At 36.0% G+C, this 115,343-nt stretch carries 106 protein-coding genes and 19 pseudogenes (2 of these 125 cut by a window edge); 63 read left to right on the top strand and 62 right to left on the bottom strand.

All coding sequences use genetic code 11. The annotated features are described in order from the left end of the window. The 3 genes in view from NBW39_RS05530 to NBW39_RS05520 are tightly spaced (at most 17 nt apart) and all read right to left on the bottom strand, a layout consistent with a single transcriptional unit that may run on beyond the window. Positions 1 to 675, bottom strand: the 5' portion of a protein-coding gene (locus NBW39_RS05530) for a Tc toxin subunit A (protein WP_250294793.1). Its footprint begins 54 nt before the window's first position; 675 of the gene's 729 nt are visible here — the first part of the coding sequence; the start codon lies at positions 673 to 675; the stop codon falls past the left edge of the window. Positions 676 to 692: 17 nt separating this feature from the next. Continuing rightward, positions 693 to 1,007, bottom strand: a complete 315-nt coding sequence (locus NBW39_RS05525) for a hypothetical protein (RefSeq protein WP_250294791.1) — start codon at positions 1,005 to 1,007, stop codon at positions 693 to 695. Between the two features lie 7 nt (positions 1,008 to 1,014). Next, entirely contained in the window at positions 1,015 to 1,689 is a 675-nt protein-coding gene (locus NBW39_RS05520) for a hypothetical protein (protein WP_250294789.1), read from the bottom strand. A gap of 309 nt (positions 1,690 to 1,998) precedes the next feature. Here NBW39_RS05520 and NBW39_RS05515 point away from each other — a divergent pair, with 309 nt between their 5' ends. Together NBW39_RS05515 and NBW39_RS05510 are read left to right on the top strand one after the other, a co-directional pair. Further along, complete coding sequence (locus NBW39_RS05515) at positions 1,999 to 3,210, top strand: hypothetical protein (protein ID WP_250294788.1); 1,212 nt, start codon at positions 1,999 to 2,001, stop codon at positions 3,208 to 3,210. After that, positions 3,155 to 4,264: a hypothetical protein gene (locus NBW39_RS05510; protein ID WP_250294786.1), complete on the top strand. Its 1,110-nt coding sequence runs from the start codon at positions 3,155 to 3,157 to the stop codon at positions 4,262 to 4,264. The genes NBW39_RS05515 and NBW39_RS05510 overlap by 56 nt, the downstream gene beginning before the upstream one ends. Positions 4,265 to 4,404: 140 nt before the next feature. On the opposite strand, the gene NBW39_RS05505 is transcribed toward NBW39_RS05510, so the two are convergent. The 5 genes from NBW39_RS05505 to NBW39_RS05485 all read right to left on the bottom strand — a co-directional run bounded on the left by NBW39_RS05505 (position 4,405) and on the right by NBW39_RS05485 (position 8,758). Then, complete coding sequence (locus tag NBW39_RS05505; protein WP_250294785.1) at positions 4,405 to 5,898, bottom strand: AAA family ATPase; 1,494 nt, start codon at positions 5,896 to 5,898, stop codon at positions 4,405 to 4,407. A gap of 77 nt (positions 5,899 to 5,975) precedes the next feature. Next, positions 5,976 to 6,491 carry a hypothetical protein gene (locus NBW39_RS05500; RefSeq protein ID WP_236514467.1) on the bottom strand — a complete coding sequence of 172 codons (516 nt, stop codon included), beginning with the start codon at positions 6,489 to 6,491 and terminating at the stop codon, positions 5,976 to 5,978. Between the two features lie 32 nt (positions 6,492 to 6,523). Further along, positions 6,524 to 7,327, bottom strand: coding sequence for an AAA family ATPase (locus NBW39_RS05495; protein ID WP_250294784.1), 804 nt, complete (start codon positions 7,325 to 7,327; stop codon positions 6,524 to 6,526). A gap of 22 nt (positions 7,328 to 7,349) precedes the next feature. Further along, positions 7,350 to 8,165, bottom strand: a complete 816-nt coding sequence (locus tag NBW39_RS05490; RefSeq protein WP_250294783.1) for an ATP-binding protein — start codon at positions 8,163 to 8,165, stop codon at positions 7,350 to 7,352. Between the two features lie 56 nt (positions 8,166 to 8,221). Beyond that, positions 8,222 to 8,758, bottom strand: a complete 537-nt coding sequence (locus NBW39_RS05485; protein ID WP_250294782.1) for an RNA polymerase sigma factor — start codon at positions 8,756 to 8,758, stop codon at positions 8,222 to 8,224. Here NBW39_RS05485 and NBW39_RS05480 point away from each other — a divergent pair. The 21 genes and pseudogenes from NBW39_RS05480 (at position 8,746) to NBW39_RS05380 (ending at position 27,711) form a co-directional block, all read left to right on the top strand. Continuing rightward, positions 8,746 to 8,928 carry a hypothetical protein gene (locus NBW39_RS05480; RefSeq protein WP_250294781.1) on the top strand — a complete coding sequence of 61 codons (183 nt, stop codon included), beginning with the start codon at positions 8,746 to 8,748 and terminating at the stop codon, positions 8,926 to 8,928. The two genes, NBW39_RS05485 and NBW39_RS05480, sit on opposite strands and share 13 nt — an antisense overlap. Before the next feature lie 32 nt (positions 8,929 to 8,960). Then, positions 8,961 to 11,057: an AAA family ATPase gene (locus NBW39_RS05475; protein ID WP_250294780.1), complete on the top strand. Its 2,097-nt coding sequence runs from the start codon at positions 8,961 to 8,963 to the stop codon at positions 11,055 to 11,057. Positions 11,058 to 12,178: 1,121 nt separating this feature from the next. Next, positions 12,179 to 12,655 (top strand): crossover junction endodeoxyribonuclease RuvC, encoded by a 477-nt coding sequence (locus NBW39_RS05470; RefSeq protein ID WP_250294779.1) that lies wholly within the window; start codon positions 12,179 to 12,181, stop codon positions 12,653 to 12,655. A gap of 113 nt (positions 12,656 to 12,768) precedes the next feature. Next, complete coding sequence (locus NBW39_RS05465; RefSeq protein ID WP_250294778.1) at positions 12,769 to 14,007, top strand: DNA modification methylase; 1,239 nt, start codon at positions 12,769 to 12,771, stop codon at positions 14,005 to 14,007. Positions 14,008 to 14,014: 7 nt separating this feature from the next. Next, positions 14,015 to 14,500, top strand: a complete 486-nt coding sequence (locus NBW39_RS05460; RefSeq protein WP_250295768.1) for a hypothetical protein — start codon at positions 14,015 to 14,017, stop codon at positions 14,498 to 14,500. Positions 14,501 to 14,672: 172 nt separating this feature from the next. Beyond that, a pseudogene (locus tag NBW39_RS05455) lies at positions 14,673 to 15,827 on the top strand (phage terminase large subunit family protein); the annotation flags it as partial. A 59-nt stretch (positions 15,828 to 15,886) separates the two neighbouring features. Then, positions 15,887 to 16,679 (top strand): IS5 family transposase gene (locus tag NBW39_RS05450; protein ID WP_250294670.1). Its coding sequence is split into 2 segments (ribosomal slippage): positions 15,887 to 16,150 and positions 16,152 to 16,679, totalling 792 coding nucleotides; the frame shifts between segments, so codons are not numbered across the junction. 31 nt (positions 16,680 to 16,710) lie between these two features. Further along, the gene (locus tag NBW39_RS05445; RefSeq protein ID WP_250294777.1) at positions 16,711 to 17,229 is read left to right on the top strand and encodes a hypothetical protein; all 519 of its coding nucleotides are present in this window, start codon (positions 16,711 to 16,713) and stop codon (positions 17,227 to 17,229) included. Between the two features lie 22 nt (positions 17,230 to 17,251). Continuing rightward, positions 17,252 to 17,608: pseudogene (locus tag NBW39_RS05440) on the top strand (hypothetical protein); the annotation flags it as partial. A gap of 94 nt (positions 17,609 to 17,702) precedes the next feature. Beyond that, positions 17,703 to 18,575 (top strand): IS982 family transposase, encoded by an 873-nt coding sequence (locus NBW39_RS05435; protein WP_250294632.1) that lies wholly within the window; start codon positions 17,703 to 17,705, stop codon positions 18,573 to 18,575. Between the two features lie 16 nt (positions 18,576 to 18,591). Further along, positions 18,592 to 18,798: pseudogene (locus NBW39_RS05430) on the top strand (hypothetical protein); the annotation flags it as partial. 483 nt (positions 18,799 to 19,281) lie between these two features. Next, complete coding sequence (gene ltrA, locus NBW39_RS05425) at positions 19,282 to 20,616, top strand: group II intron reverse transcriptase/maturase (RefSeq protein WP_250294776.1); 1,335 nt, start codon at positions 19,282 to 19,284, stop codon at positions 20,614 to 20,616. 108 nt (positions 20,617 to 20,724) lie between these two features. Continuing rightward, positions 20,725 to 21,906, top strand: a complete 1,182-nt coding sequence (locus NBW39_RS05420; protein WP_250294775.1) for a phage tail sheath subtilisin-like domain-containing protein — start codon at positions 20,725 to 20,727, stop codon at positions 21,904 to 21,906. Positions 21,907 to 21,925: 19 nt separating this feature from the next. Beyond that, positions 21,926 to 22,432, top strand: a complete 507-nt coding sequence (locus NBW39_RS05415) for a phage major tail tube protein (RefSeq protein WP_250294774.1) — start codon at positions 21,926 to 21,928, stop codon at positions 22,430 to 22,432. A gap of 46 nt (positions 22,433 to 22,478) precedes the next feature. Then, complete coding sequence (locus NBW39_RS05410; protein WP_250294773.1) at positions 22,479 to 22,736, top strand: phage tail assembly protein; 258 nt, start codon at positions 22,479 to 22,481, stop codon at positions 22,734 to 22,736. 109 nt (positions 22,737 to 22,845) lie between these two features. Next, on the top strand, positions 22,846 to 24,720 hold the full coding sequence (locus tag NBW39_RS05405) for a phage tail tape measure protein (RefSeq protein WP_250294772.1): 1,875 nt from the start codon (positions 22,846 to 22,848) through the stop codon (positions 24,718 to 24,720). Positions 24,721 to 24,785: 65 nt separating this feature from the next. Beyond that, positions 24,786 to 25,658 carry an IS982 family transposase gene (locus tag NBW39_RS05400; protein WP_250294771.1) on the top strand — a complete coding sequence of 291 codons (873 nt, stop codon included), beginning with the start codon at positions 24,786 to 24,788 and terminating at the stop codon, positions 25,656 to 25,658. Positions 25,659 to 25,790: 132 nt separating this feature from the next. Then, positions 25,791 to 26,210 (top strand): hypothetical protein, encoded by a 420-nt coding sequence (locus NBW39_RS05395; RefSeq protein ID WP_250294770.1) that lies wholly within the window; start codon positions 25,791 to 25,793, stop codon positions 26,208 to 26,210. Then, the gene (locus NBW39_RS05390) at positions 26,211 to 26,549 is read left to right on the top strand and encodes a phage tail protein (RefSeq protein WP_250294769.1); all 339 of its coding nucleotides are present in this window, start codon (positions 26,211 to 26,213) and stop codon (positions 26,547 to 26,549) included. Beyond that, positions 26,546 to 26,752: a tail protein X gene (locus NBW39_RS05385; RefSeq protein WP_370273608.1), complete on the top strand. Its 207-nt coding sequence runs from the start codon at positions 26,546 to 26,548 to the stop codon at positions 26,750 to 26,752. The genes NBW39_RS05390 and NBW39_RS05385 overlap by 4 nt, the downstream gene beginning before the upstream one ends. After that, positions 26,752 to 27,711: a phage late control D family protein gene (locus tag NBW39_RS05380; RefSeq protein WP_250294767.1), complete on the top strand. Its 960-nt coding sequence runs from the start codon at positions 26,752 to 26,754 to the stop codon at positions 27,709 to 27,711. Before NBW39_RS05385 ends, NBW39_RS05380 begins: the two co-directional genes overlap by 1 nt. A gap of 103 nt (positions 27,712 to 27,814) precedes the next feature. Here the strand turns inward: NBW39_RS05380 and NBW39_RS05375 are convergent, their stop codons facing one another. From NBW39_RS05375 to NBW39_RS05365, 3 genes are all read right to left on the bottom strand, one after another. Then, positions 27,815 to 29,053, bottom strand: a complete 1,239-nt coding sequence (locus tag NBW39_RS05375; protein ID WP_250295731.1) for an IS256 family transposase — start codon at positions 29,051 to 29,053, stop codon at positions 27,815 to 27,817. Between the two features lie 20 nt (positions 29,054 to 29,073). Then, positions 29,074 to 30,432, bottom strand: coding sequence for a hypothetical protein (locus NBW39_RS05370; protein ID WP_250294766.1), 1,359 nt, complete (start codon positions 30,430 to 30,432; stop codon positions 29,074 to 29,076). Positions 30,433 to 30,530: 98 nt separating this feature from the next. Beyond that, positions 30,531 to 31,064, bottom strand: a complete 534-nt coding sequence (locus tag NBW39_RS05365; RefSeq protein WP_250294765.1) for an HK97 family phage prohead protease — start codon at positions 31,062 to 31,064, stop codon at positions 30,531 to 30,533. Positions 31,065 to 31,824: 760 nt separating this feature from the next. On the opposite strand from NBW39_RS05365, the gene NBW39_RS05360 reads away from it, so the two are divergent. From NBW39_RS05360 to secF, 3 genes are all read left to right on the top strand, one after another. Next, complete coding sequence (locus NBW39_RS05360; RefSeq protein ID WP_250295767.1) at positions 31,825 to 32,913, top strand: type I glyceraldehyde-3-phosphate dehydrogenase; 1,089 nt, start codon at positions 31,825 to 31,827, stop codon at positions 32,911 to 32,913. Next, positions 32,910 to 33,677 (top strand): twin-arginine translocase subunit TatC, encoded by a 768-nt coding sequence (gene tatC / locus NBW39_RS05355; protein WP_250294764.1) that lies wholly within the window; start codon positions 32,910 to 32,912, stop codon positions 33,675 to 33,677. Before NBW39_RS05360 ends, tatC begins: the two co-directional genes overlap by 4 nt. A gap of 223 nt (positions 33,678 to 33,900) precedes the next feature. Then, on the top strand, positions 33,901 to 34,779 hold the full coding sequence (gene secF, locus NBW39_RS05350) for a protein translocase subunit SecF (RefSeq protein WP_250294763.1): 879 nt from the start codon (positions 33,901 to 33,903) through the stop codon (positions 34,777 to 34,779). On the opposite strand, the gene NBW39_RS05345 is transcribed toward secF, so the two are convergent. Next, positions 34,776 to 35,291, bottom strand: a complete 516-nt coding sequence (locus NBW39_RS05345) for a TIGR02281 family clan AA aspartic protease (RefSeq protein ID WP_250294762.1) — start codon at positions 35,289 to 35,291, stop codon at positions 34,776 to 34,778. The genes secF and NBW39_RS05345 overlap by 4 nt on opposite strands. 434 nt (positions 35,292 to 35,725) lie before the next feature. Between NBW39_RS05345 and yidC the strand changes: the two genes are divergently transcribed. The 3 genes from yidC to nusB are packed head-to-tail and all read left to right on the top strand — an operon-like array spanning position 35,726 to position 38,323. Further along, the gene (gene yidC / locus NBW39_RS05340) at positions 35,726 to 37,435 is read left to right on the top strand and encodes a membrane protein insertase YidC (RefSeq protein WP_250294761.1); all 1,710 of its coding nucleotides are present in this window, start codon (positions 35,726 to 35,728) and stop codon (positions 37,433 to 37,435) included. Continuing rightward, a complete protein-coding gene (locus NBW39_RS05335) occupies positions 37,413 to 37,841 on the top strand; it encodes a 6,7-dimethyl-8-ribityllumazine synthase (RefSeq protein WP_250294760.1) in 429 nt (142 codons plus the stop codon). The genes yidC and NBW39_RS05335 overlap by 23 nt, the downstream gene beginning before the upstream one ends. Next, entirely contained in the window at positions 37,841 to 38,323 is a 483-nt protein-coding gene (gene nusB, locus NBW39_RS05330) for a transcription antitermination factor NusB (RefSeq protein WP_250294759.1), read from the top strand. Before NBW39_RS05335 ends, nusB begins: the two co-directional genes overlap by 1 nt. A 118-nt stretch (positions 38,324 to 38,441) precedes the next feature. On the opposite strand, the gene NBW39_RS05325 is transcribed toward nusB, so the two are convergent. Both NBW39_RS05325 and dut read right to left on the bottom strand, forming a co-directional pair. After that, positions 38,442 to 39,074: a hypothetical protein gene (locus tag NBW39_RS05325; protein WP_250294758.1), complete on the bottom strand. Its 633-nt coding sequence runs from the start codon at positions 39,072 to 39,074 to the stop codon at positions 38,442 to 38,444. 78 nt (positions 39,075 to 39,152) lie between these two features. Next, the gene (dut, locus tag NBW39_RS05320) at positions 39,153 to 39,608 is read right to left on the bottom strand and encodes a dUTP diphosphatase (RefSeq protein ID WP_250294757.1); all 456 of its coding nucleotides are present in this window, start codon (positions 39,606 to 39,608) and stop codon (positions 39,153 to 39,155) included. 164 nt (positions 39,609 to 39,772) lie between these two features. Between dut and NBW39_RS05315 the strand changes: the two genes are divergently transcribed. Beyond that, on the top strand, positions 39,773 to 41,056 hold the full coding sequence (locus NBW39_RS05315; protein ID WP_250294756.1) for an ankyrin repeat domain-containing protein: 1,284 nt from the start codon (positions 39,773 to 39,775) through the stop codon (positions 41,054 to 41,056). A gap of 317 nt (positions 41,057 to 41,373) precedes the next feature. Here the strand turns inward: NBW39_RS05315 and NBW39_RS05310 are convergent. Continuing rightward, a pseudogene (locus NBW39_RS05310) lies at positions 41,374 to 42,178 on the bottom strand (IS110 family RNA-guided transposase); the annotation flags it as partial. 268 nt (positions 42,179 to 42,446) lie between these two features. Between NBW39_RS05310 and NBW39_RS05305 the strand changes: the two are divergent. Further along, positions 42,447 to 42,863 (top strand): annotated as a pseudogene (locus NBW39_RS05305) (transposase); the annotation flags it as partial. Between the two features lie 207 nt (positions 42,864 to 43,070). On the opposite strand, the gene NBW39_RS05300 reads toward NBW39_RS05305, so the two are convergent. Continuing rightward, entirely contained in the window at positions 43,071 to 43,763 is a 693-nt protein-coding gene (locus NBW39_RS05300; RefSeq protein ID WP_256466323.1) for an AAA family ATPase, read from the bottom strand. A gap of 110 nt (positions 43,764 to 43,873) precedes the next feature. Between NBW39_RS05300 and NBW39_RS05295 the strand changes: the two genes are divergently transcribed. After that, positions 43,874 to 44,746, top strand: a complete 873-nt coding sequence (locus NBW39_RS05295) for an IS982 family transposase (protein WP_250294632.1) — start codon at positions 43,874 to 43,876, stop codon at positions 44,744 to 44,746. A 27-nt stretch (positions 44,747 to 44,773) separates the two neighbouring features. On the opposite strand, the pseudogene NBW39_RS05290 reads toward NBW39_RS05295, so the two are convergent. After that, a pseudogene (locus NBW39_RS05290) lies at positions 44,774 to 44,974 on the bottom strand (toprim domain-containing protein); the annotation flags it as partial. A gap of 94 nt (positions 44,975 to 45,068) precedes the next feature. On the opposite strand from NBW39_RS05290, the gene NBW39_RS05285 reads away from it, so the two are divergent. Next, positions 45,069 to 45,941, top strand: coding sequence for an IS982 family transposase (locus tag NBW39_RS05285; protein WP_250294632.1), 873 nt, complete (start codon positions 45,069 to 45,071; stop codon positions 45,939 to 45,941). 14 nt (positions 45,942 to 45,955) lie between these two features. Here the strand turns inward: NBW39_RS05285 and NBW39_RS05280 are convergent. From NBW39_RS05280 to NBW39_RS05260, 5 genes and pseudogenes are all read right to left on the bottom strand, one after another. Next, positions 45,956 to 46,252, bottom strand: a pseudogene (locus NBW39_RS05280) (AAA family ATPase); the annotation flags it as partial. Positions 46,253 to 46,311: 59 nt separating this feature from the next. Further along, a pseudogene (tnpA, locus tag NBW39_RS05275) lies at positions 46,312 to 46,741 on the bottom strand (IS200/IS605 family transposase). A 28-nt stretch (positions 46,742 to 46,769) separates the two neighbouring features. Next, the gene (locus NBW39_RS05270) at positions 46,770 to 47,642 is read right to left on the bottom strand and encodes an IS982 family transposase (RefSeq protein ID WP_250294632.1); all 873 of its coding nucleotides are present in this window, start codon (positions 47,640 to 47,642) and stop codon (positions 46,770 to 46,772) included. 251 nt (positions 47,643 to 47,893) lie between these two features. Beyond that, positions 47,894 to 48,823, bottom strand: a complete 930-nt coding sequence (gene wmk / locus NBW39_RS05265) for a WO male-killing family protein Wmk (protein ID WP_250294753.1) — start codon at positions 48,821 to 48,823, stop codon at positions 47,894 to 47,896. Positions 48,824 to 48,891: 68 nt separating this feature from the next. Then, positions 48,892 to 49,100: pseudogene (locus NBW39_RS05260) on the bottom strand (DNA mismatch repair endonuclease MutL); the annotation flags it as partial. Between the two features lie 781 nt (positions 49,101 to 49,881). On the opposite strand from NBW39_RS05260, the gene NBW39_RS08730 reads away from it, so the two are divergent. The 4 genes from NBW39_RS08730 to NBW39_RS05245 all read left to right on the top strand — a co-directional run bounded on the left by NBW39_RS08730 (position 49,882) and on the right by NBW39_RS05245 (position 54,748). Then, positions 49,882 to 50,004, top strand: a complete 123-nt coding sequence (locus NBW39_RS08730; protein WP_256466289.1) for a hypothetical protein — start codon at positions 49,882 to 49,884, stop codon at positions 50,002 to 50,004. Positions 50,005 to 50,047: 43 nt separating this feature from the next. Beyond that, the gene (gene ltrA / locus NBW39_RS05255; RefSeq protein WP_250294718.1) at positions 50,048 to 51,295 is read left to right on the top strand and encodes a group II intron reverse transcriptase/maturase; all 1,248 of its coding nucleotides are present in this window, start codon (positions 50,048 to 50,050) and stop codon (positions 51,293 to 51,295) included. Between the two features lie 557 nt (positions 51,296 to 51,852). After that, positions 51,853 to 53,646 (top strand): reverse transcriptase/maturase family protein, encoded by a 1,794-nt coding sequence (locus NBW39_RS05250; protein ID WP_250294750.1) that lies wholly within the window; start codon positions 51,853 to 51,855, stop codon positions 53,644 to 53,646. A 166-nt stretch (positions 53,647 to 53,812) separates the two neighbouring features. Further along, a complete protein-coding gene (locus tag NBW39_RS05245) occupies positions 53,813 to 54,748 on the top strand; it encodes an Rpn family recombination-promoting nuclease/putative transposase (RefSeq protein WP_250294752.1) in 936 nt (311 codons plus the stop codon). A gap of 103 nt (positions 54,749 to 54,851) precedes the next feature. Here the strand turns inward: NBW39_RS05245 and NBW39_RS05240 are convergent. Further along, positions 54,852 to 55,711 (bottom strand): IS630 family transposase gene (locus tag NBW39_RS05240; RefSeq protein ID WP_250294642.1). Its coding sequence is split into 2 segments (ribosomal slippage): positions 54,852 to 55,387 and positions 55,387 to 55,711, totalling 861 coding nucleotides; the frame shifts between segments, so codons are not numbered across the junction. Between the two features lie 58 nt (positions 55,712 to 55,769). Continuing rightward, positions 55,770 to 57,215, bottom strand: coding sequence for a recombinase family protein (locus NBW39_RS05235; protein ID WP_250294751.1), 1,446 nt, complete (start codon positions 57,213 to 57,215; stop codon positions 55,770 to 55,772). 299 nt (positions 57,216 to 57,514) lie between these two features. On the opposite strand from NBW39_RS05235, the gene NBW39_RS05230 reads away from it, so the two are divergent. From NBW39_RS05230 to NBW39_RS05215, 4 genes are all read left to right on the top strand, one after another. After that, entirely contained in the window at positions 57,515 to 58,315 is an 801-nt protein-coding gene (locus NBW39_RS05230; protein WP_370273774.1) for a group II intron maturase-specific domain-containing protein, read from the top strand. Between the two features lie 629 nt (positions 58,316 to 58,944). Then, a complete protein-coding gene (locus tag NBW39_RS05225; RefSeq protein ID WP_250294750.1) occupies positions 58,945 to 60,738 on the top strand; it encodes a reverse transcriptase/maturase family protein in 1,794 nt (597 codons plus the stop codon). Between the two features lie 166 nt (positions 60,739 to 60,904). Beyond that, complete coding sequence (locus tag NBW39_RS05220; RefSeq protein ID WP_250295765.1) at positions 60,905 to 61,864, top strand: Rpn family recombination-promoting nuclease/putative transposase; 960 nt, start codon at positions 60,905 to 60,907, stop codon at positions 61,862 to 61,864. 76 nt (positions 61,865 to 61,940) lie between these two features. Beyond that, a complete protein-coding gene (locus tag NBW39_RS05215; RefSeq protein ID WP_250294749.1) occupies positions 61,941 to 63,941 on the top strand; it encodes a hypothetical protein in 2,001 nt (666 codons plus the stop codon). Positions 63,942 to 64,149: 208 nt separating this feature from the next. Here NBW39_RS05215 and bioA read toward each other — a convergent pair. Continuing rightward, positions 64,150 to 65,376, bottom strand: a pseudogene (gene bioA, locus NBW39_RS05210) (adenosylmethionine--8-amino-7-oxononanoate transaminase); the annotation flags it as partial. Between the two features lie 106 nt (positions 65,377 to 65,482). On the opposite strand from bioA, the gene NBW39_RS05205 reads away from it, so the two are divergent. Continuing rightward, positions 65,483 to 66,355, top strand: a complete 873-nt coding sequence (locus NBW39_RS05205; protein ID WP_250294632.1) for an IS982 family transposase — start codon at positions 65,483 to 65,485, stop codon at positions 66,353 to 66,355. Positions 66,356 to 66,412: 57 nt separating this feature from the next. On the opposite strand, the gene bioD is transcribed toward NBW39_RS05205, so the two are convergent. The 4 genes from bioD to NBW39_RS05185 all read right to left on the bottom strand — a co-directional run bounded on the left by bioD (position 66,413) and on the right by NBW39_RS05185 (position 69,516). Next, positions 66,413 to 67,015: a dethiobiotin synthase gene (gene bioD, locus NBW39_RS05200; protein ID WP_250294748.1), complete on the bottom strand. Its 603-nt coding sequence runs from the start codon at positions 67,013 to 67,015 to the stop codon at positions 66,413 to 66,415. Continuing rightward, a complete protein-coding gene (locus NBW39_RS05195; protein WP_250294747.1) occupies positions 67,000 to 67,758 on the bottom strand; it encodes a methyltransferase domain-containing protein in 759 nt (252 codons plus the stop codon). The genes bioD and NBW39_RS05195 overlap by 16 nt, the downstream gene beginning before the upstream one ends. Continuing rightward, positions 67,721 to 68,275, bottom strand: coding sequence for a hypothetical protein (locus tag NBW39_RS05190; protein ID WP_250294746.1), 555 nt, complete (start codon positions 68,273 to 68,275; stop codon positions 67,721 to 67,723). Before NBW39_RS05190 ends, NBW39_RS05195 begins: the two co-directional genes overlap by 38 nt. A 95-nt stretch (positions 68,276 to 68,370) precedes the next feature. Next, positions 68,371 to 69,516 carry an aminotransferase class I/II-fold pyridoxal phosphate-dependent enzyme gene (locus NBW39_RS05185; protein WP_250294745.1) on the bottom strand — a complete coding sequence of 382 codons (1,146 nt, stop codon included), beginning with the start codon at positions 69,514 to 69,516 and terminating at the stop codon, positions 68,371 to 68,373. A gap of 27 nt (positions 69,517 to 69,543) precedes the next feature. On the opposite strand from NBW39_RS05185, the gene bioB reads away from it, so the two are divergent. From bioB to NBW39_RS05170, 3 genes are all read left to right on the top strand, one after another. Then, on the top strand, positions 69,544 to 70,494 hold the full coding sequence (gene bioB, locus NBW39_RS05180) for a biotin synthase BioB (RefSeq protein WP_370273772.1): 951 nt from the start codon (positions 69,544 to 69,546) through the stop codon (positions 70,492 to 70,494). Between the two features lie 557 nt (positions 70,495 to 71,051). Beyond that, the gene (locus NBW39_RS05175; RefSeq protein ID WP_250294743.1) at positions 71,052 to 72,071 is read left to right on the top strand and encodes a leucine-rich repeat domain-containing protein; all 1,020 of its coding nucleotides are present in this window, start codon (positions 71,052 to 71,054) and stop codon (positions 72,069 to 72,071) included. 202 nt (positions 72,072 to 72,273) lie between these two features. Then, a complete protein-coding gene (locus NBW39_RS05170) occupies positions 72,274 to 74,700 on the top strand; it encodes an ankyrin repeat domain-containing protein (protein ID WP_250294742.1) in 2,427 nt (808 codons plus the stop codon). 98 nt (positions 74,701 to 74,798) lie between these two features. On the opposite strand, the gene NBW39_RS05165 is transcribed toward NBW39_RS05170, so the two are convergent. From NBW39_RS05165 to NBW39_RS05095, 15 genes are all read right to left on the bottom strand, one after another. Continuing rightward, positions 74,799 to 75,977, bottom strand: a complete 1,179-nt coding sequence (locus tag NBW39_RS05165) for a WD_0033/WD_0034 family tandem repeat-containing protein (RefSeq protein WP_250294741.1) — start codon at positions 75,975 to 75,977, stop codon at positions 74,799 to 74,801. 38 nt (positions 75,978 to 76,015) lie between these two features. Then, positions 76,016 to 77,506 carry a recombinase family protein gene (locus NBW39_RS05160; protein WP_250294740.1) on the bottom strand — a complete coding sequence of 497 codons (1,491 nt, stop codon included), beginning with the start codon at positions 77,504 to 77,506 and terminating at the stop codon, positions 76,016 to 76,018. Positions 77,507 to 77,516: 10 nt separating this feature from the next. Beyond that, complete coding sequence (locus NBW39_RS05155) at positions 77,517 to 77,948, bottom strand: DUF2924 domain-containing protein (RefSeq protein ID WP_250294739.1); 432 nt, start codon at positions 77,946 to 77,948, stop codon at positions 77,517 to 77,519. 22 nt (positions 77,949 to 77,970) lie between these two features. Further along, positions 77,971 to 78,528, bottom strand: a complete 558-nt coding sequence (locus NBW39_RS05150; RefSeq protein WP_250294738.1) for an ankyrin repeat domain-containing protein — start codon at positions 78,526 to 78,528, stop codon at positions 77,971 to 77,973. Between the two features lie 185 nt (positions 78,529 to 78,713). Further along, positions 78,714 to 79,286, bottom strand: coding sequence for an ankyrin repeat domain-containing protein (locus NBW39_RS05145; RefSeq protein ID WP_250294737.1), 573 nt, complete (start codon positions 79,284 to 79,286; stop codon positions 78,714 to 78,716). A gap of 69 nt (positions 79,287 to 79,355) precedes the next feature. Beyond that, the gene (locus NBW39_RS05140) at positions 79,356 to 80,096 is read right to left on the bottom strand and encodes an ankyrin repeat domain-containing protein (protein ID WP_250294736.1); all 741 of its coding nucleotides are present in this window, start codon (positions 80,094 to 80,096) and stop codon (positions 79,356 to 79,358) included. A gap of 183 nt (positions 80,097 to 80,279) precedes the next feature. After that, on the bottom strand, positions 80,280 to 81,440 hold the full coding sequence (locus tag NBW39_RS05135) for a phage tail protein (protein ID WP_250294735.1): 1,161 nt from the start codon (positions 81,438 to 81,440) through the stop codon (positions 80,280 to 80,282). Further along, positions 81,440 to 82,216, bottom strand: coding sequence for a baseplate assembly protein (locus NBW39_RS05130; protein ID WP_250294734.1), 777 nt, complete (start codon positions 82,214 to 82,216; stop codon positions 81,440 to 81,442). Before NBW39_RS05130 ends, NBW39_RS05135 begins: the two co-directional genes overlap by 1 nt. A 2-nt stretch (positions 82,217 to 82,218) precedes the next feature. Continuing rightward, positions 82,219 to 82,554: a GPW/gp25 family protein gene (locus NBW39_RS05125; protein ID WP_250294733.1), complete on the bottom strand. Its 336-nt coding sequence runs from the start codon at positions 82,552 to 82,554 to the stop codon at positions 82,219 to 82,221. Between the two features lie 4 nt (positions 82,555 to 82,558). Beyond that, positions 82,559 to 82,813 (bottom strand): PAAR domain-containing protein, encoded by a 255-nt coding sequence (locus NBW39_RS05120; RefSeq protein ID WP_250294732.1) that lies wholly within the window; start codon positions 82,811 to 82,813, stop codon positions 82,559 to 82,561. A gap of 3 nt (positions 82,814 to 82,816) precedes the next feature. Next, entirely contained in the window at positions 82,817 to 83,281 is a 465-nt protein-coding gene (locus tag NBW39_RS05115) for a phage baseplate assembly protein V (RefSeq protein WP_250294731.1), read from the bottom strand. After that, complete coding sequence (locus NBW39_RS05110; protein ID WP_250294730.1) at positions 83,268 to 83,741, bottom strand: hypothetical protein; 474 nt, start codon at positions 83,739 to 83,741, stop codon at positions 83,268 to 83,270. The genes NBW39_RS05115 and NBW39_RS05110 overlap by 14 nt, the downstream gene beginning before the upstream one ends. Next, positions 83,738 to 84,253, bottom strand: a complete 516-nt coding sequence (locus NBW39_RS05105) for a phage tail protein (RefSeq protein WP_250294729.1) — start codon at positions 84,251 to 84,253, stop codon at positions 83,738 to 83,740. Before NBW39_RS05105 ends, NBW39_RS05110 begins: the two co-directional genes overlap by 4 nt. After that, positions 84,254 to 84,559 (bottom strand): head-tail joining protein, encoded by a 306-nt coding sequence (locus tag NBW39_RS05100; protein WP_250294728.1) that lies wholly within the window; start codon positions 84,557 to 84,559, stop codon positions 84,254 to 84,256. It abuts the gene before it with no gap. Between the two features lie 42 nt (positions 84,560 to 84,601). After that, positions 84,602 to 85,474 (bottom strand): IS982 family transposase, encoded by an 873-nt coding sequence (locus NBW39_RS05095; RefSeq protein ID WP_250294632.1) that lies wholly within the window; start codon positions 85,472 to 85,474, stop codon positions 84,602 to 84,604. 330 nt (positions 85,475 to 85,804) lie between these two features. Between NBW39_RS05095 and NBW39_RS09250 the strand changes: the two are divergent. Then, a pseudogene (locus tag NBW39_RS09250) lies at positions 85,805 to 86,683 on the top strand (transposase). An 85-nt stretch (positions 86,684 to 86,768) separates the two neighbouring features. Here the strand turns inward: NBW39_RS09250 and NBW39_RS05080 are convergent. The 3 pseudogenes from NBW39_RS05080 to NBW39_RS05070 form a co-directional block, all read right to left on the bottom strand. After that, positions 86,769 to 86,945: pseudogene (locus NBW39_RS05080) on the bottom strand (IS66 family transposase); the annotation flags it as partial. A 25-nt stretch (positions 86,946 to 86,970) separates the two neighbouring features. Continuing rightward, positions 86,971 to 87,120: pseudogene (locus NBW39_RS05075) on the bottom strand (IS110 family transposase); the annotation flags it as partial. 35 nt (positions 87,121 to 87,155) lie between these two features. Continuing rightward, positions 87,156 to 87,420, bottom strand: a pseudogene (locus NBW39_RS05070) (integrase core domain-containing protein); the annotation flags it as partial. A gap of 478 nt (positions 87,421 to 87,898) precedes the next feature. Between NBW39_RS05070 and NBW39_RS05065 the strand changes: the two are divergent. After that, entirely contained in the window at positions 87,899 to 88,771 is an 873-nt protein-coding gene (locus tag NBW39_RS05065) for an IS982 family transposase (protein WP_250294632.1), read from the top strand. Positions 88,772 to 88,954: 183 nt separating this feature from the next. Here the strand turns inward: NBW39_RS05065 and NBW39_RS05060 are convergent, their stop codons facing one another. The 10 genes and pseudogenes from NBW39_RS05060 to NBW39_RS05015 all read right to left on the bottom strand — a co-directional run. After that, positions 88,955 to 89,959 (bottom strand): major capsid protein, encoded by a 1,005-nt coding sequence (locus NBW39_RS05060; RefSeq protein ID WP_250294726.1) that lies wholly within the window; start codon positions 89,957 to 89,959, stop codon positions 88,955 to 88,957. A 57-nt stretch (positions 89,960 to 90,016) separates the two neighbouring features. After that, positions 90,017 to 90,388, bottom strand: coding sequence for a head decoration protein (locus tag NBW39_RS05055; RefSeq protein ID WP_250294725.1), 372 nt, complete (start codon positions 90,386 to 90,388; stop codon positions 90,017 to 90,019). Positions 90,389 to 90,460: 72 nt separating this feature from the next. Continuing rightward, entirely contained in the window at positions 90,461 to 91,507 is a 1,047-nt protein-coding gene (locus NBW39_RS05050) for a S49 family peptidase (protein ID WP_250294724.1), read from the bottom strand. Next, on the bottom strand, positions 91,508 to 92,941 hold the full coding sequence (locus NBW39_RS05045; RefSeq protein WP_250295763.1) for a phage portal protein: 1,434 nt from the start codon (positions 92,939 to 92,941) through the stop codon (positions 91,508 to 91,510). After that, positions 92,941 to 93,630: a glycoside hydrolase family 25 protein gene (locus NBW39_RS05040; protein ID WP_250294723.1), complete on the bottom strand. Its 690-nt coding sequence runs from the start codon at positions 93,628 to 93,630 to the stop codon at positions 92,941 to 92,943. The genes NBW39_RS05045 and NBW39_RS05040 overlap by 1 nt, the downstream gene beginning before the upstream one ends. Beyond that, on the bottom strand, positions 93,627 to 93,875 hold the full coding sequence (locus NBW39_RS05035) for a gpW family head-tail joining protein (protein WP_250294722.1): 249 nt from the start codon (positions 93,873 to 93,875) through the stop codon (positions 93,627 to 93,629). The genes NBW39_RS05040 and NBW39_RS05035 overlap by 4 nt, the downstream gene beginning before the upstream one ends. 167 nt (positions 93,876 to 94,042) lie before the next feature. Beyond that, positions 94,043 to 94,990 (bottom strand): IS110 family RNA-guided transposase, encoded by a 948-nt coding sequence (locus tag NBW39_RS05030; RefSeq protein ID WP_250294721.1) that lies wholly within the window; start codon positions 94,988 to 94,990, stop codon positions 94,043 to 94,045. Between the two features lie 206 nt (positions 94,991 to 95,196). Continuing rightward, positions 95,197 to 95,559, bottom strand: coding sequence for a DNA repair protein RadC (locus NBW39_RS05025; RefSeq protein WP_250294720.1), 363 nt, complete (start codon positions 95,557 to 95,559; stop codon positions 95,197 to 95,199). Positions 95,560 to 95,711: 152 nt separating this feature from the next. Further along, the gene (gene wmk / locus NBW39_RS05020) at positions 95,712 to 96,602 is read right to left on the bottom strand and encodes a WO male-killing family protein Wmk (protein WP_250294719.1); all 891 of its coding nucleotides are present in this window, start codon (positions 96,600 to 96,602) and stop codon (positions 95,712 to 95,714) included. A 92-nt stretch (positions 96,603 to 96,694) separates the two neighbouring features. Beyond that, positions 96,695 to 96,888, bottom strand: a pseudogene (locus NBW39_RS05015) (DNA mismatch repair endonuclease MutL); the annotation flags it as partial. A 779-nt stretch (positions 96,889 to 97,667) separates the two neighbouring features. Between NBW39_RS05015 and NBW39_RS08725 the strand changes: the two are divergent. The 5 genes from NBW39_RS08725 (at position 97,668) to NBW39_RS04995 (ending at position 102,523) form a co-directional block, all read left to right on the top strand. After that, positions 97,668 to 97,790, top strand: coding sequence for a hypothetical protein (locus NBW39_RS08725; protein WP_256466289.1), 123 nt, complete (start codon positions 97,668 to 97,670; stop codon positions 97,788 to 97,790). Positions 97,791 to 97,833: 43 nt separating this feature from the next. Further along, positions 97,834 to 99,081: a group II intron reverse transcriptase/maturase gene (gene ltrA, locus NBW39_RS05010; RefSeq protein WP_250294718.1), complete on the top strand. Its 1,248-nt coding sequence runs from the start codon at positions 97,834 to 97,836 to the stop codon at positions 99,079 to 99,081. A 557-nt stretch (positions 99,082 to 99,638) separates the two neighbouring features. Then, the gene (locus tag NBW39_RS05005) at positions 99,639 to 100,571 is read left to right on the top strand and encodes a reverse transcriptase/maturase family protein (RefSeq protein WP_250294717.1); all 933 of its coding nucleotides are present in this window, start codon (positions 99,639 to 99,641) and stop codon (positions 100,569 to 100,571) included. Next, complete coding sequence (locus NBW39_RS05000) at positions 100,552 to 101,433, top strand: group II intron reverse transcriptase/maturase (protein ID WP_250294716.1); 882 nt, start codon at positions 100,552 to 100,554, stop codon at positions 101,431 to 101,433. Before NBW39_RS05005 ends, NBW39_RS05000 begins: the two co-directional genes overlap by 20 nt. Positions 101,434 to 101,599: 166 nt before the next feature. Then, entirely contained in the window at positions 101,600 to 102,523 is a 924-nt protein-coding gene (locus tag NBW39_RS04995) for an Rpn family recombination-promoting nuclease/putative transposase (protein WP_250295762.1), read from the top strand. Positions 102,524 to 102,627: 104 nt separating this feature from the next. Here the strand turns inward: NBW39_RS04995 and NBW39_RS04990 are convergent, their stop codons facing one another. Continuing rightward, positions 102,628 to 103,623 (bottom strand): hypothetical protein, encoded by a 996-nt coding sequence (locus NBW39_RS04990; protein WP_250294715.1) that lies wholly within the window; start codon positions 103,621 to 103,623, stop codon positions 102,628 to 102,630. Between the two features lie 112 nt (positions 103,624 to 103,735). Here NBW39_RS04990 and NBW39_RS04985 point away from each other — a divergent pair. Then, positions 103,736 to 103,952: pseudogene (locus NBW39_RS04985) on the top strand (IS3 family transposase); the annotation flags it as partial. A 226-nt stretch (positions 103,953 to 104,178) separates the two neighbouring features. On the opposite strand, the pseudogene NBW39_RS04980 reads toward NBW39_RS04985, so the two are convergent. Then, positions 104,179 to 104,395: pseudogene (locus NBW39_RS04980) on the bottom strand (IS3 family transposase); the annotation flags it as partial. Positions 104,396 to 104,507: 112 nt separating this feature from the next. On the opposite strand from NBW39_RS04980, the gene NBW39_RS04975 reads away from it, so the two are divergent. Next, complete coding sequence (locus NBW39_RS04975; RefSeq protein WP_250294714.1) at positions 104,508 to 105,542, top strand: hypothetical protein; 1,035 nt, start codon at positions 104,508 to 104,510, stop codon at positions 105,540 to 105,542. Here NBW39_RS04975 and NBW39_RS04970 read toward each other — a convergent pair. Both NBW39_RS04970 and NBW39_RS04965 read right to left on the bottom strand, forming a co-directional pair. Continuing rightward, a pseudogene (locus tag NBW39_RS04970) lies at positions 105,539 to 105,648 on the bottom strand (IS982 family transposase); the annotation flags it as partial. The gene NBW39_RS04975 and the pseudogene NBW39_RS04970 overlap by 4 nt on opposite strands. A gap of 412 nt (positions 105,649 to 106,060) precedes the next feature. Continuing rightward, positions 106,061 to 107,356, bottom strand: a complete 1,296-nt coding sequence (locus tag NBW39_RS04965; RefSeq protein WP_250294713.1) for a hypothetical protein — start codon at positions 107,354 to 107,356, stop codon at positions 106,061 to 106,063. A gap of 647 nt (positions 107,357 to 108,003) precedes the next feature. Between NBW39_RS04965 and NBW39_RS04960 the strand changes: the two genes are divergently transcribed. The 3 genes from NBW39_RS04960 (at position 108,004) to NBW39_RS04955 (ending at position 110,773) form a co-directional block, all read left to right on the top strand. Further along, positions 108,004 to 109,197 (top strand): leucine-rich repeat domain-containing protein, encoded by a 1,194-nt coding sequence (locus NBW39_RS04960; protein ID WP_250294712.1) that lies wholly within the window; start codon positions 108,004 to 108,006, stop codon positions 109,195 to 109,197. 62 nt (positions 109,198 to 109,259) lie between these two features. Then, positions 109,260 to 109,385, top strand: a complete 126-nt coding sequence (locus NBW39_RS08720; RefSeq protein WP_256466288.1) for a hypothetical protein — start codon at positions 109,260 to 109,262, stop codon at positions 109,383 to 109,385. After that, entirely contained in the window at positions 109,382 to 110,773 is a 1,392-nt protein-coding gene (locus NBW39_RS04955) for a hypothetical protein (protein WP_250294711.1), read from the top strand. The genes NBW39_RS08720 and NBW39_RS04955 overlap by 4 nt, the downstream gene beginning before the upstream one ends. Before the next feature lie 108 nt (positions 110,774 to 110,881). On the opposite strand, the gene NBW39_RS04950 is transcribed toward NBW39_RS04955, so the two are convergent. Further along, on the bottom strand, positions 110,882 to 111,202 hold the full coding sequence (locus tag NBW39_RS04950) for a hypothetical protein (protein ID WP_250294710.1): 321 nt from the start codon (positions 111,200 to 111,202) through the stop codon (positions 110,882 to 110,884). A gap of 4 nt (positions 111,203 to 111,206) precedes the next feature. Between NBW39_RS04950 and NBW39_RS04945 the strand changes: the two genes are divergently transcribed. The 6 genes and pseudogenes from NBW39_RS04945 to NBW39_RS04920 form a co-directional block, all read left to right on the top strand. Beyond that, positions 111,207 to 111,368, top strand: a complete 162-nt coding sequence (locus tag NBW39_RS04945) for a hypothetical protein (protein ID WP_250294709.1) — start codon at positions 111,207 to 111,209, stop codon at positions 111,366 to 111,368. A 65-nt stretch (positions 111,369 to 111,433) separates the two neighbouring features. Next, entirely contained in the window at positions 111,434 to 112,306 is an 873-nt protein-coding gene (locus tag NBW39_RS04940; RefSeq protein WP_250294632.1) for an IS982 family transposase, read from the top strand. A gap of 13 nt (positions 112,307 to 112,319) precedes the next feature. Continuing rightward, a pseudogene (locus tag NBW39_RS04935) lies at positions 112,320 to 112,976 on the top strand (phage portal protein); the annotation flags it as partial. Then, positions 112,973 to 114,046, top strand: a complete 1,074-nt coding sequence (locus NBW39_RS04930; RefSeq protein WP_250294708.1) for a S49 family peptidase — start codon at positions 112,973 to 112,975, stop codon at positions 114,044 to 114,046. The pseudogene NBW39_RS04935 and the gene NBW39_RS04930, both read left to right, overlap by 4 nt. Before the next feature lie 104 nt (positions 114,047 to 114,150). Then, positions 114,151 to 114,519, top strand: coding sequence for a head decoration protein (locus tag NBW39_RS04925; protein ID WP_250294707.1), 369 nt, complete (start codon positions 114,151 to 114,153; stop codon positions 114,517 to 114,519). A 44-nt stretch (positions 114,520 to 114,563) separates the two neighbouring features. Further along, positions 114,564 to 115,343, top strand: the 5' portion of a protein-coding gene (locus NBW39_RS04920) for a major capsid protein (RefSeq protein WP_250294706.1). 225 nt of this gene lie beyond the right edge of the window; only the first 780 of its 1,005 coding nucleotides appear in the window; it begins with the start codon at positions 114,564 to 114,566; its stop codon lies beyond the right edge, outside the window.

The following is a 115,343-nucleotide window of genomic DNA, read 5'->3' as shown; positions in this document are numbered from 1 at the left end:
TAGAAAGCTTAGTGCTTGATTATCAAGATTGTTTATCGTCTGTTCTGTAATAGTAAGTGTTATTGAACCTTTAATTTTATTATAGCTATCAAGCAATGGTTGAAGCTTATCGTGCTCTATACCTGTTTGTGCAATGAATGTATCAACATTTTTCAGTTGATCTATTTCCCCGTCTTTTATTCCATATACCTCTTTTAAATAAGCTTCTGCCTCATTATCAGACGTAATTACTTTATATTCTTCCGGAGAAAGACCTAAAGACTCTGCATCAGTGTCAGCATTTTCAATGAGCATTTTGTATATCTCTACTAAGCTTGTTTTATGCTTTTTAAGGTAAGCACGTATACTCATTAGCGGAAAATTTGCTGGAAGATTAAAAGGATATTTGGCAGTTGCAAGCTTGCGTAGAACATCATCTCCAAGATCATGTTTTAGCTTTTTCTCCATTATCTCATTGACAATTTCAAGATATAACTTTTCTTTGTTAGTATTGTCGCAATCGAGTTTAATATCGTAGAGATCAGGACGACGTTCCTTAAGTGATTTAGTTGGTTGTGTAATATATTTATCAACTATTTCCAATAACTTAACCAGATAAGCTGCTGGACTTAGTACTGATTGGCAACTTTCGCACTGATTGTAATTATCGGTATTAAAGATTTTTGGTATATGCATGTTTTCCCCTATAAATTTTAATGTATATTGCAGCAGTGTTGAGCTCGATAATGAGGCTCAGAAATTTCCTTAGCATTTGCTACATAAACTGAGATAAACTTCTTCCTAGCTACAGCTTTTTTGTAGATATCCCGTGCCGTGCTTTCTAAAAATGTATCTTTTACTGCTTCAACAAACCTATCTTCAGATAAGTCAGTAATCTTGAATGCTGAGTCATATAGAAGATTTCCGTTATCTTTAAAACTGAGTAGCTGCTCAACAGTGGAATCATCAAGTCCTATCTTCTGTAAACGAGTAAGCGCATCTTTTGTCATTTCTTTTTCTCCCTTCATAAATTTTTTAAAATGTAACTACAAATGAAAAAGTTTCACGAGTTGCTGCGGTTCTGATAAGTGGTACCGTGTGTTCTAAAACTAATAAAATTCCCGGATTTTCTATATCTTGTGGTTCAAAATATCTCTGTCCTGGAGGCAATTCTTCTTTTACCTTAGTACCAACCATAACCCCTAGTTCCCGTATAACTTGATTTGCTGCATCCGTGAAATCGAAAGTAAATGTGAGGAAAAGGTTATTGGTTGGTACATTAGAGGGCCTAAACCTTCCAGAAGGAGTAACAAGCTCTCCATTTTCATCACCTGTGCAGAAGAGAACCTCATCGACAACGCGTCTGCCAAGTTCATTTAGCAGTTTTTCAGACGTAATGGACTCTGGTGGTGTATCTTCAGTATACTCTATAGTAACTGTTCCACCTGTAGGAATAGAGCTATTTTCCGTACGTTTTATTACACCAGCAACTGTATAGTCTATACTTGACTGATAAGTTGTTTGCTCTTTAAAAACTTTTACATCTTTAATGGGGTAGTGTTCAAGCTTAATTTCACCCTCAACAAAAACTTTTTCGACCTGATGGCTACTTTCCCAGCTTTCATCACCCGTTCCCCAGGCAAGATGTATTGGTTGCTCTTTTATGCTTGCTGCTATTGCTGCTCTTCCCGTTTGGGTGAGGATTGACATTATTTTTCTCTCTGTAGTTTGCCTTCGTTATTGGGAATGGCTCAAACCTGGAACTATAGGCAAAAAGCACTCTTTTTCCATTACTTATAAGATTAGTATAGGATGAAAGCTTCTTTAACGCATGCCTATTACTTAATATATACATCTTTCATAGTTGTATGTTTAAGTGAAAGAAAAATATTTTATCGATATTTCGCTTAAATTTCTGTTGATTAATTCTTAAATTATGTTAAGTGTAGCGCATCATGTTACACATAGTATATGGTTAATCTTCATCCTAGCAGAGAATTCTGGGAGAGCAGTTTAGAAATGCCAGTAGATCATTGGCTACTTAGCTTTCAAAATGAGGAAATGCGTAAAAATTGGCTTTATTCCCTCTCAGGTAGACAACTAAATGTTATCTTTCTTCACTGTTTTAAAGGTCAGCAAAATGAGCAATTATTTAAAGAACACGAGTTTTGGAAGTATGATGATATTTCAGTTCAACAAAAACGTAAAATGCTCATGAACTGTTCAGATTCTTTGTTCGAATATTATCTACTTAGTCATTTTAACCATTCTAAACTTGAATCTGCTGTTGTTGAAGTAGCAAAATCTGCTTTGAGTGAAGAGTTGATCACACAGTTTTTATGTAAAAACAATAAACATGATAAAAAATCCTTGATCTTTGTTTTATTTCACAGTGATCCAGAATTAATCAAATGTGTTTACCACTTTGATAAAGTACAAAAGAAAGGATTTTCATCTTTCGCTTTACAGAATTCTCCAAGGCAGATGAAAATTCCATTTAAAAACTTTATATCAAAAGAAGTTATTCACCAATTACTACAAGAATACGATGCTGAAAAAGATGATGGCTTTGAAACTCAACTACAAGGTTTTTTCTACCATCAAAATCGTATATACGTGTTTATACGTCGTGCTAGCAATAAAGACTTACTCTTCAGTTCAAACCGCATTATCCATGGATATAGGCCAGATTGGATTATTCTGGATTTTGCACTACATGGTAATCAAGTAAATCTATGTGCTAAGAATTTTAGTGAAAGCCTAAAAATAGCAAATAGTATCGTAAGTCATTATTTTGAACGTGAATGCTTGTTCATCAACATGCAAGACCAGAATTGTACACTTCTTGTTGCAACATTCTTGAAATCTTCCATAGAAGGTACTGATCCTAATATTTGTCTATTTGAGGTAAAGTTTCGTTCGACTCAGCTCAAGAAAGACACGTACTTAGTTATAGTTACCAATCCAGTTAACTCAATTGCTCGGGAATTACAAATGCTAAAACTAACAATCGAGCAAGATAATTCACTTGTTGAATCTATTCGTATTGTATTTCAAGAGAAGAAAGTGACTCTGTTCTTTAAAAGGAATCAACATTATACTACTATTTATTACTCAGAGCACATACTCAATAAAAACGGGCGAGAAGATTTTAAATCATTAATGAAAGAGACCTATGGACTTACAATTCTCCCAAAAGCAAGCTGTTGCAGATATTCTGAGATCTCATGACTCCTGGATTGATCCTAGTAAAGCTTATTTAGAAACTGCATTGTGGTTGTCTGGCCTTGGTTTTATTAAATTAAAAGAAGTTGATTTTGTTATTTGCTCTCGCGAAGAAGATCATCTAGATTGGCCTCACGTATTTTACCCAGATTGTAATAATGAAATTCCTATTAGTCCAGATTTTGATGAAGAGTGTGATGACATGCTTTGTGAAGATTGTTGTCGCTATATTTTACCCAATACTCATCAAAAGCAACGATTTCACCTACTATCAACCAATCTTAACTTAGAAAAAATTGCAAGTTGGTTCGAGGATTTATTAAGCGGCTCAAGATTAATCTGGCGAAGAGCAGCAGAGGGAGTTTACCACATAAGCAGCCAAGGTAGTATAGTAAGCGTAATTATTCTTGACCTTTGCACTGATGCAGTACATTTAACCGTAGATAAACTTAGAATTCAGCCCACTATCCTAATTACCGTAAGAGAAAATATACCAAACTTGCCACTTGTTTTGCCTATCGTAAAAATGTCTGATCTTTTTTGTGAGAATAAGAGTTTACATGAAATAATTCTTGAAGCAGCTATACCAGAGTTAATTGCTAATGTTTCTACGCAAATCTTTCCCATTATTTCACTAAAGGAAGTTAAACCTAAATTACCAAAAAAGGTTCTACAACTAAAGTTTTCGCATGGTGTGGTTTACGTCAATGACATCGAAGTAGTAAATAAACGAGCTACGTTGTGTGTTAGTATTTTTCGCGTTTTATTCAAACAATTCCTTAATGATTTTGAAAATGATGTACCGTTAGAGAAACATATACCCCTTAGCATTGAAAAAATAGCAGACCGTTTAACTTTTCATTCAGAAATCACAGATTTAGAACAACAAATAAGATATCCTCTGAATAAAATGCAAAGAACGATAAAAGAAAAACTAGCCAATCAATTGGGATTAAGCATTAAACGTGATGATGTTATTCAAACCATTGGTTGGCCAGAATTAACTTGTAAAGAACACGGTTATCGTCTTAATCCCTTTAGTCTTATGTTAAAAAGGTAAATTTCTGCTTCACCTCTTGTATTTCCTTTTATAATTTTTATTTCCACAGCTACTTCAGATTTGATGGCATATTTTTATTCTCTATGAGCTTTAGCCTTCCTACAACGACAAAGCTTTTTGAAACCCTATTCTTTTGCATACTAAATACCGCAAACTTGTGAATACCAACTGCCATTAACCTTACTGATAAACTTTGTTGGCAAGGACTGACCATTTTTTGACTCAAACATCAACTGGCGAATATTTTCCTCTTCGATTGGTTTTAACATGAGCATACCAGAAGTATAAACATTTCTTAAACTGCTTGCACCACTTAAACTTTGAAAAGGATTTTCCTTAGGAAGCTTTTTATTAACATTGTGAGTTAAGATAACTCCTGCACTTGGATTAATTGTAGAACGTAACTTTTCGACTTTTTCCTGCAAAAAGGAATACATAACATTGTTGTCATTTTCATTTCTATAGTTAAAGACATTGCGTAAAGAGTCAATAACGATAACATCTACCTCTGCTGGGTTGAAAAATTGTTTTACGGTATTATAAACTTTACTCTCGTCAAGTAGTAAATTAGTATCAGATGTAATAGCAAAGTTATTGGCAACTAAGTCCAAAAGTTTGCTGTCAATCTTAAGTTGTTGTAGTCTCTCACGCATATAGTGATAGCCAACATCAGTTTGTAGATAAAAGATTTTTAGAGGTTTTACTGGTACCATATCAAAAAATGGAACACCTGCTGACATATTAGCGAGCCAAGAAATCAAAAAATCAGTTTTTCCCACTTTAGGAGTACCACCAAATACTAATAATCCACCTGGTATTAAGATTCTTGGGGAAATTATATCTTTTGGTATTGGTGACTTATCGTTTAAATACTGCTTTACAGAAAAAGCTGAGATGTTTTCTTTAACTACTGGATTGGCTGATATTAACAGCCGGTTTATATCTATTTCTTCTGCAATAGCATCAAGAGCACTCCATCCACTCTTTTTACCTTCTGGAATGTTGAGAATAGAGCACTTTAGATTACTCAGCTTATTAGCTATTTTTTCAGCATACTGTTTACCTGCTTCATTATTGTCTGGCCAAATGATGATCTGTTTTCCATTGAGAGGTGAAAAGTCTGTCTGATCAATTGAGTCAAACATCATTGTTGTTGCTGTGATACCATGATTTGTTAATTTTTCAGCACATTTTTCGCCTTTTACTATAACTACTCTGTTTGATTTTATGATTTCAGGAATGTTGAAAAGTGGCTTTGTGTGCGTTTTAGTATTCCAAGCATAATAACTGTTATCATTATAAAGATAGACATAAATAATGTCTTTGCCGTTTTCATCACGGTAAATGAATCTTTCAGCATTGAGCCATTTTGATATTAAGCCAATAACGTCAAAAAGTTTAGTTTTACCAGTAACAAATGCCCAAAGACTGATGATATCTCCACTTTTACCGGTAACTAAGCTAGACCAATTTCCTGCCTTCATGTCGACTACGATTTGGTCCTTTTGTAGATCAGCAATACAAAACTTCTTTTTATAGAATCTTCCATTAGGAAAAAGATGAGAAATGCATGCTTTAATATTATGAAGTAGCAGTGATCTAATTCCTAAAACATCTTCAGAATCTTTCCACAAAAAGTTTTCTGTAATACTCCAAAAATCCATATATCCCCCATATTTACTTTTTTACTATTTTTTTACTTTTCAATTTTTTAATTCCAATTAACTGTTGCCTTCATAAAACTCGCGTAACTACCATATTCTGGAGTAATCACTGAGATGATCTTATTTTTTTCACCATATCCACTAGTTTCCGTGCCAATCTTAACTAAACATTCCAGGCCATTTAGTTCTGAAATGGATTTAATTTTACGGGCAAGATTTGCTTCTTCTCGATCATCATGAGGATAGATATTGCGAGCTGACTCCAAAATACTCCTAATCATCGAACGACCCATTTCTCCCCAGACATCTTCTCCATTTTCGTTGAGTTTACTCCCTTGAATACCAAAGATTTGATAGATCTTACGTTTTGAGTATGGTCCTTCTACTACAGTAAATTCGAGATTTAAGTAAATGCTGCCAGTATTTTTACTTTTCGTGAGTAAGCCATTTGGTTCATGACCTCCAGGACAAATTTTAACCAATACTTTTGCTATGGTACCCGCTGGTATTAAGCTACTCCTTGGTTTCGCAGTATTAAAATCAGTTAAAAAATCTGTTAGCATATTGTTCCCTATAAATTAAGTAAAAAAAAGAATCAACTCCATTGGTCTACAAGCTGCCAATGACCATTTATCTTATCAACAAGCTTACTTGCCACACGTTCACCATTACGCAGTTCAAATACTATCTGACGTACAGTACTTTCATCATCTTGAGAAAACATCACCATGCCAGTACTATAAAATCCCCTCAAAGAACCAGCTCCGCTTAAACCCTGAAATGGATCTTCTTCCAGCATCTTTTTTGATAATTTTTTTGTATGATGAGTGAGTACAATGCAAGCATCTGGATTGACAGCACTGCGTAGCTTTTCAAGAGTCTTTTGCAGAAAAAACAGCATAGCACTGTTATCATTTTCATTTCCATACTCACTGCTAAAGATGTTACGCAATGGATCTATGGCCAAAACATCAGGTTTAAAGCGTTCTTTCACGATTTCCTTGATTTCACTTATTTCATCATGATTAAATGATAAATGCACTTTTGGCGTAATGATTAAGTTGTTAGCAGCTACATTCAAAAGTTCGTTATCAAGTTGAAGTTGTTGCAATCGTTCTTTCATATATTCATATTCAATTTCAGTTTGCATGTAGAAGATCTTCAAAGGTCTACTCGGCGTCATGCCAAGAAACGAAACTCCAGCAGCCATGTGGACAAGCCAAGAGATCAAAAAGTCACTTTTGCCGATTTTAGGTGGGCCACCCAGTACCAACAAACCTCTTTTAGTTAGAATTCTAGGGGAAATTATGTCCTCTGGTATTGGCGTTTGATCACTTAAATACTCCTTTACGCTGAAAAAGGGGATTTTTTGACCGATATTGAAAAAGCTTTGTTCCATATCACTCCTTTTAAAATTAAATTTAGGCAACAGAAGCCAAGGTTTTGGCTTTAATTTTCGCAAGTAATTTACCTAAATGCGGTTCTTCAACCATATTCAGGCAGCCACTGCGATCTTTAGCGGGATATCCCCAAGAGTTAATAGTCTGACAGACAAATGAACGTTTCTCTGTACCATCATCTTTCTTGATTCCAACCATGCTAATTACTTCATCAACAATTCCAGGGAGTTCACTGGCAGTTTTAGCCCCTTCACATTGAGGAAGCCAGGTTGGACGATTGAAATCATCAAGATACTGACCTAAAGTGCCAACTATGATGATGTCTTTATCCCGAATATGTTGAAACTGATTGAGCCATGCCATCATCTCCTGAGCAAGTGTTCCGTAAGCAGCTCTCATGTCCTGTTTCCCTGATTTCTCAGAAAAAGCTTCAGGTTGCATCTTTGCCCAAAGTAGACATAAACGTGATGCAACGGTTATACTATCGATAAAGATAGAGCGGTATTTAGAAATCTCCGAAAGAAGATCTTTGTACTTACCAGATACATGCTCATAGTGTCTTTGACTATATGCTTGATCAGATTTTAATGCAGGGTTTGGACCACCAATAAGGCAAGCTACATCCCGTGCTTCATTCCAGGTACGAATACTGATAGAATCCCCTTTCCACTCCTGAACGGCTAAAAGTCCTGCTTCAAAATCAAGACAAAGTGTTGTTGACTCATCAAGAGTTTTAAGTAGACTGGTTTTGCCAATTCCGTAAGGTCCAAAGATTACTATCTTCACACCTGTTACCATTTTTACTCTTTCTTCGCTGTTTATTATTTTTAAAGTCATATATCGTGGCCCTCCTATAAGAGTTATACTAGAACTGTTACTTATTGTTTGATTTGCTAAAAAAAATTTTTTATGTGCCGTCTTATTCGTTGCAAAGTGTTATAAACCGTTGTGCGTGGTATTCCATTTATTTCAGCTATTTCTGGAACACTGAAAAATTCCAGTTGTCTGCATAGTACTTGCCATTCTTGGGGTAGTGTTGAGATAACGTCGTTCACATCAATACGAGTTGTTATTTCAGTGATAAAACGACATCTATCATCGACCACTTCATGTAGCTCATCAGGATCAACATAGAATATACCTTGTCTGCCGCCGCGTTTTTTGCAGAGTTGCTTATTGATTAAATTAATAGCTCGACACTTAATAAGTTGACATACAAAGGTAGAAAAAGAGCTTCTACTTTCGTCATATTTCTCAATAGCAGGCCAAATCATACAGAAAAGTTCTTGCTCAATATCTTCAAGACTTTCATGAACAAAACACTTTAAGTTTTTTATACATTTTGCGTAATGTCTAACGTATTTAACAATTATGGGATCAATTCCCGAGTAAGAATTCTTTGATTTCATAACTTTTCTTGAATAATTCACTTCTTCAAGAATGGTTGTTTTCGGAAACTAATTGTAATTGCGGAGCAAAATTAAATAATTGTGATGCGATTTTTAACTTACTGATATTCTATGCTTTTTTTTCTGAGAATAATGGCGATAGCAATTTAAATAATGGTGATGGCGCACAACAAGCAGCAATTACAGTATAAATCATATAAGAAATGATTGAAGGTTTTGAACTATGAATTTCGGTTTAAGCAGTGAAAGATTAAAAGCAGAACTATTGTTGCAGATAAGATCGTGTCTTTCGTATTTACTACCTAATGGCACTTTTTGCAGAAATGAGTTTCAAGTAGGGGATATCTGGGGTAATAGAGGAAAAAGTTTAAGAGTAGAGCTAAGTGGCAGTAAAGCCGGGTTATGGAATGATTTCGCAACCGGGGACGGTGGTGACATTATCGATCTTTGGGCGGCTGTGCATAGAAAAAACGCCAGGACAGAGTTTTCTGAAGTAATGGCTTCTATAAGTGAATGGCTTGGCAAACAACACACTAGAGAAAAAAAGAGTATCAAAGATCTAGAACAGCACCTGACTTGTAGCTGGAATTATTACGATGAAAACAACCAAGTTATTGTTATAGTTTACCGATATGATCCACCTGAAGGAAAGAAAGAATATCGTCCATTTGATGTTAAAGAACTGAGATTTAAAGAGCCAGATGTAAGGCCACTCTATAACATTCCAGGAATTTTAAAGTCTGATAAAGTTGTTCTGGTTGAAGGGGAAAAATGTGCTGAAGCGCTTATAGAACAAGGTATCACAGCTACAACAGCAATGTTCGGGTCGAATGCATCTCCTGATAAAACAGATTGGACACCGCTTAAAGGTAAACATATTGTCATTTGGCCAGATAATGATGAAGCAGGCAAACGATATGCTGAAAATGCTGCCAAAAAGCTGTCAGATCTTGGTGTTGCATCACTTACCACTCTTAAGATTCCACAAAATAAACCAAAAGGTTGGGATGCTGCAGATGGTGTGTTAGAAGGAATAAATGTTGAAGAGTTTTTGGCTTCAACCCCATGTATAAATTTACCTGCTACTAGTACTCCAACTACTGATATTCTAAAGACGAAGAGATTTGTTTCATTTCCTGCAAGACAATATTTGAGTGACAAATCACCAATGCCGGAGGATACAATTGCCCCAAGAATCTTAACTCCAAGAGGGCTTTTAGTCTTTGCTGGTGCACCTAAGGTAGGAAAAAGTGACTTTCTTATTTCTTGGCTTTTCCATATGGCATCTGGAGTTTCATTCCTTGATATGGTGCCTAAGAGACCTTTAAGAATCTTCTATCTTCAGACTGAAATTGGTTACCATTATATGCGTGAACGGGTACAACAACTAAAACTTAGTGAGGAATTGATAGAGTTTGCTGCAGATAATTTGATAATTACGCCACAAGTAAAGATGCTTTTAAACGATGATAGTATGGATGAGGTTGTTGCTGAAATAGAAAGGTCATTTGGTTCAAACACAGTTGATGTTATTGCTATTGATCCACTGCGTAATATTTTTGATGCTGGTGATAATGGTAGTGAAAATGACAATAATGCAATGCTCTTTTTCTTACAAGAGAGAGTTGAAAAGCTAAGGACATTAGTCAACCCAGATGCAGGGGTTATTCTAGTGCATCACACGAAAAAGATACAAAAGAAATCATTAGAAGAAGATCCATTTCAGAGTTTCAGTGGTGCTGGTTCGTTAAGAAGCTTTTATACTACGGGAATGATAATGTTTAAGCCAGATGAACGGCAAAGTAGTCGTCAACTGATGTTTGAATTACGTAATGGTCACGCTATTCCATCAAAATGTGTTGATAAAATCGATAACTGCTGGCACATACTTGATTATGAGTCACAGAGACTGATACATAAAGATTATGGACAAAAATTAGATGCAGAGCGTTCTCGTAGATATGATATTATACTGCAATTAATTTACGACGAGGCGAGAAATAGAGGGAAAGTATATACAATCAATACATTCTGTGAGGTATTTGAAAATAAAGCAGGTCTTGGTAGTAAAAACTCCATTCGTGAACGCATTGATGTTCTTGCTGCAAAAGGTTACATTAAGTTTAACAGGAATGATAAAAATGCTGAAAGAAGTAAATATGGAATACTTTGTGTTGAGGATATGGAAAAGAAAGTTACAAACCAACTAAATAAGGATATTACAGTGTATGAGAAGATTTTACCAACCGATTACAAATCGCCAGAATATGGCAGTATTATGCCAGTTGAAGATTCAAACACTTGGCTTTACTATAATTAGATCTCTTCTACTAATTTAATCAGCTACAATATTGATTATTTCAGACTCCAGAACTCTTCAGTCTTGGCAGAATCTGGTGCAGTTTATGAGATCTGGTACTTTCTGGTAGTAAAAAAATGCTAGATTTTCAATGGTTTAAGGGTTGACAGATTTCTGAGCTGTAATCTGGTTTAGGTGGCAAAAAGCTTAGAAGTATTGCGGGGTTTTGACCAGTCTCCAGTTTCCAAAATTTCCTATTATTATATAATAATAATATAGTAGTATGACTTTAAAACATACTACTCTGTTCGTTTCTCTTTTATTAACCAGTCTAAAATAATAAGCTATGGAAAGCTCTCTTTCAAAGTTATCTGATAAAAGAAATGAAAGACAATGCTCAAAAAAAACAAATGACCGTAATTGCGTTTTAAGACGATTCTATGATCTGAGAATAGAAATATACCACCCTGACCTAACTAACGCTTGTAACACCCTTTAAAAGGCAAATGAAAGGTACTCTTAATGATTTCATTGGTGCAAATAAACTTACGTGTAAGTTTAACGTCATTTTTATTCATTGTAAAGAAAAAATTTGTATGAAGGTCTTATTTAGAAAACTCACTTTGCAATAGCTTTACTTCTACCATAAGTTTAACAGGCTTCAGAAGGCTCTTACTCTCATCTTTTTTTTATGCTGATAAAACTCAAATAAACACTGAGTTTGGTCAGGTCTCCGTGGAATACTCAATAGCCTCTTGGTATCTGATAGCAAAAGAAAGAAGTGTAATCTGAGGTGGGCTTTTGGTGAATTGAGAAATTTTCAATTCTTTCAAACGACTTATTGTTTTTTCAAATCTAGCTCATATCAACTTTTTGGAAGAAATAACTTAACTAAAACAAAAAATTTTAGTGCAAATCAAATTTCTGACCTCATTTCTAGTATATATCTGTTAAGAGGTGGTTGAAAGAGCTACTATAACGTAGACAACCTCGACCCACATACTTCTTAGGGGTAGCACATGATTCTTGGATTTCCGTTGTTGGCCAATAAAAAAACTATAAACCGCTTTTTGATAGTACATTTTGACAGAACCAAACGATATTTTGGGAATCGGTGCTACTCATAGTTTTAAATAATGAATATGTCAATTTTAACACTCGACCTCGGCAAACAAACCGGCTGGGCTATTTTCACTGATGGAGTAATTCAAAGCGGGAGCGAAAGTTTTCATGGTAGCCGTTTCAGCGGAGGTGGAATGCACTTCTTAAATTTTCGTAGGTGGCTCAATGAGATGAGGGAAAGATTTTTAGATATTGAAGCAGTGTATTTTGAAGAAGTAAGAAGACATCTTGGAACTGATGCTGCTCATTGTTATGGTGGTTTCTTTGCCGTCTTAGCTGCTTGGTGTGAGGAGAACAATATTCCCTACCAAGGTGTTAATGTTAAAACTATCAAACGCTTTATAGCTGGTAATGGTAATGCAAGCAAAAGTGAAGTTATTGAAGCGATACGTGAAAAAGGTTTTTCACCTCGAGATGATAACGAAGCAGATGCTTTGGCATTGATGTTTTACGTTAATAATTTTAGTAAAGATTTTAATATGCTAGATAGCACATAGGAAATGGGTCCTTTCGGCCAGCCTGGCGGGTTTGCTGGGTTTGACCCCAGGCCTTCTTTAGCGTCAGAGATATTTTAAATATTAACTTTTTAATTATTAAGAATTTAAATTATATGAACTTAGCAATCCACTACTATCCTATTGAAAATCTTGTTGAATATGAGCGTAACCCTCGTAAGAATGACGATGTAGTAAACAGGATGTGTGCTTCAATTCGGGAGTTTGGTTTTCGTATTCCGATAGTTGCAAAAAGCGATGGAACTGTGGTTGATGGTCATTTAAGGCTTAAAGCAGCAAGAAAGCTTGGCATGGAAAGTATTCCAGTGGTGCTCAGTGATAACTTAAGTGATGGACAAACCAAAGCTTTTCGGTTACTGGCAAATCAATCAGCTAACTGGGCAAAGTGGGACGATGATCTTTTAAAGGTAGAAATTCAAGAATTAGAAGATCTGCAGTTTGACCTTAAAATGACAGGATTTGAGCTAGAAAAAGTTCAACGCTTTCTTGATAATATTGATGGAAGGGAAGAACAAGGGGAAAAGGGAGAAAAATTTTCTGATTTAGCTGGTGATGACAAAAAAGTGGAAATAACAAAACCAGGTGATCTATGGATTTTAGGTGGTCATCGAATCTATTGTGGTGATAGCTGCGAAGTTGAATCGTTTAAAGCGGTACTGGACGATAAAATGGCAGATATTACCGTGTGTGACCCTCCGTATAACGTAGCATATGGTGCTAGTCAAGAAAGAGAAGACAAAAAGATATTAAACGACAATCAAGGTGAAAAATACGAACTTTTTCTGTATGACGTTTGTACTCATGTTTTAGCAAACACGAAAGGGGCAATTTACATCTGTGCATCATCATCTGAGCTTTCGACCTTGCAAAAAGTATTTGAAGAAGCAGGTGGTCGTTGGTCAACATTTATCATTTGGGCAAAGAATCATTTTACGCTAGGAAGATCTGATTATCAAAGGCAATACGAAGCAATGCTTTATGGGTGGAAGAGCGGTAATAAACGTGAGTGGCATGGTGGTAGAAATCAAAGTGATCTGTGGTTTTATGATAAGCCAATACATAACTCACTGCACCCAACAATGAAGCCAGTAGAGCTAATGGAAAGAGCAATAGTAAACAGCAGTAGACCAGGAGATATAGTACTTGATCCATTTAGCGGCTCTGGAAGTACGTTGATTGCATGCGAGAGAACAGGAAGAATCTGCAGGACGATAGAGCTAGATCCCAGGTTTGTAGATGTAACGATAAAGCGTTGGCAAGTGTACGCAGGTAGAGATGCAGTTTTAGCAGGTAATGGAAAGACTTTTGCACAAATTCAAGAAGAAAAACAGTGAGAAAAAAGTGGAAAAAATAACGCAGACGGAATGGGCAAGAGAACTGGGAGTTTCAAAGCAATACGTCTGTTATTTAGTAAAGAAAGGAATCGTTGAATTGGAGGATGGTTTGATCAATAGAGAACAAGCAAATGAAGCAGTAGCAGCAATAAGAGATCCAAGTCAGCCACTGAGGAGAAAAGGTGGAGAAATTGAGGAAAAAAGGGGAAACACCAGTGAGCTCTCTACCATGCTGCTAAAAACCCGGATAAAAAATGAAATGGAGCGGGGAAAACTGCTGGAGGCAAAGGCAAAAGCCGAAATTGGTGAACTTATCTCAGTAGAAGAAGTAAAGACCGAAGCATTTAACGTGGCAAGAGTTGTCCGTAATAATTTGCTTAACATTCCAGATAGGGTTTCAGCGTTACTAGCATCGATAAATGACACAGAGAAGATCCATGAGACACTGACTGAGGAAATCAGAACTGCGTTGGAAGAGTTAGTATTTCAATGATGACATACAATTTAAAATTATTAAGGAATCGTTTTATCGCCTTAGTGAGCCTAATTCACATATTAGTTGCAATAATGATTTTAGGTAAAGCTTCAGCAGATACTTATTGTAGGGGGAAAATACCTTTTTCTCTTAGCTGTGTAAAAGTACAAAAATTGCAGCAGATGGCATTATGATATATAGCAGTAGTTTTTATGCAGGACTGAGGCCCGATCCACCGCTAAAAGTATCAGAGTGGGCAGATAAGAACCGTCAGCTTTCAACAATAGCATCATCAGAGCCAGGGAAATGGAGAACAGAGAGGACGCCGTACCTTAAGGAGATAATGGATTCACTATCTTCATCTTCGCCGACTGAAAAAGTGGTATTCATGAAAGGAGCACAAATTGGCGGAACAGAAGCTGGGAACAACTGGATAGGGTACGTTATTGATCAGACGCCAGGGCCAATGCTAGTAGTACAGCCGACAGTAGAAATGGGCAAGCGTTGGTCCAAGGGAAGATTTGCACCACTGATTGAAGATACGCCATGTTTAAGGAGTAAAATAAAAGATCCAAGGTCGAGAGATTCAGGCAATACTGTGCAGAGCAAAGAGTTTCCTGGAGGAACGGTAGTAGTAACAGGTGCCAACAGTCCAGTGGGTCTGCGCTCTATGCCGGTAAGATATCTTTTTCTCGACGAGGTTGATGCATATCCAGGAGATTCAGGAGGAGAAGGAGATCCAGTTTTACTCAGCATTGCTCGAACTAATACATTTACGCGGAGAAAAATATTCTTGGTTTCAACGCCAACGGTTCACGGAATAAGCAGAATAGAGAGAGAGTTTGAGAGTTCAGATAAACGATACTTTTTTGTACCTTGTCCAGATTGTGATCACTATCAGGTGCTGAAATGGCCACAAATAAAGTGGAAGGATAAAAATCCAAATACAGCGCACTACGTGTGTATAGAATGTAGCGGCAAAATAGAAAACCATCAGAAAACAGAGATGCTAGCTAGAGGTGAATGGAGAGCAACGAGGGAGGAGGGAAAAAAAGAGGCAAAAGAAGGGGCAAAAATAGGATTCCACCTTTCAAGCTTGTATAGCCCAGTTGGTTGGTATAGCTGGAAACAAGCAGTAGAAGATTATCTGCATGCAAAGGAAAATGAGCAATTACTGAAAGTTTGGATAAACACCACACTTGGAGAAACCTGGGTAGATAAAGGAGAAGTACCAGACTGGAAGCAACTATTTGAGCGTCGAGAAAATTTTCCGATAGGCATGGTGCCAAAAAGTGGAAAAATAGTATTGACGGCAGGGGTTGATGTACAAAAAGACCGCTTAGAACCTGTTCATAATCTCAAAAAAGTGATAAACTATGAGATGATGTATATGAATAAGGATATATGAGAAATTTATACCCAAGTGACATAAGTCGAGAACAATTTGAAAAAATCAGATCAATTCTGGAGAGTAGTAGGAAGAAAACAAAACCAAGAAAACTTGATTTGTATGATGTATTTTGTGCAGTGCTGTACGTCCTAAAAAGTGCCTGTCAGTGGAGAATGCTGCCAAAAGATTTTCCAAAATGGCGAAGTTGTTACGAATATTTTAAAAAATGGAGTGAAAAACCAAGCGAAGATACAGAAAGTACTTTGGAGCGTGTATTAAAAAAAATTAGTTGGAGAGACACGTATCAGCAATGGTCGGAAAGAAAGAACTAGTTTTTGTATAATTGATGCTCAGAGCGTAAAAAATGCAGATACTGCTGAAAATAAGGGCTACGATGCAGGTAAAAAAATTTCAGGAATAAAGCGCCATATTGCAGTAGATACACAAGGTTTACCACACGCGATTTATGTAACAACGGCAGAAGCAACCGACCGCAGCAGTGCCATGAAAATGGTCGAAAATGCTAAAGAAAAACTCTCTGAAGTTAAAAATATACTTGTTGATGCAGGCTACACTGGAGAAAATTTTGCAACACAAATAAAAGCAACTATTGGTTCGACGGTCGAAGTAATAAAGCGAAGTGAATTACACACCTTTGTTGTACTGCCAAAGAGATGGGTTGTTGAGCGCTCTTTTGCTTGGTTGGAAAAATGTAGGCGTTTGTGGAAAAATTGCGAGCGGAAACTCAACACTAGCTTACAAATGGTCGTTCTTGCTTTCACTTCTTTACTCCTTAAAAGATTATGAACAGGTTCTAAGAGGGAATGAAGGTAAGTTTGTGTATCAGGAAGGATTTTTAAGTGTGGTAGATGCTGAGCATTCGCAAAATTTTTACCCTTATACATTACTGGGAGGAATGTTTATAAAGAATACTACAAGTCAAGATATAAGCAGAACATTGAATTTTAGTGGTTCATCACTCTGGCGATTGTACCCTCCATTTTTAGACACTATATTGGGAGCAAGATTATTTGTTGGTACGCCAAACAATGTTAATACTAAGGAGGTTTCAAGCATTACTTGGAATGAAGTGTATAGCTGCAAACAGAACTTAGAATTTAGCGACTCAGCTACTATTAATATTCCAGCCAATAAAACGGTGGTGATCTTATTTTATACATCAGCTTATCTTTCTTCTTTTAACCCTTTTCATGGTGGGTATAGCTTTTTCATGGAATGGGGCATCCATAATTTTCGCAATAACTTTTTAACTGCAGGACTTGAGGTAGATATGGAAAGAACATTGAAGGCTTGGCAATGCCCAGGATTAGATGCCACCCACAAAATCTGGAATTGATACCAAAAAACAGAAAAAAACAATGCCAATTTATATTCATTTTGAAAATAACAAACAAGTTGAAACAACAACGCTGACTACTAAACCAAAAGGTGAAAACTGGTATGAAGCGCCAAAGAATTTCGACTGGCAAAAGAGTTATCGGTTAACAGAAGGAGGGAAAATTGTTGAAAGGAGTAAGGAGGATATTGAGCTGGAATTACTGGAAACTGCGAAACTTTCTGCACTTGATAGCATCCGTGTTTATTTTAATCATTATACTAACAAATACGCAGGATATTCTCATCAGAAGCTTAAGTCGTATGAAATACAAGCAAAAGCCGCAGAGAACATTTTAGCATCACCAGAGTCTATAAATAAGAAAGATGCAGAAATTATAACCTCAGTTATGGATTAGAAAATAGATAAAAGTATAACTAAGAAGAGGGAAACAGGGTAAACTCGAGTATTTTAGTAATAATAAGAGGTTACCCATGAAGAAAGATATTACAGAACTGTACTGTTGCGTCGAGGATTTTTGTCGTGCGGTAGATGATAATTTTGCAAATAGGTTCTTATCAAACGGCAAAAAACCAACCAGAGTACCAGAAATAGCGCACTCAGAAATTCTAACCATAATCCTATTATACCATAAATCACCATGTAAAAACTTCAAGGCTTTTTATCTTTGTTATCTTCAGTTATTCTATAGATCAGAGTTTTCAAAGCTGCCTTCATATCACAGATTTATTGCCTTAAAGCCGCGAGTTTTGTGGTATTTAGCATTACTTTTGCAATGGTTTTGTGAACAAGCAAAAATGACCGGGATTTCCTACATAGATTCTACTTCAATAGCAGTATGCCATCGAAAAAGAATCTCAAGAAATAAGGTTTTCAAAGGATTAGCAGAGTTAGGAAAGAATACTTACGGCTGGTTTTTTGGTTTTAAATTACATGTAGTAATCAATGAAATAGGTGAAATTCAAGGTGTTACGCTAACCAGAGGTAACGTCGATGACAGAAAACCTGTACCAACTCTAACCAAAAAACTAACTGGACTTTTGTTTGGAGATAAGGGCTATATAAAGAAAGAGCTCTTTGAGAAACTATTCGATAGAGGTCTAAAACTCGTCACTAAAGTGAAAAAAGGTATGAAAAATGCACTGATTTCGCTGAAAGAGAAGATTTTACTAGGGAAAAGATCGATTGTTGAAACGGTTTTTGGCTGCCTAAAAAACAAATTTGAACTTGAGCACACTCGGCATAGATCCACAGTAAATTTCTTGGTACATATTTTTTCTACCCTCATTTCTTATTCAATGCAATCGAAAAAGCCCTGTATTTCTCAGCTTTACTTCGTTGGTTAATCCATAACTGGGGTAAATTATAGAGCCATTAGCAAAAGTCCGTGATGTTACGGTTATTGAAATGGCAAGAATAATTCAGGAAAAAGCAAAAAGAGCGAAAAAAGCAATAATCAAGTGCGAAGAATTGGTGGATATAGCTGAAAGGGAAATCGGTGAAGCTAAAAGTAAGGAAGAGCTGCAAATTTTGCTAGATGATTGTAAACAAAAAATGCAAGAAAGTTGAAAAGGGGAAAAAGAAATGACAGGTGCGCCAAGAAGTGCGTAAGGAACAGTTGGTGGAAATCCAACACAGGTAAAGCTTAGCCAGCAACCTGGAACAGACTATTATGCTACGCAAGGTAACGAGCGTAGTAAGGCTAATGGAATGGACAATATAGGATACAACGAAAGTGAAGGTATTGAGTCTCGAAATTTTTTATGACATGGAGGTCGACGCTTTCTGTCAGGCGGAAGACAAAATAAGTGATAACGGTAAGGCAAGATATCACGTGCTCCATCGGGATCTAAGGCCGTGTCATGTATTGAGATGGAACTTACGTAAACTTGGGAGATCCTTTGTGCTCCTACCAAGGTACGTTGGAACAAGTCAACAAAGGCAAGAACTAACGAAAGGCACAAAGGAAGTCGGACTGACTGATAGTACTCAGAGTGTGGGAAAGCTACATACAAGGGAAAGCGGTCAGCAATGTAGTAACTGGTTTAGGGATTGATATGCCAATACAACGGAGGTTGGAATAACATGCAAGGGAAACTAAATCAGATAGCAGTAAGAGCCAAGCAAGATAAACGATTAAAATTTACATCGTTAATCTATCTGATAAATGCGGAGAATCTTGCTAAGTGTTATAAAGAGCTAAAACGTAACAAGGCTTGTGGTATAGATCAAGTGACAGTGGAAACCTATGGAGAGAATCTAGAAGAGAAACTTAAAGCACTAGTAGATAGTATGAAGAGAAAACAATATCAACCGCAACCAGTGAGAAGGGTATACATACCCAAAGCCGGGAGCGGAGAGAAGCGCGGACTTGGAATACTATCGACTGAAGATAAGTTGGTGCAGATAATGCTAAAGAAGATATTGGAAAATATTTATGAAGCAGATTTTCTGGACAGCTCATATGGATTTCGACCAGGTAGAAACTGCCACCAAGCGATTAAAGTACTGGATAAAGCAGTTATGTACAAACCAATAAACTATATTGTGGAAGTAGACATCAAGAAGTTCTTTGATAATGTTCGACATAAATGGTTAATGAGATGCTTAAGAGAGCGTATAGCTGATCCGAATGTACTGTGGTTAGTGAAAAGGTTTCTGAAAGCAGGAATAATTGAAATAGGGCATTATAAAGCAACCGATCAAGGAACACCGCAAGGCGGCATAGTAAGCCCTATATTGGCTAACATATATTTACATTATGTACTAGATCTATGGTTTGAAAAGAAATTTAAAACTCAGATCAAAGGATATACAGAGCTAATAAGGTTTTGCGACGATTTTGTAGTGTGTTGTGAAAGTGAGGAAGATGCAAAGAAATTTCTAGAGTTACTAAAACAAAGGTTAAGCAAATTTGGGTTGGAAGTATCTGAAAGCAAAACAAAAGTAGTGAAATTTGGCAGAAAAGAATGGCACCAAGCAATAAGAGAAAAGCGAAAGACGGAAAGTTTTGACTTCCTAGGATTTACGCATTATGGCGGAAAAAGTCGAAAAGGTAGATTAATCATGGGGCATAAAACCTCAAAGATAAATCTTGCTAGAAAACTTAAAGAAATCAAAGAATGGATAAAAACAGTCCGAAATCGTGCTCGTCTTAAAGATTGGTGGCAGAAACTTAAAGTGAAGCTAATAGGACACTATAACTACTTCGGCATTAGTGGAAATTATCAAGGTCTTATGCAATATTATTGGCCGATAACGAAACTGGCATTTAAATGGGTGAACCGACGTAGTCAAAAGAAAAGTATGGATTGGAAACAATTTAATTACTATTTGCTAGTTAACCCATTACCTAAGCCAAAAATATGTTTTTCTTTGTATACATAGGAGGATTACTGTGAACACTATTATTGTGGAGCCGTGTGCGGGAAATCTGCATGCACGGTTCTTATGGGGGAGTTATAGAAGTAAAGCTCAATCGGGAGGTTTTGAACTATGACTCCTACCGGACAACAATTTCTACATGGAGTAAATGTTATCGAGGTTACCTCAGGAGCAAGATCAGTACGCACAGCTAAATCATCGGTAATTGGCGTAATTGGTACTGCACCTGATGCTGACGAGCAAAAATTTCCACTTAATAGTCCAGTATTAATCGCAGGAAGCTTAAAAGAAGCAGCAAAACTGGGAAAAAGAGGAACTCTGCCTTCTGCAGTGAATGGAATATTTTCCCAGATTGGTGCAACAGTAGTAATTATTCGAGTTGAAGAAAGTGAAAACAGCGATCCAAAGCTTAAAGAAAGTGAAACTATTCAAAATATAATTGGTGGAGTTAACGAAGAAACTGGAGAATATCAGGGAATTCAAGCGTTCTTAAGCAGTGAAAGCATAGTCCATGTTGCGCCAAGAATACTAATTGCACCTCAGTTTACTCATCAATTATCTGTAGATGCTGGAAATCCAGTGGTTGCAGCATTAATTCATATAGCAGAAAAGCTGAGAAGCATAATAGTAGCAGATGGACCAAATACCAATGATGAAGAAGCAATAAAGTGGAGAAAAAGTGTAGGCAGTAGCAGAGTTTACGTAGTTGATCCGTGGGTTAGGGTGTTTGAAGAGGAGGAAAAACCGCCAAGTCCATTTGTAGCTGGTTTAATAGCCAAAGTAGATAGTGAACAAGGCTTTTGGCATTCACCTTCAAATAAAGAGATAAATGGTATTGTTGGAACAAGCAGGCCTATTGATTTTACACTTGGCGATAGAAGCTCTCGAGCAAATTACTTAAATGAAAATGAAGTAACAACGATAATTCATCAAAATGGCTATAGGCTTTGGGGAAATAGAACATGTTCAAATGACTCGAAATGGGCTTTTCTATCAGTAAGGCGTACTGCAGATCTAATCAATGATAGTCTACTTCGGGCTCATCTATGGGCAGTTGATCGAAATATCACCAAAACTTACATAGATGATGTGATTGAGGGGGTGAATTCTTATTTGGCCAATTTAAAAGCCCAAGGAGCGATTATCAGCGGAAAATGTTATGCAACTCCAGAACTCAATACACCGGCAAATATTGCAAGTGGCAAAGTGTATTTTGACTTTGAGTTTACACCACCATATCCAGCAGAACAGATTACTTTCCGTTCGCATCTCGTGAATAGCGAAATATTGTAAATTTTACAAAGGGGAAAAGATGTTGCCAAAAATCTTAAAGAACTTTAACGTATTTGTAGATGGTCGTGGTTATGCAGGAAAAATAGATGAAGTAACCTTGCCGAAGCTTACCATAAAAACAGAAGAATACCGTGCAGGCGGCATGGACATACCCATTAGCATTGATATGGGCATGGAAAAGCTTGAAGCTGACTTTACTTTTGCTGAATATGATTCAGAGCTCTTTAGACTCTTTGGTTTAATAGACGGAAATTCGGTTTCTTTGACGCTAAGGGGCGGATTACAAGGCAGTGGAAGTAATGATATTGAAGGAGTAATTATCAACCTTAGGGGAATATTTAAAGAGTTTGATTTTGGTAGCTGGAAACCTGCTGAGAAAGCCACTCTCAAATGCACTGTAGCTGCCCATTATTATAAACTTACTATAGGTGGCAATGAGCTGATAGAAATCGATGCTGAGAATATGATTAGAAAGATAAATGGTGTTGATCAAATGGCTTTGTTACAAGCGGTCTTAGGTATTTAGGTTTAGTTTTAAAAAGATTTTAGAATTTTATTTTTTAGGAGAAAGTATGACAACAGTAAAACTTGATAATCCAATAACAGTAGATGGAACTCCGGTTTCGGAATTAACTTTTAGACCAGTCAAAGTAAGGGATTGCCTAGCAATGGAACGTGCCGGTAGTAGTGATTTTGAAAAAGAAGTTGGATTAATAGCAAACCTTGCATCTGTGACAAAAGAAACAATTTGGGAGTTATATTTTGCAGACTACGTAAAAATACAGGATGAGTTGAAGGTTTTTTTTCCACCTGTTACACAAAGAACTTGAGGTTAAATGTAATAATGCTCAGTTCTGTTGTAGGTGGCGGGATTGAGCATATTCTTGGTATGGAAATGAATGAGTTTGTTTTGTGGGCAAAAGCAGCAGAGGAGTCTAAATGTCAACGTTATCAGTAAAAATAGGTGCTGTACTAGACGGTAGTTTTAGTAGTGCAATGACAGGTAGTAGTGCTCAACTTTCCCGTCTTGGGGGTACAATAAGGCAACTTGATACGTCGATGAAATCTGTATCAAAATTTAAGGAGTTAAGTCGTAACACATTGGTTGCCAAGAGATCCTGGAAAGGCTTAGAAGTGCAAGTAACGTCCTTGGCTAAGCAAATGAAAACAACAGAAAAGCCAAGCAAAGATTTAAAGGCTCAGTTTGATAAGGCTAAGGAATCGGCAATAAAGGCCAAAACAGCGTACTTACAAAAGAGAGACACTTTACATGCGCTCAGTGAAGAATTTAAGAAAAGCGGAAAGAATATACAGTCTTTGATAAGAGATCAACATAAACTTGGTGCTTCTGCAGAAAAGCTGAGAAGTCAATATAGTAAGTTAAACTCCGCCATCAAAAAACGGGACATGTTTTTGGGGAGAAAAGCGTACTTTAAATCGCAAATGTTGGAGACAGCAGGACTCGCATTAACGCTTGCAGCTCCAATTAAAGTTGCAATTGATTATGAAAGTGTTATGGCTGATATCAGGGCAGTGATAAAATTTTCTAAAGAGAAGGAAGCCAATGATAGAGGATTTATGGAACTTGGCCAGGGAATAAAGGAGTTATCCCGAACAATACCACTATCTGCTGCAGAGTTAGCACAAATAACTACAAGTGGTGCTCGACTTGGTATTAAAGAAAAAGAAAAGCTTCTAGAATTTACAGAAATAGTGTCGAAAATGGCAGTAAATTTTGGTATGAATGTAGAAGAAATAGGAAGTGATGTTAGTAGTTTTTATAACATTTATGGAATGAGCTTAGAAGATCTGAAGGATCTGGGGAACTTGGTAAACCACCTTGCAAGCAATACTTCTGTTGAACCAAAAGATTTAATGGCAGGAATAAATATAGCCAGTGGTGCAGCAAGACAATTTGGTTTGAAGATTGAGCAGATAGCTGGCTTAGTCAATGCTTTCGTTATGTTAGGAAAACAACCAAAGAAAGCAGCAGAAATGATAAATGGTGTGCTGGTTAAACTTCAAACGGCAGGGAAGCAAGAAGATGAATTTAGAGAAACACTAGAAGAAATCGGGATAGATATAGAAGAGCTTGAGGAAAATATCAAGAAAAATCCTCACAAAGCACTACTGGATTTTTTTGAAATTTTAAAAAAAATAGATAAACATGATCGGGCTGGCATTCTGTTAAAACTCTTTGGACAGGGAGCCGAAGATGATATAGCACTATTACTTGAAAACTCAAAAGTATATGGAGAGGTGCTGGATTTATTAGCTGATGAAGGGGAACGTGCAAATTCATTGCAGGAAGAATTTAATGACCGTGTGAGTACTACAGCCAACCAATTGCGATTGCTAAAAAATTCAATAGCAGAAGTAGGAATGAATCTGGGTTCAGTGATGTTGCCTATTTTAAAACCTATAGCTGAAAGGTTAAAATGGGTAAGTGAACATATAGCCTCATTTGCAGAAAAATATCCTACTTTAACTCAAGCAATCATGGGTACCATAGCAGCACTAATAAGTCTTAAAGTTCTATTAGTAGGTGGTGGTTATATATTTAGTCTTTTCATGGGAACAGTTTGGAGTTTAGCAGCAAAAGCAATAGCAACATTTTCTGTTCTATCGACATACGCTATTCCAGCGGTAATTACTGGACTGAGTGTTTTAAGAGCTATGACTTTGAGCTTAGCAACGAAAGCTTTTCCTCTATTATCATCAGTTCTGCCTGCAGTAGTAACAGGACTTAGGGCAATAACATTAGCTGTAATTAGCAACCCTATAGACCTCAGTTATGGATTAGAAAATAGATAAAAGTATAACTAAGAAGAGGGAAACAGGGTAAACTCGAGTATTTTAGTAATAATAAGAGGTTACCCATGAAGAAAGATATTAAAGAACTGTACTGTTGCGTCGAGGATTTTTGTCGTGCGGTAGATGATAATTTTGCAAATAGGTTCTTATCAAACGGCAAAAAACCAACCAGAGTACCAGAAATAGCGCACTCAGAAATTCTAACCATAATCCTATTATACCATAAATCACCATGTAAAAACTTCAAGGCTTTTTATCTTTGTTATCTTCAGTTATTCTATAGATCAGAGTTTTCAAAGCTGCCTTCATATCACAGATTTATTGCCTTAAAGCCGCGAGTTTTGTGGTATTTAGCATTACTTTTGCAATGGTTTTGTGAACAAGCAAAAATGACCGGGATTTCCTACATAGATTCTACTTCAATAGCAGTATGCCATCGAAAAAGAATCTCAAGAAATAAGGTTTTCAAAGGATTAGCAGAGTTAGGAAAGAATACTTACGGCTGGTTTTTTGGTTTTAAATTACATGTAGTAATCAATGAAATAGGTGAAATTCAAGGTGTTACGCTAACCAGAGGTAACGTCGATGACAGAAAACCTGTACCAACTCTAACCAAAAAACTAACTGGACTTTTGTTTGGAGATAAGGGCTATATAAAGAAAGAGCTCTTTGAGAAACTATTCGATAGAGGTCTAAAACTCGTCACTAAAGTGAAAAAAGGTATGAAAAATGCACTGATTTCGCTGAAAGAGAAGATTTTACTAGGGAAAAGATCGATTGTTGAAACGGTTTTTGGCTGCCTAAAAAACAAATTTGAACTTGAGCACACTCGGCATAGATCCACAGTAAATTTCTTGGTACATATTTTTTCTACCCTCATTTCTTATTCAATGCAATCGAAAAAGCCCTGTATTTCTCAGCTTTACTTCGTTGGTTAATCCATAACTGGGGTTATAGGACTTTTAGTTGCTGGACTAGTCACTGGTGCAACACTTATTATAACTAACTGGCAAAAGGTAAAGAACTTTTTCTCTAGCATCTGGAAATCAATAATAAAACCCATCGGAGAAATGTTTTCATGGATGGGAAATACTGTCGGTAGTATATTTGGAAAGGTTGCCGAAAATAGCCCACTGAAAGAATTTGAAAAAAGAAAAAGTATTGTTGCTGAAATACATACTCCCCTTAAAAGTAGCATTTCTAGTAATCTGTCAAATAATAGTGCGATTAAAGAAATGTCTGAGAGAAACAAGAGCTTTATTGAGGAGAAAAAATCTATAGAAGGTAATCAAGTTAATGAAATATTTGAAAAAAACAGATTTGAAAAGAAAGAGTCAAAAACATATAGCCAAATATTTCATCAAACATTCAATATAAATGTTAAAGCAGAGCCTAACCAAGACACCCGTAGCATTGCTGATGCAGTAATAGAAAGATTTAGAGAACAAGCAAGAGGGGCTCTTTTTGACACAGTGGAGGAGATGTATTAAGTGTTACTTGGAAAATTTAAATTTGATCCAGTGAGCCTCAGGTATAGTAAAGAGCATAGGTGGCATACAATTGAATGTATCGAGAAAACATCACTGCAGAATATCGGCTCAGGAATTGAGAATATTGATTTAACAGGAGTGATTTATCCACATCATCAAAGTGGTAGTTTAGAACAACTAAGGAATATGCGTGAGCCAAATGTTTTAGTTGATGGTTCAGGCAAGATACTAGGAAACTTTATAATTACCCATATAGAAGAAAAGCAGGGATCATCTTTTCCATGTGGATTGCCAAGAAAGATCGAGTTTCAATTGAAGTTAAAAAGCTACAACAAGTGATTTACTATTTTACCAAGGATAAAGAAATGCTGGATTATATTTGTTGGAAGCATTATGGTTACAGTAGTGGAGCAGTGGAAGTGGTCTTGAAAAAAAATCCTGGACTTGCAGATTATGGAAGCTTTTTGCCTGCAGGGTTGAAAATTAAGTTGCCTGAGATTCAAAAGATATCACAGAAGTCTGTTGTAAAAATTTTAGATTAATGAAGCCAGATTTTAGTATAATAGCAGATAGTCATTATATTACAGAGGAGTTAAAGAGTAGCGTAATATCTCTACATATTACCGATGAGTCTGGGACAATGAGTGACGAAGCTGAAATATGTTTTGAGTACGGAAGTAATGAGCTCAAGGGTGAGCTGGAAGTTTTTCTGGGGTATAAAGAGACCGGGTTACTGTCTATGGGTGTTTATACAGCAAGTGAGATTACGATACAAAGTCCACCACAAATCTTAAGAGTCAAGTGCTGTGCAGCAAATTTCAAAGGATCATTAAAAGAAAAGACATCAAAAGAATGGAAAGAAATTACTTTAGGTGACTTAGTAAGAAAGATAGCAGAAAAGCACGTATATGAGGTGAAAATAGCACAAAAATTTGAAGATATATTTATATCGCATATTACCCAAACCGACGAAAGTGATATGAATTTTTTGAAAAGGATAGGAGATGAGCATGAAGCAACGGTGAAACCTATAGGAGGCCATATAATTTTTATTCCCAAAGGAGGAGGAAAATCAGCAACAGAGAAGGTTTTAGGTACAACAGTACTTACACCTAAAGATGTAATAAATTGGAAAGTAAATTTTAATGTACGTAGTAAATATGGATCAGTCATAGCAAAATGGTACAGCTATGAAAGAGGAGAAACCATAGAAGAAAAAGTAGGCAATGAAGAACCAAGTTATCCGATATATAAGCTTTATCCTACTGCAGAATTAGCGATCAATGCAGCAAGTGCTAAGCTCAGACGATTAAAGCAAAATGAAGCAAAATTAAACATGACAATACCTGGCAATCCAGAGTTATTTGCAGAAGCTAAAATTAACTTATTAGGTTTTTGTCAAGAAATAGATGGAGAATGGGTAATAGAAAGGGCAGAGCATATTCTAGATAATAGGGGATATCAAACTATGATAGAAGCGGTAATAAGCAGAATTAATTAAAGAAAATTTAAGCAAGTGGTGGTCTAATGCCAAGCAGGAACAATAAAGTGTACCATGAACAGAAATTTGGGGAATGTTCAAAAAAGTGTGTCAAACCGCATTTTTAATTCAACTCAATTTTCAATCTACCAGGAAAGAAAATATCAAGTTGAGATATAGTTAAAGCCCAATTAGGTATAGCCATAATCCAATTTTGCTCTGCCTTTTTTATAGCACAATATACCTGTTTGTACAAGGCATTTGTACTAGTAAATGAGCCCTTAGTTTTAGTGAATTTTCTAATCTGTCTATGCAACCCCTCAATAGGATTGGTGGTATAAATCAGCTTTCTAACTGGCCCAGAATACTTAAAATAACCAGATAAATTTTCCCAATTATTTTGCCACGATTTTATAACCAAAGGATATTTTTCACCCCATTTTTCTTCCAGCTCAAGCAAATAATTCTCAGCGATTTCTTTACTTGAAGCACGATATATTTTCTTCAAATCGTTCATGAAAACTTTCACATCTTTGCTGGATACATATTTCAATGAATTCCTTATCTGATGCACTATACATAGCTGTACTTCTGCTTTAGGAAACACACTATTTATTGCTGCAGGAAAACTTTTTAGACCATCGACGCAGGCAATCAGAATATCCTCTACTCCTCTCTCTTTTAGGTCATTTAATACCCCTAACCAGAAGTTGGCTCCCTCACTTTCGGCTAAATAAAAGCCTAGTACCTCTTTTCTGCCATTTTGATCTACGCCTAATATATTATACATGCATTTACTTACGCAATGCCCGTCCTCCTTAACTTTGAAAAACATGCCATCCATGAACACTATTGGGTACACAGACTGCAATGGGCGACTACGCCATTCGTTGATTACCGGTAGCAATTTGTCGGTAATACTTGATATCTCTGCCGCCGATATTTTGTGATCATAAATTTCCTCAACGTGTGACGCTATATCTCTATAACTCATACCACTGGCAAATGTGCTCAAGATCTTCGTTTCAAGCTCTGGATGTAAGTTTGTTTGCCTTTTTTTGACTATTTGCGGCTCAAAACTTCCTTCTCTATCCCTTGGCGTCAAAAGTTCAAATGAACCGGCACTTGTCCTTAAAGTCTTTCCATTTCTCCCATTTCTTCGATTATTTTCTTCGCTTTCAGCCAACAAGTGATTTTCTATTTCACCTTCCAAACTTGCCTCCAGCAGCTTTTTTATCAATGGTGTTAATACTCCGTCCCTTCCCGTCAGCGGCCTTCCTTCTCGTATAGACGACAGGATATTTGTTTCTAATTCTTTATAATCTACCAATCCAGTAGTTTTATTTGCTATTCTTTGATTCATATGTGAAACCTCCATTTTTTTTATATCAATTTATTACTTTTTTTTCGGTTTGACACACTTTTTTGAACATTCCCATTTATCAAGGAATTAGGTATGCCTTTTATCCTGTTAGTGGTTTTTGAAACTGTGCCCATACAACTCTCTGCATCTGGCTTTTGAACCTTTGTTTGTCCTTTTTGAACATTCCCATTTCTTGACTTTTCTTTCGCATTTTGTTGTCCATGTTCAGTTGTTGAACTTTCAATCTGTTGATTTTTTAATTTCAAATTTTCATCAAGTGTTTTTGTACACTCTCCAATAGACGATATTGCAATACTTCTTACTCTTTCTAGTTCTGCATTCAGATGTTCAACTTGTTCTTGTAACCTAGCAACCTTATTTTCTAAGTCCTTTTTCTCGCTTACTACAGTGCTTAATTGACTGCTTAAATCTTTCAATTTACCTTCTAAATCAATTTTTCCTTCCTCCAGTTGTTGTTTGGATTCCTGAGCACTTTGTAGTTGTTTTTTCAGATTCTCCACTTCAGCTTCCATTTTCTTTTTATCTTCATCTAATCCTTCATTTAACCGCATTAAACTATTTATTTTTATATCCTTTTCTACTTCAACCAGAGGTCTTTTTATTTCATTTAGAGATTCTATATTGCACTTAATTAGTCTTTCGCTTAGTCCAAATATCAATTTAGATTTTTCCTTTGATTCTGCTGAGAGCTCTTCTTCTAGTTGGCCTGAAACATCTTCCAATTCCGTATAATCTTTTTCGCATTCTGCAAGTTTAGACCTCAATTCTTCATTTTCCTCTTTTAGGAGGATATTTTGTGAACGTTCAAGTTCTAGTTCCTGACTCAGTTGTTCATTCAATTCTTCATCCTCCTCTGTGCTTACTTCTTCCATACTATCGTAGTCTTCATCAATGAATTCATCACTTACTTCAGTTTGAATTCCTTCATCTTCACTCATTACTTCACTCTGGCTCTCTTCTTCTGCAACTTCAGGTCTTAAATTAACTTGGAAACTTTTATCCGTTGTTTCGACACACTCGGTCTGCATTGTCGTATCTTGAAATGTTACTTTATTAGTTTGAACCTCTCCATCCTTACTTATTACTTCACTTTGACTCTCTTTTACTGCAACTCCAGGTTTTAAATCAATTTGAGCACTTTCATCTGTTGTTTTATCACTATGAGTTTCATCACTTCCAGTGGTTGTATTGTAATATAGAATATTTTCCGCCCATTTGTTCCATTTCTTTGGCAATATTCGCCCAATCGTTTTTAGAAACAACCAAGCAAACACAGTAGACCAACTGTATTTTTGTTTAACATTAATTTCACAATTAACCGTATTGTTAGTATTTAGCATCTTATTTTTTAACTTCAATTTACAGAAAATTTTAACAGTAATAAAGTTATATATATTAGTATAAATGTTAAATAAATATTAACGCAGGTGTCAAATTATGGTAAAGTCTTTACACTTTAAGCAGAAATACACATGTCTGTAAGTACAGCATTTGCTTTTCCTATCGCTCTTACTAACATTTCCTGTTCATTGTTCTGATTTTTCACATTGATTACCTGAGCAGCCAAGTTTGCAGGAAAAGTGACTAAACTGACTTCCCATAATTCCACTTGTTTTAATACCCGAGCTCCGCTTTTATGATCAACATCATACTCTATAGGTATATAGCCGATGGAAAGTCCATTGATTACTCCAGTTTTGAGCATTAAGTACGCTTCCTCTGCTTTTTGGATGCCCAAAAGTAAGTGTGCGGTTATATACAGGCCAACATCATTTTCGCAAATATCTATAATATTACCTATAGGCTCACCTGGATTGTGCTGCCAAAGGAGTTTTATTTTATTTCTGTTTAAATTTTCCTTAAATGCTCCGGGTAAGATCAGGTCATTTTGTTTATCAACTATGTTAAAAACGCTCGCATAACCAGAAAATACACCGTTTTCTCCTATGCTTTTTATTGACAATGGTGAATAGAGAAATTTCTTATTCATAAAGCCTCCTGTAGTATTGGGAATTTTATTTCGCAATGCACTGCGATATAATTCTATTATATGCAGTGCTCTAAAAGGGGGAAGCACTTTTCTTAGTTACTAAAAACGCTAACTAGAATCCAGCTGGGTTATAAAATTCTACGTCATACCACCGCGGCGCTAACAAGTAGCGGAATGACGATTGTCGTTTAGCCATAAATATTAAGAAATTTACCAAACGAAAAAAAAGGCAAAAGAAGCCCCATGGTTAACTAGTTATTTATATGTACTTCAAAATATTGGCGTTTTTTTATTCTAAACGCTTAATAACCGCGATTCAGCAGCTTTTAAATGCGACTAACCTAAATTATAAACATTAAGAAATTTACTAAGCAGAAAAAAAGGCAAAGAAAACCTAGGGTAGCTAGTATTCAAATTCTCCCTTGTTCTATTTGACGTCTTTTGATGTCTTAAACGCTTTATAAGCGCGTTTCGGCTTGTATAGGTAGAAACCCAGAAGTTTTATAAAGACATGAGGTGCACATAGTGCAAAAAATTAAGCATGATTTACGCCAAATACAAAGTTCCCTTTGTCGTTTTAATCTGCAGATTGCGAAGATAAATAAATAGCTTCAATTTTATGATAAGGGGGCTGGCGGAGTTTGTCAAGCAAGTTTTTAGCCCTGTCTCCTTGCTATAATGTTCATATCGATAGAAAAGCAAAAGAATAAAATGAAATATCAAGTGATATCCTCTATAATTAAATTTTTTGAATGAAGAGATGACGATTCGTGTAGGAATTAATGGTCTGGGTAGAATAGGCAGGGGCGTATTGCGTGCTATTTTTGAAATAGAAGAATATAGCAAACAAATAGAAGTTGTAGCTGTCAATGGATCACTCAGTGCAAAGCAGCATGCACATTTGATTAAATATGATTCTGTTCATGGCAAATTCAGTGGTGATATTGACTTTAATGAGTCTCAAAATTGGCTATCTATAAATGGCAGAAAATTTTCTTTATATAGAGAACGGAGCCCTGAAAATATTCCTTGGAATGTTGATGTAATACTTGAGTGCACTGGTGCATTCAACAAACGTGAAGAAGCAATAAGGCACAATGCAGAGAAAGTAATTGTCTCTGCTCCAGTTCCAGATGCTGATGTAACTATAGTTTATGGTGTGAATAATGATATGCTCAAAAAAGAGCATAAAGTAATATCAGCAGGTTCTTGCACTACAAATTGCCTTGCTCCGATTGTGAAAGTCCTACACTCCAATTTAGGTATAAAAAGCGGTTTTATGACTACTATACATGCCTATACGAATGATCAAAATATTCTTGATGGTAATCATAAAGATTTGCGCAGGGCAAGGGCTTGCGGATTATCTATGGTGCCAACTACAACCGGGGCAGCAAAAACAATTGGTTCTGTCATTCCTGAATTAAAGGGAAAGCTAGATGGCACTGCCGTCAGAGTTCCAGTTAGCAATGTTTCTATGGTTGATTTTACATTTACGACTGATAAGAAAGCGACCGTTAAAGAAATAAATGAAATGTTTAAGGATGCAGCTCTCTCCTCTACGTCATTCCAGCGCGTGACGCTGGAATCTAATCCAGTGTCAGCTACTCGGATGACATCAGAGGGTACTAGAATGACAGAGGGTTCTCCAATGTCAAATGTACTTTCTATATGCGTGGAACCTTTAGTTTCAATAGATTTTGTGCATAACCCTTATAGCGCAATTGTGGATTTAACTGGTACATATGTTACAGGTGATATATGCAGGGTTGCAGCGTGGTATGATAATGAGTGGGCTTTTTCGCTGAGAATGTTAGACATAGCATTATTGAGCTATAGTAAAGTATGAATGGAAACCCAAACAAATATGCTTCATTTTATGAGCACTTTGCGGAACTCAGAAAAAGAGTTATCTTTTGCTTTCTATTTTTTTGCGTTGCTTTTGGTTTTTGTTATTACTTTAAGGAAAATATATACCGTTTTTTACTCGCACCTTTAATAGAAGCAACAAAAGGTAGCGAAGGTTTTTCTTTAATTTACACAGACTTAACAGAGGCATTTTTTGTGTATCTTAGAGTTGCAATAATGAGTGCACTTTTGCTCTCTTTTCCTGTGTTTGCATGGCAATTCTATATGTTCTTAGCACCTGGGTTATATAAAAGTGAAAGGGCAGTGTTGTTGCCATACTTAATTGCAACACCGGTTTTATTTGTAACGGGAGCTACTGTAGTCTATTACTATATATTTCCTTTAGCCTGGAAGTTTTTCATCACTTTTGAACATAGTGGGAAATCTTTCGGTATACCAATAGAGTTTATGCCATCAGTTAGCGAATATTTAGACCTTGTTCTCCAATTTATGTTTGCATTTGGCACTGCATTTCAAATTCCAGTAATACTCACATTGATGGTGAGAGTAGGGTTACTCACTACACAAAGTTTGTCAAATAAACGCAGAATCGCAATAGTGATAATTTTTATTATCGCTGCAATTTTAACTCCACCTGATGTATTAAGCCAAGTAGGGCTTGCAATACCTATGCTGATTCTATATGAATTGTCCATTCTGATATGTAGGTATATTGAGAAGAAGGCAAAGAAAGGAATCCAATAGCCCGCCCTCTTATCTCCTTTATATCACATTTTAACTTACAACATTGTAGACTAAAGAAATTGATGAACCAACAAACTACTTAAAAAGTAATTATTAAATACTCCCTCTTTTTCTCTCCTCTTACTATTTTTCTAATCCATAGTTAGCGTCAATTACACATGGCCAGACAAAAAGGTGGTCGCTTTTCTAAAAAGTATATAAAATACAAATTTAAGTAAAAAACATGACACTTAGACTCATTCCAGATAACCTCGATATCAAGTTTAGTAAATATAGGGATTTGACTGCACTCGTTAGCATTATTCTTATCATCTTTTCAATGCTCATTGTTGTGCTGCGTGGAGTGAACTTAGGCATAGACTTTGCAGGCGGAATTTTGATAGAGATAAAATCTTCAGATGAGAATCACTCTATTCTCGATGCATTAAAAGGAAATGGTTTTACAGTGCAGAGTTCAAAAGCGGGTGACAATTTAGTCATGCGTTTTAAAGATGAAGGAGATGAAAATAAAATCAAAAAGATAAAAAGCATACTAGAAGAAAAGCTGGGGAGCTCAATAAGCTATCGTAAAATAGACTATGTTGGCCCACAAATAAGCTCAACACAAATATTTGAAGGAATGTTATCCATGTTGATCGCGATTGCTGGAATATTTGTTTACGTTTGGTTTAGATTTAATTGGCAATGTGGATTCAGTGGAATAACAGCACTGATTCATGACGTGATTTTAACTGTTGGTTTTATTAGCCTAACTGGCATTGAGTTTAATATTTCATCAGTTGCAGCTCTGCTTACTGTCATTGGTTATTCAATCAATAACTCAGTAATTATATACGATCGGATTCGAGAGTATCGCAAGAGTGGTAAAAGTGGGCGGATGAGTGAGGTAGTAGATGCAAGTATCAACGCTACATTGTTTCGCACTATATTAACCTCTGGTACAACCCTTCTTGCTGCTCTTCCTTTGGCATTAATCTGCACAGATGCAGTTAGAGACTTCAGCTTGATCATTTTTTTTGGTATTTTGATTGGCACTTGTTCTGCAATATTTATTTCTGCTCCTATATTGACCTACAGAGCTTTAGATCGTAGGAGTATTTAGTCGCGGTATAATATCAACTTATTATCTCTTATAGTGAAATGAAAATACCTTAAAAAGCTCATTCCAAGTAGTGAATGAGACATAGAATGAGTGTTAACGCTCGCCTGTACATCATTAACTAAAAAATTCCCTATTTTAACTTGAGGGATGTGAACAACTCCAGCTTTTATTTGACCTTTTGCGGTTTCATATATTTTAAAATCCCGAACGTTTTGTAAGTTAATACCAGCATGTAGTGCGTCTTTTTGTGATAGAACAATATCGGTTGCTCCAGTATCAAGCAAAAACGTTATATTGCGATCATTGACTTGAGCCTGAATATAAAAGTGTCCATCATATGACTTCGTAAATTCGATACTTCCACTATTCTGACCACTATTTTGAATTCTTCCTTTATATGGTAAAAAAGTACTGAGAAATCTGTCGCTTAGTTTGTCCCTTTGTGAATCAATAAGCATTGAAGTGGCGGCTATTATTAGTAACCAAATAACTAGATTTTTCACCGCGTTCATATCAGACCTCTTGCATAATCATTATTTGAGCAAAAAGTTAATAACGCACTTCCTGATGTCATTCCAGTGCTTGACACTGGAATCCAGTTTTCTGATCGAAAATGTTGTATAGTGCACAATCAATTTTGCTGGATCCAAGTAGTCAAGGCACTGGGATGACACCTTTGTACTTGAGGTAAAACCGGCTATAACATTTAACACACTGTCTTCGAAAACAAACGTTTGTACAATTGTGCACGTGACACTGGAATCTAGAAAAAAAGAACCAGTGTCAGCTACTTGGGTTAAAAAGAGCAGTTTATCGTTAAAATTTGAAGCCATTACAATAAATTTTTAAGATTAGCGTTAAAAGTTATTATTAAAAATAAGTAAATTTCATTGTTTTAGTACAATATTTAATATACACTTTAAGAAGATATGTTTGATTTAATTTCATGTCAGAAGCAAAAAGTTTAATTTTGGCAGCTATCCTTTCCATGTTAATCATGGTGTCTTGGCGTATTATTTATGATAATTTTTTTAGTACAAACCAAAACCAGCCATTGATTGAAAATATTGAACATATCGAATCTTTTAACGACCTTGCTCCTATAATACACCAAAATCGTTCTGAAATTATTAATTCTACTCGAGAACAGAGGGTTAGTTTAATCAATAACATGATTAAAGGATCAATTTCTCTGAAAGGTGCAAGGTTTGATGACTTAATTTTAACTAATTACCACTTAGAACCGAATTCTTCTTCTCCACAGGTGGTGTTACTGTCACCTGCAGAATCAAAAGATGTATATTTCGCAGAATTTGGGTGGCTCGATCCGAATAACAAGATTAAAGTTCCAGATTCTAAGGCAGTCTGGCAGGCAGATAAATTCAATCAAAAAGAGGTCAATTTATTTTGGGATAATGAAAATGGCATTTTATTTAGAATGAAAATTAGCCTTGACGATAACTACATGTTTAAAGTTGAGCAAATTATTGAAAACAATACAAAAGATAATGTAGTTTTGGTTCCTTATGGTAGAATTAACCGTAAACGTGACAATATCAACGAATCTTATTGGATATCCCATGAAGGAGTACTGGGTGCATTTGATAATAAACTGGAGGAGTGGACATATAAGGATATCTCTAAGAAACATTTAATAAAAGCAAGCACGAGTGAAAAAAATTGGTTTGGTTTTGCTGATAAATACTGGCTCACAGCCATCATACCTGCAAAATCTGATAAAGTAAATGTAAGCATTAAGCATACTAACGCTAATGATATTGATAAATTTCAAGTAGATTTTGTCAAGCCTTATAAGAGCATACTTCCTGGTGCAAGCACTTCTAATGTGAATTATTTTTTTGCCGGAGCAAAAAAGTTGAATTTACTGGATTCTTATAAGGATACTCTCAATATACCTTTGTTTGATAAAGCTGTAGATTTTGGTGTTCTTTACTTTATAACTAAACCAGTGTTTTTACTGCTTGAATATTTTAACTCCGTTTTAAAGAATTTTGGCTTAGCAATATTGTTGCTCACTTTAGTAATCAAACTTTTGATGCTTCCTTTATCTAATAGATCATATGTTTCAATGTTCAAGGTGAAAAGCTTGCAGCCTGAGCTAACTCGTGTAAAAGAGTTGTATAAAAATGACAGCTTAAAGCAGCATAAAGAGACAATTGCATTGTTTAAGAGAAACAACGTAAACCCAATGTCGAGCATTTTTCCCATGCTAATACAAATACCGGTATTTTTTGCTCTATATAAAGTATTATTTGTTACTATAGAGATGAGACACGCCCCTTTTTATTTATGGATTAAAGATCTTTCAGCTCCTGACCCAACGAACATCTTTACATTATTTGGGTTGTTTAATTATAACTTTCCTATTTCTATAGGCATTTTACCTATAATTTTCGGTGCCACCATGATAATTCAGCAGAAGCTAAGTGAGAAAGATCAAACCAATAAAGATGATATTCAAGTAAATGTTATGAAGTTTTTACCTTATATTTCTGTCTTTATTTTTTCTTCTTTTCCTGCCGGCCTGGTAATATATTGGATATTTAGTAATATTATAACTCTAATTCAACAATCATTAATAAAGTTGTTTTTAACGAAAAAAGTGGTAGTAAATGTCGAAAATACTAATAGTTAATTCGGTTTATTATGCTGAAATAGCGAACCTTTTGCTTGAAGGTGCAATTGATAAATTCAAAGGAGATAATGTTGATTATGAGATAATTGAAGTTCCTGGTGCATTCGAGATACCAGCTACAATTCTTTTTGCGGTCAAAAGTAAGAATGCTAATTACGACGGTTATTTAGCTCTTGGGTGCGTGATTCGTGGTGAAACTGATCATTATCAATACGTTTGTAAAGGGGTAATCGAAGGCTTAAATGAGGTTGTTATGCATTATGCAATACCCCTTGGTATGGGCGTAATTACCGCTGACAGCAAAGATAAAGCATTAGTTAGAGCTGACAAAAACAAAAAGAACGTTGGTGGCCATGCAGCCTCAACTGTTTTGCATATGATAGATTTACACAACAAATTAAAGTAATGGAGGAAAAACCAGTAGATAAAAAGTGGCGCATAAAAAGAAGTACGGCAAGATTTCTTGCTGTACAAGTTGCTTATTCAAATATTTTCGTAGGTTACAACAAAAGCACTTTTAAATTGGAAAATTGTGAGCTTAAGGACTACATAAGTAAGTTGAGAGATATATTTGAATGTGAAGAATTTGACCATCAGTTCTTAGAAAACTTGTTATATAAGGTCATAAAAAGCAGTGAAGAATATGATAAAATAATAGAGTCTTACCTACACCCAAGCTGGTCCCTCTCACGGTTAAATCTTATAAGCTTATCTATTTTGCGTGTTGCAATATGTGAGTTGATTAATTGCGATACACCAGTTCCAGTTGTCATTAATGAGTATACTAACATTGCATCTGATTTACTTGATAAACCAAGCGAAATTGGTTTTATTAATGGGTTGTTGGATAAGGCAAAAGATGCAGTTAAATTAAATAAAAATTCTTAGTAGCTTCTCACAACTATATAAAAGTTAAGGTAATTCCCATAATAAATTTAAGTAACTGACACTAAAAAATAAAGAGGCAGACTTAGCCTGCCTCTTTTACTTCACTTGGCCATACTGTCTATTTTCCTTGTTGTTGAGAAGCAACTTGTTCAACAATAAGTGAGCCTAAATAAGTGTTAACCTCTTTAGCACCCTCTTTGTCTAATGGTGTATTCAACTGTGCTTTACCTACTTTCTCGAACTTACCTTCTTTGTTTTTCTCTTCTAGTGAATCTATATTGAAGATTAAAGTATTACCTATTGTTTCTTTAGGATTATCACCAACAATAATACGGTAGTTATTGTTTTCTAAGCTGAAGGCTATATAATATTTACCACCTTTCGCCTTACCTGTGTCATCTTTAACTTGGTTATTCTTTTTTATTTCCTCATGCACCTCTTTTGTTACTTGTAATATTATGTCACCATCTTTATCCTTAGCAATCTTCGGAGATTTTACCTCAGATATTTCGTTATTTTTGCTGATAGCGTATATTGCTAGACTAGTTAGTGCAACAGCAACAAATGCTAATACACCGATTCCAAGTGGTGTAGCTGCAAAAGCTGCAAGTGGAGCTAGCGTGCAAGTTGAAGACACCCAATATGGTGATGAAAGTGCTACTGCTGCGCCTATGACATACAGAGAAGTAAGTGCAACAAGTGCAGTGTTTTTTTTGTGGAACTGACCACGATAATTTTTAAAAGTTAGCATAAATGACCTCGTTTAATAAAATATTAATATGCTTAAATTGTGTATAAAAAAATTGTCATAGTCAAGCTTTTTTGTAAGTTACCTACCACTTGAGCCAAAGCCCCCTGCATTGCGGCCGGTTTCTTCGAATTCTTCTCTGTCATCCCAAATTACCTGAGACACAGGAGAAATAAGGATTTGCGCGATTCTATCTCCTCTTTTTATTTCGTATGGCTGATTACTTAGATTAATTAGGCAAATTTTAACCTCACCTCGATAATCAGAGTCTATAGTGCCAGGAGAGTTTAAAACAGTGATTCCATGTTTTGCAGCAAGACCAGAACGTGGGCGGATTTGCCCCTCAAAACCGCTTGGTATTGCAATCACAATTCCAGTTGGAACAAGTAATCTTTCAAGTGGATTTAAAACAGCAGAGACATTCAATGCAGCATAAAGATCCATGCCAGCACTCTGCATAGTTGCATAACACGGAAGAGGCAAGTCTTCTCCGTGTGGTAATCTTTTTATTTCTACTTTAATTTTACTTTTTTGCACTCCAATTCACCAGCTTATGAAGACTCAATTATAGCAGTACAATTGCATAATGCAAGAATATTTTTTTACATAATTTATATAGAAAGTTTTGCCTCAAATGCTTTTTAGTTGACTCTATTCTACAGATAATATATTATTTAATCACAAGATTTAAGGGGAATACTATGGGTCCGCTACATGAAATATTAGAAACGTTAAGTAATGATCAAAACTTAGACTCAACTAATATAGTTGAAAAAATACAACAAGAGTTTGAAAGGAAAATGGATGAGCTCTACCCACAACGGGATACTTGCAAACACAAATATGAGCTATGTGAGAAAGAATATAAATCATGGCAAGAAAGCGAATTTTCGTTAGATCATCAATTTGATACAGGTATATTACTACATTTAACTACTGAGTGTAGATATTTTAATATAGTAAAATACCTAAAGGACAGAGGTGCAAACATTAACATCCAAAACGAACGTGGACATAATCCTTTACATGAAGCCGTTGAAGATGGACGCCAAGAAATGGTACAATTTTTGTTGGAAAACGGAGCGAATATTAATGCAAAAACTGAAGCGAGTGGAGAAACCCCTTTACACATTGCTGTTAACAAAGCTTGTACTACTTTCCCAAAAGATAATATCGCTGATCAAAAAAAGTATGTAGAAAAATATGTAGAAATAATAAAGCTTCTAATAAGAGAAAATGCAGATATTAATGCAATAAATGAGTATGGGTCTACTCCTTTAGGTTATGCAGTTGGATATGGTGGAAATATAAATTTAGTAAAGTTATTAGCAGAAAATGGAGCAATTATTTTAAACGGTCATCTACGTGCTGCTGCAAATGCAGGCAATAAGGATATAGCAGAATTTCTGATAGATAATGGTGCAGATATCAATGCCCAAAACGCACAAGGAAGTACTCCTTTACATAAAGTATCTGGTATAGATACACTAAAGCTTCTAATAGAAAGAGGGGCAAAGGTTGATATAAAAGATGACGAGGGGTTTACTCCTCTACATCGTATGGCATTCATGCTTGATGAGGCGTCAACACTCATTATGGTAGAACATGGTGCAGATCCTTGGGCAAGAGGTGATAATGGTGAAACTCCGGTAGATCGCTACGTAAATAGGTTGGAGCATGCTAAGGAAGAGGGAGCAAGTGGAACCGATGAGCCTCCTGGGTACTTAATGAAGTTAAAACAAGCATACAACAAAGACCTTTTTGTTCGTTACTCAACTATGTTACTAGGTGCTGTAGCAGCAATAACACTTTTTACAACTGGTAATATTACACCCGATGCACCACGTATAATAGGCGCAGCAGCTTTAGTTACAGTAGCAGCACTTGCAGCTGGTCGTATCACATATGAGGTATTTAAACCCAGTACTAAAATGGCAAGAGTAGAACATGAGCGTTTTGTAGCAGCACAGCAATCACCGCAGTAGTCTATTTCTGAATAAAAAAAACTGTTTGCATTATATCTCATGTTATGGTAAGTCTAGCGTTGGGTGATTCATACGAGGTAAAAATGAAAAACATTATCATCGCAGGCTCTGGTCCTGTCGGCTCATTTATGGCAGTGCTCTGTGCACAGCTTGGGTTTCCAGTAACTGTTTACGAAAAACGTGAAGGATTTACCAGAAATATCAACGTAAAAATAGAATGGCCTTTTTTTAAAGAAGTACAAGAGGTGCTTTCTCGGCTCAATGTAAAAACTGAGTTTTTCGCAGAGTTAAATGAGTATTTACATAAACAAAAGAATCTTGTTTTTGCTATTCTTTCCCTTACTCGGCTGCTTACTTTCACCAGATTTTGTATCAAAAGTTTTATAATAGGCTTCGATATTCCTATCACATTCTGCTATTTTTTCTTGATAAATATTATACAGTTCAAATTCTTGCTTTAGCGCGAATAGATGTTCCTCTCTATAGTCACCCGTCAATGCTTTTGCAATAGTAGATCGATCATTTTTTATTCGTGCATCCCTGAATTCAGCCAATTTCTCAGGATCTCTTTCTCCTTCAATTATAGCCTTAATGATTTTCATACCAGTCACTCCAGTAATATTGCTAATAACTTTGTATAATTGAATATTCATTTGAATTAATGCCTTCTGCATGCGCAGAACATGTGTAGATGCACTTTCAGTGAGATTTTTACGTTGACGCACGTAACTGCGCAATACACACATCTGATTATCTGGCCTAAATGATCCTTGAAGCAACCCGTAGCTATGCAATTGTTGAAGCCATTGGCAATCTTGAACGTCAGACTTCCTACCAGCTACATTCTTTACGTGCCGTGCATTCACCAACTTTACCTCAAGTCCATATGACTCAAGTATTTGAAATAAAGGAATCCACTGTTGATTCCATCGCTACGGTCGTAACTTTACACTTTTTTAACCACTGTACCAAGTTATGAAGATCTGCAGTAAAGCAGCAAAATTTCTGAATGCGTTGTTCATCTCTTCCCTCAGGTACACACACATAGTGTACAGCTGAACCAATATCTATTCCTGCCGCATCAGGGTTCATTATCTCTAATTTACTTTTTGCTTTTTTCATAGTAACTCCCTTATTATAATTTGTAATAGCGAAACGCTTCAGCTTGGAACGGTTAGATAATACAATCTCCTAAGCGAGGTAGTCTAAAAGGACTCCATCAATGATTCGACCGTTCCACCCAAAACCATGCTATTGAGCGGGCATTTATAGCACCATTGAAACTGCCGGTTATAACTGCAGAAGCGCTTCTCCATATAACTACATCTAAAAAACATAAAGTACAGAGGAAGTTTCTCTTTTTGATTTTACAGATTTTGTCTGTTCTAGGCTTTTGACCATTTCAGGTATAGGAGAAGAATCAGCAACAGCGATTTTAGCTGAAGTTCCTGACATAGAAGCTTTTAGAAATGCCAGGCAATTGGCAGCATATGCAGGAGTTATACCACGAAATATAACATCTGGTTCATCTGTATATGCTAAACCCAGATTAAGTAAATCTGGTTCACAAATATTACGTAAGGCACTTTTCTTTCCTGCCATAGTAGCTAAGAATCACAATCCTATCATTATGAGTTTTTGTCAAAGATTAAAGGAAAAGGGTAAGCATAATATGGCTATCGTTGGTGCTGCAATGCGTAAGCTACTCCATATCATTTTCGGTATTCTAAAATCTAAAAGTGCTTTTAATCCTGACCATATCAAGAATTACAGGGCGAGGCGGTTGAAGGAGGGTTTAGTACTTTAAAATCAAAAAATGCGTCTATTCTATCTTATGCAAAATGGCATTTTACACAAATTTATTTAATGTAATTGGTTATGTATATGTTGATAAGTAAATTTCTGCTGTCTTGTACATATAAAAATAATTTACTTATCAACATATACATTAACTATACTGCTACGCAGGACGTGAATAGGAAGTATTTTTTAATTTCACAATACAGCTTAAGATTCAATTTTTATAATTTTCTTGTTGACTAGCGAGACGGTATCTTTCTGGTTTTGACAAATACCATCTAGATCGAACAGAATTATTCCACGCTGTTGAACCTCCTGTACCTGTTTTACGTACTATCCCTGAATCAGAAGGATGGGCACACAACAACACAGCTCCTTTTATTGCTTCTGCTATGCGACCACAACAGTTTTGAATAAATTGTCTTACATGGGAACGATTATTTTCATTACCTCCAAATAGATCTGCTGCTGTATCCAAAATCACTAGCTTTGGCTGAAACAATTCAATATCTTCAAGTAACTCTTGAAAGTAATGGGTCAATTGACCTATATCTTTGTTGTTAAAAACCATAAGTATATTATTTTTCCACACTCGAGACGACAAGCAAACATTGTCATGAAAATCAGAAGATTCCATATCCAATTGATAAAGTTTATGTATTGCACATTGCCTGCGCCAAAGTTCTTCCTCCTCATCTTCACAAAACACACCATATGTTCTCATCTGCTGAATATCTATACCAAGCCAAGATTTACCAATACCAGCAGCAGTCATTAATTGTTGAGCAAGAAGAGATTTTCCAACTCCACCGTCGCCGTAGAGAGCTGTAACACTTCCCACAGGAAGCCAATCTTTAATAATCCATTTTCTCTCTGGAGCGGTGTTGGTCCAAGCTGTAGTATCAATTGTTTTTGACTTTCTAACCTCAGTTATGGATTAGAAAATAGATAAAAGTATAACTAAGAAGAGGGAAACAGGGTAAACTCGAGTATTTTAGTAATAATAAGAGGTTACACATGAAGAAAGATATTACAGAACTGTACTGTTGCGTCGAGGATTTTTGTCGTGCGGTAGATGATAATTTTGCAAATAGGTTCTTATCAAACGGCAAAAAACCAACCAGAGTACCAGAAATAGCGCACTCAGAAATTCTAACCATAATCCTATTATACCATAAATCACCATGTAAAAACTTCAAGGCTTTTTATCTTTGTTATCTTCAGTTATTCTATAGATCAGAGTTTTCAAAGCTGCCTTCATATCACAGATTTATTGCCTTAAAGCCGCGAGTTTTGTGGTATTTAGCATTACTTTTGCAATGGTTTTGTGAACAAGCAAAAATGACCGGGATTTCCTACATAGATTCTACTTCAATAGCAGTATGCCATCGAAAAAGAATCTCAAGAAATAAGGTTTTCAAAGGATTAGCAGAGTTAGGAAAGAATACTTACGGCTGGTTTTTTGGTTTTAAATTACATGTAGTAATCAATGAAATAGGTGAAATTCAAGGTGTTACGCTAACCAGAGGTAACGTCGATGACAGAAAACCTGTACCAACTCTAACCAAAAAACTAACTGGACTTTTGTTTGGAGATAAGGGCTATATAAAGAAAGAGCTCTTTGAGAAACTATTCGATAGAGGTCTAAAACTCGTCACTAAAGTGAAAAAAGGTATGAAAAATGCACTGATTTCGCTGAAAGAGAAGATTTTACTAGGGAAAAGATCGATTGTTGAAACGGTTTTTGGCTGCCTAAAAAACAAATTTGAACTTGAGCACACTCGGCATAGATCCACAGTAAATTTCTTGGTACATATTTTTTCTACCCTCATTTCTTATTCAATGCAATCGAAAAAGCCCTGTATTTCTCAGCTTTACTTCGTTGGTTAATCCATAACTGGGGTTTCTAGGGCTTTTGTTGTTAAGAATAAATTCTTCAACGTTCGTTCCTTCTAATACACAATCAGCAGCATCCCAGCCTTTCGATTTATTTTGTGGAATATTAAGAACAACAAGTGATGCAACTCCGATCTCTAAAAGCTTTTTTTCAGCATTTTTTGCGTATTTATTACCTGCTTCATCATTATCTGGCCAAATAATAATATTTTTACCCTTTAGACCTCAGTTATGGATTAGAAAATAGATAAAAGTATAACTAAGAAGAGGGAAACAGGGTAAACTCGAGTATTTTAGTAATAATAAGAGGTTACCCATGAAGAAAGATATTACAGAACTGTACTGTTGCGTCGAGGATTTTTGTCGTGCGGTAGATGATAATTTTGCAAATAGGTTCTTATCAAACGGCAAAAAACCAACCAGAGTACCAGAAATAGCGCACTCAGAAATTCTAACCATAATCCTATTATACCATAAATCACCATGTAAAAACTTCAAGGCTTTTTATCTTTGTTATCTTCAGTTATTCTATAGATCAGAGTTTTCAAAGCTGCCTTCATATCACAGATTTATTGCCTTAAAGCCGCGAGTTTTGTGGTATTTAGCATTACTTTTGCAATGGTTTTGTGAACAAGCAAAAATGACCGGGATTTCCTACATAGATTCTACTTCAATAGCAGTATGCCATCGAAAAAGAATCTCAAGAAATAAGGTTTTCAAAGGATTAGCAGAGTTAGGAAAGAATACTTACGGCTGGTTTTTTGGTTTTAAATTACATGTAGTAATCAATGAAATAGGTGAAATTCAAGGTGTTACGCTAACCAGAGGTAACGTCGATGACAGAAAACCTGTACCAACTCTAACCAAAAAACTAACTGGACTTTTGTTTGGAGATAAGGGCTATATAAAGAAAGAGCTCTTTGAGAAACTATTCGATAGAGGTCTAAAACTCGTCACTAAAGTGAAAAAAGGTATGAAAAATGCACTGATTTCGCTGAAAGAGAAGATTTTACTAGGGAAAAGATCGATTGTTGAAACGGTTTTTGGCTGCCTAAAAAACAAATTTGAACTTGAGCACACTCGGCATAGATCCACAGTAAATTTCTTGGTACATATTTTTTCTACCCTCATTTCTTATTCAATGCAATCGAAAAAGCCCTGTATTTCTCAGCTTTACTTCGTTGGTTAATCCATAACTGGGGTCTTTAGGGGTGACCAGTCTGTTTTATCAGTTGGTGCATTTGCTCCAGACATCGCTGTTGTTGCTGTGATACCTTGTTCTATCAGCGCTTCAGCACATTTTTCTCCCTCAACAAGAATAACTTTATCAGACTTTAAAATTTCTGGAATGTTGTATAGAGGCCTTATCTCTGGTGCAGTAAAAGTAGATTTTTTCACATCAAAAGGACGATATTCTTTTCCTTCAGGTGGATCATAACGATAAACCTTAACAATAATCTGATTGTCTTCATCGTAGTAATTCCAACTGCAACTCAACCACTATCGGCTGAGAGCCGAAAGGTTGGATATTGCGCTGGAAGCGCGGCGAGAAGCTAAAGCTACTCCAATCTTATACTAGATATAGAATGAGGCTGATGTGCATCTGTATGTTTATTAATGTACTCATTAATAACTTCATCTGTCGCTGGTAGCACTAAAGTATCCTCTTCCCCAAAAACGCTTTCCCCAGTATATTTTCTTTAGCTCTGGAAATTCTTGTTGAACTTTGCGTGAAGACCTTCCTTTGGCTCTTTGGACAAAATCACTCACAGCTATGTGAGGAGGTATTACTACGAATAAATGTAAATGATCTGATGATATTACTCCATTTTCTATCTTAATCCCCATTTCTTCAGATACTTCTGCTACGATTGTTCGTATTCTCTCCTTCATAGACCTCGTTAACACTCTGTACCGATACTTTGTGATCCAGACTATATGGTACCTATGATAAAATACAGTGTGTTTTCCTTTGTCGTACCCAGTCATAACTATACTTTATAACCCCAGTTATGGATTAACCAACGAAGTAAAGCTGAGAAATACAGGGCTTTTTCGATTGCATTGAATAAGAAATGAGGGTAGAAAAAATATGTACCAAGAAATTTACTGTGGATCTATGCCGAGTGTGCTCAAGTTCAAATTTGTTTTTTAGGCAGCCAAAAACCGTTTCAACAATCGATCTTTTCCCTAGTAAAATCTTCTCTTTCAGCGAAATCAGTGCATTTTTCATACCTTTTTTCACTTTAGTGACGAGTTTTAGACCTCTATCGAATAGTTTCTCAAAGAGCTCTTTCTTTATATAGCCCTTATCTCCAAACAAAAGTCCAGTTAGTTTTTTGGTTAGAGTTGGTACAGGTTTTCTGTCATCGACGTTACCTCTGGTTAGCGTAACACCTTGAATTTCACCTATTTCATTGATTACTACATGTAATTTAAAACCAAAAAACCAGCCGTAAGTATTCTTTCCTAACTCTGCTAATCCTTTGAAAACCTTATTTCTTGAGATTCTTTTTCGATGGCATACTGCTATTGAAGTAGAATCTATGTAGGAAATCCCGGTCATTTTTGCTTGTTCACAAAACCATTGCAAAAGTAATGCTAAATACCACAAAACTCGCGGCTTTAAGGCAATAAATCTGTGATATGAAGGCAGCTTTGAAAACTCTGATCTATAGAATAACTGAAGATAACAAAGATAAAAAGCCTTGAAGTTTTTACATGGTGATTTATGGTATAATAGGATTATGGTTAGAATTTCTGAGTGCGCTATTTCTGGTACTCTGGTTGGTTTTTTGCCGTTTGATAAGAACCTATTTGCAAAATTATCATCTACCGCACGACAAAAATCCTCGACGCAACAGTACAGTTCTGTAATATCTTTCTTCATGGGTAACCTCTTATTATTACTAAAATACTCGAGTTTACCCTGTTTCCCTCTTCTTAGTTATACTTTTATCTATTTTCTAATCCATAACTGAGGTTTTATAAAGTACAGTTATGACATTGACAAACTAAAGTTTCTCCACCTAGAAGGTGGAGGCTTGTACCATCTTACGGAAAGTCAAATCAATTTTTCAATCTTTTTTACTTATTTTTTCATCAAAAGGTAAAGATATTAATAGATACTGATTTTTTATTTTAAACTTGTTGAATTTCGTCTAAAGAGATGCCTGCCGCTTGCAAAATAATATCAATAGAAATTCCTTTTTTTACTAAGTCTTTCGCAATTTTTACTTTTTCCGCTCTTTTTACTTTCTCCTCGCAAATCCGTATGCCTTCAAACAACGATTTTATTAATGTATTACGTAATTCTTGGCTTTCAATCTTTTTGTATTCTTCAATTAAATTCGGTAATTCATTTTCTACTATCTCATCTTCTTCTATTAGCAGATCTGTAATACTAATTGATAATGTTTCTGCTATTCCATATAATTTATCAAGTGGAACAGCAACCCTTCCTTGCTCATAGTTACTTATTTCGTGGCGTGTTGTACCCATTTTCTTTGCTAAATCTTCTTGAGTATACTCCCGCACTGCCCTCCATTCTTTTATCTTCTTTCCTATTTGGCAGTAGATAGAACCAACTTTTTCTTCAACACATTCATCAGCAGGGAGGCCTATTGCTTGTGAAACAACATCAACAGAAATTCCTGCTTTGACTAGATTCTTTGCTATTTCCATTCTCTCTGCTTTCCTACTACTTTTTTCACTTACTTGAACAAATTTGGTTAGCAAACAAAACATTTTACGTAACTCATGATCGTCAATCTTTTTATATTTTCTTATTAAATATAGTATCTCTTCTTCCTTATTTTTAATGCAGATTTTCTTATTCGATACAGGAATAAGATCCGTAATACTAATTGATAACACCTTTGCTATAGAGTACAACTTTTCAATCGAAATTTTACGTGTTCCTTTCTCATATTGTAGTATTACCTGATATGTTACACCGATTTCTTTTGCTAAATCTTTTTGAGTATATCCTTTTGCTAACCTACGATTTCTTACTTCCTGTCCTACTACTTTGTAATCTAAAAAGTTAGGGTAATTATTCTCTTTTTTCACATTTTATACCCCATAATCAGAAGAGCTGTTACGTATACTTAATTGGAGACCTTTTTGACAAACTGAACTCATCTCCTTTCAAACAATTTTTCTATATCACTTAATTTCATTTCTATATAAGTTGGTCTCCCATGGTTGCATTGCCCAGCATACGGTGTTTCTTCCATTCGTCTCAGTAGCTCGTTCATTTCCTCTAACTTCATTTTCTCCCTGCTCGAATTGATCCATGGCATGCAATGGTAGCTAACACTTTTTCTTCTACTGGCAATGTATCTTCTTTTTGTCCATGCTAAAAGGATATAGATTTAACATAAATTTGCTACTGAAATGTTGACATTAAGTTTCAAGATCTTTATCATGTAAAGGTGTGGGCTCAAGATATTAGGTCATTGAGCTTTTCTGGCTCGTGTTTTTCTGGGATGCTACACCAAAAATAAGTGTTTTTAGAGCTCTTTATAGCTACTGAATCTATGAATTCATTTGCTGGCGTTTTTAGGCGCTTTATGAGGGAGTTATAGAAAGATGTACAAAAGGACGTCTAAAGCAGAAGATGCTATTCTTAGGCCATCTTTGACAGTCGTTTTTTTCTCTAACATACCCAAAGTTTAAAAAAATAAGATTTAAACACAAAAGAGTTGAATATTTCTTCAGAATTGTGTATAATTATTAATGCTTTCTGTGTGCCGTAGAGACACAAGGAATGTTCAGGAAAGAGCAAACTAAGTGCGAAAGCTGCACAATAGATGAGGGTGGGCCCCTCGGAGCCGGTTTACAAGAGCAGGCTTCAAACAACCATAAGCTGCTTTGGTAAAGAGCCAAGGTAGTGAGCGTTATGGAAAAGGCGTAATTATGCGTCATGTGTGAAATAGAGAGATGAACGCAAGTGAACCACTGATTACACGTCGAAAGGTAATGCGATGATGTCAAAACCAGGGGAGAAAAAGTAACTTGGGATAAGCCTATCGGGAACTTGTCTACTGGGTAGGTGGCATCCGGCATATAGGTGGCATGAACCTATTTCAGGCTATTGTGTGGAACTATGGGAACCTGTCGTTTCGATGATAAGGGAGAAGTCCAAGGAGCTGAACTCTAAGGAAGAGAGTACTGATGCGAAAAACAGGGGCGGATTAGCTCGTAGTAGTGAAGAAGTTTTTGTAATGGAAATGGAGCGAAGGGGCTGAGTTATTTAGTTTTAATTATTTATCAACCGAAAGGGAAGAGTTAATGAATAAAACAAAATCTTTTGACATACCAAAGCAACTGATTTGGAAAGCTTATAAACAAGTATCCAAAAACAGAGGTGCGGCAGGTGTAGATGAGGTCTCGATAACAAAGTTTGAAGAAAATCTAAAAGATAATCTATACAAACTGTGGAATCGGATGTCATCCGGAAGTTATTTTCCAGAACCAGTAAAAGCTGTTGCGATACCAAAAGATACAGGAGGACAAAGAACTTTATGTGTTCCTTCAGTATTCGACAGGATAGGGCAAACAGCAGCTACTATGTATCTCGAACCGTTAGTAGAGCAGGAATTTCACGAAGATTCGTATGGTTATAGACCAAACAAGTCTGCACTGGATGCGGTAAGTACAGCGTGTAAGAGATGTTGGAGAAGTGATTGGACGATAGATCTTGATATTTCTGGATTTTTCGACAATCTGGATCATGTGTTAGCACTGCAAACTATCAAGAAGCATACAGATTGCAAGTGGGTCATACTGTACGTGGAAAGGTGGATGAAAGCCCCGATTCAACTAGCAGATGGCAGTAAGGTAGTTAGGAATAAGGGAGTTCCACAAGGAGGTTCTGTAAGCCCAATCATTTCTAACATATTTATGCATCATGCATTTGATATGTGGATGAGGCAAAACTACCCAACAATACCATTTGAGAGATATGTAGATGATGCAATGGTGCACTGTAAAACCCAGAGACAGGCAAAATTCATAAAAGACAAGATCGAAGAAAGATTGGCTGAGTTTAAGCTAAAATTACATCCTGAAAAGACACAAATAGTGTACTGTAAGGATGACAATAGGAGAGATGAGTTTCCAATACAGAGCTTTGACTTTCTGGGTTACACGTTCAGACCTAGACTGGCAAAGAACAATAAAATAGGAAACTATTTTGTCTCATTTCTACCTGCAATTAGCAACAAAGCCAAGAAGAAGATCAACCAAACCATAAGGTCATGGAAAATACGTAGGCAAACATATACAACACTAGAGAAAATATCAAAGAAAATAAATCCTATAGTCCGAGGCTGGTATCAGTACTATGGCAGGTTTTATAAATCAGAGATGTATCCATCTCTCAGAAATGTAGAGTGGCACCTAGTAGGATGGGTCAGAGCCAAATATAAGAAACTTCGAAATCATGGAAGACTAGCAAAGCAATTTCTAGCAAAAGTGAGAAAGAGGTCTCCAAATATTTTCTATCACTGGACACTAGGATTGGGATCAAAAGGCTGAATAACGGGAGCTGTATAAATCGAGAGGGTGCGCCGTGGCACGCATTAAGAAATACTTAGCAGAGCTAAGCGGGGTTCAGAATAAATGGCCTCGAGGTGAACAACTAACTTTAACCCGAAAGGGGAGGAGGACAAGAGCATGTATGTAAAGCGAGAGTTGTCTGAAGATGTGTAAGATAACGGCTTGCAACACCTGATCAATATGGTTAAAGCTAAACTGCTTGAATTCTAATCTTCAGGGGTGGGACTTCACATCCATGGGTATCACATTTAAAACCCCATGTCTACAGTAAGCACAGATTAAACTTTCGTTTGTGCGACATTCTGGCTGTAGAACGATAAGTAGTGAACTTATTTAAGAGGATGAATGGAAAACCTAAGTTGATCTAGAACAGTTCTTAGTGACGGAACATGGGATGACCTAAGGAACGCGAGTTCTATGGTTACGGAGTCATCGTAGTAGTCGTGGAAGTAACGAACCACCGGGGAATGTGGGAGAGCCACATACAGGGCAAAGGGTGACAGATAATTGAATGTTGAAATTGGGAGGTACGCAAGATGCGGAAAGCTGAAACAATACTTAACATTATACGTGAACGCGGACAAAGAAATCTGCCGGTTAAAAACGTATATCGCCTACTTTATCAGCGTGATCTTTACCTTCAAGCGTATGGTAAACTTTGTCGTAATAAAGGTGCTATGACAGAAGGTGTAACTGCTGAAACAGTTAATGGTATGTCTTTGGAGAAAATTGATAAAATCATAGAGGATTTACGCTATGAACGATATCGATGGATACCAGTAAAACGTATCTACATTTTAAAGAAGAGCGGTAAACGAAGGCCGTTAGGATTGCCAACATGGTCAAACAAGTTACTTCAAGAAGTAATCCGATTAATATTGGAAGCCTATTATGAGTCTAAATTTAGTGAGTGTTCACATGGATTCCGGCCAAAGCGTGGATGCCATACTGCATTAAAAGCAGTAACGCAAAAAGGCAGAGGTACAAAATGGTTTATAGAAGGGGATCTCAGAGCATGTTATGACTCAATTGATCATACCATATTGTTAAAAATACTGAGTGAAAGCTTTCAAGACAACCGTTTTATCCAACTAATCAATCGACTGCTAAAAGCAGGATATATGGAAAATTGGAAGTACAATAAGAGTCACAGTGGAGTACCACAGGGCTCTATTATTGGTCCAATTCTGAGTAACATATTACTCGATCGGTTAGATAAACATGTGGAACATACATTAATACCAGCAAATAACCGAGGTAAGCGAAGAAGGACAAACCCAAAATATTTAAGGTTAACCAAGCAAGTATCGATGATGAGAAAACAAGGGAATTGGGAGCAAGTAAGGCAACTGCGCCAATTAGTGCAGAGTATGCCATCTAAGGACTCTTGTGATCAAAATTATCGACGTCTTTGGTATGTTAGGTATGCTGATGATGTTCTGGTAGGGTTTGCAGGACCAAAAAATGAAGCTGAACAAATTAAAAATGAGATTGCTAGATTCCTCAATGAGGAGCTCAAACTTATGCTTAATGAAGATAAAACGCTTATTACACACGCATGTGATAGCAAAGCCAATTTTTTGGGTTATGAAATACACGTCTTGCATGCAGATGATAAACATGATCATCGGACACAGCGGTGTATTAACGGTAGTGTTGGCTTACGTGTACCACACCATATAAAGCAGAAAAAGTGTTCTGAATATATGCGTTGTGGAAAGCCTATACATTTACCTCAACGTACAATTGATACAGCTTACAGTATTGTTGCTCAGTATCAAACTGAATATCGAGGAATTGTACAATACTACAAAATGGCCTACAACCTTCACACACTAAGTTATCTGAAGTATGTGATGGAAGTATCATTAGTAAAGACTTTAGCATCTAAATACAAAACAACTTGCAGGAAAATTTATAGAAAATTTGGTGCGATGATTGAAAACGATGAAGGTGAAAAACGAAAAGTCATCCAAATCAGAGTAGATCGTTTACCATCAAAGATACCATTAATTACACACTTTGGTGCTGTGTCGCTAAAATGGAATAAATGGGTAAGCATAAGTGATAACCTTATACCAATATGGAATAAGCGTAGTGAAATAGAGCAAAGACTATTGGCACAAACTTGTGAATTATGTAAATCACAAGAGCAGATTGAGGTACACCATGTACGTAAACTTGCTGATCTACGAAGTAAGAGTAATGTTGAACTACCTGAATGGAAGAAAAGAATGATTGAACGACAGAGAAAAACTCTTGTTGTTTGTCATGAATGCCATAAGAAAATCCAATATGGGAAATATGATGGTGATTCCTTAAAACGTTAGATTATTGGAGAGCCACGTGATACGGAAACGGTCATGCGTGGTTCGGAGAGAGGCTGTTGGAAAAGTGCTTAATAGTAACTCGCTGGCTGCCTACTCTACTTTACGTACAGTTCTGCGAGAGACTGGTGGGGAAGTTCCGCCGGTCTACTCTCCAGGTTAGTTCGTTATGGCTCTTTCGAAGTTTCTTGACGCACGAAATGATTGCGCCTTCAAGAGAATATTTGGTACTGAGAGGAATAAAGACATCCTCATTCATTTCCTGAACGATATTTTAGGCTTTACTGGCTTAGCTGCAATTCAGGACGTTCAATTTTTAGCTACCATTTTAGACCCTGAGATTGCCGCTAAAAAGCAAAGTATTGTCGATGTTCTTTGTAAAGACTCTCAAGGTTCAAGATATATTATAGAAATGCAATTCACTAAGACTAAGGGCTTCGAAAAGCGTGCTCAATATTATGCTGCTAAAGCTTACTCAAGTCAAGCAGATCAAGGTGATGATTATCATAACCTCAAGGAAATAATCTTTATTGCTGTTGCTGATTGCATTATTTTTCCAGATAAGGCTGAGTACAAATCTAATCATGTCATTTTAGATAAAAATAGCTTTGAACATGACTTAAAGGATTTTTACTTCGTATTCATAGAACTACCAAAATTTACAAAGACAAAAGAAGACCAACTAGAAAATATAGTAGAAAAATGGTGTTATTTTTTCCAATATGCAGCAGAAACAAACGAAGAGGACCTAGATAAAATAGTTGGTAGTGACGTCATCATAAAACGAGCTTATGAAGAGATGAATAAGTTTAATTGGTCAGAAGAAGAGTTACTAGCATATGAACAAATGAAAAAACGCATAATGGATGAGATAGCTGCTTTTGCTCAAAAGTTTGATGAGGGTCTTAAGGTTGGACACGAAAAAGGCAGAGAAGAAGGTATTCAAATCGGACATGAAAAAGGCAGAGCTGAAGGTAGGGAAGAAAGCGAAAAACAGGCTAAAATAGCAGTTGCTAAGGAAATGCTTGCTGATAAAATGGATATTAATACTATTGCCAAATTTACTGGATTGCCAGTCAGTGAAATTGAAAAGCTTCAAAAATAAAACACTATTCATGATCTTGAGACCTTGTTTTGCTGGTTGTTCAATTGCTGTACATCTAAATATGTGATTAAAGTATAGCACTTCTCATAATAATCCGAACAGATCATAGAAAGGCAGAATCAACAGCATGACGAAAAGACTTGAATAGAGGAATGTTTTTCCTGACTCTGTTTTTTATAGCAAACCAATGATGTTCAATTTTGTTAAAATCTGGAGAATACGGTGGCAGATACAAAATTTCTGCACCAATCCCTTTAGCAAGCTTAATGATCTTATCAGACTTATGAAAAGTAGCATTGTCAAGAATGACAGTTTGTCCAGGTTCCAAGGTCGGTATCAAAAATTGCTCAAACCATCCATTAAAAATATCCATATTACAGTGGCCTTCAAAGGTTAATGGAGCAACTATTTTTCTTTCACTTAAAGCTGCAATCATACTGATTCGTTGAGTTTTCTTCCCAGATTTTAGGGCATAAAACCGCTGTCCCTTCTGACAATATCCATAGGGGTAGTCTTCAGTGTTGTCAATGCCAGACTCATCTATATACACTAAGTTTTTAGGTTCTTTTGTTGCTATAATTTTCAAGAATTTAGCACGTTTTTCTTCGCTTCTTTCCTTGTACCCATAGGTCTTTTTTTGCGTGTAAATCCAATTTTTTTCAGGGCTCGGTGGATAGTTTGGATACTAACGTTGCTCCAAAGTTTAGCCATTTCCAATAGAGTCTTTCCTCCGTTTTCTCTGGCAAATTTAGCAAAGGCATCCCAGTCGGTAATTTTGTGATTGTAACCTCCATTTCCAAGTTTTTTTGATTGAAAGTCACCTGTTTCTTTTCTTCTTTGCTGCCACTCCCACAAAGTAGTTCGTCCAATTTTAAATCTTGCTGCCACTGTTTCTCTGCTTTCTCCCTCGTCTAGAGCTTCCATTGCTTTTTTCCTTAAGTCATAACTATATGCTGCTGGCATACCTACCTTCACTACTACAAATCCTTATTTTACCTTATTTGGACTATTATGAAAAGTACTATAAATTGGTCACGACCAGAGTTACTTCCTGTTCTAATTTCTTTTGATCAAATATCCTCTTCTTCTCCTCTTCAATTGTTTTTAAGCTTTGTTTCATCGCTTTGATTCGTGGTTCAAATTCTTCTTGATTAATATATTCTTGGGCATAACTATCAATAAGTCTAGCAATGCCTCGTTTTAATTTATTTTCTTGCTTTTCAAGCAAATCGCTTTTTTTATCCCACGATGATTTTTTAAGCTCTAAAAGTCTACGTTTGTATTCTTCTAAAATTCTATTTGGATTTTTCAATAAATGCTTAACTTCTTCCCACACAGCTGTTTCTAATGCATCTGTACGAATGTGTTTATTATCACAAATTTTGTTACCACCAAAACGGTAAGAATCTCTACCAATACAACGATAATATGCATAATGCTCAACTTTTTCTCCTCGTTTATTTCTTACAGGACTTCCATAATATGCATAACGACAACGCTTACATACGACTAAACCTTGTAATAAATACTTTGCTCCTCTTTCTCTTGTCCTGGCTATTTTTCTGTTCTCAGCTAACTGTTCTTGAACCATATCAAATATATCTTCATCCACTATATTTGGCACTTTAACATAAACCCAATTCGCTTTTTCGACAGGATAAATGGAGTAATTATCTTTTGGCTGTTCACAAGAATGTTTTTGTGGTCTTATCTGTTGTAACCTTACACCTACCTTTGTTTTACCAAAAGCTGCTTGTCCTTTGTAAGCGGGGTTTTTTAACATACCCCAAATTACACTTCTATCCCAGCACTTTTTTCCTGTTCGTGTCATAATGGACATAGTATTTAGCCGACGACATACTTCCCCAATACTTGCCCTTTCTCTGCCTATCCACAAAAATACTTTGCGAACAACATCAGCTTCTTCTTCGTTAATTTCAAATAAAGCTTGTCCTCCTCCCATATACTTATCTATATAACGATAACCGTATGGAGCTCCTCCCATTACACTTACACAACCTTTATTAGCCGCATAAATCTTTCCACGACGACTTCGTTCCATAATTTTTGCACGTTCATATTCTGCTATCATACCTTGCATTTGTAACAGCAATTGGGATTCTGGGTTATCGTTAATCTCATAATTTAAAAAAACCGCTTCTGCTCCTGCTTTCTGAAATTCTTCAAGCAATATCATTTGATATGCATATTTTCTAGATAAACGATCAGGAGAATGAATGTAAATTTTATCAATTTCACCTTCTATTACTTTATCACGTAATTTTTCTAGACCAGGACGGACTAAATTAGATCCACTGTAGCCATTATCAATAAATTCATGCTCTCTCAATAATCTGTACCCATCCATGCTAATCTGCTTCTCTATAGCTGCAACTTGGCTTGCTATTGTATTTTCTTGTGCTTGTTTCCCCGAAGAAACTCTTGCATATAAACTCACTGTTACCATTTGATCCCCCTTGAATCGCACTTTTATGTTTTAAGCTTTTTTGACTTACTTGCTTTGATGCTGCTCTTTCATAAGCATCTAACAAATACTTTTCTGACAACCGATTAGGCTCATAGCTACAGCTAATCCGTACAGCCGATCTCTTATTCCCCATGAACTTTCCTTGAAATAATATGTTCATATCATTCATTGAAGCTGATGGTTAATTGATTATTGGTGCTATAAATAAATAGCTCTCTTGGTTTTGGACACAGAAGTTTTCGAGAAATGCTTTTCTCTAATTTTACGTTTTTTGCAACATTGTTGGCGGAGTAATATCTCCTGTACTTGCTAATTTAACTCTCGACGGTTTTGATGATGTTTTCAATAAACATTTTGGAAAAAAGGGAACCAAAAAGCGCAAGAAATATGGTGTACACATGATCCGCTATGCGGATGATTTTATAGTAACTGGGAAATCGAAAGAAATCCTAGAGACTAAAGTCAAACTGCTTGTAGAGGATTTCCTGAGCCAAAGAGGGCTATCTTTATCGGCAGGAAAGACAAAGATCACACACATAGAACAGGGATTCGATTTTCTCGGTCAGACAGTATGCAAGTACAAAACAAAACTAATCATCAAACCTTCAGAAAAAAGTGTAAACAGACTTCTGAAGCGCATCCGGTACCTAATTCGTAAGAAGAACGCAGAAACCCAGGAAAAGGTAATTGAAATGCTCGCACCTCAAATTCGAGGCTGGGCTTATTACCATCGAGGAATATGCGCGAGAAAAGCTTACGAAAAAGTGGACCATGAGATTTTCAAAGCTTTATGGCACTGGTCAAAACGCAGACATCCTAATAAAGGGTTACATTGGATTAAAGATAAATACTTTAAAGTCAAGGGGTCTCGAAAATGGTGTTTTGCAGTATTGGCTAAGAATAAAGACATAGTCGAATGGAAAGAACTCTTCCAAGCGACAAGTGTATCAATTCGCCGCCATAAGAAAATTAGAGCAGTAGCTAACCCCTATGATAAAGAGTGGTATGCTTACTTTAAAGAACGTCAGTCAAAAAAAACTCTTCTCTTTGCAAAAATGGTAAGATATGATTCACGTTAGTTCTAGAAAGGAATTTGATATGTCCGGATATTCGACAAAAACTGTTGCCGGTTCTCAGGAAAAGGACTTAAGATGGCTCGAGCCGTATGAGGGGAAACTGTGCGCCGTGGCACGCATTAAGAAATACTTAGCAGAGCTAAGCGGGGTTCAGAATAAATGGCCTCGAGGTGAACAACTAACTTTAACCCGAAAGGGGAGGAGGACAAGAGCATGTATGTAAAGCGAGAGTTGTCTGAAGATGTGTAAGATAACGGCTTGCAACACCTGATCAATATGGTTAAAGCTAAACTGCTTGAATTCTAATCTTCAGGGGTGGGACTTCACATCCATGGGTATCACATTTAAAACCCCATGTCTACAGTAAGCACAGATTAAACTTTCGTTTGTGCGACATTCTGGCTGTAGAACGATAAGTAGTGAACTTATTTAAGAGGATGAATGGAAAACCTAAGTTGATCTAGAACAGTTCTTAGTGACGGAACATGGGATGACCTAAGGAACGCGAGTTCTATGGTTACGGAGTCATCGTAGTAGTCGTGGAAGTAACGAACCACCGGGGAATGTGGGAGAGCCACATACAGGGCAAAGGGTGACAGATAATTGAATGTTGAAATTGGGAGGTACGCAAGATGCGGAAAGCTGAAACAATACTTAACATTATACGTGAACGCGGACAAAGAAATCTGCCGGTTAAAAACGTATATCGCCTACTTTATCAGCGTGATCTTTACCTTCAAGCGTATGGTAAACTTTGTCGTAATAAAGGTGCTATGACAGAAGGTGTAACTGCTGAAACAGTTAATGGTATGTCTTTGGAGAAAATTGATAAAATCATAGAGGATTTACGCTATGAACGATATCGATGGATACCAGTAAAACGTATCTACATTTTAAAGAAGAGCGGTAAACGAAGGCCGTTAGGATTGCCAACATGGTCAAACAAGTTACTTCAAGAAGTAATCCGATTAATATTGGAAGCCTATTATGAGTCTAAATTTAGTGAGTGTTCACATGGATTCCGGCCAAAGCGTGGATGCCATACTGCATTAAAAGCAGTAACGCAAAAAGGCAGAGGTACAAAATGGTTTATAGAAGGGGATCTCAGAGCATGTTATGACTCAATTGATCATACCATATTGTTAAAAATACTGAGTGAAAGCTTTCAAGACAACCGTTTTATCCAACTAATCAATCGACTGCTAAAAGCAGGATATATGGAAAATTGGAAGTACAATAAGAGTCACAGTGGAGTACCACAGGGCTCTATTATTGGTCCAATTCTGAGTAACATATTACTCGATCGGTTAGATAAACATGTGGAACATACATTAATACCAGCAAATAACCGAGGTAAGCGAAGAAGGACAAACCCAAAATATTTAAGGTTAACCAAGCAAGTATCGATGATGAGAAAACAAGGGAATTGGGAGCAAGTAAGGCAACTGCGCCAATTAGTGCAGAGTATGCCATCTAAGGACTCTTGTGATCAAAATTATCGACGTCTTTGGTATGTTAGGTATGCTGATGATGTTCTGGTAGGGTTTGCAGGACCAAAAAATGAAGCTGAACAAATTAAAAATGAGATTGCTAGATTCCTCAATGAGGAGCTCAAACTTATGCTTAATGAAGATAAAACGCTTATTACACACGCATGTGATAGCAAAGCCAATTTTTTGGGTTATGAAATACACGTCTTGCATGCAGATGATAAACATGATCATCGGACACAGCGGTGTATTAACGGTAGTGTTGGCTTACGTGTACCACACCATATAAAGCAGAAAAAGTGTTCTGAATATATGCGTTGTGGAAAGCCTATACATTTACCTCAACGTACAATTGATACAGCTTACAGTATTGTTGCTCAGTATCAAACTGAATATCGAGGAATTGTACAATACTACAAAATGGCCTACAACCTTCACACACTAAGTTATCTGAAGTATGTGATGGAAGTATCATTAGTAAAGACTTTAGCATCTAAATACAAAACAACTTGCAGGAAAATTTATAGAAAATTTGGTGCGATGATTGAAAACGATGAAGGTGAAAAACGAAAAGTCATCCAAATCAGAGTAGATCGTTTACCATCAAAGATACCATTAATTACACACTTTGGTGCTGTGTCGCTAAAATGGAATAAATGGGTAAGCATAAGTGATAACCTTATACCAATATGGAATAAGCGTAGTGAAATAGAGCAAAGACTATTGGCACAAACTTGTGAATTATGTAAATCACAAGAGCAGATTGAGGTACACCATGTACGTAAACTTGCTGATCTACGAAGTAAGAGTAATGTTGAACTACCTGAATGGAAGAAAAGAATGATTGAACGACAGAGAAAAACTCTTGTTGTTTGTCATGAATGCCATAAGAAAATCCAATATGGGAAATATGATGGTGATTCCTTAAAACGTTAGATTATTGGAGAGCCACGTGATACGGAAACGGTCATGCGTGGTTCGGAGAGAGGCTGTTGGAAAAGTGCTTAATAGTAACTCGCTGGCTGCCTACTCTACTTTACGTACAGTTCTGCGAGAGACTGGTGGGGAAGTTCCGCCGGTCTACTCTCCAAGTGGATTTCCTATGGCTTTATCAAAATTTCTTGATGCACGCAATGATTATGCTTTTAAAAGAATATTTGGCACCGAGAAGAATAAAGACATCCTCATTCATTTCCTGAACGATATTTTAGGCTTCACTGGCTTAGCTGCTATTCACGATGTTGAATTCTTAGCTACCATTTTAGATCCTGAGATTGCCGCTAAAAAGCAGAGTATTGTCGATGTTCTTTGTAAGGACTCTCAAGGCTCAAGATACATTATAGAGATGCAGTTCACTAAGACCAAGGGCTTCGAAAAGCGTGCTCAATATTATGCTGCCAAAGCCTACTCAAGTCAAGCTGATCAAGGTGATGATTACCATAACCTCAAGGAAATAATCTTTATAGCTGTTGCTGATTGCATTATTTTTCCAGATAAGGCTGAGTACAAATCTAATCATGTCATCTTAGATAAGAATAGCTTTGAACATGACTTAAAGGATTTTTACTTCGTATTCATAGAACTACCAAAATTTACAAAGACAAAAGAAGACCAATTAGAAAATATTGTTGAAAAATGGTGTTACTTTTTTCGCTATGCAGCAGAAACAAACGAAGAGGACCTAGATAAAATAGTTGGTAGTGACGTAATAATAAAACGAGCTTATGAAGAGATGAATAAGTTTAATTGGTCAGAAGAAGAATTACTAGCATATGAACAAATGAAAAAACGCATAATGGATGAGATAGCTGCTTTAGCTCAAAAATTTGATGAGGGTCTTAAAGTTGGTCACGAAAAAGGTAGACAAGAAGGTAGACAAGAAGGCATCCAAATCGGTCATGAAAAAGGCAGAGAGGAAGGTATTCAAATCGGCGAAGAAAAGGGCGAAAAACAGGCTAAAATAGCAGTGGCAAAGGAAATGCTTGCTGATAAAATGAGTATTAATACTATTGCTAGATTAACAGGATTGCCAATCAGCGAAGTTGAAAAATTGAAAAAGTAATTCGAGTATCTTAATAAATAGTTAGTCTGTTAATGTTATCCTTTATCCTTAATTTATAAGGGTTAGAGGTAAAGGTATGGCTAAGGGAAGTAATGCTCTATTAGTGCTTGATTTTGATAATACTGTTACTAATGAGCACATGCATAATGCTTTTTTCAAGTTAGAAAAAGTTGACTTTAATCCTACTCAAAATAATGCAGTAACGGATGATAATATAAGGAGGTTTATAGAGGCAACTGAAGGAATAAAAAATGAGGAGAATTTAAAACCTGTATTACAATTTGCAATTTCAAAAGGAATAGAAGTGAATATTGCATCATTCACAGGATATCCAAATGCTGTGAGAAGGGTTGTAAAGAATCATTTGGGCTTACCTGAAAAACAAGCAGAGAATATTTCTGTGTTTGGTGGATTTCCACAAGATTATGATGTCCAGTTGCAAGGATTAAGTGTTAGAAAACAGCAAGATCAAGTTGGAAAGAATTTGCATATCTGTAAGGCAATTGTGGAATATAAAGACAAGCATGGTCAGTTACCAAAAACTGTGATGTTAGTTGATGATACTAAAATAAATATTGAAAATATTGAGAAGTTTGTTGAAGTAATGAGCAAAAGAGAAGGATGGCTTAAAGAAAATGGTCTTAATATTAAAGATATAAACAATATTGAATTTAAAGGTGTGCGAGTACCTAAAGAAAAAAATAGCAGAATAGTAGAAGGTGTTGATTATCTAAAAGAAGTACAAGAATTTATTAGTGCTAATTTAGTACAAGAACCAATTTATGAAAATTTGAAGAAAGAAGAACCTATATACCAAAATCTTCCACAATTACCTCCTGAACCTGGGTTTAATACAAAAAACGCACCTACATTGCCTCCTAAATCTGAGAATTCAGAAGCTAAACTACCATTACCTCCTACAAAAAGTAAGTTAAACACAGTACATGTTGCCAATGGTAAAAGTGAAAAACAGGTACATACTAAAAACATCTCTTTAAGAAAGCAAATTAAAAAAATTCAGCTTCTTCTTCAAGAAGATAATTTTCCTGAAATAGTAACATATAATATTTGCAGTGTATTTAAAGAGAAGGTAATGATAGCAATAAAAGAACAAGGCTATATAGTAAGTAGTGCAAAAGGGAGGAGTGAAGTTACTATTGAAGGAAGCAATCAAATAGGTGATGAAAAAATAATTACTGACTCTTTCACTCAAATTATGGCCCAAATTCAGGAAAAAAAGAAAGAAATGAAAGATTTTGCTAATGAAGATCCCCAGCTAAGGGAAAAAATATCAGAGTTATTAAATGTTAATTTGCAAAAAAAGACGGATATAAACTCAAATTACGTAGCCAGAAACCAGCCTGAAAGGCAACAAGCAGCATCATTTCCTAGAAGGTATATAAAAGTTACACAAGATAAAAATACAGGAAGTAGTACTTCTGAAAGAGATAAAAGAGAAAAAGGTAAAAAAACTGATTTAGGAAGTAAAATATTGAATTATGTACCATGGAGAACAGCACTAACGCTTGCTGCCTTTGCTATTCCAGTTGCTGGTCCTATTGCTGGCACAGCTATTGGAGCTTTTATGTATGGCAACTATAGAAACAATAATAGAACTGAAAACTCTGCTGCCAAAAAGGAAAATAGAGCAGAGAGTGCAAAACCAAGTCTCACAAAGGAATTCTTGTTTAGAGCTGGTACTATTGCAATTGGTTTCCTTTTTGGAGGGCCGATTGGTGTTGTAATTGCTTTAGGTATTGTAGCTGTTGATGTCATATCAAATGGTAAACTTATTCAAGGGGCAGAAAAAGTACTGGATGCAGGTTATGATGCATTAAGTGCTGTAGGGGAAAAATTTTTAAATGTAGGGAAGACAGCATTCTCAAAGATTAAGGAAACTCAAGAACTGTCAAAAAGAGATATAGAAGTAAGTGACCCTAACCATTCTTCTAACTCTCATGTAACTTCGGAAGATGAACCAAAAGCTAAAAGTCAAGTCGAAGCTGAGTTGAAAAGAAGAGCAAGTGCAGCAAGTCAAGAGCACAGTGCTGAGGGGCAGATAAGCCGGTATAGATAGGTAAATCCATATTAGAGAAAGCTAACCGCACTGACAGAAAAGATCTATTTTGCTATAAATTTACCATGAGTTTTTCTAATTACTCCCAAGTGAATTAATATTAATTTGGTATAAAATACTACTAAAAACTTAAACAACACAACCATGTTCAGCAACCAAAACCAGCAAGCCTGAGAAGAATTTTTCTTGGAATGGCTCGGTAAAGTCACTATGAAAAAATCCTGAGAATATTTCTGATTTTGTTATAAGCTTCTTCAAGCTCAAAAGTGCTTGTTGAATAAGGCGGTAGTAAGTAAACTGAATTACCAAGTGGCCTAATTAAAAGTCCTTGCTCTAAAAATTTTATCTTTAGTGTTTGTGCATCATGAACATCAAAAGCTGCTATTGTACCAATCATACGTGCATGTTGAATGTTCTTGCAAGCTTCTGACAAATTTGCTAGTTCCTTTTTGTGTGTATTGTGAATTTTCTGTATTGACTCCATAGTATCAGGCTTAATTAATAATTCTAAAGAAGCGATCGCGGCCGCACATCCGAGAGGATTGGCAGTATAAGAGTGGCCATGAGCGAATGCTTTGGTAAGATGTTCGCTTAAAAATGCTGCGTACACTTCTTCTGTAGTAACTGTGAGAGCAAGTGGAAGAAAACCCCCTGTTAGTCCTTTAGAGATACATAAAAAATCTGGTATAATTTGAGCTTGTTCAAAAGCAAAATAAGTACCGGTACGTCCAAAGCCGGTCATAACTTCATCACAGATTATCAAAATTCCATACTGGCGTACTAAATTGACAACTTTTCTAACAAACTCTGGACGGCACATCCTCATGCCACTTGCTCCTTGCACTAAAGGCTCTAGAATTAATGCGACAATTTTATGAGAACTAGCACATAAGTGATCCTCTAAAACTTCAAGAGAATGTCTTTCTTTATTTTCTATTTCTTTATCTCCATTCCAAGTTTCTGGAAAAGGTACTGTTAAAACAGAAAACAATAGATTTGAAAATGCATCATGAAAACCAGACTTAGCACCTACGCTCATTGCACCAAACGTATCTCCATGATATCCTCCTGCAAAACTCAGGAAGGTAGTTCTTTCATGATCACCCTGATTCCACCAGTACTGGTAAGCCATTTTTAGTGCTACTTCAACAGCAGTAGAGCCATTGTCTGAGAAGAAAAATCTGGACAATTTATCTGGTAATAAAGTTTTCAACTTCTCACAAAGCGTTACTGCAGGCTCATGGGTAAACCCTGCAAAAATCACATGTTCCAAAGTCATGCTTTGTTGATATATAGCCTTGGCAATCTCAGGATGAGCATGACCATGCAGATTTACCCACCAACTGGAAATCAGATCCAGGTATGGTTTATTATTTTCATCATAAAGATATGACCCACAAGCTTTCTTAATTGCAATTGGAAGTTCAGCTACTTTCTCTTGTGTAAAACCTCAGTTATGGATTAGAAAATAGATAAAAGTATAACTAAGAAGAGGGAAACAGGGTAAACTCGAGTATTTTAGTAATAATAAGAGGTTACCCATGAAGAAAGATATTACAGAACTGTACTGTTGCGTCGAGGATTTTTGTCGTGCGGTAGATGATAATTTTGCAAATAGGTTCTTATCAAACGGCAAAAAACCAACCAGAGTACCAGAAATAGCGCACTCAGAAATTCTAACCATAATCCTATTATACCATAAATCACCATGTAAAAACTTCAAGGCTTTTTATCTTTGTTATCTTCAGTTATTCTATAGATCAGAGTTTTCAAAGCTGCCTTCATATCACAGATTTATTGCCTTAAAGCCGCGAGTTTTGTGGTATTTAGCATTACTTTTGCAATGGTTTTGTGAACAAGCAAAAATGACCGGGATTTCCTACATAGATTCTACTTCAATAGCAGTATGCCATCGAAAAAGAATCTCAAGAAATAAGGTTTTCAAAGGATTAGCAGAGTTAGGAAAGAATACTTACGGCTGGTTTTTTGGTTTTAAATTACATGTAGTAATCAATGAAATAGGTGAAATTCAAGGTGTTACGCTAACCAGAGGTAACGTCGATGACAGAAAACCTGTACCAACTCTAACCAAAAAACTAACTGGACTTTTGTTTGGAGATAAGGGCTATATAAAGAAAGAGCTCTTTGAGAAACTATTCGATAGAGGTCTAAAACTCGTCACTAAAGTGAAAAAAGGTATGAAAAATGCACTGATTTCGCTGAAAGAGAAGATTTTACTAGGGAAAAGATCGATTGTTGAAACGGTTTTTGGCTGCCTAAAAAACAAATTTGAACTTGAGCACACTCGGCATAGATCCACAGTAAATTTCTTGGTACATATTTTTTCTACCCTCATTTCTTATTCAATGCAATCGAAAAAGCCCTGTATTTCTCAGCTTTACTTCGTTGGTTAATCCATAACTGGGGTGTAAAAGGATGCCATATAATTCTTCTATCACGCTCGTTTAAATTCATCGTCCAAAAATAGCTTTTAATCGATTTGAAAGTGGTGTTTGCATTAGATGCTCTCTATTGATCTGCTGTAGTTTAGGTACTGATGCTAATACTTGTACTCTACCATAAAATTCTATTGCTTCAAGATTATCTTGACTAGGTAGTCCGTTTAAGATCACTCCTAAAATAGGAATATTTCTAGCACGTAATGCTTCTAGACTTAGCAATGTGTGATTAATTGTGCCAAGTGTAGACCTTGCAACTAAAATTGTTGGAATGGCGAGTTTTTTAATTAAATTGACCATTAGCATGGTTTTATTGATTGGAACTAAAACTCCTCCAGCACCTTCTACGATTAAGCTACGTGTTTTGGGCAAGCTAATCTTATCAATATTAATCTCCAGTGACACTGCCAAGTGAGGAGATAGAGGTTCTTTATAAACAAAATTTTCTTTATAAATGTTGGCATTAGTCAAATTACTTACTTGATGACTGTCTGTACCTAGAATACTTCCAGTTTGGATGGGTTTGAAATACGAATACCCAGTGTGTAGGCAGAGCCAACTGCTTATAATAGTCTTGCCAACATCAGTATCTGTTCCTGTTACAAAGATCTGCATCTACTTAAAACTCCAAAAAATACTTTATAGGTAACATTAATCTTGTTTGTATAGGTTTGAACTACTTTCCTTAGATCAGACAGAGGAATTGTTTGACTACTTAAATTTGCTCCCAAATTTTTAAGATATCTGATAAATTCACTTGCACTTGGAAAACACAATGTAAATTCTTGCGAGTCGAAAAAATACCTTTTTGGCTTCAGGTGAAGTAGATAGCTTTCTAATTCTTGTTGAGATGGATACTTATGAGTTGGTGGAGGTAATAAGGATTTTATAAAGATTCTAGACCATTCATTAAATGTACCATCCAGTAAACATGAAAAAACAAATACATCTGAATTGTTGTATGACTTCTTTATCATCTTTTTTAAATTGCTCACCCATTGAAGTGATAGATTTGAAATGATAAGGTTATGAAGACCAAAGTCTAGTGTTTCCATATCACCTAAGATGAATTCGACTTCCTTATACCTTACTAATTTTTCTTTTGCTTTTGCCAGCATATTAGACGAAATATCATTTAAAGTAAATTTGCTTTGTGAAAAAAAACTAAACAAAATTTCTGGAATATAGCCTGTACCTGTACCCACATCTAAAATAGATCGCGGATAAAATTCAGGAAAACAACTTTTTAATAGATTGGCAAGTTTTGCAGCACATTCTTTTTGAACAAAAGCTACATTATCATAAGACGAGCTTGCTCTGCTAAAATTGTTCTGTATGTATCTCTTTTGTAATTCCATTACAAAAACTTATAATTTGCTCGTACACAAAATGATGCTCACATAACCCTAAACTATGGTAACCTCTGCTATGCATAGCAACTTTAACATCTTTATTGAAATTATCATAGATAAGTTCTTGTGACACAATTGTATCATTCATTGCACCTAATATTAATAGTGGTGTATGTGGTAACTGGTGTGACGTGGTTAATAGCTCTAAATCTTGCATTAGTTTTGCTTTATTCAAACAATTAAAAGAGTTGTAGTTTACACCGCACCTTTTATGGAAGGATATCAGGGTATCTACTGGATCCATTTGAAAGTGCTGTATCATTGCTTTTAACTCTAACTCGCGTTTTTTGTGTAATCGTAAATCAAACCCTAAAAAATTGACAAAAGCTTGTATGCCGATAAGTGCATTAAACTTTACATTTAAGGAAGCTAGCTTTATCAGTCCAAGGGAATGTCCGACACCAATAAATGTACTATCTTCTGGCAAGTCGAGATTTTCTTCTCCAAAATAACCAAGATCCAAACAATGGTAGGGAACTTGAGAGAAATATTCATTTATGAGAGGTTGAAAAAACTTATAATCAAATCCCCAACCGTGACAAAATACAAAGCAGTAGTTCATATTTGCTGAAGGACATGCACTAAATGGTCCAGGTTACTTTCAGTATGATTTACATTGAGTGCAATGCGTAATCTTGATGTTCCAGGAGGAACAGTAGGTGGGCGTATCGCAGAAACAACTAACCCTTGTTTCAAAAGCTTTTCTTTTGCACTCATTACAATATCCTCATCACCTAGAATGATTGGTATAATGTGCGTGACTGAATCACCTGTATTAAATCCAAGATTTTGCAATTTATTTCTTAAATTTACAGCCTTAAAAAATAAAGCCTGGCGTTGATCAGCAAGATGTTGCACTAAATCCCAAGCTTTTGCTGCTGCACCAATTATCATTGGAGAAAGAGAGGTTGAATAAATAAACCCTGGACATTTATTGATTAGGTAATTCTTTATAACACTAGAACAAGCAACATACGCACCAAAACACCCTAAGGCTTTACTAAAAGTGCCTAAAACTAAATGTGGAATTTCCTGAAAATTAATGCTGGTGGCTAAGCCATATCCATTATGACCAATAATACCTGTTGCATGTGCTTCATCTAAATATAGAAAAGCTTCATGTTCTTTGCTAAGAGCAAAAATTTTCTCTATTGGCGCAATATCTCCGTCCATACCAAAGATTGTTTCAGTAACAATGAACTTTGGTCTTAAGTCATTTTTGAATCTTGTGAGTGAATTACTTAAGTGATTTACATCATTGTGTTGATATCGTACAAGTTCAGCATTGCTTAAAAATATAGCTTGATATAAGCTTGCATGATTTAATTTATCGAAAAAGACAATAGGTTTATTACCCAACACTGATTGATCTAATAAGCTTGCAAGAACCGTTATATTGGCCTGAAAACCTGAATTGAAGATAAGAGCTGACTCAGTTCCTTTGTCTTGGGCAATCCTCTTCTCAAGGTCTTCAAATATTTTTTTATTACCTGAAAGCAACCGAGAACCAGTGGATCCTACTCCAAATTTTATTCCTGCAGATCTTGCTGCCTCAAATAACATTCCTGACTGATTGAAGCCAAGGTAATCGTTAGTGGAGAAGTCGATAAAATTTTTGCTTGAATCTAATATAGCTTCTGGTAACTCTCGATACTTTCCTTTATTTTGTAATATATTACAATACTCATCATATAGTTTGTACACAATCTACTTATTTAAGAAGGAGCTTAGATCATGACAGAAGAATGGACTTTTGCCAAGGCAGACCAAATCTTTAATCTTCCATTTCCTGAGCTAATTTATACAGCACAAACAGAACATAGAAAGCAGTTTAATCCTAGTGAAGTGCAAATTAGTACACTTTTAAGTATTAAAACAGGTAGCTGTCCAGAAAATTGTTCTTACTGTCCTCAGTCAGCACATTATAACACTGGTTTGCAGAAAAAGCCTTTGTTAGAAATTGCCGAAGTAATTGAAGCAGCAAAATGTGCAAAAAGGGCTGGAAGTACTCGTTTCTGTATGGGTGCAGCTTGGCGTGGTCCACGTGATCAAGATCTAAAAATTGTTTGTGAAATGATTAGAGAAGTAAAGAAATTGGGTCTTGAAACGTGTGTGACTCTTGGGTTATTAAAAGATCATCAAGCTAATATGCTAAAAGAAGCTGGATTGGACTTTTACAACCATAATATTGACACATCTGAAGAATACTATGATAAGATCATAACTACACGTACTTTTCAAGATCGCTTAAAAACATTAGAACACGTACGTGCATCTGGAATTAAGGTTTGTTGTGGCGGAATTCTTGGCATGGGTGAAACTAATGAAGATCGAATAAAGATGCTAGTTCTCCTTGCCAATTTGGATGAGCCTCCAGAATCAGTACCAATTAATATGCTGATAAAAATTCCTGGAACTCCTCTCGAAAATGTGGCCGATGTTGATCCATTTGATTTTGTTCGTACTATTGCAATAGCCAGAATTATGATGCCAAAGTCCTATATCCGTTTGTCAGCTGGGCGGGAGAAAATGTCGGATGAACTACAAGCATTATGTTTTCTTGCTGGTGCCAATTCGATTTTTTACGGTGAAAAGCTACTTACAGCTCAAAATCCAGTACCTGAACAAGATAATTATTTATTCCAAAGATTAGGACTACAAAAATTACACATAAACCATTAAAGGAATTTCTGCATTGACAGAAAAAAAGATCTATTTTTACTATGAATTTGCCTCAAATTTTCTTTCCATTCCTGGATAAATTGCTGTTAATTTAGCAGCATATATCATTAATTATTTAAATAACATAACCACTTCCAGCACCCAAAACCGCTACCCGTGAGAACTTTTTGTTTTGGGATGGGTTGGTCTACCAAACGATACGTGCGAACTTTTCTATATAACAATTTTACTATATCGCAAAACCTGCTATATTAGCCCACTTTAACTAAATTTATATGCGAACCAATTTGTTTAGCTTTGTTGCAACAATTTTATGTTTTTGTTTTCACAACACCGCTTTTATTTAAATTGTTCTCACAAATATACGATCTTTTTGCGGTTTTGGAAGGAGTAAATAATTAAAACTTTTGTGGTGCTAATCGGCTTACATTTTTATTGAAAATATTTTAAAAAAAATGGTTGACTTATAGTTTGGCTGTCTTATGATAGCGTTAGTATGAGTATATTTATTATGTAATGTCTATACGTTACATAGTAGCATTAATATGGAGAGTAAAATGGATTTTAATCAATACGTTAAAGGTGATTCTTTAATAATAAGAAATACTGCGGTGGACGTAGAGAGCTTGATAAGCTTTGTGCGAAGTAATAAATACATTAAAAAACTTTCTCTAGTGAGTTCAAATATTAATCCTGGGTGTGCAAAAAGTTTAGTTTGCACCGATCTTCCAGATCTTACTTCTCTTCATTTTGAAGGGAATATAATCAGTTATGAAGGTGCAAAAGCTTTAGCTAACGTCAATTTTCCAGGTCTTACTTCTCTTCATTTTAAAAGGAGTATGATTGGTGATTCCGGTATAGAAGCTTTAAGTAAAGTATTAAAGAATGGTAAGTTTCCAGAGCTTACTTCTCTTCATTTGGAAGGGAATGGAATTAGTGCTAAAGGTGTAAGAGATTTAAGTAAAGCATTAAAGAATGGTAAGTTTCCAAATCTTACTTCTCTTCATTTGGAAGGGGGTAAAATTGGTGATTCCAGTGTAGAAGATTTAAGTGAAACATTAAAGAGTGGTGGGCTTCCAAATCTTACTTCTCTTCATTTGGAAGGGGGTAAAATTGGTGATTTTGGCACAGAAGCATTAAGTATGCTTTCAAATTTTGATTGTAGATGGAATAAAGGACAGGTAACTATGCTACGTAGATGTACTTTAAAGAGAAAGTCTTCTTCAGAGCCAGAAGTATCTACAGCATCTTCCAACAAGTTATTTCAGTTCTTCAAAAAATTTAAAAGTAATAAAGCTAAGAATCAAGGAGCAAAGCAGCAAGGGGCTCAGGCTTTTAATGCCCAATTTGATCAGCAACAAAAACCAAATGCTCAAGCTACCAATGATTCAAACGTGCCACCAGTGTCGCGTAGTATGTCGTCAAACCTGTCAAGTCCTGGCGGTAGCAATAATGATCAGCCAGGTCCAAGCAGCAGTTTAAGTGAAGTACCGCCAATATCGCGTAGCCAGTCACTGAACTCTTTGCATTCTGATGATAGTGGTACTAAAATAGGTGGAAGTTCACAATGTCTTTAATCTGGCAGGCATAGCTAATTAAGAAGAGAAACATAGCAGGCTTAGAGATCAATGTCAGTGAAGTTTATGAAGTTAAAATGAGTATAGAAGGAAAGAGAGCACAAATCTCTAAAAAATACCAAAGTTAGAAAAATTATGCTTGCGTTAGTTTTTATTTGTACTACATGTTATGCATAATGTCTTTACAAACTAGGGGGGAGATATGTCAAAAGAGCTATTTTTGGCTGTTAAAAATAACGATATAGGTAGAGTAAGCGCTCTCATAGCAGGAGGAGCAAATGTTAATATAGCGGATGAATATGGATATACTCCATTACATGTGGCTGTCATGCATGGCCATATAGACGTAGTAAATATTCTCATGGCAAGCAAGGCAAATGTTGATGCAATGGATAAAACATACAAGTATACTCCGTTATACTGGGCTGCTCGAAATGGCTATATAGAAATAGTAAAAGTCCTCATAGCAGGAAAAGCAAGTGTTAATACAGCGAATAAGTACGGATATACTCCATTACACGAGGCTGCTCAAAATGGCTATATAGAAATAGTAGGAATCCTCATACTTGGAAAGGCAGACGTTAACACAGCGGATGAATATGGGTATACTCCATTACATGGGGCTACTCAATATGGCCATATAGATGTAGTAAATGCTCTAATAGCAGGTAAAGCAAATGTTAATGTAGTGGATGAAAAAGAGCTTACTCCATTACACCTTGCTGTTCAAAATGGCTGTGTAAAAATAGTAAAAGCTCTACTTGAGGAAAAAGCTGATCCTTTATTGGGAAAGAGAGATTTTGAAACTTTAAAGTACTTAGTTGAGTTAATCAAAAATGATAGCTCAAAAAAAGTGGGAGTAACACAACAAAATAAAGAGCACATGAATGATAAATATGAATTGCTAAAATATTCATTTCTGTTTCGTAGAGATTGCTCTTTTATTGATGTTGTTGGAAAAGATATACTTGGTAATTTAATGCATAAATGGTTTGCTGATGCATCTAATTTACCACCAGTTCAAAAGAAGTTGAGTGGAGAATTGTTAAGTATTTTTGGAGGCTTTTTATGTTGTCATAATGAAAATTATAATGATCATATTACGAGACTTGAAAATTTTTTACGAGAGAGCAAAAGTAATGAAGATCTAAAAAATATTCTTGATCTTAAAAGAGGAGAATCTAAGTTGACAGTATTGCATGTGTTGTCAAGTATCAATGATCCGTTGGTAGAAGAATTTATAAAATTACTCCTGGAGGCTGGAGCTAGCCATGATATGGAGGACGATAGAAAAAGAACCCCACTGGACATTGCAATTGGTAATCACAACTACTCCGTTGAAAAGTACTTTTTGACCGATAAGCAAAAGAGTTTGATAAAAGAATTACGCTCTGCTTTGTGCAATCCTACTGAATTAGAAGAATTTTTGAATAAACACAAGGATAATAAAAATTTAAAGAGGATTTTAAACCTTCATGATTATGAAGGAAAATCACTATTTTTTGAACCCATCAGAGATACTCTTTGTAGTAATGGCACTTCTTTTAAAGAAGCAGAAAACTTACTGTTGAAAGCAGGGGCGATAGACCATGAAGAATTAGATGGAAAAGAATATTTACTCAAATCTGGAACTCTGTGGGATAATTTAATACTAAACCAGCGAGAGAAATTGAAATGGTTTTTCCATGAAGTAGGTAAAGTTCAAAACATGAAGAAGCTAGAACAAGTAGTAAACGAAGCCATAAAGTCTGGAGTAAGGTTTAACTTTCCTCACCAAGGGAGTATATATAACAATGCGTATGAAAGTAAATATAGTTTTACAGATTATGTAATAAAAAAAATTAGTGACTTAAAAAAGAGTTCTCAGATTGCAAGCGATATAGAAGTTGCTAGTGGTATAGTATGTAAATTGGTATCAGAAGGAGCGTTGTTATATAACATAAGTAGTATGTGTGTAATTGACGAACTGGAGAAATTTGAAGGCCACAAAACTAATATGAAAGAAGCTTATGCAAAATATGTCAATAATACTTTGGAGTTTATGGAAATCGTTAAAAGTGCAGCTACTGGTAGAGTAAAAAATGCAAAAATGGATAATTCTACCTTTTACTTAGAATACTCAGAGGAAAGCACAATAGATGTTGCAAAAATCACAGATGGAGCAAGGGATCTAGGGTTAACTCAAGGAGAAATAAAATACGGAAGAGACATAATCAAGATCGGTAAAAGCGAGGTAGAAATTATAACGGCAAATGGTATAAGAGATTACACTGATCTTGCAGATGGTAGCGATATAGTATTAACTTTCTATACTAGTTTAGGAGAATTAGAAGTTAATTTGTACCCTGACAAGAAAGATAAAGATAAAATAATAGTAGAAGTGAGTAATAAAGAGGAAATATTAGAAAAGTTCAAAAATTGTAAAGAAGAATTAGGTAAGAATTGCTCATTTGGTGGGTATCGGGTCTGCGATGCTATTGAACAGGGATATTTTGAAAGGTCTGGAAAATTGATGCGTTCTGAGGCTATGAGTCAATCTAATGGCCAAACAAAAAAGAGTTCTTGGGTAGTGCGTGAAGAAATAAGAAGAGCCCCAAGTTTCGAAGAAACAGTAAGCCGTTGTACATAGTAAGGACAGATGTTAAGTTAATAGCTTAAGGGGTTTTTTAAATAAATTATCCTATTAAAAAAATTACTTGATACTTGTGGTTTTTTGGACATAGTCTTTTATGTTAGATTCAAAGAAGGCTGAACAGGTTGCTCGACACTTTCTATTTTCTCGAGCTTGGTGTTGGGATTTATGATATTATACAGCGCAAAACCTATACAAGCTAATCCAATAATTCCCACAACCACTGCTACTACAAACATTTTCATAATATACAATGCAGCACAATTTACCAATAACACCGCACCGAGAACACCAGCCAAGATTGCTCGTCTTTGTTGCATTGATGGTTTTTCTTTTTTGTCTGCAGTATTTTCTTTGCTAGACCCATTATCAAAACATGCAGCAGAAGAAAGGCTGTTGGAAGCATTTGGCTCTTTTATGTCAGTTTCTGTTACAGCAGTTTCATTTTTTTCGCATATTCCAGTATTATCAAGCTTTTCTATTGAGGCAGCGATATCTTTGTCCTCTGTAGCTATTTCATTACTGTTTTCGCATGGTTTATGTTCTATAGATTCTTCAAGACTACTTTTATTACTATTTTCATATGCGTCAGCCGGTGTCTCGATATTACCGATAGTATCTTGAAGCACTTTTTCACTTCTAGCTGTAGTAGTTTTGGCTGTTACAACAGTGGGCTGCTGGGTTGCTCTCCTATTAACAAGTTCTCCGGAGAATTTTAAGATTTCTTCTACAGCTTCACTATTTTCACACGCTTCAGCATAGGTGAATGGGGTGTAAGTTGTTTCCTTGCCATTTGAATGTTTTATAATTATTCTCTTTTTTAGAATATCTTTCAAAATACCATTTTCCTCAGAGATTTTTAACACTACTCTCATAATGTCATTGTCTCTACGTGATATAGCATCTGTAAGTATTGTATGAGTTTCTTCCCGACCATATGAATGTTTTGTGGTCATTTCTTCATTCAGAACTTCCTTTAATAGTTTTTGTTTTTTGGCTTCTTCTAAAAGATCTTTTACAGCTTGATTATTTTTATGACTTATAGCATAATGTAGTAGTGACAATGTCTCCTCTCTGCCCTGATACTTGTAAATTATTTTCGTTAAAAGAATCGTGCTTGCGTTATAGCTGGACTTTTTGAATATTCCATTTCTGAACTTTCTAGCAATACCTTTCCCTTCCTCTATTTCTCTTACTAGCTTTTGAATATTCTTTCCATCTTTATTTGTTAACTCATATATATCACATACTAATGTCAGTTTTGACGTTTTCATAATCTCTATTAAAATTTGCTGTATTTAATGTGCGTAATTTAAGACGCTAATTTGTAAAATTTTTCCATTTGCTCACTCCACAGCATCGGTATTTCCCTTAAATCAGCTAGCCTCAAACTACTTGGCTGCCTCCCATTTACTATGTCTTCTTTAATCTTTGGAGCTAGGTAATTTAACCTTAAAATTTGTTGTATACGTCTTGTACCTATATTAATTTTAACGCTCAGCTCTTTCACACTTCTATATTTTCCTTCTTCTAGTTGCCGTTTCCACAGATGGGCTCTCACCACAGCTTTGAGTAGCGCATTATTTGTTTTCCCTTCTGGCTCTACTACTGTGCATTTGTTTCCTTTCTTCTTTAAATTCATTGCTATAAATATCTCTCCTGATTCAGAACTTACTACTATTCCATCTTCTTTTACCGTTACTCCCTTTATTAATTTCTTCACTGCTTCTTTCTGTTCTCCGAAATTTAAATTTTTCCATTCTTCCGCTTTTTCTTGCCAATTTTTGTATAGGTGCTCTGCTCTCTTCATTACTTCTTTTTCTACTTCTCCTGCTACTATATTCCGACTCTTTGACGCACAGCTTTTTCCAACTAAATGATTGTTGCATACGTAATATCTATACCTTTTATTCTCTTTTTTCGCATACGTTAGTGTCATATTTGCATTACAGCTCTTGCACTTTATTATTCCCTTTAGCAATGCTTCTTCATATTTTGCTTTTCTATATGGCTGATTCTTTATCAATTCTTGCGCTTTTTTCCATTTTTCTTCTTCTATTATTGCTTCATGTTTTCCTTCATATTGTTTCTCGTAATGTCTTGTTTTTCCCATATATATAGGATTTGTTATTATCCTCCTGACTGTTGCCTTTTTAAAGATATCTGATTTCGTTCGGTATCCTTCTCTGTTTAACTCTCTTGCCAATTCTGCCATTGATCTCAGTTCCAAATATCTTTCAAATATATGCTTCACTGTCTTTGCTTCTTTCTCATTTATTATTAATTCTTTATCTTTCACATCATACCCTAGCGGCAAAGTTCCACCCATCCACAATCCCTGCTCCTTTGATGTTGCTATTTTATTTTTTACTCTCTCTACTATCATCTCTCTTTCTAGTTGTGCTGCTCCTGATAATACCGTTTGTACAAATTTTCCCATTGGTGTGTTGTTATCAAATATTTGCGTCACTGCTACAAAACTTATCCGGTGCCTTCTAAAAAATGACGTTACTTCTATGCAGTCCTTTGTTTCTCTTGATAGCCTATCTAGCGTATATACTACCACACAGTCCACTTCTCCTGCTTTTACGTCTTCAAACAATTCTTTTATCGCTGGTCTATTTAAATTGCTTCCTGAAAACCCTCCATCATCGTACCTTTTGGCCAATGCTATCCAACCTTCTCGGCTTTTTATATACTTCTCACATGCTACTCGCTGTGCATCAAGACTATTAAACTTTTGTTCTAGCCCATCTTCATTTGATTTTCTCGTATATATTGCGCATCTCACTTCTTTACACATTTTTTTCTCCTCAACTTCCCTTTTTATCACGCATTCCGAACAACAACGGTCCGTTATAACTCATTCCCATTATTTTTCCGGCTACTGCTGATAGTGACGTATAAAACTCTTCTCGGTAGATCAAACCTGTATTTGTTACCATTACCGCGTGCGTTTCCTCACCTCTTTCTAGTATCAGCTCCGTTCCCGCTACTGGCAGTTTATCGCTACTTATCCTTTTTCCCTTCTCTAGCCGATCTGCCAGATACTCTAGTCTTTTTGCTCCTTTTCTTGACATTTCTCCATATACTTTTTCCTGCATTCTATAAGCTAATCTTGGTATCAGATACTTCTTTGTATGTCTAGGTGCCTCTTCCTCAAATACCTTCTTCCATATTTTCCTCAGCTCTTCCAACGCTTTTTTCTCTAAACATTTTACCTCTTTTTCTACTTTTTTTTCCATATATCACCTGAATTTTTAAACGCTATAGCACTTTCTCATCCACAAGCTCTTCTTTTACACCTGCTGCCGTACTTTCCCTTGTTCTTTCTATAAACTCCCTCTGTTTATTTGCCATTTTTACGTTCTCTAACACTTCTATTATCTCTTTATTATTTCTCGCATAATACATTGCTGTTTTGCCAAATTTATCCTTTTGCTCTATATTCGCTCCGGCTTTTACTAGTTCTTCTACTATTTTTATTTCACTTACCATGCATGCAAGGTGCAACGGAGCAAATTTGCTACTTCGTTCCACTGCGTTTACATCGGCTCCTGCCTTTATCAGCTCCTTTGTATTTTCTACACGTTGTCCCATTACTGCTAAGTGCAGTGGTCTATATTGTCCCGCATCTGCCACATTTACATTTGCTCCTTTTTTGATTAATAACCTCACTTTTTTTGGATCTGGCATTCCCACCGCGTAATGCAACATCGTCCTCCCTTTTGTGTCTTTTTTATTAATATCTTCTATTGAGTTATCTAATACCTCTTTCCAAGACTTATTAAATTCTTCTCTTTCTTTCTTACTAAATTTTGCCATGACGTTCCTCAGCTATTAATACAATGTAAAGTGGCTCCAATTTGGCTCACTTTAGCGCTTGGTAATTCTTGTTTGTTTACCAGCTACTTTTTCACTTAGGGCTGTTTTGGCATAAAAAGCAAGTTTTTTTTTACAAAATATACACATTTTTTTCGCATATTATGTTAAGATATAAATCTATATGCTTAATCTGTTAAATCTACCTCCTCTAGTTGTAATTCATTTACGTTTCGTTTCTCCATTACCTCCTCTATTGCCTTGTTTGCTTCTCCATACATCACTTCTACATCTCTCATATTCACTCCCTTCTTTTCTAGATAACTTGTCACTTTCGGGTAAATTTTTGCATAGTTTAGTGGGCTACATCCAAATTTATCTACTGTATCAAGATCTCCTCCTGCATTTATCAGCTCTTCTATTGTTCCTATTCTTCTTGCTAAACAGGCTAAGTGTAGTGGTACTGCTTTATTGTTTGATTTTGCATTTACTCTAGCTCCTCCTTCTATCAGCACTTTCACATTTTTTCTTCTTCCTAAAAACGCTGCTAGGTGCAACGGTGTCTCGCCTCTATTGTTTCTATCGTTTGTACCTGCACCTTTTTCTATTAATAACTTTATTACTTCTGGCTCTGACACTTGTGCTGCTCGGTGCAATATCGTACAACCTGCTGCGTCTTTTTCATTTATTTGTTGAAACCTGTTTTCTGATAATTCTTTCAATAACTTATCAAAAACATTCCTTGCTTCTTTCCTTGACATAACATACCTCACTTTCTCTTTGAAATTTAATATTCCCCTCAACCAAACTCTTTTTTTTGAGCTCCCTTCTCACCACATCTTGCTTAAGTTTGCCTCCACCACTTCATCTATCATTTCGTTCACTTTGCACATTATCTTGCTTGCTAAATTTTTACACTCTTCCTTTATTAGATCCTTATCTCTCTTCCTTATTTCTTCTATCTCTATTATTTTTAACTCCGGTAAATAGCTTCTATCTAACATATATGCTATTTCTTCCACTAAACTCTCTATTTCATAGCATGTCACTTTTCTACTTTTTGTTATTCCTCCTTGTTTTCTCAGAAATTTACTAGCCTTTTCACTCTCTTTGCTATCACATAGACGATACTTTTCACTTTCCCATATGTAATACATTGGTGTTGCACCGTACTTATTCAGTTGATTAACTGCAGCTCCTCCCTTTACTAGCTCTTTTATTATTTCAACTCCTGCTCCTCCTATTTTGCATGCAGAGTGCAGTGGCGTACATCCACTGACATATTGAGTGGCATTTACTTCTGCTCCTTCCCTTAGCAGTACTTTTACATTTTCTAAACTTCTCGCAAATACTGCGCAGTGCAGTGGTGTATAACCCTTTTTGTCTCTTGCATTTACCTCTGCTCCTTTTTTTATTAATAACCTTACTGTTTTGTAATCAGAGATTTCTACTGCATGGTGCAATACTGTTTCCCCTTTTTCATCTTTTTCATTAATATTCTTAAACGAGTTCTCTAATAATTCATAAAATAACTTATTAAAAGCTTCTCTCTTTTCCTCACTGAACTTCATACATACCTCACTATAAAAACATACGCCAATTTGGCTCTCTTTAGTGCAAGATCAATTTTTTTTGTTTACTTGCTACTATTTAAGTTATGTGCGTTTTGGCATGAAAAAGCAAGTCTTTTTCTTTTTATTTCATACACTTTAACCTATTATTAATATAACATATGAGGATATAAATATAAGTACTTAACTTATTATAGATATTACTTGACTATTTTTCCAACTTCTGTTCAAATGTCGATGTTCGTGCCACGTTAGTACTCCTGGATAAAACACTAAAATGTGCTTTTCTAACTCGTGTATTGAATCCTTTTGCTCTGAATTTAATTCGCTTTCAAAATGAACATAGTGCTTTGCTAAACCATATTTTATAACTTTTTGGTTGGTAAAATCTTCTACCTTGTAGTGGTGAGTAACGCTAAACCTTTCTAAAATTGGCTTGTACTTTAAATTCCACAGTTGTTCAGATAGTTTGTGGTCATTCAAATAGAACTTTTCTCCACATTCTTCTACACTCGTAACCGGAAAACATGCGTTTATTTCTCCTAATCTCCAACTGCCTGACAATACTATCTCTGCTTTAGCAAATTTAATCGGTGGTAATAAGCTCTGTGGTAGAGGATATAACGTTTTTAAATTATTCCACTGATGATTTCTTTCATAAATACCGTTATAATTCTTCGTGTGAGGCTCGGTTTCTCCAAGTATTGCTACATCTAATCGATATATGTCATTACTAAATGCTTGCTCATAATGAACCCGAAAAGTACTAAACTTAAAACTTGGATTTAAGATTTTTAGCTCAAATGTATTCTTCCGACCAAATGATAACACTGGTCCATCTTTTTCTATTTTTACCCCTGAATAGTCAGAAAGAAGATCTCCAAATAAACTCTCATCCAATATAAATCTCTGCGCATTATAATAATCGTTAAAAATCCTCATTAGCCTCGATCTTGCAGGTAATGATAGTTTTGCTAATTCTACTACTGCATCAACAAAGAAATCATTTGGTACGTCTCTTATCCCTACCTGCAACTCAAAAAAGTGTTTACCGGGTGGCTCTTCAATAATTGTAATATCTTCTATATTTGCCCATTTTAATGCTATTTTCAGGGATGCTGGTGTTCCTCTTAAACGCTGAAATTCTACCCCTTCTTTTATCGCTCTTCTTTTATCTTTTGCCCAGCGTAGAATTTCTTCTAACCCGTATTCTTCAACCAACCACGGCAATATTTTTTCCCCTAGGCTAAATTTAAATCCTCTTATCCTGCTTGGATCAACTTTATAATCGATTGCTTCTACTAGCCCTTTTTCCTGTTTTGTTGCATTTGGTGGCAATAACATTACTCAACCTTTAAATTTCTCAAATTTGCACATTCATTCCCCAGAACCACAACATCCTCTTTTGGTTCTATTAATTCTACATTCTCTACGCCCTCTACAAATAGATTCGCTATAATCCACGACCTTGTGACACTCCATCCCAGCCTTCTACTTGCTTCAAACTTCTTAATGAACTGTTCCTTAATTTCCTCCTTTGATATTACAGAACTTATGCTCATTCTGCTGTGAATATCTATTTCAATAATATTGCAACTTACCACTTCAATCGTATCTGTTAAAATCCTCACATCCTCCTTGTTTAGCTGATTTCTGACAATTTCTAGTAATTCTTCTTGGGGTATGCCAGTTTGTGTTGATAAGATTGAAACTTGTACTTTTCCTGGTACCAGAGATTCTACTAATGCATCTTTAACTCTCGTATCTGCTGAGAGTGCTTGAAACCGATAATTCCCTCCTGTGCTTGAGCCAACTATTCTTGCCTTGATTCTTTTTCTGAAGCGTTCATCTTCTTCTCCATCTTGCCTCTCTGCTCCATAAAACTCAGCTAAATTATCAAGCTCTTCTCCCCTTGCAAACTTGAGTAAATTGCTTTTTACCGCTTCATTTATTCTTTGTCTCAGCAAAAGCTCTCTCCAGGCTGCTACTTCTAAAATCTTCATCGCTGGGTCACTTTCAATTAGTGCCGTAAAACTTTTATCTCGACTTATTAATTCTTCTTTCATCCGAGCAAAAATCTCTTCGAAGTTCAGTGGTTCGATAATATTTGGCTGCTCCATCTTTATACTACAATTCCTTCAAAATGAATATTTTTCCCATTTGGTAGATAAATACCATCTAATGAAATATTGACCTTTCCTTCTTTAACTTCAGCAATCTTTACTTTTTCTAACTTAAATCTCCTCTCAAATTTCCCCAGTGCTTCTGCTGTTGCTGCGTAAATTTCTAGTGTTAAATCCCTACTGATTGGCTTATCTACTAATTCAAATAATCGAGAACCATACTCTCTTCTCATAATACGTGATCCAATGGGAGTGGTTAAAATATCAGTAATTGATTGTTTTAAATGCTCCAAACCTTCTAATCCCTTACCTGTTTCAGCATTCATTCCCTTCATATCTTTATCCAGAAAAAACGCTGCTACTTCCTCCTATTACCTTAAATCCACAGGAAACTGTATCTCCAACTCGTGCAATACCAATACCATTCACAAATACGCTGTTTGAACCTTGCGTTAGTGTCTCTCCTATAGTCAAGATATCACCCCTACGACACACAGATCTCCCTTTCTTAAAAACATCACTACTTCCACTCATACAAACATGTGCCGGTATTCCACTGCAATAATCTCCTACACAAACGATTGCTTTACCCATATACTAGTTTAAATCTATTCTTTTTGCTTTGAGTTTTATTCCTTTTTTTGTCATCTCTATGCTTGATTCTCCTACTTTCAACGTTATTTTATCTACTACTTCAATCTCTAAATGATGTTTATCTTTATCGTATGATACCTTGCTTCCATCCTGAAACTCAAAAATATGCGCATCTTTTCGGCATTCTGAGGGAAAATACTTCTGCTGATAAATTGCTGGTAACACAACACCCAAAGACAACTCTCCCATCGGCGATAATACCATCACCTGCTCATCAATATTCGGCGCAAACCAACTTCTATCTTCTCCTGCTCTTGTCGTTATCCACGAAAGCCAATCAGTTATAAATTCTCCTACCTTTACCCGCGCTCTTGCTTTTTCATAGTCTACTTCTTTTACTAGACCTATACGAATAATATTCGCTACTTTTCTCTGTAACTCTGCAATGGCAAAATTATTTTCCAACATGCATTTCTCCCACTGCTATTTTATGTGGTTTAATTTTCCCCTCTTCCCATACTGATTTACCTAAATGAAGCTGATGACTCCAATCAACCATCCACACCAAATATGCATCTAATTCGGGTCTAAATCCATCAGGCTCCGCAGAAAGAAATTCAGCCGGAGATACATTCTTTTCCCAGGTATTCTTGTTCACTACTCTTGCTACTTCTGCTGCTAATGACCTTACAACTAACGAGGAATCCTCGACTGTTCCATCAACTACAATTCTCGCTTCAAATCTTGCTTTCAGCGCTAATTCCTCTGTTCCAGGATCTTTTCCCGATTCTAAACTCACAAGCTCTACAAATACCGCTGGCGCTACTAATTCTTTCCTTATTGTTGGATAAACCTCACAAGTTTGAATTGCTGATATTTCTTTCTTCAATATCCTGCAAATTGCTTTCTGCAACTCAGTTAAAATCATACTTTTAGTTCTAATTCACGCTCAAAATATTTCTCAAATATCCCTTCTGTTTCATAATTAACTAGCTCCTTTATTATTTTTGATGCTTCTGGCTCCAGTCCTAATTTTACCTCTTGTATTGGCAAAGCTTTTCTTCCTTCACGCCTAAAAACACCACTATTTCCTCTTGGCATAACTGCTGCAAATCCTCCTATAAATTGTTGCTTTCCTACTTTCGATCCTCTTCTTATTTTTTGTATTTTGCCAATTGTCGATGCTCTAATGTCATAGAGATTCGCTCTAATTAACACGTCTAATCTGCTAGTTTTCGCCTTAAAAATTCTTAATCTCTTTCTTATCAAACTTAATTTTATCTTCTTTTCCTCACTGATTTCCTTAGCTGCTTTTGCTTTTAACCATAGTGCTGTTTTGTTTAACGCCCTCTCCGTCGCTTTTTCCACTTTTTTCCTTTCAGCATCTATACTTTGCATAACCTTCTCAATGCTACCGCTAACCTCAACGTTGATACGCATTCACACCCCCGACGCTTGAATTTTCCATACCATTCCTGAATTGTCTTGCAGCGGTGGAGAATGTACTTTATATTTACGATCATCAATAACAAAAATATCTCCCACCATTGGCTTCAATACATCAAAAACGCTTACCTCAAGAAAAAGCATCTCCCCCACAAATTGTCCTTCACCAATTCCATATAATTTATCTGGCTGTTGCTTCAATATTTGTACCATGTATGCCTTATCCTTTGATTCATAAAACGCTTGCTCCCCAAGATGTGCAAAACAATCTTTCAATAACCTTTTAATATTTTCTTGCATTCTTCCTTTATACTTACTAAACTTCTAAACCCCAGTTATGGATTAACCAACGAAGTAAAGCTGAGAAATACAGGGCTTTTTCGATTGCATTGAATAAGAAATGAGGGTAGAAAAAATATGTACCAAGAAATTTACTGTGGATCTATGCCGAGTGTGCTCAAGTTCAAATTTGTTTTTTAGGCAGCCAAAAACCGTTTCAACAATCGATCTTTTCCCTAGTAAAATCTTCTCTTTCAGCGAAATCAGTGCATTTTTCATACCTTTTTTCACTTTAGTGACGAGTTTTAGACCTCTATCGAATAGTTTCTCAAAGAGCTCTTTCTTTATATAGCCCTTATCTCCAAACAAAAGTCCAGTTAGTTTTTTGGTTAGAGTTGGTACAGGTTTTCTGTCATCGACGTTACCTCTGGTTAGCGTAACACCTTGAATTTCACCTATTTCATTGATTACTACATGTAATTTAAAACCAAAAAACCAGCCGTAAGTATTCTTTCCTAACTCTGCTAATCCTTTGAAAACCTTATTTCTTGAGATTCTTTTTCGATGGCATACTGCTATTGAAGTAGAATCTATGTAGGAAATCCCGGTCATTTTTGCTTGTTCACAAAACCATTGCAAAAGTAATGCTAAATACCACAAAACTCGCGGCTTTAAGGCAATAAATCTGTGATATGAAGGCAGCTTTGAAAACTCTGATCTATAGAATAACTGAAGATAACAAAGATAAAAAGCCTTGAAGTTTTTACATGGTGATTTATGGTATAATAGGATTATGGTTAGAATTTCTGAGTGCGCTATTTCTGGTACTCTGGTTGGTTTTTTGCCGTTTGATAAGAACCTATTTGCAAAATTATCATCTACCGCACGACAAAAATCCTCGACGCAACAGTACAGTTCTGTAATATCTTTCTTCATGGGTAACCTCTTATTATTACTAAAATACTCGAGTTTACCCTGTTTCCCTCTTCTTAGTTATACTTTTATCTATTTTCTAATCCATAACTGAGGTTTTGAAGGTAAATTGCATAGCAAATGGTGTCATCCCAGTGCCCCCTTTCTTGTCATTCCAGCGCGTGACGCTGGAATCCAGTTTTCCATATAATCTCATCGAAAACGTTTTTCTATGCTAGTTTACAAGCAAACTTTTCTGGATCCCAGTGGGCTTTGTTGCATAGCAACCGAAAAAATCTGGCAGTTACTGACAAAATTCATTATAAAATAGCCATTTAACCTTTGAAGAAAAATATGCCACAAAAAATGAGAGTCAGTAACCAAAACGAATATAACAAATTTTTGCAAGAAAGAGGAAATATTTTTCGTTACATCGATGAAGCTATCGAAAATTGGTATGAAAATAGTCCAAAAATGCAAGGCGGCAACTATATTTATAGTGATAAAGTTGTAATTTTGGTGCATATAATCGTCAATCTTTTTAGAATTGGTTTAAGACAAACGGTAGGGTTTATAAAAGGATATTTGCAACAAATAGGAAGAAATTTGCAGCTATTCACAAGCATCAAAAGAAACTTAATATTAAGATAAATGATTGCAGAAAATAACATGGAAGATATCGAAATTGCTATAGACAGTACAGATATACAACAACACTCCTGAAGGAAAATAGCGAAGATAGAAAGTATCGCAGCTATAGAAAATTGCATGTAATGTTGAATATATAGCTGTAAAATACAGTAACGGTCTGATCACTATGGAGCTTGTGATTTGCTTAAAGAAGTTCATGCCATAAAAGCACTATATGCAGATAGGGCATATGATAGGCACAAGTTTTATAAATTGTGTAACGAATATGATATAAAGGCAAAAATTCCACCAATAAACAATGCGGCAGAACATCCAGAAATAGATTATATGTCTGACAGAAATGCTGCTATTAGATTAATAAAATTATACGGTGAAGATGGCGTGAAAGAATGGAAAAAGAAAGTAAATTATGGGAAAAGATCTTATGTAGAAGGTTTTTTCTCGCGACTGAAACAAACATTCTGGTTTAGTTTTCGGAACAAATCTGAGGTTAATCGTGAGAAGGAACTGCGACTCAAGTGTTATTTGCTCAATAAATTCACTGACATTGGTATGCGAAATGGCTACATGAATTTATCGTAAATTACTACCAGTATAAGGTGCGATGCAACAAAGCCATGCCAGACTGGGATGACAAGAAAGGGAGCACTGGAATTTTTGTTTCAGCATTAGCCATGCATCTGAACAGATACATTGCTTCAGGTAGGTAAAATATCTCCTTCAAGTAATACCTTGTACGTTTTCGCAATTTTCTGGCACGTCTGGCAAATCTAAAAACATCTATCTCATTTTTTAACAGAGCTTTTTTCAGTGCAAACAACTCAGCAGCAACATTTCTTAACCAGAACTTTGACTTCAACTATGCGCTTCTAAGAAACTCCCTCAACTAGTTCATCTTTTTGAACTAAGATGTAGCCAAATTCCTGTGCTTTTTTGATCAAGTTTTTTTTAACTCTCTCTTTGTAACGTGTTTCATAATAGTTCATTCCTTTTTCAATATATTCTTGCCCATACTTTAGCTGTAATAGTTTAGACTTGATCTGACAGGCGTGAATTAACTGACAGAAGAATTGACAAAGTCAAAACCAAAATCAGCATCCTGTTTAATGCTATCAATATTTTTCTGATAAGCAATATGCATACTATCAAAAAAGGTTTGCATAGGATAGCAATATTTACCTGAATGCGGTCTAGATCTATTGTAAGAATGCACCCAATGGTCTACATCTAACTGAAGTTCTGCCAAAGAGGTGTAAATTTTCTTTCTAAAGATAATATTGATCTTGCATAGTTCTGTGGAACCTTTCACATATGCCATGCTTCGGAGTTGTTGGTAAGTGCACTTACAGTTTTACTTGTAATCATCTGCTTTCCTACCTTAAGTGGTTGACAAAGTTTCTTGTCACGAAGGACCAAATGGAAGTCTGCTCGTTTTCACGCGAATTAATGTCTATCCATTTCATTACAAACTGGCATTCGCTTTCTCCATTATCCTTTACCTGCACCTTCATCAGCATTCCTTGCGGTTTGCTTGCCATATAGGCGAAATACAGGCTTACCCTGTTCCTTCTATCATACAACAGTGGGTTAGGTGGCTTCTCTATACCGGTGATTTGCGTACATCCAGAAATGAAAAATGTCACATTACCTTTTGGTCAGAGCTTGTCAGCATCTTTAGCTCTTTCGTAATTACGATACTTATGACCTCAGTTATGGATTAGAAAATAGATAAAAGTATAACTAAGAAGAGGGAAACAGGGTAAACTCGAGTATTTTAGTAATAATAAGAGGTTACCCATGAAGAAAGATATTACAGAACTGTACTGTTGCGTCGAGGATTTTTGTCGTGCGGTAGATGATAATTTTGCAAATAGGTTCTTATCAAACGGCAAAAAACCAACCAGAGTACCAGAAATAGCGCACTCAGAAATTCTAACCATAATCCTATTATACCATAAATCACCATGTAAAAACTTCAAGGCTTTTTATCTTTGTTATCTTCAGTTATTCTATAGATCAGAGTTTTCAAAGCTGCCTTCATATCACAGATTTATTGCCTTAAAGCCGCGAGTTTTGTGGTATTTAGCATTACTTTTGCAATGGTTTTGTGAACAAGCAAAAATGACCGGGATTTCCTACATAGATTCTACTTCAATAGCAGTATGCCATCGAAAAAGAATCTCAAGAAATAAGGTTTTCAAAGGATTAGCAGAGTTAGGAAAGAATACTTACGGCTGGTTTTTTGGTTTTAAATTACATGTAGTAATCAATGAAATAGGTGAAATTCAAGGTGTTACGCTAACCAGAGGTAACGTCGATGACAGAAAACCTGTACCAACTCTAACCAAAAAACTAACTGGACTTTTGTTTGGAGATAAGGGCTATATAAAGAAAGAGCTCTTTGAGAAACTATTCGATAGAGGTCTAAAACTCGTCACTAAAGTGAAAAAAGGTATGAAAAATGCACTGATTTCGCTGAAAGAGAAGATTTTACTAGGGAAAAGATCGATTGTTGAAACGGTTTTTGGCTGCCTAAAAAACAAATTTGAACTTGAGCACACTCGGCATAGATCCACAGTAAATTTCTTGGTACATATTTTTTCTACCCTCATTTCTTATTCAATGCAATCGAAAAAGCCCTGTATTTCTCAGCTTTACTTCGTTGGTTAATCCATAACTGGGGTTCTAAAGCTTGTGTAGGCAACTTTTTCGTACCTCCTTTCTTGTAGTTGCTCCGTCTACACAAACCATTTGCATACCTTACCTTTATATAGTAACTTAAGAAGCACGCTAAGAAAGTGGCTACATTGGTAGGAGAGTTTGATTAAAGTCATTCTCTCCCTCTTAGCTCTTCTATGCTGTAACGATTTTTACTAATATTCCCGGACGATGGCACATTGGCAGAGGGTTGGATTGGGTGTGAAGGTCAGTCCCTCTATCAAATCTTCTTGGCTCCTGTTTTGCATATAGTGGTTGTCCAAGAGTATTCACTGTTTCATTAAAGTCTGCTGGTGCAAAATATGTCGTAAACGTACTTGCTGTTCCTAATGGAAAACAGTGCCCTGTATCTCTTTCTATAAATCTTCTTACAGTTCCTTCAGGGTCGGTTGCTTGTCCTCTATACTCCTCAAACGTTATTCCACAGAACGTAAATCCTGACCTCATGTCGTTCCTTAATGCTGCTCCTTCTTGCCATCTCTCATATGCTTCTTTTACTTTGCTATGCGATGTTAATGCGTCAAAAAACTCTGGACTTACCAGCGCATGAATCCCAGTCATATATTCACCACTTAAGTTGTCCTCAACATGGCGCAATACTTCCAAACACTTACGCTTTACATCGGTGGTTGCAGTTCCTAGCGCAAAATTTACTACTTTTGGCGTAATTTCAAATTCGTTGTACAGATTTAATAATTCACTGCCATCTGCGTCCAGAATAATTCCTTTGAGTGCTCCCATTCGCAGATGTTCTAACGTTATTGCATGTTTGTTTCTCATTAGCTGTAAATGGTCAGTTATTACATCTGCCAGCGCTTTAAGTTCACTTTCTGATCCAAATGCTCTTATTCCCTGTACTTCCTCTGGCAGCACTACATCATCATGGGGAATATGTGGAATTGTGAATGTTCTTACTTTCCGTTTTCCTCGTTTTCCCACTGTTGCTGGTGCTCCTGGCACTTGCGTTGGTAATAAACTCAATACTCCGTGGTGTTCTTCTATCGTAATATGACGAAATCTTACCGACCTACTTGGAAATAAATTTAAATTTTCTGTTCGACCATAATTTATCGGCAATATGTTCATTGCATTTGTTAATGCTGTCATACTAAATGCCGGATTTGTAAATGGATTTTGCATGTTTTTCCCCTTTAATGCTGTGTGTTTTAAGTTGGTTTTGCTCTTCAGTTGAGCAGTTTAAATTCCCCTACGAATGATAATGCCCCGCGCTTCAAGTTGCTTTATTGCTGCAGCTTTCTGCTCTTCAGTGATATTTGCTGGCCACACCACTGCATGATCTGCTAACATTGCTATACGTGTAATGATTACTGCTTTGGTGTTTTCTATTGCATTTACGTCACTTGTTATTACACCTATTGCTGTTTGTGTGCCATCTGTTGCTGCTGGATTAAGTACCCTAATAAAACCATCGTCTGTCTTCTTCGCAACTACTGCACCAAGCTTAATATTTTGACCTTTTGCTACTGTTACTTGGTCTCTTGAATATAGACTTGATGCCTCATATTTCAGAAGATCGCCTAAATTATTTCCTTCACTTATACTTTTCATACCTTTTCTCTCCTTTTTTTATTTTTTACCGCCATATTTGTGGTTGTTATACACGGCGGTTATACAAATACTTTAAATACCTGATTGCACACGACTTTTCGCTACCTGCATCATCAACTCTTCTCCTGAATTCTGTGGTATTGTACTTAGTATCTCCGTCTTCTTCGTTCTCTCCGCCAGTATCGACATTAATATCTCTTGGGCTTGCTTTGCATTTACATCCTGTTCAATAAATTCTCCTATCTTTTCTGGCATCTTTGATAAATTACATAAACGTATTAATTCAAGAACTTCAGTACGATACTTAGTTAAATTATCAGTTTCTAGGTCAGTTGTAGTTTGTTCATTCATAGTAATACTCCTATTTTTATTAATAGATGAAAAAATTGTAATTCCATCAGCAAGTCCTATCTCTATTGCTTTTTCTCCAAAATATAACCCTGCTTCGGTTGATTTGATTCTTTCCATGGACAAATTTCGGTTTCTTGCTATTAGCTGGACAAACATCTCATATAGGCGATTTACCTCTCCTTCCAAGCTTTCCAGACTTTCAGACGTTATCGGCTCATGCGGATTTAAATCGTTTTTTCTCTTTCCTGCAAATACTGTGGTATATTTTACCCCCTGTTTTTCATCAAACTCACTTTGATCTATATGGCTTGCTATTACTCCAATGCTTCCTACTCCTGAAGTTCTGCTCACAAATACCTTTTCAGCGCTAGAAGCTATAGCGTACGCAGCAGAGTAAGCATCATCATTTGCTATCGCCACAATCCTCTTTTTTGTCCTTGCTTCGTAAATAAAGTCAGAAAGGTCGAATATACCGTTTACTTCCCCTCCGGGGCTGTCTATGTCCAAAATTATTGTTTCTACTTCTTCATCTATTAAAGCTTCCTCTATCTTTTCACGTATCTTCTCATACGATGTCATCCCCAACACATCATCAAAAGCTTCTGACTTTTTCGTCAAGATTCCATGTATTGGTATTACTTTTATTCCACTTTCACTATTTCTTGTTACATGTTTTATGTTTTTGAAAATCGGCTGCTTTTTTGCATGTAATGACAATAGATCAAAACTTCTCTGCTCTATCATCATTGGCTTGTTAATCCAAGTCATTTATATTATCTCAGTATTAGTATTAAAATTACCTTGCACGTCAGAATCAAAACTTAAGCCCAGTTCACTTGCACGTCTTTGATCTTCAGCAATTTCCTGATCAATTTCTTCTACATCGTAACCTAGCTCTGAAACTACTTCTGACCTACTCTTAAACCCATTTCTTACCGCCATTTGCTGTGCTTGCTGATCTTTCAGCGGGTCTACCCAATCAAACCCTTGCGCTATCCATTTTACCTCTTTTGCCCCTTTTTTTGTCCATTCTTCTCCTATATCGAGTTCTCCGGAGAGTAGGGCTAATTCTAACCACCTATCCCATACTGGACGGCAAAATTGAAATACTAACACATTATGTTGTAACATCGCGCACCTCCGGCGAAACTCTATTAACCCTGCTCGGATTGATGAATAATTGACACCACTTAGATCTCCTGTTAGCTGCTCATACGTTATCCCCATACCTACTGCTATTGCTCTGAGCTGCTGTTTCATAAATGCTTCATAGCTTCCCCCAACATCTGATGGTTCCGAAAATTTGATATCTTCTCCTGGATCTAAAAGTTGCATAGTCCCAGGTTCTAAGCCTGACAGCGCTACTCCATGCTCATTTGCTTCACCTTCTCCTAAAATATTTGCTTCTGGATCAAGTCTCGTAATAAACCCTGCAAACATCGCTGCTGTCTTCTTTCTCACTAATTCCGCATCGTCATATTGATCAAGTTCGTAGAGTTTGAGTAGTACTGTAGAAAGCCACGGTACTCCTCGAATTTGCCCAGGTCTAAGTGGTTTATAGATATGTAAAACATCGTTTGCTGGCACTCTCACTGATTCGCCAAACGAGCCTTCTCCTGGATGTTCTCTAAACAGGTAGTACGCTTCTCTTTGCCCAAGTCGGTTAAATTCAATGCCATTGCGAATTACATTACCATTGCCGAGCGTCTGATTGCTTTTATTATCTAAATGCTCTGATTCAAGTACTTGCAGTTGCAACGGTACACAAAGACCATCTTCTCGTTTTCTTGTTCTCAGCCGTACAAAACATTCCCCTCCCTCTATCATGCTCCTACAGACCAAAGCTTGTAACCCATAAAAATCATTTATCCCACTGCTGTCTGCTTCATCTGTCCATCTCAGCCATAACTCTTGCACTTTTTTCCGAAACTCTGCATCTTTCGCCTTTGACTGCGGCTTTATTCCTGTCCCAACAGAGTTACTTACTATCGTATCGATGATGTTTGCTGCATAGGAGTTCTTTCTTACCATATCACGAGAGCGGCTACGTAAGTGCTCAAGGCTTTGAGACAGCAAATTATTTATGCTTCCTGACTCTCCCTGCCAATACATCACTCTTCTTCCTGATCCTGCAGCGTCCCAGGCTGAGCTTTTTGGTTTTGGTGATTTGTGGAATAATTGTTTGAATGATTTCAATAACATCATGATATCCAAAAATCTTTCAGTTCTTCCAACGTCCCATTGAATTTATTTCGATCACATGGTCCTATGCCTTCTACTGAATTTGGTTTAGGACCTGTTTGACCGTCGGTATATTGCCATAAAGTCCAGTTTTTCCAGCCTATCGGTAATGTTGGCTCTGCTCCCCATTTTGCTAGCCATAGTGGACATTCTGTTAAAGTTGGGGTAGCAAAATCTTTGAGAAAATACGCATTTCCGTAAATCAGTGGCAAACGTCCGGTTATTAAATAAACCCTGTTAACGAAGTCTTCAGCTTGTTTTGGCGTTATATTCTTTCCACTCTTATTTTCTTCTATATCAAGCGCTAGTAATACTTCAGCATCATCTCCAACTGTTTCCAAAAAATGCTCAGCTTGGTCTTTTCCGTTTTCTCCTACTCCAAAATGGTATGCTCCCCAGAGAATTCCTTCTTCCTCAGCAGCTTTTTTTCTTTCCACGTATGTTGGATCTATGTACTTTAACCCCTGCGTTGCTTTATGAATAACTCCCAATATTCCATCTTCTTTTGCTAATTTAAAATCCACGTTCGTCTCCCAATGTGAGAGGTCTACCACTACATTTACAAGCATTCCTGGCGTAGCAGTAGCTATCATATATCTCAAATGCTCTAGAAAATCTGGGTATCCATTTTCTACCATGCAACTTCTCATACCACTCCTTTATTCGTTGAAATAACAATTTTTCTCTTCACTGCGACTTTCAATTCAGATTTAATGCGTTGTCTTAAGTCCAATAGATCTTTTATCTGAACTTCTCCATACCTAACCACATGGTCACCATATGCAATCGATACTACTCTCTCTCCGCTCTGTAGCTTCTTTATCGCTTCTTCTACTTGAGTTAAATCAACTATGTTTTTTTTTAATTTTTCATTTGTATAATTTTGCAACTTCATATAGATAATAAAAACCCGTTTGTCATAGAAACAGAATTCTATATCAAACAGCTACTACAACAATTCCTGCTTAAGCCAATGAATATGTGAATAAGTACTTTAAGTCTGTGTGGACGTACTTATTCACAATATTCATTAACTCATTTCAGTTACTGCTATGTAAATTTTTAAATATTCACATTGACTGCTTCTTTAAGTCTTGCATTAGCAATTACTATAATTTTACGCATTAGAGCTGTTATAGCTACCATCTTCTTCTTACCACTTTCAACAAGCTTGGAATAAAAGGCACCAAGTACAGATTTAGACCTTGCAGCAGACATGGCAGCTGTAAAGAGCTTTGAACGAATATTACTTCTACCGCCTATAATCCTTCGGTAACCAACAGCTTTACCACTTTCCTTAGGATGAGGTGCAACTCCAGCAAGACTTGCTACTTCTCTTCTGCCTAAATAACCAAGCTCTGGCATTAAACACAGAAAATCTTGAGATAACTTTGAACCTATTCCAGGAACCGTTTTAAGGATTTTTTGACGTTGTTGTAACTCACGGCTTTCATCAATAATTTTTTGTATAGTATTATTGAGTTCATCTATTTGACTATTAAAGAATTCTATAGTTTTTTGACAACTTTCCTTTATATGATCATTTTCCGGTGCTTCTAGTCTGCATTTTTCTTGAGCTCTCATTTGCGTAATGTCATCACGACGTTGACAAAGTGCAACCAGGGTTGATTGTTCTTTTGATGTAGGTACAAATAGAGAGAGAGTTCTATGGCGTTCAAATCCATATTGAGCAAGAGCCCTCGCATCTGATTTATCAGACTTTGCTACAGTTCCGTGAGACAAGATAAAGCTTTTTACTTTACGAGTATTAGCTCGATGTACTGCAATATTCTTGTCAATAAGAAAATGTGACAAACCAAGCTCATATTTTCCTGTGTTTTCCAAAGTTACTAAAGAATTAGGTAGAATATCTGAAAACTTTTGAAATAATTGTTGCCAACCATCAGAATCATTGTCAAATTTGACAGCGTTCTTCTGTTTGTGAATTGCAACGACATTTTTAAATTTTCCGATGTCAATGCCAATAAAATTTTGATAAGATGTAACCATAATAAACCTCGATAGTTTTAGTTAATTTAAGATTGTAAACGGGTGCATATATATGTCCCAAGCAACTATTCAAACGTATCGAGAGATGGGCTAGTGTACCTTGATTTAAACGGTTGTAGTACCAATATTCTTCCGGTCGCACACGCCCATGATAGTCCTATTCCTATAGTGAGTAGGGCTATCTTTCCCTCTTATCCTCTTTTATATCACATTTTCAACTTACAATATTCTACGAGCTTTTCTAAGTTACCACCTATTACTGGTCCTTTCTTTAACTCTTCTCTCGGCACCCTCTTTAAAGCTTCCTTAAGACATAAAATTGCTGTAACTGTAGAGTCGGTTACCCCTTCTATAGTTTTCAGGTCATCTATTTCCAGACTTGAAATCCTTCCTATTCCTTTAAAACGATCCATTAGCCTTTCAGCAATAATGCTAGCTTCGACCCCATCATGCGCTCCACTCAGAAACGTTTCTATTATTTCACGATCTAGTAAAGCATGTCCTTTGCTTACCAATGCTCTGAACTCTATTTCTTCTCTACGATCTTTACTTTTATTGTTATTATTCATATAATATATCCTTCACTAATAATAAATTATTTTTAAATGTTTACTGCTATTTTTTAGCAGTATTGGCATAAAGCCATAGCTTTCGGGTGAAGTCAAATCAATTTTTTAATTTTTTTTTGTTTATTTTTTTATGGAAATATAAAAGATCTTACTTAAAACTTATGGCCAGTCGTTTGCGAGATAATATCAACAGAAATTCCTTCTTTGATTAAATTCCTTGCAACTTCAACCTTCTTTGCTTCTCTAATCTTTTCATTACAAACATGTATGCCTTCAAACAAAGATTTGATCAGCACATCTCGTAACTCCTGGCTCTCAATCTTTTTGTATTCTTCTATCAAATTTGATAACCCAACTTCGCTATTTTCATCTTCTGTTGATTCGGGAAGTAGATCTATGATACTGATTGATAATACCTTTGCTATTTCATCTAATGTTTCAAGTGAAACGGCAGCTCGCCCTTGTTCATATTCGTATATCCTTTGATTTGTTATGCCGACTTTGTTTGCTAAATCTTCTTGGGTATACTCTCGTCTCAACCTCCACTCTTTTATCCTTTGCCCTACTTTATACGGAATAGAAATCTTCTTCTCTTCATATTCACTAATAGATAAATTGGTTGTTCGAGAGATAACGTGAGCAGAAACTCCTGCCTTAACTAAACCCCTTGCTACTTCTATTTTCACCGCTTTTCCGCTTCTTTCCTCACTAATACGGATGAATCTGGTTAATAAGTAAAACGTTTCGCGTAATTCTTGATCCTTAATTTCTTTATGTCTTCTTACTATCTCTTCTTCCTCATACCTTTTTGATACTTCTTGTCCGCAAGCTAGATCTCTAGCAGTTGTTGATAATGCTTCTGCTAACTCATATAATTTGTTAATTGAAATTCTACGTGTTCCTTTTTCATATTGTAGTATGACCTGATATTTTGTACCGATTTTACTTGCTAAATCCTTTTGAGTGTAACCCTTCGCTAGCCTACAACTTCTTACTTTCTGTCCTACTTTGTAGTCTAAAAAATTAGGGTTATTAGCAGCCACTCTTTATCTACAAAACAAATATTTACATTCTATACTGACTCCTTAATAACTAGAAGAACTATCTCAATAAAGATCACTTCAACAAGTTTAATCTATCTTCTTTCAAACAATTTTTCTATATCACTTAGTTTCATTTCTATATACGTTGGTCTTCCGTGATCAGCATACGGTGTTTCTTCCATTCGTCTCAGTAGCTCGTTCATTTCCTCTAATTTCTCCCTTCTCGAATTGATCCATGGCATGCAATGGTAGCTAACACTTTTTCTTCTACTGGCAATGTATCTTCTTTTTGTCCATACTAATAGGATATAATAAAATTTGCTACTGAAATGTTGACATTAAGTTTCAAGATCTTTATCATGTAAAGGTGTGAGAGGTTAATCTCGCGATGTTAGGTAATTGAGCTTTTGGGCTCGTATTTTTATTAGGAGGTTACACCAAAATAAGTGTTTTTAAAGCTCTTTATAGCTACTGAATCTATGAATTCATTTGCTGGCGTTTTTAGGCGCTTTATGAGGGAGTTATAGAAAGATGTACAAAAGGACGTCTAAAGCAGAAGATGCTATTCTTAGGCCATCTTTGACAGTCGTTTTTTTCTCTAACATACCCAAAGTTTAAAAAAATAAGATTTAAACACAAGAGTTGAATATTTCTTCAGAATTGTGTATAATTATTAATGCTTTTTGTGTGCCGTAGAGACACAAGGAATGTTCAGGAAAGAGCAAACTAAGTGCGAAAGCTGCACAATAGATGAGGGTGGGCCCCTCGGAGCCGGTTTACAAGAGCAGGCTTCAAACAACCATAAGCTGCTTTGGTAAAGAGCCAAGGTAGTGAGCGTTATGGAAAAGGCGTAATTATGCGTCATGTGTGAAATAGAGAGATGAACGCAAGTGAACCACTGATTACACGTCGAAAGGTAATGCGATGATGTCAAAACCAGGGGAGAAAAAGTAACTTGGGATAAGCCTATCGGGAACTTGTCTACTGGGTAGGTGGCATCCGGCATATAGGTGGCATGAACCTATTTCAGGCTATTGTGTGGAACTATGGGAACCTGTCGTTTCGATGATAAGGGAGAAGTCCAAGGAGCTGAACTCTAAGGAAGAGAGTACTGATGCGAAAAACAGGGGCGGATTAGCTCGTAGTAGTGAAGAAGTTTTTGTAATGGAAATGGAGCGAAGGGGCTGAGTTATTTAGTTTTAATTATTTATCAACCGAAAGGGAAGAGTTAATGAATAAAACAAAATCTTTTGACATACCAAAGCAACTGATTTGGAAAGCTTATAAACAAGTATCCAAAAACAGAGGTGCGGCAGGTGTAGATGAGGTCTCGATAACAAAGTTTGAAGAAAATCTAAAAGATAATCTATACAAACTGTGGAATCGGATGTCATCCGGAAGTTATTTTCCAGAACCAGTAAAAGCTGTTGCGATACCAAAAGATACAGGAGGACAAAGAACTTTATGTGTTCCTTCAGTATTCGACAGGATAGGGCAAACAGCAGCTACTATGTATCTCGAACCGTTAGTAGAGCAGGAATTTCACGAAGATTCGTATGGTTATAGACCAAACAAGTCTGCACTGGATGCGGTAAGTACAGCGTGTAAGAGATGTTGGAGAAGTGATTGGACGATAGATCTTGATATTTCTGGATTTTTCGACAATCTGGATCATGTGTTAGCACTGCAAACTATCAAGAAGCATACAGATTGCAAGTGGGTCATACTGTACGTGGAAAGGTGGATGAAAGCCCCGATTCAACTAGCAGATGGCAGTAAGGTAGTTAGGAATAAGGGAGTTCCACAAGGAGGTTCTGTAAGCCCAATCATTTCTAACATATTTATGCATCATGCATTTGATATGTGGATGAGGCAAAACTACCCAACAATACCATTTGAGAGATATGTAGATGATGCAATGGTGCACTGTAAAACCCAGAGACAGGCAAAATTCATAAAAGACAAGATCGAAGAAAGATTGGCTGAGTTTAAGCTAAAATTACATCCTGAAAAGACACAAATAGTGTACTGTAAGGATGACAATAGGAGAGATGAGTTTCCAATACAGAGCTTTGACTTTCTGGGTTACACGTTCAGACCTAGACTGGCAAAGAACAATAAAATAGGAAACTATTTTGTCTCATTTCTACCTGCAATTAGCAACAAAGCCAAGAAGAAGATCAACCAAACCATAAGGTCATGGAAAATACGTAGGCAAACATATACAACACTAGAGAAAATATCAAAGAAAATAAATCCTATAGTCCGAGGCTGGTATCAGTACTATGGCAGGTTTTATAAATCAGAGATGTATCCATCTCTCAGAAATGTAGAGTGGCACCTAGTAGGATGGGTCAGAGCCAAATATAAGAAACTTCGAAATCATGGAAGACTAGCAAAGCAATTTCTAGCAAAAGTGAGAAAGAGGTCTCCAAATATTTTCTATCACTGGACACTAGGATTGGGATCAAAAGGCTGAATAACGGGAGCTGTATAAATCGAGAGGGTGCGCCGTGGCACGCATTAAGAAATACTTAGCAGAGCTAAGCGGGGTTCAGAATAAATGGCCTCGAGGTGAACAACTAACTTTAACCCGAAAGGGGAGGAGGACAAGAGCATGTATGTAAAGCGAGAGTTGTCTGAAGATGTGTAAGATAACGGCTTGCAACACCTGATCAATATGGTTAAAGCTAAACTGCTTGAATTCTAATCTTCAGGGGTGGGACTTCACATCCATGGGTATCACATTTAAAACCCCATGTCTACAGTAAGCACAGATTAAACTTTCGTTTGTGCGACATTCTGGCTGTAGAACGATAAGTAGTGAACTTATTTAAGAGGATGAATGGAAAACCTAAGTTGATCTAGAACAGTTCTTAGTGACGGAACATGGGATGACCTAAGGAACGCGAGTTCTATGGTTACGGAGTCATCGTAGTAGTCGTGGAAGTAACGAACCACCGGGGAATGTGGGAGAGCCACATACAGGGCAAAGGGTGACAGATAATTGAATGTTGAAATTGGGAGGTACGCAAGATGCGGAAAGCTGAAACAATACTTAACATTATACGTGAACGCGGACAAAGAAATCTGCCGGTTAAAAACGTATATCGCCTACTTTATCAGCGTGATCTTTACCTTCAAGCGTATGGTAAACTTTGTCGTAATAAAGGTGCTATGACAGAAGGTGTAACTGCTGAAACAGTTAATGGTATGTCTTTGGAGAAAATTGATAAAATCATAGAGGATTTACGCTATGAACGATATCGATGGATACCAGTAAAACGTATCTACATTTTAAAGAAGAGCGGTAAACGAAGGCCGTTAGGATTGCCAACATGGTCAAACAAGTTACTTCAAGAAGTAATCCGATTAATATTGGAAGCCTATTATGAGTCTAAATTTAGTGAGTGTTCACATGGATTCCGGCCAAAGCGTGGATGCCATACTGCATTAAAAGCAGTAACGCAAAAAGGCAGAGGTACAAAATGGTTTATAGAAGGGGATCTCAGAGCATGTTATGACTCAATTGATCATACCATATTGTTAAAAATACTGAGTGAAAGCTTTCAAGACAACCGTTTTATCCAACTAATCAATCGACTGCTAAAAGCAGGATATATGGAAAATTGGAAGTACAATAAGAGTCACAGTGGAGTACCACAGGGCTCTATTATTGGTCCAATTCTGAGTAACATATTACTCGATCGGTTAGATAAACATGTGGAACATACATTAATACCAGCAAATAACCGAGGTAAGCGAAGAAGGACAAACCCAAAATATTTAAGGTTAACCAAGCAAGTATCGATGATGAGAAAACAAGGGAATTGGGAGCAAGTAAGGCAACTGCGCCAATTAGTGCAGAGTATGCCATCTAAGGACTCTTGTGATCAAAATTATCGACGTCTTTGGTATGTTAGGTATGCTGATGATGTTCTGGTAGGGTTTGCAGGACCAAAAAAATGAAGCTGAACAAATTAAAAATGAGATTGCTAGATTCCTCAATGAGGAGCTCAAACTTATGCTTAATGAAGATAAAACGCTTATTACACACGCATGTGATAGCAAAGCCAATTTTTTGGGTTATGAAATACACGTCTTGCATGCAGATGATAAACATGATCATCGGACACAGCGGTGTATTAACGGTAGTGTTGGCTTACGTGTACCACACCATATAAAGCAGAAAAAGTGTTCTGAATATATGCGTTGTGGAAAGCCTATACATTTACCTCAACGTACAATTGATACAGCTTACAGTATTGTTGCTCAGTATCAAACTGAATATCGAGGAATTGTACAATACTACAAAATGGCCTACAACCTTCACACACTAAGTTATCTGAAGTATGTGATGGAAGTATCATTAGTAAAGACTTTAGCATCTAAATACAAAACAACTTGCAGGAAAATTTATAGAAAATTTGGTGCGATGATTGAAAACGATGAAGGTGAAAAACGAAAAGTCATCCAAATCAGAGTAGATCGTTTACCATCAAAGATACCATTAATTACACACTTTGGTGCTGTGTCGCTAAAATGGAATAAATGGGTAAGCATAAGTGATAACCTTATACCAATATGGAATAAGCGTAGTGAAATAGAGCAAAGACTATTGGCACAAACTTGTGAATTATGTAAATCACAAGAGCAGATTGAGGTACACCATGTACGTAAACTTGCTGATCTACGAAGTAAGAGTAATGTTGAACTACCTGAATGGAAGAAAAGAATGATTGAACGACAGAGAAAAACTCTTGTTGTTTGTCATGAATGCCATAAGAAAATCCAATATGGGAAATATGATGGTGATTCCTTAAAACGTTAGATTATTGGAGAGCCACGTGATACGGAAACGGTCATGCGTGGTTCGGAGAGAGGCTGTTGGAAAAGTGCTTAATAGTAACTCGCTGGCTGCCTACTCTACTTTACGTACAGTTCTGCGAGAGACTGGTGGGGAAGTTCCGCCGGTCTACTCTCCAACTTACTTTCTCATGGCTCTCTCTAAATTTCTCAATGTGCGAAATGATTATGCATTTAAGAAAATATTTGGTACTGAGAGGAATAAAGACATTCTTATTCACTTCCTTAATGATATATTAGATCTTACTGATGACAACCAGATTAAAGATGTCTCCTTTCTCAGTCCCATTCAAGACCCTGTCATTGCTTCTCAAAAGCAAAGCATTGTTGATGTTCTCTGTGTTGATTCTACAGGGATAAAAACCATCATTGAGATGCAAGTTGCTAAAACAAGAGGCTTTGAAAAACGTGCCCAATACTACGCTGCCAAAGCTTATTCAAGTCAAGCTGATGTAGGTGACCAGTATCATGATCTTAAAGGGGTTATCTTTATTGCTATTGCTGATTTTATCCTATTTCCTAATAAGCTGGCTTATAAGTCTGATCACGTTACTTTTGATAAAATGACCTTTGAACATGATCTCAAAGACTTTAGTTTCACTTTTATAGAGCTACCAAAGTTTAATAAGACAAAAGAAGATCAATTAGAAAATATTGTTGAAAAATGGATCTATTTTTTTAAGCACGCAGATGAAACGAGCGAAGAGGATCTAAAAAAAATAATAGGTAGTGATGTAATTATTGGTAGGGCTTATGATGAGTTAAACCAATATAATTGGAGTAAAGAAGAACGTCTCGCTTATGATCAAGCTAAGAAACGTACCGATGATTATTTATCTACCCTTGAAGAAAAACTTCATGAAGGCATCCTTATCGGACATGAAAAAGGCAGAGAAGAAGGTATTCAAATTGGTGAAGAAAAGGGCGAAAAACAGGCTAAAATAGCAGTGGCTAGAAACCTACTTAAAGCTGGCGTATCTGTCCACTTAATAGCTGAATCCACCGGCCTTTCCCTCGATGAAATTAAGGAGCTAAATAACCATATTTTATCTTAATCTTAAATCCCCTATCTCCATGAACGGTTACTCAAAAAGTTGATATGAGCTAGAGATGATTATATCACTTCTTTTCTACTTTCCTACAAATGGGACACCAGAATTTATAGATGATGGGACAGAACCTTATCACAATACTTATTAATCAGATTTTCTAATTCAACCTGATAGTTATCGTCGATCACCGAAATATTACTTTTTGGCGCAACAGTATCATACTTTTGTGGCACTAGTTTTTCCCTTAAGTAACACGAAATTGATAAGTCTACTAAGCAAATTACAAGCGATACACTAGCAATTATATTGTAACCATATACTGCTGCGGCAATTCCAGCAACAACTGAGGTCAATAAAATAAATAGCGCGGCAATACCTAATTTGCTCATTTGTTTGTAGGAATAAAATGATTGAGTCACAACCTCACATAGCTGCTCTTCTGTCAGATCAAAAACTGCACCATAATTAGGATCATAAAATGCAAAGCTATTATCTGAATTTTTCTTTATCAGTACAGCATGCCCAGCACGTTTATCATTCATGTACCAATAAGATATTTTCATGTAAGAATTTTGATCCGTTGCTGCTAGATTTAAGTCTGCTACAGTTAGTGTCTTTGGCTTTTTCATTGCTAGGAGATGTGACTTTGTCAGTTCTTTGGGGTTTAGTTGTTCGACTTCTTTTGCGAAATTCTCTTGTGCCTCCTCACTCATTCGTTCTAATGCAGCTATACCTTTTTCACTATTCCCTGTAAGAAGAACTCCTGCTTTGTCATAACTGTTTTTCATTTCCTGCTTAAATTTCTGCTTATCTACTTCATCTGAAACAATACTATTATCTTTGACTTTCTTGATTAAAGCATTTACTAGTGATCTTTTTTTCTCGATACTATCAAATGCTTTAACAAAAGACCCTTTGTTAACTAACAAATCGTTCAAAGTAACATATTCACACAAATGTCTACATATTCCGTCTATTTTCTCCCGATTGAAAAATTTTTTATAGTCTTGAAACATTTGTTCATCAGATTCAACGATATTCATTAAATCTCTCTGTGCATTAGGTACAAATCTTTCTTTGTATTGAGAAAATATTCCATTCATAAAAACCCCCACCTTATTAAATGATCATAAATAAACTGTACTAGATAAAAATTTTTTAGATTTTTTCCACATATATAATTATGTCAAAATATATAATTATGTCAAAATATTTATGAACAAAACTTTAAAGGATGCTACAGTTAAGAAGTATTACTACCGATCCCACCAGCAACTTAGAGAACATCTTTACAGCTTTGTTATGGCCTACAATTATGCGAAACGTCTCAAAACTCTTCATGGTCTTACCCCTTATGAATTGATATGTTATCAGTGCTCCTGATTTGTTTATACTAAATCCACACCATCACACTCTGGGACCATACATCTAACTCCCTGGTTTCTTCATATCTCATGCTTTTAAATGTATGATTTTATACTAATTTTTGCTCTTTTCCAATTTTGAAAGAAGTCTATTGAAGAAATGTCAAGTTTTATTGCCTTTGGCAAATTGATACCAATTCTTAATAATAATAGATCTCTTTCAAAATTGGAAAAGAGCAAAAATTAGTATAAAATCATACATTTAAAAGCATGAGATATGAAGAAACCAGGGAGTTAGATGTATGGTCCCAGAGTGTGATGGTGTGGATTTAGTATAAACAAATCAGGAGCACTGATAACATATCAATTCATAAGGGGTAAGACCATGAAGAGTTTTGAGACGTTTCGCATAATTGTAGGCCATAACAAAGCTGTAAAGATGTTCTCTAAGTTGCTGGTGGGATCGGTAGTAATACTTCTTAACTGTAGCATCCTTTAAAGTTTTGTTCATAAATATTTTGACATAATTATATATTTTGACATAATTATATATGTGGAAAAAATCTAAAAAATTTTTATCTAGTACAGTTTATTTATGATCATTTAATAAGGTGGGGGTTTTTATGAATGGAATATTTTCTCAATACAAAGAAAGATTTGTACCTAATGCACAGAGAGATTTAATGAATATCGTTGAATCTGACGAACAAATGTTTCAAGACTATAAAAAATTTCTCAATCGGGAAGAAATAGACGGAATATGTAGATATTTGTGTGAATATGTTACTTTGAACGATTTGTTAGTTAACAAAGAATCCTTTGTTAAAGTATTTGATAGTACTGAGAAAAAAAGATCACTAATAGGTGATTTAATTAAGAAAGTCAAAGATGGTGAAATTATTTTAGAAGAAGCACGTATTCAGAGAGCAAGCAACGAAATGGACAAAGTAGAGTCTCTTCTTGGTAAGAAAATAGAAATATCCCGTGATATTTTTAAGCGGCTTGGAAAAGATAAACAAGAAGATTTTATAAAAGACTATAAACAAGCACACAAAAGATTAGAATCACTTGCATTAGTAATGAAAAAGCCAAGGACACTAACTGTAGCAGACTTAAACCTAGCATCAATGAATCAAAATCGGTATATGCAAATATATTATAGCTCTGGACGTAAGAATGGGCATGCTGTACTAATAAAGAAAAATTCAAATGATAGCTTTGCATTTTACGATCCTAATTATGGCGTGGTTTTTGATCTGACAGGAGAGGACCTATGTGAGGTTGTAACTCAATCATTTTATAGCTACAGAGAAGGAATAAGCAAATTAGGCATTGTCGTACTATTTACTTTACCAATCTCAGTTGTTGCTGGAATTGTTGCAGCAGTATATGGTTACAATATAATTGCTACTGTATCGCTTATAATTTGCTTAGTAGATTTATCAATTTTATGTTCTTTGCAAGAAAAGCTGGTATTGCAGGAATATGGTAGTATTGCACTACCTGATGAATATTTAGCCCTTCGTAAAGAGCTTGAGATTGAATTAGAAAATATAATAGACAAGTATTCTGGTAGTGATGGCAAGTCAAAAAATACAGCTATTGTAAGTGGAGTACAAGTAGAAAATATAAATCAAGAAACCCCAGTTATGAATTAGCCGATAAAGTAAGGCATAGAAATAGGAGGCTTTTTCGACTGCAAGGAATAGGAAATTAGGACAGAAAAACATGAATTAGGGAATTTGTTGGTGATCTGTACCTTGATCTTAGCCAAAAAAGTGGTAGAAAAGTTAGGAATGTTTTTGCAAAAAGGACGATATTAATAAAAAGGATTTCATTCTATTTAAGATATAAAAATATCATAAATTTTCCTTTTATTCCCAAGTAAATTATTATTAATTCAATAAAATCTATTATTAAGAATTTAAATAACACAACCACTTCCAGCAACCGAAACCAGCAAGCATGAGAAGTGTTTTTCTTGGAATGCGTTGGTCTGCGAATTGTCTCTGTTTTTCTGGCGTATCCATTAATATTTTTGCCACATAGTTTTTCCTTTGATAATATTTCCTCATATTTTATACTATCGCACCATGGGAACATGCATTCTTGTAACCACAACCTCCTCTAGTGCTAAGTGCTTTATTCTTACTGTATTGCGCTAGTTAGTGGTCGATCAAAACGAGATCTGTTGGCCCGATTTTGAAAGATCTAATTCCTTAAGATCTGACCACGGATACAATTCTCCTGTCTTCAACTTTATCTCGCTCAATGGCGCTGCCGAAGGTTGCATTTTATCCATTTTATCATAATCAAAATCAAGATCTATTAAATTATCCACCACCGGTACCGGTTTTTCTTTTGGTTTTAGTTCCTCTACATTTTCAGTATTAGTTGCTTTATCCATATGTCTTGGTTCTTCTATAAAGTTCTCCATTTCCTTTGCAGATTCTTGAGATTGATTACGATTGACAGATCTTTCATTATCAAAATGTTTGTTATGATTAAATTTCAATACCGCATACGTAATACCACCAGAAACAACTCCGACTACCAACGCAGTAGATACAGCTATGCCAACTATAACTAATGTTGATAACCCAAAATTGGCAGCAAAACACCCACCACCTACTATCAATGCAGCTATAACACAACAGATACCACCAGTTATCATAGAGGGTCTCATAACTTTAGCTGGAAGAAGTTTTGCTAACATATACTTGTATTCATCTTCATCTAAAGTGGCAAGAACTTTTCCCAATATACCTTTCTTTTCAGCTGCATTTAAAATAGGTGTAATTTCCGATAGACCATTACAATATATAGCCAAGCCAAGCGGCGTTAAGGTCTCTTTTTCACCATTTGGGAATTCTCGAATTATATTTGCAGTAGTAAGAACTTTGTCTAATATACCTTGCTCTGCAGCTGCATTTAAAATAGGTGTAATCATATATCGATTAAAATATATAGCCCAGCCAAGCGGAGTTAAAGTCTCTTTTCTACCATCTGAGAACCTTCGAATCATACTTGCAGTAGTAAGAACCTTGTCTAATATACCTTGCTTTGCAGCGACATTTAAAATAAGTTCAACTTCCCATTTTTTATGATCTATTATAGCCCAGCCAAGCGGGGTTAAAGTCTTTATTCTATCATAACACAAACCTTGAGTTATATTTGCAGCAGTAAGAACTTTATCTAATATACCTTGCTTTGCAGCTGCATTTAAAATAGCTCCAGTTGTCCGTAGATTAAGGCTTATAGCCCTGCCAAGCGGGGTTAAGGTCTCTTTTTCATGATAACAGAATGCTGCTTTGAATTCTCGAATTATATTTGCAGTAGTAAGAATTTTCAGTAAACTCTCTCCTGAGACTCTATCTAGAAGGTGATTGACACCATCCTCATTACTATCCTCTATTACTTCCTTTAATTGCTCATACAAATTCAGTTCTTTTTCTGTTAAATACCCAAACATACAATTACCTCCATAAAAAACTTAGTTTGAGTATGAGATATTTCAGTAGAAAAGTCAAGAAAATGGGCTTTTGAAATCTGATCCTACTGAGAAAAAGTGGAGAGAAAGGTGGGATGTAGTACAATAAATGTTTTAGAACGCTAACTTTTTACGACTAATAACATTATTTAGTTGGTATACATTTTTATAGTTTTTATTATCAAGTTAATGATATAATCACTTTTATCTAATTAAAAACAACAACCGTGAGACCATTTTGTTTTGGGATGGATTGGTCTACCGCTTGTTCTATGCGAACTTTTCTATATAGTAATTTTGCTATATCATAAAAGCAGCTATATTAGCCTACTTCAGCCATATTTACATACGAACCAATTTGTTTAGCTTTGTTGCAACAATTTCACGCTTTTATTTTCACAATCCCGTTTTTTACGCAACGTGTTCTCACAAGGGTAGGAACTTTTTGCGGTTTTGGAAGGAGTAAATAATTAAAACTTTTGTGGTGCTAATCGGCTTACATTTTTATTGAAAATATTTTTTAAAAAAGTGGTTGACTTATAGTTCGGATATCTTATACTAAGGTTAGTATAGGTATATTTATTATGTATACTTGTATGTTACATGATAGCATTAATATAGAGGGTAAAATGAACTTTTCTCAATATGTCAAAGATGACGCTTTACTATTATATGACACCACAATAAATACAAGCGAATTGGTAGACTTTTTAGAATGTGAAAGATACATTACAAAGCTTTCTTTAGAGTATTGCGATATTGGTGACAAAGGTGCAGAGGCCTTAGCTAACGGTAATCTTTCACATCTTACTGAACTTACCTTAAGGATTAGGGGAATTGGTGACAATGGTGCAAAGGCCTTAGCTAACGGTAATCTTTCACATCTTACTAAACTTACCTTAGGGGGTAACAAAATTGGTGAAAAAGGTGCAGAGGCCTTAGCTAAAGGTAATCTTTCACATCTTACTAAACTTAACTTAAGGCATAATAATATAGGTGAAGAAGGTGCAGAGGCCTTAGCTAACGGTAATCTTTCACATCTTACTGAACTTAACTTAGATCATAACAAAATTGGTGACAAAGGTGCAGAGGCCTTAGCTAATGGTAATCTTTTAAATCTTACTGAACTTAACTTATATCATAACAATATTGGTGAAAAAGGTGCAGAGGCCTTAGCTAACGGTAATCTTTCACATCTTACTGAACTTAACTTATGGGATAACAAAATTGGTGAAAAAGGTGCAGAGGCCTTAGCTAAAGGTAATCTTTCACATCTTACTAAACTTGACTTATGGCGTAATAATATAGGTGAAGAAGGTGCAGAGGCCTTAGCTAATGGTAATCTTTTAAATCTTACTGAACTTAACTTATGGGATAACAAAATTGGTGACAATGGTAAAGGAGTATTAGCTAAACTGCAAGAAAGACGTGAAGCTGAAACAGCAAGATTAAGAGAAATGGAGGAAATTCCAAATAGGGTGAGAGAATTAGAAGAGAGGCATCAAACTGAAATAACAGCATTGAGACAAGGAAGACAAGACATGGCAAGAGAAATAGAAAAGTTAAAAGAAGAAAGGCAAAACATGGCAAGAGAAATGGAAGAAAAGTTAGAAGAAGAAAGCCAAAATAGAAAAAGAGAAATGGAAGAAATGAGAGCTCAGTTCATGGAATTTATGACAAGAGCTGCAAATCAAACTAATGATCAGCCAGGTCCAAGTAGCAGTTTAAGTGAAGCGCAATCAGTGCCGCATGGCCAGTTACTAAGCTCTTTGCATTCTGACGATAGTGATATTGAAGTAATCAGCAGATCACAATGTCGTTAATCTGGCAGGCATAGCTAATTAACAAGATAGCAGGTTCAGAGGTCAATGTCAGTGAAGTTAAAATGGGTATAGAAGGAAAGAGAGCACAAATCTCTAAAAATAATAAAGTTAGAAAAATTATGCTTGCATTATCTTTTATTCGTGCTATGTGTATTATACATAATATCTTTATCGAGGGGGGTGTATGACTGAAGGTATTTCTGAACCTGAGCAGGTTTCTAATGCAAAAATAAATCTCAAAATAAGTGAGACAGAAGAATCACCTAGTGGGTCGGTTACTGAAGAACTGTATGCAAAACATTTTGATCGGCAAACTCTTGAAAGTGGTACAGTATCGTCAGGTCAAGAACAAAGTGATGATTCTGATGACTGGAATGAATCTGGTTACTGGGATGAGTCTGGTATTACAGACAAAAATACTGTTGTTGAAAATTCTCTTATTTCAGCAAACTCATTTTTAATGGGGTTAGGAAAGCTGTTAACTGAAAGCGAAAAAGTTTTGATTGATGAATTTTATAGAAAGATGGAAAATATAGTGAGAGCAAAGGTAGAAATGCCTCGCCAAGGTGAACACAGAAATTCTACAAAGGTTACCCTGGAGAATATGGAACATTTAATAGATGAATATTTGAAAAAGAAAATAAAGCTAAATTTACGCTGTGATAGCCGTAAGTACACCGTAGCGAACTTTGTGTTCAAAAAAATAATTGATATTGCTAATGCTGATAGTGTTATGCGTATAACGCCTACTACTAGATCACGGTATAAAGATTATAAGGAAAAGGAAGAGGCAATAGATGAGTGGACAGAGGGTGAAGAACCTTTATTCAATATTATCAATAAGATATTATCAGCAGGTGCAAAAATAGAGTCTGATTTTTATGATCATAGTATGGTAAGTGAAGTTATGTGGGGAAATGATGAACCTGTTTTTGCAGAATGCGAAAAAATTAAGAAAGAACTAAAAAGTATAGCATATAAAGGTAACAAGAATGAACAAGCTCAAGATGATGATCTAACAGTAGAAGTGGATAACAATCTTGTTTTTTTTAGGTGGCCACAAAACAGTATTGTTGAAGTTGCGAAGGTTATAAATAGTGAGGTGAATGAAAATTTCAATATAGAAAGTGGCATTTTACAGATTGGAGAAAGTATAATAAGAGTTGAAAATGTAGGAGGAAAAAGAAATTACACAGATGTCTTAGAAGGTAGCATCGAGATGTCTTTTACTACTGAGGTAGGAAAGATTAGTATTTATCTAAGTCCTAGGGATGAAGGTAGTAATAGAATAAAAGTAGAGCTTGATAAAAAGAGCCAGGGAAAGTTTGATAAATTAAAAGATCAATCAAGTTTAGGGGAAGGCTGCTTTTTAGGAGGAAAAAGTGTTCTACAAGCTGTAAAAGATGGAGATTTTGAAAGAAACGGTGGTATACCTATAGAGTTAGCTGAAACTATTAAACAATCAGATTGTGTAGTGAAAGAATCAGGCGTTCCGTCTACTCTTGTGAGTCCGATTGGTAGTTTAGACTCGCCGAAAAAGAAGGAAGCTTCAAGTCAAACAGTAGGCCATTTATAGGGTGGAGATCCCTATGGTGATATTAAATTAATAGCTTAGGAGTTTTTCTAAAGAAATTATCTTGTTTGAAAAATTACTTGACGATTATGATTTTTTGAATATACACTTTTATGTTGGATTCAGAGGAGACTCAACAATAGGCTGCTTCACACTTTCCACTTTCTCGAGCTTGGTATTGGGCTTTATAGCATTATACAGGGCAAAACCCATACAAACCAACCCAACAATCCCTCCAATTACCGCTATAACGTGTACTTTTGAAGATTCAATCAGTAGATAAGATGCAACACAACTTACCAATAATACCGCACCAACAACACCAACCAGGATTGCTCGTCTTTGTTGCATTGATGGTTTTTCTTTTTTGTCTGCAGTATTTTCTTTGCTAGACCCATTATCAAAACATGATTTCATTTCAGTAGAAGACAAGGTATTGGCTTTATCTGTACTATCAGCAGTACTTAGAGTTGGTTGTGCGGCAATTTCTGTAAAAATATTGGTGGTACTGTTTTCGCATATTCCAGTATTATCAAGCTTTTCTATTGAAGCAGCGATATCTTTTATAGACCTCAGTTATGGATTAGAAAATAGATAAAAGTATAACTAAGAAGAGGGAAACAGGGTAAACTCGAGTATTTTAGTAATAATAAGAGGTTACCCATGAAGAAAGATATTACAGAACTGTACTGTTGCGTCGAGGATTTTTGTCGTGCGGTAGATGATAATTTTGCAAATAGGTTCTTATCAAACGGCAAAAAACCAACCAGAGTACCAGAAATAGCGCACTCAGAAATTCTAACCATAATCCTATTATACCATAAATCACCATGTAAAAACTTCAAGGCTTTTTATCTTTGTTATCTTCAGTTATTCTATAGATCAGAGTTTTCAAAGCTGCCTTCATATCACAGATTTATTGCCTTAAAGCCGCGAGTTTTGTGGTATTTAGCATTACTTTTGCAATGGTTTTGTGAACAAGCAAAAATGACCGGGATTTCCTACATAGATTCTACTTCAATAGCAGTATGCCATCGAAAAAGAATCTCAAGAAATAAGGTTTTCAAAGGATTAGCAGAGTTAGGAAAGAATACTTACGGCTGGTTTTTTGGTTTTAAATTACATGTAGTAATCAATGAAATAGGTGAAATTCAAGGTGTTACGCTAACCAGAGGTAACGTCGATGACAGAAAACCTGTACCAACTCTAACCAAAAAACTAACTGGACTTTTGTTTGGAGATAAGGGCTATATAAAGAAAGAGCTCTTTGAGAAACTATTCGATAGAGGTCTAAAACTCGTCACTAAAGTGAAAAAAGGTATGAAAAATGCACTGATTTCGCTGAAAGAGAAGATTTTACTAGGGAAAAGATCGATTGTTGAAACGGTTTTTGGCTGCCTAAAAAACAAATTTGAACTTGAGCACACTCGGCATAGATCCACAGTAAATTTCTTGGTACATATTTTTTCTACCCTCATTTCTTATTCAATGCAATCGAAAAAGCCCTGTATTTCTCAGCTTTACTTCGTTGGTTAATCCATAACTGGGGTTTGCAGGGTTTATTACGAGACTTGATCCAGAAGCAAATATTTTAGGAGAAGGTGAAGCAAATGAGCATGGAGTAGCGCTGTCAGGCTTAGAACCTGGGACTATGCAATTACTTGATCCAGGTGAAGACATAAAATTTTCAGAACCATCAGATGTTGGGGGAAGTTATGAAGCATTTATGAAACAGCAGCTCAGGGCAATAGCAGTAGGCACAGGGATAACGTATGAGCAACTAACAGGAGATTTAACAGGTGTGAATTATTCATCAATCCGAGCAGGGTTAATAGAGTTTCGCCGGAGGTGCGCGATGTTACAACATAATGTGTTAGTATTTCAGTTTTGCCGGCCAGTATGGAATAGATGGATAGAGTTAGCCCTACTTTCCGGAGAACTAGATATAGGCGAAGAATGGACGAAAAAAGAGGTAAAATGGATACCACAAGGATTTGATTGGGTAGACCCACTGAAAGACCAGCAAGCGCAGCAAATGGCAGTAAGAAATGGGTTTAAGAGCAGGTCAGAAGTAGTATCAGAGCTAGGTTACGATATAGAAGAAATCGACCAAGAAATTGCTGAGGACCAAAGACGTGCTAGTTCACTCAACTTAAGCTTCGACAGCGATGTCAGTAGTGTTGATTCTAATGTGGAAATGATATGAAACAACAAATAAACAAACCAATGATGGTAGAGCCAAGAAGTTTTGAGTTACTGTCATTACATGCAGGAAAGCAGCCGATTTTTAAAAACATAAAACATGCAGTAAGAAGTAGTGAAAGGGGAATAAAAGTAATACCAATACATGGAATCTTGACGAAGAATTCAGAAGCTTTTGACGATATTTTAGGGATGACATCATATGAGAAGATACGTGAAGAGATAGAAGAAGCTTTAATGAATGAAGAAGTAGAAACAATAATTTTGGACATAGACAGCCCCGGAGGAGAAGTAAACGGTTTATTCGACCTTTCCGACTTTATCTACAAAGCGAGAGGAGAAAAAGAAATAATAGCAATAGCGAATGATGATGCATATTCTGCGGCGTATGCGATAGCGTCAAGTGCTGAAAAAGTATTGGTAACGAGAACTTCAGGAGTTGGAAGCATAGGAGTAATAGCAAGTCACATTGATCAAAGTGGATTTGATGAAAAACAGGGGGTAAAATATACCACAGTATTTGCAGGAAAGAGAAAAAACGATTTAAATCCGCATGAGCCAATAACATCAGAAAGTTTAGAAAATTTACAAAAAGAAGTAGATCGACTATACGAAATGTTTTTGCAGCTAGTAGCAAGAAACCGAAATCTTACTACGGAAAAAATAAAATCAACAGAAGCAGGGCTATATTTTGGTGAGAGAGCAATAGAGATAGGTCTTGCTGATGAAGTAATAACATATTCTGAATTTATTAATAATCATAGGAGTTTTAGTATGACAAAAGAACAAGCAATAGATATTGACAATCTAATTGAACAAGGAAGATGTTTAGGCTACGAAAGCTGTCGTGGAGAAATTTTAGAGATAATACGATTATGTAATTTATCAAAGATGCCAGAAAAGATAGGAGAATTTATAAAACAGGAGATGAATCCAAAACAAGTACAAGAGGTATTAATGTCAATATTGGCAAAGCAAACAGAGAAAACAGAGATACTGAGTACAATACCGCAAAATACACCAGAAGACTTGATGATGCAAGTGGCTAAAGCACGCCAGAATAGCCAACTATAAATCTTTTACCGCGGAATCACAAACGCCGCGGTAAAATAAAGTTTTATAACCGCCGTATATAGCGCTAACATACGCGGCGGTAAAACAATTAAGGAGAAAAATTTATGAGTTGTATAACTGAACAAAATAACCTTGGTGACCTATTAAAGTATGAGGCATCAAATCTATATTCAAGAGATCAAATAACCGTGGCAAAAGGGCAAAATCTGAAGCTAGGAACGGTCGTTGGTCGTGATAAAGATGATCTAATTAAAATTATAAACTTAGCAGCCACGGATGGTACGCAGACAGCTATAGGAGTGATAACAAGTGATGTAAACGCAACGGAAACCACCAAAGCAGTAATCATTACACGTATAGCAATGTTAGCTGATCATGCAGTTGTATGGCCAGCAAATATAACAGAAGAGCAAAAAGCTGCAGCAATAAAGCAACTTGAAGCGCGTGGTATTATCATCCGCAAAGGTGTCTAAACTTCAACTCAACTAAAATTAATAGGGAAAACAAGGGAAAAAACATGCAAAATCCATTTACAAATCCGGCATTTAGTATGACAGCATTAACAAATGCAATGAACATATTGCCGATAAATTATGGACGTACAGAAAATTTAAATTTATTTCCAAGTAGGTCGGTAAGATTTCGTCATATTACAATAGAAGAACACCAAGGAGTTCTCAGTTTATTACCAACACAATCTCCAGGAGCACCAGCAACAGTGGGAAAACGAGGAAAACGAAAAGTAAGAACATTCACAATTCCACATATTCCCCATGATGATGTAGTGCTGCCAGAGGAAGTACAGGGAATAAGAGCATTTGGATCAGAAAGTGAACTTAAAGCGCTGGCAGATGTAATAACTGATCATTTGCAGCTAATGAGAAACAAACACGCAATAACATTAGAGCATTTGCGTATGGGAGCGCTCAAAGGAATAATTCTGGACGCAGATGGCAGTGAATTATTAAATCTGTACAACGAATTTGAAATAACACCAAAAGTAGTAAATTTTGCGCTAGGAACAGCAACAACAGATGTAAAACGAAAATGTCTGGAAGTATTGCGCCATGTTGAAGATAACTTAAGTGGTGAATATATGACCGGGATTCATGCGCTGGTAAGTCCTGAGTTTTTTGATGCACTCACTTCTCATGCTAAAGTAAAAGAAGCATACGAGAGATGGCAAGAAGGAGCAGCATTAAGGAACGATATGAGGTCAGGATTTACGTTCTGTGGAATAACATTTGAGGAGTATAGAGGGCAAGCAACCGATCCTGAAGGTAATGTAAGAAGATTT

The organism is Wolbachia endosymbiont of Oedothorax gibbosus (assembly GCF_936270435.1).
Lineage (GTDB): Bacteria > Pseudomonadota > Alphaproteobacteria > Rickettsiales > Anaplasmataceae > Wolbachia.
This window is presented reverse-complemented; position numbering and strand designations above follow the sequence as displayed.

Excerpts from the sequence above, each read along its gene's own strand:
- secF (WP_250294763.1), top strand. The coding sequence starts at position 33,901 with ATGACACTTAGACTCATTCCAGATAACCTCGATATCAAGTTTAGTAAA.
- NBW39_RS05345 (WP_250294762.1), bottom strand. The coding sequence starts at position 35,291 with ATGAACGCGGTGAAAAATCTAGTTATTTGGTTACTAATAATAGCCGCC.
- NBW39_RS05285 (WP_250294632.1), top strand. The coding sequence starts at position 45,069 with ATGAAGAAAGATATTACAGAACTGTACTGTTGCGTCGAGGATTTTTGT.
- NBW39_RS05050 (WP_250294724.1), bottom strand. The coding sequence starts at position 91,507 with ATGACTTGGATTAACAAGCCAATGATGATAGAGCAGAGAAGTTTTGAT.
- ltrA (WP_250294718.1), top strand. The coding sequence starts at position 97,834 with ATGAATAAAACAAAATCTTTTGACATACCAAAGCAACTGATTTGGAAA.
- NBW39_RS05500 (WP_236514467.1), bottom strand. The coding sequence starts at position 6,491 with ATGCTAACAGATTTTTTAACTGATTTTAATACTGCGAAACCAAGGAGT.
- NBW39_RS05360 (WP_250295767.1), top strand. The coding sequence starts at position 31,825 with ATGACGATTCGTGTAGGAATTAATGGTCTGGGTAGAATAGGCAGGGGC.
- NBW39_RS05160 (WP_250294740.1), bottom strand. The coding sequence starts at position 77,506 with ATGTGTAAAGAAGTGAGATGCGCAATATATACGAGAAAATCAAATGAA.
- NBW39_RS05325 (WP_250294758.1), bottom strand. The coding sequence starts at position 39,074 with ATGCTAACTTTTAAAAATTATCGTGGTCAGTTCCACAAAAAAAACACT.
- NBW39_RS05525 (WP_250294791.1), bottom strand. The coding sequence starts at position 1,007 with ATGAAGGGAGAAAAAGAAATGACAAAAGATGCGCTTACTCGTTTACAG.
- NBW39_RS04940 (WP_250294632.1), top strand. The coding sequence starts at position 111,434 with ATGAAGAAAGATATTACAGAACTGTACTGTTGCGTCGAGGATTTTTGT.
- NBW39_RS05025 (WP_250294720.1), bottom strand. The coding sequence starts at position 95,559 with ATGAATAATAACAATAAAAGTAAAGATCGTAGAGAAGAAATAGAGTTC.
- NBW39_RS08720 (WP_256466288.1), top strand. The coding sequence starts at position 109,260 with ATGGGTATAGAAGGAAAGAGAGCACAAATCTCTAAAAATAATAAAGTT.
- NBW39_RS05215 (WP_250294749.1), top strand. The coding sequence starts at position 61,941 with ATGGCTAAGGGAAGTAATGCTCTATTAGTGCTTGATTTTGATAATACT.
- yidC (WP_250294761.1), top strand. The coding sequence starts at position 35,726 with ATGTCAGAAGCAAAAAGTTTAATTTTGGCAGCTATCCTTTCCATGTTA.
- NBW39_RS04955 (WP_250294711.1), top strand. The coding sequence starts at position 109,382 with ATGACTGAAGGTATTTCTGAACCTGAGCAGGTTTCTAATGCAAAAATA.
- NBW39_RS05060 (WP_250294726.1), bottom strand. The coding sequence starts at position 89,959 with ATGCAAAATCCATTTACAAATCCGGCATTTAGTATGACAGCATTAACA.
- NBW39_RS05055 (WP_250294725.1), bottom strand. The coding sequence starts at position 90,388 with ATGAAAAGTATAAGTGAAGGAAATAATTTAGGCGATCTTCTGAAATAT.
- NBW39_RS05165 (WP_250294741.1), bottom strand. The coding sequence starts at position 75,977 with ATGAAAACGTCAAAACTGACATTAGTATGTGATATATATGAGTTAACA.
- NBW39_RS05115 (WP_250294731.1), bottom strand. The coding sequence starts at position 83,281 with ATGTTGGAAAATAATTTTGCCATTGCAGAGTTACAGAGAAAAGTAGCG.
- tatC (WP_250294764.1), top strand. The coding sequence starts at position 32,910 with ATGAATGGAAACCCAAACAAATATGCTTCATTTTATGAGCACTTTGCG.
- NBW39_RS04995 (WP_250295762.1), top strand. The coding sequence starts at position 101,600 with ATGGCTCTCTCTAAATTTCTCAATGTGCGAAATGATTATGCATTTAAG.
- NBW39_RS05315 (WP_250294756.1), top strand. The coding sequence starts at position 39,773 with ATGGGTCCGCTACATGAAATATTAGAAACGTTAAGTAATGATCAAAAC.
- NBW39_RS05040 (WP_250294723.1), bottom strand. The coding sequence starts at position 93,630 with ATGAGAAGTTGCATGGTAGAAAATGGATACCCAGATTTTCTAGAGCAT.
- NBW39_RS05465 (WP_250294778.1), top strand. The coding sequence starts at position 12,769 with ATGAACTTAGCAATCCACTACTATCCTATTGAAAATCTTGTTGAATAT.
- NBW39_RS05400 (WP_250294771.1), top strand. The coding sequence starts at position 24,786 with ATGAAGAAAGATATTAAAGAACTGTACTGTTGCGTCGAGGATTTTTGT.
- NBW39_RS05380 (WP_250294767.1), top strand. The coding sequence starts at position 26,752 with ATGAAGCCAGATTTTAGTATAATAGCAGATAGTCATTATATTACAGAG.
- NBW39_RS05395 (WP_250294770.1), top strand. The coding sequence starts at position 25,791 with ATGTTTTCATGGATGGGAAATACTGTCGGTAGTATATTTGGAAAGGTT.
- nusB (WP_250294759.1), top strand. The coding sequence starts at position 37,841 with ATGGAGGAAAAACCAGTAGATAAAAAGTGGCGCATAAAAAGAAGTACG.
- NBW39_RS05065 (WP_250294632.1), top strand. The coding sequence starts at position 87,899 with ATGAAGAAAGATATTACAGAACTGTACTGTTGCGTCGAGGATTTTTGT.
- NBW39_RS05100 (WP_250294728.1), bottom strand. The coding sequence starts at position 84,559 with ATGCAAGAAAATATTAAAAGGTTATTGAAAGATTGTTTTGCACATCTT.
- NBW39_RS04975 (WP_250294714.1), top strand. The coding sequence starts at position 104,508 with ATGAATGGAATATTTTCTCAATACAAAGAAAGATTTGTACCTAATGCA.
- NBW39_RS05335 (WP_250294760.1), top strand. The coding sequence starts at position 37,413 with ATGTCGAAAATACTAATAGTTAATTCGGTTTATTATGCTGAAATAGCG.
- NBW39_RS05225 (WP_250294750.1), top strand. The coding sequence starts at position 58,945 with ATGCGGAAAGCTGAAACAATACTTAACATTATACGTGAACGCGGACAA.
- NBW39_RS04960 (WP_250294712.1), top strand. The coding sequence starts at position 108,004 with ATGAACTTTTCTCAATATGTCAAAGATGACGCTTTACTATTATATGAC.
- NBW39_RS05030 (WP_250294721.1), bottom strand. The coding sequence starts at position 94,990 with ATGGTTACATCTTATCAAAATTTTATTGGCATTGACATCGGAAAATTT.
- NBW39_RS05195 (WP_250294747.1), bottom strand. The coding sequence starts at position 67,758 with ATGGAATTACAAAAGAGATACATACAGAACAATTTTAGCAGAGCAAGC.
- NBW39_RS05205 (WP_250294632.1), top strand. The coding sequence starts at position 65,483 with ATGAAGAAAGATATTACAGAACTGTACTGTTGCGTCGAGGATTTTTGT.
- NBW39_RS05035 (WP_250294722.1), bottom strand. The coding sequence starts at position 93,875 with ATGAAGTTGCAAAATTATACAAATGAAAAATTAAAAAAAAACATAGTT.
- NBW39_RS05120 (WP_250294732.1), bottom strand. The coding sequence starts at position 82,813 with ATGGGTAAAGCAATCGTTTGTGTAGGAGATTATTGCAGTGGAATACCG.
- NBW39_RS05145 (WP_250294737.1), bottom strand. The coding sequence starts at position 79,286 with ATGTCAAGGAAAGAAGCAAGGAATGTTTTTGATAAGTTATTGAAAGAA.
- NBW39_RS05410 (WP_250294773.1), top strand. The coding sequence starts at position 22,479 with ATGACAACAGTAAAACTTGATAATCCAATAACAGTAGATGGAACTCCG.
- NBW39_RS05220 (WP_250295765.1), top strand. The coding sequence starts at position 60,905 with ATGGCTTTATCAAAATTTCTTGATGCACGCAATGATTATGCTTTTAAA.
- NBW39_RS05295 (WP_250294632.1), top strand. The coding sequence starts at position 43,874 with ATGAAGAAAGATATTACAGAACTGTACTGTTGCGTCGAGGATTTTTGT.
- NBW39_RS05155 (WP_250294739.1), bottom strand. The coding sequence starts at position 77,948 with ATGGAAAAAAAAGTAGAAAAAGAGGTAAAATGTTTAGAGAAAAAAGCG.
- NBW39_RS05135 (WP_250294735.1), bottom strand. The coding sequence starts at position 81,440 with ATGTTATTGCCACCAAATGCAACAAAACAGGAAAAAGGGCTAGTAGAA.
- NBW39_RS08725 (WP_256466289.1), top strand. The coding sequence starts at position 97,668 with ATGATAAGGGAGAAGTCCAAGGAGCTGAACTCTAAGGAAGAGAGTACT.
- NBW39_RS05150 (WP_250294738.1), bottom strand. The coding sequence starts at position 78,528 with ATGGCAAAATTTAGTAAGAAAGAAAGAGAAGAATTTAATAAGTCTTGG.
- NBW39_RS05375 (WP_250295731.1), bottom strand. The coding sequence starts at position 29,053 with ATGAATCAAAGAATAGCAAATAAAACTACTGGATTGGTAGATTATAAA.
- NBW39_RS05005 (WP_250294717.1), top strand. The coding sequence starts at position 99,639 with ATGCGGAAAGCTGAAACAATACTTAACATTATACGTGAACGCGGACAA.
- NBW39_RS05175 (WP_250294743.1), top strand. The coding sequence starts at position 71,052 with ATGGATTTTAATCAATACGTTAAAGGTGATTCTTTAATAATAAGAAAT.
- NBW39_RS05250 (WP_250294750.1), top strand. The coding sequence starts at position 51,853 with ATGCGGAAAGCTGAAACAATACTTAACATTATACGTGAACGCGGACAA.
- NBW39_RS05140 (WP_250294736.1), bottom strand. The coding sequence starts at position 80,096 with ATGAAGTTCAGTGAGGAAAAGAGAGAAGCTTTTAATAAGTTATTTTAT.
- NBW39_RS05245 (WP_250294752.1), top strand. The coding sequence starts at position 53,813 with ATGGCTCTTTCGAAGTTTCTTGACGCACGAAATGATTGCGCCTTCAAG.
- NBW39_RS05435 (WP_250294632.1), top strand. The coding sequence starts at position 17,703 with ATGAAGAAAGATATTACAGAACTGTACTGTTGCGTCGAGGATTTTTGT.
- NBW39_RS05415 (WP_250294774.1), top strand. The coding sequence starts at position 21,926 with ATGTTGCCAAAAATCTTAAAGAACTTTAACGTATTTGTAGATGGTCGT.
- NBW39_RS05520 (WP_250294789.1), bottom strand. The coding sequence starts at position 1,689 with ATGTCAATCCTCACCCAAACGGGAAGAGCAGCAATAGCAGCAAGCATA.
- NBW39_RS05470 (WP_250294779.1), top strand. The coding sequence starts at position 12,179 with ATGTCAATTTTAACACTCGACCTCGGCAAACAAACCGGCTGGGCTATT.
- NBW39_RS05270 (WP_250294632.1), bottom strand. The coding sequence starts at position 47,642 with ATGAAGAAAGATATTACAGAACTGTACTGTTGCGTCGAGGATTTTTGT.
- NBW39_RS05110 (WP_250294730.1), bottom strand. The coding sequence starts at position 83,741 with ATGATTTTAACTGAGTTGCAGAAAGCAATTTGCAGGATATTGAAGAAA.
- NBW39_RS05105 (WP_250294729.1), bottom strand. The coding sequence starts at position 84,253 with ATGCGTATCAACGTTGAGGTTAGCGGTAGCATTGAGAAGGTTATGCAA.
- NBW39_RS05365 (WP_250294765.1), bottom strand. The coding sequence starts at position 31,064 with ATGAATAAGAAATTTCTCTATTCACCATTGTCAATAAAAAGCATAGGA.
- NBW39_RS05170 (WP_250294742.1), top strand. The coding sequence starts at position 72,274 with ATGTCAAAAGAGCTATTTTTGGCTGTTAAAAATAACGATATAGGTAGA.
- NBW39_RS05490 (WP_250294783.1), bottom strand. The coding sequence starts at position 8,165 with ATGACTTTAAAAATAATAAACAGCGAAGAAAGAGTAAAAATGGTAACA.
- NBW39_RS04965 (WP_250294713.1), bottom strand. The coding sequence starts at position 107,356 with ATGTTTGGGTATTTAACAGAAAAAGAACTGAATTTGTATGAGCAATTA.
- NBW39_RS04925 (WP_250294707.1), top strand. The coding sequence starts at position 114,151 with ATGAGTTGTATAACTGAACAAAATAACCTTGGTGACCTATTAAAGTAT.
- NBW39_RS05510 (WP_250294786.1), top strand. The coding sequence starts at position 3,155 with ATGGACTTACAATTCTCCCAAAAGCAAGCTGTTGCAGATATTCTGAGA.
- NBW39_RS04990 (WP_250294715.1), bottom strand. The coding sequence starts at position 103,623 with ATGAATGGAATATTTTCTCAATACAAAGAAAGATTTGTACCTAATGCA.
- ltrA (WP_250294718.1), top strand. The coding sequence starts at position 50,048 with ATGAATAAAACAAAATCTTTTGACATACCAAAGCAACTGATTTGGAAA.
- NBW39_RS05495 (WP_250294784.1), bottom strand. The coding sequence starts at position 7,327 with ATGGAACAAAGCTTTTTCAATATCGGTCAAAAAATCCCCTTTTTCAGC.
- NBW39_RS05130 (WP_250294734.1), bottom strand. The coding sequence starts at position 82,216 with ATGGAGCAGCCAAATATTATCGAACCACTGAACTTCGAAGAGATTTTT.
- NBW39_RS05235 (WP_250294751.1), bottom strand. The coding sequence starts at position 57,215 with ATGGTAACAGTGAGTTTATATGCAAGAGTTTCTTCGGGGAAACAAGCA.
- NBW39_RS05515 (WP_250294788.1), top strand. The coding sequence starts at position 1,999 with ATGCCAGTAGATCATTGGCTACTTAGCTTTCAAAATGAGGAAATGCGT.
- NBW39_RS05095 (WP_250294632.1), bottom strand. The coding sequence starts at position 85,474 with ATGAAGAAAGATATTACAGAACTGTACTGTTGCGTCGAGGATTTTTGT.
- NBW39_RS05420 (WP_250294775.1), top strand. The coding sequence starts at position 20,725 with ATGACTCCTACCGGACAACAATTTCTACATGGAGTAAATGTTATCGAG.
- NBW39_RS04930 (WP_250294708.1), top strand. The coding sequence starts at position 112,973 with ATGAAACAACAAATAAACAAACCAATGATGGTAGAGCCAAGAAGTTTT.
- NBW39_RS08730 (WP_256466289.1), top strand. The coding sequence starts at position 49,882 with ATGATAAGGGAGAAGTCCAAGGAGCTGAACTCTAAGGAAGAGAGTACT.
- NBW39_RS05405 (WP_250294772.1), top strand. The coding sequence starts at position 22,846 with ATGTCAACGTTATCAGTAAAAATAGGTGCTGTACTAGACGGTAGTTTT.
- bioD (WP_250294748.1), bottom strand. The coding sequence starts at position 67,015 with ATGCAGATCTTTGTAACAGGAACAGATACTGATGTTGGCAAGACTATT.
- NBW39_RS05475 (WP_250294780.1), top strand. The coding sequence starts at position 8,961 with ATGAATTTCGGTTTAAGCAGTGAAAGATTAAAAGCAGAACTATTGTTG.
- NBW39_RS05125 (WP_250294733.1), bottom strand. The coding sequence starts at position 82,554 with ATGAAGGGAATGAATGCTGAAACAGGTAAGGGATTAGAAGGTTTGGAG.
- NBW39_RS05045 (WP_250295763.1), bottom strand. The coding sequence starts at position 92,941 with ATGTTATTGAAATCATTCAAACAATTATTCCACAAATCACCAAAACCA.